Consider the following 87,937-nt stretch of genomic DNA (forward strand, 5'->3'; position numbering starts at 1 on the left):
CTTCATAACACTGAAATTTAATCCCCAGATCAGAGAAACAAGAGAAAGCCACAGATGCGTTTTAGAGATATTCATAAAAAGAGGTTATAAATGCAAGTCAAGGGGCTAACAGACCTACGTAGCCCCTTTTGAAAAAACACTTACTTAATTTCGACTTCTGCTCCGGCTGCTTCGAGCTTCGCCTTGATTTCTTCTGCTTCTTTCTTGCTGATGCCTTCCTTTACTGGTTTCGGAGGATTATCAACCAGGTCTTTTGCTTCCTTGAGCCCAAGGCCGGTGATAGCCCGCACTTCTTTGATAACCTGAAGTTTCTGAGCACCGGCACTCTTCAGAATCACATCGAACTCCGTTTTCTCCTCCACTTCTTCCACGACTGCCTGAGCTGCCGCTGGCGCCGCCACTGCTGCCACAGGCATTGCTGCCGATACTCCAAACTTCTCCTCCAGTGCTTTTACCAATTCTGCCAGTTCCAGAACGGTCATCTTTTCAATCGCTTCAATAATTTCTTCCTTGGTCATGGAAATTCCTCCCTTTTATTATTTCTTTTTCTCTTCAATCGCTCGTAAAACTCCTACCAGATTACGCAGGACACCCTGTAAAACAAATACCAGCCCCGCGATAGGTGCCTGAACTCTTCCCAAAAGCTGGGCGAGTAATTCCTCTCGTGAGGGAATTTCAGCCAGGCGTTTCGCCTCCTGAGCCCCAATACATTTACCACCCAACCATCCACCTCTGGCTTCAAGCTGGGGAAACTTCTTATTGAAATCGCTCAGAACCTTTGCAGTCTGAACCGGGTCAAAATAGGAAAAAACAAAAGCATTCTGACCTTTTAGGAGCTCTTCACCAGAAACAACGTTTGTTTGAGAAAGAGCAAGACGCATCAACGTATTTTTCACAACCTTCATTTCGCTTTGAGCACCACGAAGGCCTTTTCGAATTTGTTCAATATTCTGCACCGGTATACCAGAATAGCCGACCACAAAAATCGCCTGGCTTTTCTTGATCTTTTCACGAGTTTCTTCAACTATTCTTGTCTTGTCAGATTTCTCCAAATATCTTCAACCTCCCTTCTTTTCCAGGATAAAAAAGAAGACTCCTCGGGAAGGAGTCTTCTCACTCAAAAACTCTTGCCTCCCCAGGATATTTCAGCTTGTCGCCCCTGGTTCTCAGGCCCTGTATGTTCCTCCACACCAAGAAGAAACCCTATGCCACCCTCTTTTCCATTCGAGCCAGAGCCCCATTCACATCGATAGGGATACCAGGACTCATGGTGGTCGACATCACAAGTTTTTTAATATACCGACCTTTCGCCGCAGAAGGCTTCATACGGACAACGGCATCAAGTGCTGCATAGAAGTTATCAAGAAGCTGTTCCGCCGAAAACGAAACCTTACCCAAAGGCAAATGAACATTCCCATAGCGATCGTTACGGATCTCAATTCGACCTGCTTTGATTTCTTTTACCGTTTGAGCGATGTCAAAAGTGACCGTGCCAGTCTTGGCATTAGGCATGAGACCCCGAGGACCAAGTATTTTACCCAGTCGGCCCACCACCCTCATCATATCAGGAGTTGCCACAGCTGCATCAAAATCAACCCATCCCTCCTGAATTTTGGTCACCAGCTCTTCTCCACCTACGTAATCAGCACCAGCCTCCTGAGCTTCTTTCGCTTTCTCACCCTGAGCAAAGACCAGAACTCGTACTTGCTTTCCAATCCCATGAGGAAGAGAAACCGTACCCCGGATCTGCTGGTCAGACTGTTTCGGGTCAATCCCCAGATTAAAGACGACCTCCACCGTTTCATCAAAGCGAGCATTTCCCACTTCTTTCAGAATCTTTATTGCTTCTTCCGGGAGATACAACTTCCCCACTTCGATTTTCTCCTTCAACGCCAAATACCTTTTGCTTCTCTCAGGCATTCCTTATTCCCCCTTCTTTACCCTTCCACAACCTCAACACCCATGCTGCGCGCGGTTCCCTCGATAATGCGCATTGCTGCTTCAATACTGTTCGCATTGAGATCCGGCATCTTTTTCTCAGCAATCTCTCGAATTTTGGCACGAGTGATTTTTCCAACCTTGGTTCTATTTGGTTCCCCAGAACCCTTCTCTATGCCCAAAGCTTGCCGAATCAAAAAGGAAGCCGGAGGAGTCTTACACACAAAAGTAAACGACCGATCCGCATAGATTGTAATCTCTACTGGAGTGAGTACCCCACGATCTTTCTCCGTTCGAGCATTGAACGTCTTGCAAAACTCCATAATGTTCACTCCATGCTGCCCTAAAGCAGGCCCTACAGGAGGAGCTGGCGTAGCCATTCCTCCCGGAATTTGCAGTTTTACTATTGCCACCACCTTTTTTGCCATACCCTGCCCACCTCTTTACAGTTTCTCTATATCTGAGAACTCCAACTCCACCGGCGTCTCCCGGCCAAATATGGATAGAAGAACCACAACCTTACCTTTCTCCTGGTCAACACTGTCTACGGTTCCCGTATAATTGAGAAAGGGACCAGAAATCACCTTTACTGCTTCTCCTTTCTCGATATCCAGACGTGGTTTCCCCTTTTCGATACCGGTCTGACGAAGAATCACTTTGACTTCTTCCTCGTTCAGCGGTTCAGGCTTCATACCCGAACCAACGAAACCTGTAACCCCCGGGGTATTGCGAACCACGTACCAGGAACGATCATTCATCACCATTTCCACCATGACATAACCTGGAAACACTTTCTTCTTGGTAAACCTTTTCTTTCCTCTCTTAACTTCAATAGCCTCCTCCATAGGAACCACAACCCGAAAAATCTGATCCTGCATACCCATGGAGACAATACGGCGCTCTAAATTGGCCTTAACCTTGTGTTCACTCCCTGCCAGAGTGTGAACAACATACCATTTCTTTAGCATCGTCCATCTACCTTAAATATGCTCCCATCAGAAAAGTTAAAAGCAAATCCACAACCCCCAGAAACACACCAATCACCACAATGACCACTACAACCGTAACGGTACTATTCCACAATTCCTTCCTGGTCGGCCAGGTAACTTTTTTCAGCTCATACCACGCTTCCTGAAAATACCCCTTGAGAGACCGAAACCATTTAATCAAAAACCTTCACCCATCCTTTACTCTGATTTCCGGCAATTCATTGAGGAATTATATTTTTTTTCCCCATTTCTGTCAATCACACCACCACATTTTTCCCATTTAGATTCGATCAATACCGTGGCGTCTTAACCATTCTCGGAATTTCGCCTCATCCCCAAAAATTTCCTGATCATAATTCTCTTCCAGTTTTCGAATCTGTTCCACCAAATCAGGGTGTTCATGAACCATTTTATCCACGCTGACCTCGAATTCATCGCACATCGTACTCAGGTCATCCAAAGGAAGAGTAAGACCCAAAAGCGGTAAGAGTATTCGACAGGCAGACCGTATCCCTTTGGGGTTCGGTGCCTGAACATACATGGGAATCTCTACGACAATATTAATCATGTCCACATTTTTCTTCTTTGCCAGAACCGTCAGAAAAGTGGTAATACTCGCCGGACCTTCATATTCACTGAAACGAACACCATAAGGGAGAAGTTCACTCTTTAAGGCCTCATTGGAAACCGAACAAAAAATTCTTGGTTCTCTGGTATGAGGAGTGAGACCGCTGAAACTTCCCACAAAATAGATCCGACTTACCTTGAACTCATGAGCCAGAATAAAAAGGTTTTCTGCATATTCATGCCAGCGAATGTTTGGCTCTTTTCCAAAGAAAAGGATCAGATTCTCTCTCTCAGAGTAGAAAAAATGATTCTGAGGATAATGAAACTCCTGCACCATTCCTCCCCGAATCAGGGTATAGGGACGGAATTGAGCAACTTCCTCCATACTCCCGGGAAAATTAAATATGTAGAAATCCTGGGGTTCAATTTCAGCAAAAAACTGCGCTTTCAGCTTGTCCCGAAGATAGATCACCGTTCCCGTAGAAACACTTCCTCCATCCATCCACCCGGTAAAACCGAGAAGCATTCTGGGTTCGTTGAGCTGTGGTCGCCGATAAACGATAAGCTTTCCCATTACCTTCTCCATCCTAAAAAGTTGGCTCTGGCGAGCGCCGCGAAAGATTCTCGAAACGGGCGTAATCCTTTTGAAAGAGCAGTTCTATGGTTCCTACTGGACCATTCCTCTGTTTTGCCACGATCACTTCGGCAACCCCTTTTTTGGAAGTATTGGGGTTATAGTACTCATCCCGATAGATAAGCAGCACCAAATCCGCATCCTGCTCAATCGCTCCGCTCTCCCGCAAATCCGAAAGTTGGGGGCGCTTGGGACTCCTTTGTTCAACCGCCCGACTTAATTGTGAGACGGCAATAACTGGAACATTCAACTCTCTGGCCATGGCCTTGAGGGAACGAGAAATTTCAGAGATTTCTTGTTGTCTGTTCTCAGCCCTTCCGAAACCTCGCATCAGTTGTAAGTAATCAATCACCACAAGACCAAGGTTCTTTTCTGCTTTGAGACGCCTGGCTTTTGCTCGTAACTCCAGTACCGAAATCCCCGGAGTATCATCAATAAAAATAGAAGCCCCAGCTAGCCTGCCGGCCGCGTTTGCCAGCTCCGACCAATCCCTCTCAGAGAGGTATCCCCTTCGTACGCGTTCTGCATCAATTTTGGCTTCACTACAGAGCATTCTCTGAGCCAGCTGATCCTTGGACATTTCCAGACTGAAAATCGCCACCGGAACCTTCCAATTAATTCCCACATATTGTGCCACGTTGAGGCAAAAACTGGTCTTACCCATTCCTGGACGAGCTGCTACAACAATCAGATCGGAGGGCTGAAAACCAGCGGTTTTAGCATCGAGATCGACAAACCCAGAAGGAACACCGGTCACGTGGTCCTCTCGATGATAGAGTTCGGTAATCCTCTCAAATGCTTCATCCACAACTTTCTTTAAAGGCACAAAATCGTACCGAATCCGTTTCTGAGAAAGCTGAAGAACCAGATTCTGAGCCCGATCCAGAAGTTCACTGGCTTCGGCTCCAGCTTCATAGCATTCCCGGATAACTCTGGTACATAGGTTGATAAGAGCCCGAACAATTGATTTTTCTTCCACGATACGGGCATAGTACTCAACGTTGGCTGCCGTGGGAACAACGTTGACGAGTTGCGCCAGGTAATCCATTCCTCCTACCACTTCCAATTTGCCTTTCTGACGCAATTTTTCAGCTAGGGTTACCAAATCACAGGCCTTATCCTCTTCAAAGAGTTCGACAATACTCTCGAAAACCATACGATGAGCATCATAGTAAAAATCTTCGGAACGCAAAATATCGAGTGCCTTTAAAAGAGCATCTCGCTCAAGAAGCATCGACCCTAAAGTTGCCTGTTCGGCTTCCAAGTTGTGTGGCGGAACTCTCTCAATGCTCAGGATTCTTTCACTCCTTGTTTCTCGGTCGTTTCTTCAGGAAGAATATTCACGGTAATACTTGCAGAAATACCCTTTCCCAGATTTACTTTGACATTATGTTTTCTAAGGTCTTTCAGGGGTTCAGGTAACTCCAGATATTTACGGTCGAACTCAAAACCAACAAGGGTAGAAATAGCCTCAGCAATTTCCCTTGCCGTTACTGATCCATAGAGTTTCCCCTTTTCTCCCGCCCTTTTGGAAAAGGTCAAAACCATTCCCTCAATTTTATCCCGGAGCGCCTTTGCTTCTTCCAGTTCTTTTGCTTCCTGCATGGCTCTCTTTCGACGCAATTTTTCAATCTGCGAGAGATTACCGGGAGTCGCCTCAATGGCCATTTTTTTCGGAATGAGGTAATTCCGAGCGTACCCTTCCTTAACCTCGACGATGTCTCCTTCCTTCCCCAAATTTTTTACTTCCTGAATCAGAATAACCTGCACATCTTTCACTCTCCCTTCGAAATCCCACCTGAACGAAGTTTACGAAAGTCAAACCAGATATCAAAAACTCCCAGCCAGCTGAGTAAAGTTGAAAAAACCGGCTGAAAGAGCAGAAAGAAGAGAATAATTATTTTAATCATCCTAGAACGGATATAGCGACTCAAAAAATAGTATACCAGAGAAAGTCCATGAACCAAAAAAAGCATTTGAGTAACGATTTGCAGATTGACTCCCACCTTACCCAGAAAGGTATTACTTCCTATGAAAAGAAAAAGGAAGCTCAAAATAAAGGCCCAAAAAACCGAACGAGGCATCTGCCACCGACTGAAAGCCGCAATTTCAGGAAAGCGAATCCCGACCCTTTGACCTACCAGACGCCCCAGAAGGAAGTTGAACGTGGTATCAAACAGAGAAGCAATAATAAGCACTGCTGGTAAGGCCATTTTCATAAAGTCAATGATGCTCTGAATATTGGTCTCTCTCATGCCCTGGAATACACGAGAAACACTTCGTAAGGCTTCCTCCATAACAGCGATATTTTCAGCCAAAGGATTCTTTCCCAAAAGAAGCAACGCCACACCCACTAGAGCAAGCTTTGAAAGTAACGATACCACGGTATTCCAGGCAATCACTTCGAAAGCAGACCATCCCTTTTTAATCGTTATCCCCATGATGATTCCCAGAAGAGTAAAACCTAAAAGGCACGTCAAGGCCTGAATAACACCAGCAAAAGCGAAAACTACAAAGCTGGCAACCAGAGAAGTTAAAAAACCCACTTTCCAGTTCCACCGGATAACCAAAAACATGACCGGTAAAGGGCACAAAAAACTCAAAATGATTCCCAAGATGGGGATGTATATAGAAGCAAGATAAAAAATGACCGTGAGGGCTGCCAGAAAGGCACCCTCCACAGTCGGTTGTACTTTTTTCATAATAGCCTAATCAACGGTGTATGGCAAAAGAGCGATTTCTCGAGCCCGCTTTATTGCCTGCGCGAGTTCTCTTTGGTGCTTGGCACAGTTCCCGGTAATCCGGCGAGGAATGATTTTACCCCGCTCGCTCAAAAACCGTCCCAGATACTCAGCATCCTTATAATCAATGGTTGCTTTTCCCAAACAGAATACGCAAACCTTTCTCTTTTTACGGAAAAACTTCTTCCGTCCACCCAATTTATCTTCTCGCTCCACCATTTTCGATCCTCCCTTCAGGACAACTCAAAACTTCCGCCTTCCTTTCCGGCCTTCTTTTCTGTTCCTTCCCCCCGTTCCAACAAACGTCGCACTTCACTGGCCACAACTTCCCAGGCTTTCCTTTTCTGTCCACTTCCATCCTCATAGACGCGGACCTGCATTCTTCCCTCTATAAAGACCCAGTCGCTCTTTCTCAGATTTTCTCCACAAAAAAGGGCCAAGTCCTTCCATGCCACAACGTTGAAGTAGTCCACATACTCTTTTCCATCTTCAGCCACAACACCCCGGTACACTCCCAAGGGAAAGTTGACCACCGGGGTACCACTGGGAACGTATCGCACCACCGGTTTCTGTGTGAGAAAACCAATCAAAAAAATCTTATTCAGACTGAGCTGAGGCATCCCCAATCACTTCGTCACTTGGCGATTCAGGCGCTTTCTCTTCCTGAACCACTGAAGGGCGCTCTTGTTTTTTCTCCTCTTTTACCAGGATATGCCGTAAAATTCCTTCTGCAAGCCGCGCGACTCGGCTAATTTCTTCCACCTTGACCGGAGAAAGAAGAAAGCGGAAAAACACATAGTACCCTTCGTTGTGTTTCTCCACGGGGTACGCCAGTCTTCTCCGACCCCAGAGATTCACCGACTCTATCTCGCCTCCTTGCTCTGTAACAAGACTCTTCATTTTCTCCACCAGAGCATTGAGTTCTCCTTCAGAAAGAGTCGGCCTCACCACAATTCCCAGTTCGTAATGATTCATGGTATCAACCTCCCTATGGACTTTTGGTCTCACCCTTTCAGGCGAAACAGGGAAAATCTTCTATGTTCCCTCTTCCCAGGAAGCAAGATATGCTTCCTGACGAGGAGTCATCTTCTCCAAGGTCACTCCCAAAAGAGTCAACTTTAAAGCAGCAACTTCCTGGTCAATTTCAGGTGGAACCTTAAACACATCCTTCGCCATCATCGAAGCATTGTTTTTCAGATATTCCACCGAGAGTGCCTGATTGGCAAAGCTCATGTCCATGACCGCCGAGGGATGACCTTCGGCACAGGCCAGGTTAACCAACCGCCCTTCACCAAGAAGATAGATCTGTTTGCCATTTTTCAGAGTATATGCTTCAACCAGCGGTTTCACGGTCCTTTTATCAACACTTAAACTTTCAAGTTCCTGAACGTCAATCTCCACATTAAAATGACCAGCATTAGCCAGGACTGCACCGTCCTTCATGGCAACAAAGTGTTCACCTCGAATCACCGAGACATTTCCTGTGGCAGTAATAAAGAGCTCTCCCCACAGCGCCGCCTCACTCATGGACATAACCTCATAACCATCCATCAGAGCCTCAAGTGCTCGAACGGGGTCCACTTCCACCACTGCTACTCGAGCTCCCATGCCTTTGGTCCGAAGGGCTATCCCCCGTCCACACCAACCATAGCCAACCACTACCACCCTTTTCCCAGCAAGGAGAAAGTGGGTAACCCGCAAAATGGCTTCTACGGTACTTTGACCGGTGCCATAACGGTTATCGAACATATGCTTGGTATCGGCATCGTTGACCGCAATAATTGGATACGCTAACTCTTTCGATCGCGCCAGGCTGCGCAGGCGGATAACACCTGTGGTTGTTTCTTCCGTTCCCCCGATGATACCCTGAAGAATTTCACCTTTCAGGCGATGTGCCGAAGAAACAAGGTCTGCCCCATCGTCCATGGTTATGTGAGGGCGGAACTGTAGTACTTCTTGAATGTGGGCATAATACGTATCCCGATTTTCTCCCCGAATAGCAAAAACAGGAACCCCATAGTCCTGAACTAACGAAGCAGCCACCTCATCCTGAGTGCTCAGGGGGTTTGAAGCACATAACCGTATTTCTGCCCCACCCTCCTTAAGGGCAATCATCAACACTGCCGTCTCGGCGGTGACATGGAGACACGCTCCAATCCGTAATCCCCGAAGGGGTTTTGTTTGTCCAAAACGCTCTGCAATCCTTGCTAAGACTGGCATTTCCTTCAGAGTCCATTCAATTCTCTTCTTTCCTTCATTCGCTAAATCCGGTGAAGCAATATGACTCTCCATACTCCTGCCTCCCATTTTTTAAAGCCCTGCTAATTTGCGCAAGGCATCAGCCTTATCGGTCCGTTCCCAGGCAAAATCAGGATCATTGCGACCAAAGTGACCATAAGCAGCAGTCTTTTTGTAAATAGGGCGGCGCAGCTGGAGATCCTTAATAATAGCTCCAGGTCGTAAATCGAAGGTTTCTGCCACCAGCTTCAAAATCTCTTCATCAGGAATTTTCCCAGTTTGAAAGGTATCAACCGACATGGAGACAGGCCTTGCAACCCCAATCGCATAGGCCACCTGAAACTCACATCGTTCAGCCAACCCTGCAGCCACGATATTCTTAGCCACGTATCTCGCTGCATAACTTCCCGAACGATCCACTTTCGTGGGGTCTTTTCCCGAAAAACATCCTCCACCGTGTTTTCCAATCCCACCGTAAGTGTCCACCATAATTTTTCTTCCAGTAAGTCCAGTATCTCCCTGCGGTCCACCAATAACAAACCTTCCGGTAGGATTGACAAAAATTCTGGTGCTCACATCCAGATATTCCGAAGGAACAATTGGTTTGATGACCTGTTCTTCGAGATCCTGACGAAGGGTCGCCAAAGAAATATCAGGATGGTGCTGAGCAGAGACAATAATGGTGTCAACCCGAACCGGTTTCCCATCTTCATAATCAACCGTAACCTGGGTTTTCCCGTCTGGACGCAAATAAGGAAGGATCCCCTTTTTTCGCACCTCTGACAGACGAAAAGCCAGGCGATGTGCAATAACAATCGGAAAAGGCATCAATTCAGGGGTTTCTTTGCAAGCGTATCCGTACATCATTCCCTGATCTCCGGCACCCAGCGAAAGATCTTCATCCTGAACTTCTTCTCCCATTTTGACTTCCAGACAACGGTTTACACCCAGAGCAATATCAGGCGACTGTTCATCGATAGCCGTCAACACTGCACAGGTTTCAAAGTCAAAACCGTATTTCGCCCGAGTGTACCCGATATCCCGCACAGTATTTCGTGCCACTCTCGGTATATCAACATACGAGGTAGTGCTAACCTGTCCCGCTACCATGATAAGACCAGTAGCAACCAGCGTTTCAACCGCTACTCTCCCGTAAGGGTCTTCAGCAAAAATGGCGTCCAAAATCGCATCTGAAATCTGGTCAGCTATTTTATCGGGATGGCCCTCGGTTACCGATTCAGAGGTGATTTGATACTTCTTTTTCGACATCAAGCTGCCTCCTTTCTCCACTCATCCAAAAAAAAGAGCCTCCCCCTGGAGGCTGTAAACTCAGAAGGTGAATTTACCACAATTATGCCCCCGTGTCAACCTATTTCACCCAGGAGATCTACCCGTTCTCTTTCCGAGTACACTAAGCGAGCCTGACGCCAAAGCTTCTCTAACTGGTAGAACACTCGCTCTTCTTCCCGGAAGATGTGCACCATAATATTTCCATAATCAATGAGAATCCATTCGCCACTTTCCTCGCCCTCCACATGGAGTGGATATACATTTCCCGCCTTGGTTCGACGGATTACCTCCTCAGCAATCACTTTCGTTTGAATGAGCGAAGAACCACTACAGATAACCCAGTAGTCTGAAAACGGAAATAAACCCTTGAGGTCCAGAATAACCAAATCAAAGGCCTTCTTATCTTCAACCGCTTTTTTGACTGCCATCAGGATCTTTTTGTTCTCCAAAGCTCTCTTTCTCCTTAGTCAGAAAATTTTGAATGAACTCACGAGCGGCACTCAAGTCTGGCTCCCAGAAACTGATACCATTGGCATAGATTGGCTTCCCCGGCATGGTTTCTGTGATCAACCTCTTCTCCTCCAGACCTCGAAACCATATGGCCAGCTGGACAATATCTTCGGAAGAAAGGTTCGTATTAACCGATTTCTTCAGCTCCTCTACAATGGTCGAAACGTTCATCAGTACAGAAGGGTCATTCACTTTGGTCAGAAGCGCCTGAATAAAGGTTTGCTGTCTTTTGATTCTTCCAATATCTCCCAAAGGATCGTGGCGAAAACGAACATACTGGAGTGCTTTCCTTCCATTGAGCACCTGTTTCCCCGCGGGAATGTTGATATACAGATCCTGAGCTTTATCCACATACCGGAGCGGTTTTTCGACTTCGATTTCCACTCCCCCCAACGCATCAATGACTTTTTCGAAACCATCATAGTTGATTTCGACGAAATATGGGATTTCCAGCCCCAGAGCTTCTTCAACGGCCTTTTTCAAAAGAGCCACCCCTCCCCGCGCATAGGCATGATTCACTTTGTCTTGGCCAACACCAGGGATGGAAAGACGAGCATCTCGGGGAATGGAAAAAAGAAGAGCCTCTCCTATCCTGGTATTGATAAAAAGGAGCATTACGGTATCACTTCGTGCTGGTTTAATTCCATCCTGACCAACAACCAGAGAACAAAAAGTCTCTGGAAGAGTCTTGGCTACCGTATAATCAATCACTTTCTTCACCAAGCTCAAGCGGAAGGGATTCTCAATCCCAAAAAGCATAAAACCAAATAGAACCACTAATCCAATAAAAAAACCAAGAAAAACATAAAAAACCTTCCATCTCATCGGACCACGGTCTCCTTGTTCCAGGCCCTGAAACTCGCAGGATATATCGGTCTTTCCACAGAGAGGAGATACTCCAGTTTCATTTTTAAAGCCAATCTATATCCCCCTTCCAGATCTTCCCAGGCCTTTTTCCGAACTTCCGAAGCCTCCGAAAAATTTCTCCCTTCTTCGCCAAAGTCAGCGACAAAAATTATTTTATCAAATCGAGACATATGCTCACAGGACGTCGCATGCCAGCGAACTGCGTGAAGAATCCTGTAATCCGATATCCCTAACTCCTCCACAATGAGCGAAGGGCCGGCCAAGGCATGCCATATTCCGGGAATTGAATAAACTTCCTCCTCAACCCAAGAAGGAAGAAAACCTTTCAACATGCTCAGTTCCCGATCCCGAGCGTAATCATGGACTAGACCAGCAAGATATGCGTTCTCATGGTCTTCACCATAACGAAGACTGAGTTTTCTCGCTTCTTCAGCCACACGCAAGCAGTGAGCGAATCGATCTGGCGTAAGATATCTTTTGAGAATTTCAAAATAGTTTTTAAGTTCTGTATAGTCCATTTTTGTAAATGTAATGCTCCACTGCCTCGGGTAAAAGATATTTAATCGATTCCCCTTTTTTAACTCTGCGACGGATCTCAGAGGAAGAAATCGCCAGAGCTGATACTTCTATCACTTTGATTCTTCCCTGTAAGGAACTTTCCAGGCACAACCTGTAACCAGGACGAGAAGCAGCCACAAAGGTACAGAGGTTGAGCAATTCTGCAGGGTTATTCCAGTGAGAAATCTGCGCAAAAGCATCAGCACCGGTAATAAAGAAAATTTCAGTGTCCTCGCCCCACATAGATTTGAAATAGCGCACGGTATCAATGGAATAGGATGGCCCAGGTCTTTCTATCTCCACCCGAGACACACGAAAGTATGGGTTTGTTACCGTAGCCAGCACCACCATGAGGTAACGGTGCTCGGGATCGCTAATCTCCTGACCGATCTTATGAGGGGGACGAGCAGAAGGGACAAACACCACCTCTTCCAGGTCAAAATAGTCCCGCACCTCCTCAGCAGTGACCAGATGTCCATAATGAATTGGATCAAAAGTACCTCCCATAATACCCTTTTTCTTCGACAAACCCTTTCCTCCTTTATTCCCGTACCTGTCCGCTACCATAAACCACAAACTTTGAAGTGGTCAACTCTCGAAGACCCATGGGACCACGGGCATGAAGTTTCTGAGTACTGATTCCAATTTCTGCCCCCATCCCAAACTCTCCTCCATCAGTAAAGCGGGTTGAAGCATTGACATACACTGCAGCCGCGTCCACTTCCTCCAAAAACTTCCGAGCCGTAGTATAGTCCTCGGTAACAATGGCTTCAGAATGCCGAGAACCATATTGATTAATATGGGCTATTGCTTCCTCCACATTCCGAACCACTCGAACCGCAATGATTAAGTCGAGATATTCAGTACACCAGTCTTCCTCCGTGGCTTCCAAAACCTGAGGAAGGAGCTGGCAGGTTCTCGGACAACCCCTTATTTCCACTCCCTTTTCCTGCAAAACCTTTCCAATCCGGGGGAGAAATTGAGAAGCGACATCCTGATGCACAAGAAGGGTTTCACAGGCATTACACACACTGGGACGCTGTGTCTTGGCATTGACCACGATTCGCTCAGCCATGACGAGGTCCGCGCGAGCATCCACATAGACATGGCAATTTCCAACTCCAGTTTCAATCACTGGTACCCGGGAATTTTCCACCACGGCTTTGATTAATTCTCCTCCTCCTCGTGGAATCACCACATCCACATATTCCCGGAGCGATAAAAGTGCGATGACCTCCTCATGGGTACCACTATCAAGAATTTGCACCGCGTCTTCTGGCAACCCACACGTTCGTAACACCGCTCGAGCTTCTTCAACCAGAAAGAAATTTGAGTTAAGCGTGGAACTGCTTCCTCGCAAAATCAGAGCATTACCCGATTTGATGCCCAACCCAACGCTATCAATAGTCACATTCGGTCTTGCCTCGTAGATAATTGCTACAACACCCAAGGGAACCCTGACTCGAGTGACAAGTAACCCATTTGGTCTTTTCGTTCCTTCAAGTACCTCTCCCACTGGGTCCGGTAGTCCTGCGATTTGCCTCAAACCCATTGCCATCTCCTTTATTCGCTTTTGGTTCAGTTCCAAGCGATCCAGAAGGGCTTTCTTCATACCCGAAGCAATTGCCTTTTCAAGGTCCATACGGTTCATACGAATAATTTCCTGCTCATTTTTTTCCAATCTCTCGGCAAGAGTATATAAAAAAGTATTTTTCAAACCGGTTGGCACGTTCATCAACAACAAAGATGCTCTTTTTGCTTTTTCTCCAACCTGGCGTACCTTTTCAATCACATTCTACCCCTCCGTTTCCATCATCAAGAAGTACCAGATTATCAATATGAACGACTTCCTCTTCGGAACTCCGTTCGCCCAGTACTCTTTCTACTTCATTGGTGTGGAGTCCAAGAATTCGTTGCAATTCTTCCGCAGAATAATTAACAATTCCTCGAGCAATCACCCTTCCTTTATTCCCAGTAATTTCCACACAATCACCAACTTCGAAATCACCGTACACTGCTTGAACACCAGCCGGCAAAAGACTCTTTTTTTCGTGCAGCGCCCTTTCTGCTCCTTTATCAATGGCAATCTTTCCTCGAGGAAGCATCCCAAAAGCGATCCAGCGCTTTTTGCTTTTTAGGGACTTTTCCCGAGGATAAAAAAAGGTACCCACTTCCTCGCCACGATAAATACGTGGCAAAATGGAAAAATCTTTTCCTGAAGCGATAACCACCCCAATCCCAGAAAGCACAGCCATCTTTGCCGCCATAATCTTACTCCGCATTCCCCCAATCGCGATGCCAGAACCGGTATCTCCAGCCATTTTTTCAATTTCCTGATCGATGACCTTCACTTCCTTTACCAGAGAAGAAGAACCATCAAGGCGGGGATCAGAAGTAAAAAGACCTTCCACATCAGACAAGATGACCAAGAGTTCGGCCCCCCATAAAGATCCAACCAGAGCAGAGAGGCGATCGTTATCACCAAATTTGATTTCTGCCACTGCTACCGTGTCATTTTCATTCACAATGGGAAGCACGTCAAGGTCAAGCAATACCTGCAGAGTATTTCTGGCATTGAGATATTTGGTCCGATGATGGACATCTTCAGGAGCCAAGAGGACCTGAGCCACTTTTATTCCAAACTCAGCAAAGACCTGGCAATAACGCTGCATCAAAACCCCCTGTCCGATAGCAGCCATAGCCTGCTTAAAAGGAATGTCGTTTATCCTCTGAGTGATCCCCATGACACTCATTCCACAGGCCACCGCACCCGAAGAAACCAGAACAACCTTTTTCCCTCGTTCGCGCAGAAATGCAATATTACAAGCCAAATCGCTCAAACGATTCATATCGAGCTGGAAATCACGCACAAGGAGTGAAGAGCCAACCTTTATGACGATTCGCTCACTTTTTGCTATCAACTCTTTCCGCTTCATTGTCTTGCTTCAATCGTAACCCTTTTCCATCCCAAACAAAAATCCATTCCCCAACCTCGATTTCACTTTCGGGTTTTATCATCCGGAAATACCGTAAAAATCCAGATTCCCGTAACCGAAAATTTAGGAAACCCTCATCGCGAACCCGTTCAGGACCAATTTCTTCCATGAATCGTACAAGATACTGAGAATTGAAACGGTACAGCAGCCGCTTCCTCGTTTTTCTTTCTGTTACTCCCGTACCAACCTCAATTTTTGGTTCCTCTTTCAATGTCCCCAATTTAGCAAGGACCATATCCAGAAGTTCAGGAATTCCTTCACCAGTTACCGCAGATATGGCTATTCCCTCCAAGTGATTTTGAGTCATGATGGCACGGAATTGTTCCCAGTTTTCTTTAGCACCAGTTACGTCGAGTTTGGTCCCCACCAAAAGAAACGGCTTCTCTACCAGCGCATGGCTATACTGAGCAAACTCTCGGCGCAGTATGGAAAAACTGTCCCAGGGGGAATTTTCCGAGAGGTCAACAAGACACAAAAGGAGCTTCACTCGTTCAACATGCCGGAGAAAATCAAGCCCCAAGCCAGCTCCCTGGCTTGCCCCCTCAATGATGCCAGGGATATCAATCATAACAAATTTTTCCTCCCCATGGGTAACGACTCCCAAGGTGGGAGAAAGAGTTGAAAAGGGAAAAGGAGCAATACGAGGTTTTGCATCGCTCACCACTGAGAGCAAGGTGGATTTCCCCGCATTGGGTAACCCCGTCAAACCCACATCAGCAATAAGCTTCAACTCTAAGAGAATTTCTCGGACTTCCCCTTCTTCACCTCGTTCAGCAACTCGAGGAGCACGATTCAAAGAAGAAGCAAAAAAAATATTTCCCCTTCCCCCTTTGCCTCCCCGAGCCACCAGTACTTCCATTTCTGCATAAACCAAGTCAGCCAGAAGTTCTTTGGTTTTAAAGTCAAAAACCTGAGTACCAACCGGTACCTCGATTACCACATCTTTCCCCCTGGCACCACTTTTGTTTTTTCCCCCACCATTCTCTCCTGAAGAAGCCTGATAAAAGGGGTGTAAAGAAAGATCGTAAAGCGTCTTTTTTTGAGTGGAAGCTCGCAAAAAGACATTTCCTCCATCCCCCCCTTTCCCTCCGTCCGGTCCCCCGTAGGGAACAAACTTCTCCCGGCGAAAATGGATTGCTCCGTCTCCTCCCTTCCCTCCCTGAACCTTGATTATAACCCGGTCAATAAACATGAACCCTAAGATGCCTGAGGCACTTCAGAATAGACTGAAACCCGCCTGCGGTCTTTTTTAGTTTCAAACACCACATAACCGTCCCGCAAAGCAAAGAGGGTATAATCCTTACCGACACCCACGTTATCTCCGGGCTTTAGGCGGGTACCCCGTTGACGCACCAAAATGCTCCCAGCTCGAACGAACTGCCCGCTAAAAACCTTGACTCCCAAATATTTAGGATTGCTGTCCCGCCCATTACGAGCACTACCACCACTCTTTTTATGCGCCACCGAAATCACCTCACTCTTCCACTTCGATTTTCTCAATCTTCACCAAAGAAATTGCCTGACGATGCCCTATCTTTCGCCTATAGTTTACTTTAGGCTTATACTTAAAAACCAGGGTTTTTCTTCCTCTTTTTAACTGTACCACTGTACCCTGGACCTTTGACCCTTTTACATACGGTTTCCCCACCAGGATTTTTCCCCCATCTCGTAAAAGAAGAACCTGTTCAAAAATAACTTCGTCTCCTCTTTGACCCACCCAGGAATCGAGTGCAAGGAGTTTGCCTTCCTCAACCGGATACTGTTTGCCATTCGCTTCGATAATCGCAAACACCAAATTCACCTCCCGAAATAGAACGCTAAAGAATTTAACATAGAACCCTTTATTTCGTCAAATCCTACCTATCCTATCCTTTCGATTCTTTCCTTCACCTCTTCTCCACCGACCCCAGCGATAGCGTACCGGCGAGGAGGAAGATTTCCATCTATCTTCCAAACAATCTTTTTCCCGTACAGCTTCTCAATGTTTTCCAAAACCCCATACGCTTCTTCATTGAGATATGCACCAAGTTCCTGTCCCACAGTAAAACCAACCACAGCCGAAGAAGCATGACCACAAATTTCTTCAATCTTCCGCAGAAGATTAATGGCGATAGTCTCGAGTGAGGGCACTCGCCCCTCCCCATCACAACAACCGCACGGCTCACGCAATAGCGAATCCAGGCTTTTACGGACCCTTTTACGGGTCATTTCCACCAGCCCCAGCTCACTCATATCAATGACCGTACATCGAGTCCGATCATAGGAAAGAGCCATTTCCAGTGTTTTGACCACTTGCTTGCGATGCTCTTTACGTCCCATGTCGATGAAATCAATGAGAATAATTCCACCGATATCCCGTAAGCGCACCTGTCGCGCAATTTCTTCAGCAGCTTCAAGGTTCGTTTTGAGAATCGTCTCTTGAAGGTCTTTTTTCCCTACGAATTTTCCTGTATTCACGTCGATAACCGTCATGGCTTCAGTCCGGTCAAACACGAGATACCCTCCACTTTTAAGCCACACTTTTCGGCTGAGTGCCCGTTCCAGCTCTCGTTCCAGGCCAAAGTGCGCAAAAATATTTTCTCGATTATCGAACCACTTTACCCGATTCACCAAGTTGGGAACAATCGAACCCACAAAATCCCGAAGCTTCTGATAACCAAAAAACGAGTTGATCCAGATACTGTCAATCTCCTCACCCATCAAGTCTCTAACCAGGGTATACACCAAACTCGCTTCCTCATAAAGCAGAGCTGGAGAGGCGATAATTTCAGCCTTATGCACAATACGGCTCCATAGCCGAACCAGAGCTTCGATGTCCTCTTTGATTTCTTCAGCCGTTCTCCCTTCAGCTGCAGTCCTTACAATGATCCCGGTCTTTGCTGGCTTCAGCCTTTCTACCAGTTTTCTCAATCTTTCCCGCTCCTCAGTCGAAGCAATACGGTGTGACAATCCCATAGTATCCATACCGGGCATCAACACCACATACCGACCTGGTAACGCCACCTTGGTTGTGACCCTTGCTCCTTTCGTACCCATCGGTTCCTTGGCAACCTGGACAATAATTTCCTCTCCAGGCCGAAACAAATCCTCAATCCTCCCCTTACCCTTCTCATCTAAAAGGGCATCACCAATGAAGAGAAAGGCATTTTTATCAAGACCAATGTTTACAAAAGCAGACTGAATTCCAGGTAATACGTTTTCTACTGTCCCCTTGTAAACGTTTCCCGCCAAACGGGATTCGTTGAAACGCTCGAAAAAAAACTCGACCACTTTACCATCCTCTAAAAGAGCGGCTCGAATCTCGACCTCCGACATATCGATGACGATTTCCTTTTTCAACATGAAAACCTCCGTTCACCCTCCTACCTAAACAGAACCCTTTCCTTGATTATTTTATCTGGAAGTGGATAATCATAGTTCTCTTCCAAGAACGAGGAAAATTTCAAAGGGCTAAAAAAAACTTTTGTATCCTGAAAGAGGAACCATACCCAGAGAGAATGTTCCTTTTGATACACATTTTGTATTTCTATACCTTCGGGAAGTAAAACACGATCCCAGGAAGAAACTCCGTATAAAGAAAATGCGTAAACGATACCTTTTATTTCCTGCGTCAGAGAAAGTCTCGGTTGCTCAAGCATGATTACTTCCTCGACACGTAATTCCTCGGGAAGGTACCGATTCAGTTCCTCCTGCAATCGGAGACAGGAAATCTCTTCCCCCAAGAATATCTCCAGATACTCTGCCCTACTCTCCACACCTAGAGGCGTTGCCGGACCAAAAGAAATGAGAGGCCGAGGGTTAAACCCCTGCGAATAAAGAATCGGAATCCCGGACCTCCTTAGGGTTCGATCCCACAACCGGGCGATATCCAGCTGGGAAATAAGATGAAAAGGACTCATTTTTCTCTGCTTTATTCGGTAACGAAACTGGATCACGATAAACAGACCCCACAGCGAGAGCAATCAACCCCATCCTGGCAGAAAGGAGTATATTGCGCTCTCTTCGCCTTTTCATATTCATTCCATAAAAATTCCCTACTCACACCACAGTCAATAAAATCCCAGGGAAACGATGTAGCAAAAGGAAATACTTGATAAATGTATTCATCCAGAGAAAGACCCTCTTTTTTCAGTGCCATAAGCCATCTTTCGAAAGAAAAGAATTCCGTCCAGCCCTCCATAACGCCCCCACTCCGGTACACTCGTTCAATAACCTTACTCAACCGTCGATCACCTCTTGCTAACAGTGCTTCGATGGAACTCGTTTCAAAGCTCGACCAGTTAAAACGGACTCTTTTCCCCAGATTCCGTAACTGTGCAGAAAGCGTACGCATTTTTTCTTCCAGACGTTCCCGCCTCTCCTGAGGAACCCACTGAAAAGGAGTATGAGGTTTGGGAATGAATGCCGCAATACTCAGGTGCACAGCAATCTGTTTTTGGTTTTTCTTTCCCACTGTTAGAATTTCCTTAACCAACCTGACGATACCATCCACATCTTCTTCTTTTTCTTCGGGGAGACCAATCATAAAGTACAACTTTACATCCTGCCAGCCGGAAGAAAAAACCTTCTCCATAGTCAAAAGAATTTCCTGGTCAGTCAAATTTTTGTTAATCACCCGCCGTAACCGCTCTGTCCCGGCTTCGGGAGCAAATGTTAATCCACTTTTCCTCACCCGCTGCAGACTCTTGGCAAGTTCCACTGAAAAGGTATTCATCCGCAAAGAAGGAAGCGAGATATTGACCCGCAACGGTAAAAGCATAAGTGACAAATCTCTGATGAGTACTTCAATCTGGCTATAATCGGTACTGCTCAAAGAAACGAGCGATACTTCCTCATATCCTGTATTTTTCACTAAAGACATGGTAAGGTCCCGAACCTTCTCCGGAGAGCGTTCTCGATGGGGCCGATAAATCACCCCCGCCTGACAGAAACGACAACCTCGGGTACAGCCTCGAGCAATCTCCACCGGAATGCGGTCATGAACAATGCTTACATACGGAACCACAATCGCAGTAGGGTACGGAGCGCTATCAAGGTCTTTAACCCAACGTCTCTGTACCATTTGGTGAGAATCACTTTCCTGTAACGCTTGTCCTAGAAACCGGGGTGAAAAAAGAGACGGCACATACACTCCTTCAATTTTTGCCAACTGAGCAAGAACCTCTTCTTTTTTCCTGCCCTTTGTAGCCACAAGCACGTCCACAATCTCCAACAAACCCTCTTCGGCTTCTCCCAAGAAAAAAAAGTCAAAAAATGGTGCCACCGGTTCCGGATTAAAAACACACGGTCCGCCTCCCATTACCAGAGGGAAACGTTCGTCTCGCTCCCAGGCGTAGAGAGGAATACCAGCTAAATCTAGCATATAGAGAACATTGGTGTAATTCAGCTCATGCTGCAAACTGAAACCCAAAAGGTCGAAAGAAACAATCGGTAATTTGCTCTCCAGAGAGTAAAGAGGGATGTTTTTGCGACGCATCAACGCACCCATGTCCGGCCAGGGAGCAAAAACCCTTTCGGCTCGAATTCCAGGAAGGAGATTTAAAAGATGATAGAGAATTTTCATTCCCACATGGGACATTCCAATTTCATACGTATCAGGAAAAGCCAATGCCACTGATAGCCGAATCGGCCCTAACTTCACCACCGCGTTGATTTCTCTTCCGATGTACCTTCCAGGTTTTACCACAGAATAAATTTCCCGGCTATTGATCAGAGTGTCCAAATTTCCGTTTTTCAACCTCTCTCCTTTTCGAATTGGCAATATTATATAACAACCCCACCATAATCAGATTCACAAGGAGTGCGCTCCCCCCGTAACTAACAAAAGGAAGAGGGATGCCTGTAACTGGCATAACGCCCATATTCATTCCTGCATTGACAAAAAACTGAAAGCCAAAAACCAAACCAGTAAGTGCAGCAAAAACTTTTCCTTCCAAATCCAGAGCATTGCGTGCAATCCTCATTGACAACCAAACGAGTACCCCCATAAGAAGAAGAATAAGGGCTCCCCCTAGAAAACCTGTTTGTTCGCAAAAAGAAGCAAAAATAAAGTCGGTATGCCGGGCAGGAAGAAAGCGGAGTTGACTCTGTTTCCCCGAAAGCCATCCCTGACCAGTTAAACCCCCAGCACCGATGGCAATCTGTGACTGGAGAACGTTATAACCACTCCCCAAGGGATCTTTCCAAGGATTCAAAAAAGCCATGACCCTTCTCTTTTGATACTCCTTCAAAAATAACCACCCTGATGAACCCAAAGCCGCTAACCCTCCCAATACAATCCCCATTTTTTTCCCACCAAAACCACAGACAAAAAGAGCCCCCAACCAAGTTACGAGAAGCACCATGGAAGTCCCAAGATCCGGTTCCACAAACACCAGGGCCACGGGCACAATAGAGAGCACACCACTTTTCAGCAATAAAGGATAAGAGTCAAAATCCTCCTTGCTTTCACTCATGTAAAAGCCAAGGAAAAGAATCAGAAATAACTTTGCAAACTCAGCAGGTTGTACAGACTGAGAAAAAAGCCACCTTCGAGCACCAGTTTCATCACCCGTGCCAAAAAGGAGCACTCCTACCAAAGAAAGGCACATAAGCAGGTAAAATAGCCAACCGCCTCTGGCAAGAAGACGGTAGTCAAGAAAGGCAAAAAACAAAAAAATAGACCAGCCAACAATATTCCAGATAATCTGTCGTCCGAAGAAACTCCTCGTTCCCCATCCCTCCGTCCGTACGGGATCCACGCTGTATACCGCCAAAATACCCAAAAGACAAAGCGCAACCACAACCACAACCAAAATTCTATCTTCTCCCACGCTCAACACCTCTTTTTTCCAGAAACCAATGAATCAGGTCTCTCGCCATACGAGCTGCCTCTCCACTTCCATCTCCTCCATTTTCAACAAACACCAAAAAAACAACTTCAGGGTCTTCCGCCGGAAAAAATCCTCCAAACCACGAATGGTCCTTCCCATGAGGATTTTGGGCTGTACCAGTTTTGGCTGCGAGTTTCACCGGAATATCCCGACAAGCATATCCGGTACCCTGGGTAACCACTCTTTTCATCCCATTCACAAGGAGATTCCAGGTACTTTCCTTTATTTTAATTTCCCGTTCGAGAACGGCCTTCTGTTCTCTGATCAATTTACCCTTACCGTCCAGAATCCCCTTGAGGAGATGTGGCTTATATATCTTACCCCTTGTAGCAATACCACATAACAGGCGATAGATTTCAAAAGGAGTCACCAAGAGATATCCCTGACCTATAGAAAGATTCAGTGTGTCTCCCGGATACCAGATTTCCCTTTTGGTTTGTCTTTTCCAATTTGGGGTTGGAAGAAATCCCTCTTTGATACCGGGCAGGTCAAAATCAGTCTTCACCCCCAAACCAAACTTCTGAGCATAACTGACTATTTTTTCTGGACCCAGCTTCAGAGCCAGATTGTAGAAAAAAACATTACAGGAATGAGCAATTGCCTTTTCTACGTTGACTGTTCCATGACCAGCCCGATTCCAGCAATAATAATGTTTACCACTATACTCCAGAAATCCCGGACAGAAAAAAGTGGTCTGAGCAGAAATAACTCCCTCTTCTAAGCCAGCAATGGCCACGAGCAATTTAAAAATGGAACCCGGAGCGTATGTCGCCTGTATGGCGCGATTCGTAAAGGGTCTTGCTTCGTCCTGAGCGAGCTCTGTCCATTTCTCGGTGCTCAGTCCTTCTACAAGGTCGTTGGGATTAAAACCAGGCTTGCTGACCAAAACAAGAATCTCACCAGTCAAAGGTTTACCAACAATGATCGCCCCTCGATGATTGCCCAGTAACTTGTAACAGTATTCCTGAAAATCCCGATCTAGAGTTAAAACGATAGAATTCTCAAACCTGGCAGGATGGTTAGCGAGAACCTTTCTCACCTGACCCAAAGCATCAACCTCGACTCGACGATAACCTTTTCTCCCCCGCAACAAATCTTCGTAAAATAATTCTATCCCTCCTTTACCAACTCTGTCCCACACTTCATATCCCAAGGGTCCCAGAGATTTAAACTCTTCAGAAGTTATCTTTCCTACATATCCCACAACGTGAGAAAACACCTGAGAAACAGGATAGAATCGATGGGGATAGCTTTCTACCATTACCCCGGGAAGCTCTTCCTGAGCTTCCTCAATTTTAATAACTTCTTCCAGAGACAAATTTTCCAGGAGGATAATTTCTCCAGGAGCGATTTCCCGAAATTCTGAAGCAAGTTTTCGCTGTAGAACTTTCTCCACCTTGTTCCTGGCTTCGTCGATTTGCATGCTCCCTTCCAGAAGCACGAGCCGGAAGCGAGGGAGGTCTTCCGCCAGAATTTTTCCGTTACAGTCGTAAACATTTCCCCGAAGCGCCTGCAGAGGAATCACTCTAATCCAGTTTCGCTCCGAACGTTCTCTGTACCAGTCTCCCTGCAAAACACTCAGATACCAGAGTCGTACAAAGAGAACCATGAGGAGCACAAATGAAACCCATCCTAAAATTCCAATGCGATGATATATCCTCTCTGCACTTTCCTTATCCCACATTGCGGTTCCCCTCCCCCCAGCACCAGAACAAAAAAAAGAATGCATTGGTGGGAATACTCAGGGTTTTGATCAGAATGAGTTCCCAGAAAGGCACATAGAGTCCTCGCACATACATGGAAACAGACTCTTCAACGAGAAGTTCTACAAAAGGAGCAAGCACAAAAAGAGAAAAAAGCGATGTTGGGGTTTCGGCAAAAATGTGTCTCCAGAGGGTAACAAGAAGCAGTATGACACCCGTCAAAAAAAAGAAATAACCAAAAGGTGCAAAAGAAAAAAAATCCATAACCACACCCAGCCCCGAAAATGCTACCATTCCCCACCAGGGATTTCCGCGAACCCAAACCAGGAACACCGCCAGAGAGAAAAACAGGTTTAAACGAAGAAAGGCTGGAGAAAAACGAGCCAAAAAAACGTATATCATAAATTGTGCAACAAAAAGAAGAAAAAAATGAGGATAAAAAAATCGAAAATTTTCTGTCTCTTCATGCGGCACTTTTAATCACCAGCACCCGATCTAAAATTGAAAAATCACAACTTGGTTGCAGGATTGCTTCCTTAAACAAGCTTCCCTCTTCTTCCCTCACTTCCACTATTCTGCCCACCACAATTCCCCGGGGAGTTCCAGGACCTAAACCTGAAGTGACCACCAGGTCACCTCTCTGCAAGCTGGAAGCGCGGTAGATATACTTAATAACACAGAGACCATTACCATCGCCAACAGCAACTCCCAGATCCTTTGTTCGCTGTACCAGAACCCCTACGGCCAAAAAGGGGCTTAAAAGAAGTCGAACCACCGAATATGAATCATAGACTGCTTCAATTTTGCCAACCATCCCCTGGTATGTCACCACTATCATACCTTTTGCAACCCCATCCTTTTCTCCCCGATCGATTACTGCTTTCCCCAACCAATCATAAGGGTCTCTTCCAATAACCTGGGCAGGGACTACTTCAAAACCAACCTCCTTTTCGAGTCTGCTGGCCTCTATTTCCATGCGCAACTTTTCCAACTCTCCTCGCAAAAGCGCATTTTCACTCGAGAAAACCCCCAGTTCTTCCCTTAATCGCTCATTCTCTTCGATCAACCGCCTCTTATCTCTTAACTCAGCCATTCTTCTTTCAACCATTTTTCCCAGAAATACACCACCCCGATAGAATGGTACTGCAATCCCCCGCAGTCTTCCCCCTAAACCCTCATCTGGTTTCCGCAAAGCAAAAAGGAGTACCTGGAAACCGATTGCCACTAAAACCACGAGAAAAACAGTCTTCTTGAACTTCAAGGTTGCACCTCTTCTTCGGACAGGGAAACAAAGTTCTTTTTCATACTTCCCAAAGCGAATAATTCTCCTTTTGCATCAATGGTGAGAACAGCCACATCTCCAAATTGCTCCTGCACCAGCAAAAGAGCCTCATGACCACCAGCCAAGATGGCCGTGGAAAGCACATCCGCTAAAACTCCACTTGGTGCAACAACGGTAACACTTCGAAAGTCATCTTCCGGATAACCAGTGAAAGGATTGATCACGTGATGATACCGAACCCCACCTCGTTCAAAAAATCGAAAATAATCACCCGACGTGGAAACTGATCCATTTTCAATTATAATATATCCTGCTAACTTACCGGTAACTGGGTTAAAGATACCCACCTTCCACTCCGCACCAAAACCGAAGACTTGCCCCCCAGCATTAATCAGCGCCTTAGGTACCCCTTTACCTTTTAACAGCGAAATCAGGGTATCCACCACATACCCTTTGGCAATCCCTCCAAGATCCAGTTGGCCCTTGCCCCGTAGAGAAACTCTTTGCCCTTCAATAATAAGATCACTCTTTACAATTTCCTGTACCACTTCTTGTACCTCCTCTTTTTCTGGAACCCGAGGACTGCCAGAGAACCCCCACAGGTCAAGAATTGGAGCAATCAAAGGACAAAAAAAACCCCCTGTATCCCGAGAAAGTCGTACGGCTTTCTCCAAAATATCCAACGTATCGGCATCCACCTCACAGGATTTCGTATGGTTTATCTTCCATACTACGCTTTCCGGAGAAAACCGGTTCCAGAGGTAATCAAAATGGGTGATGGTACGTTCAATATCCTTTTTTAAGGAAGAATACCGGTGAGGAAGAGTAACCTCAATTATGGTATCAAGGCCAAAAAAGGTATAATGATCCATAGTCATCCCTGCAGAGCGATAAAAAAAAGCCGTGACCAGGAAAAACGCTAAAAAAACAAAAAAATAAATAATCGTTCTCTTTTTCAATTGCAAAAATAAAGGCTGGTCTGACAAAATTGACAACGTTTCCCCTTTAAGCCGACAACGTTTACTTGGTAACCACTTCGCTTGACCAAAAGCCTTCCACAGGAGGGGCAAAAAGTAGAACTCCTTTCGGTATCATGAACATTCCCTAAATATACGAAATGAAGCTTTCTTTTAGCCACCGCAAAGGCCCTTTCCAGCACCGAGAGCGAAGTAGGAGGGGAATCGAAACGGTATGCCGGAAAACAACGGGAAAAATGAAGAGGAATAGAAGGAGAGAGCCGGGCAATCCAGTCCACCAGCCTCTCTACCAGTTCCAGCTGATCATTCAAAGACGGAACAAGGAGATTGGTGATTTCCACATGCACACCGGCATGAAAAGCCATTTCAATGGTCGAAAGCACCACAGAAAGTTTTCCTCCACAGTAACGCTGATAGAATATTTCATCCATAGACTTCAAATCAATATTAGCAGCATCAATAAGAGGCAAGAGTTCCTGGAGGGGTTCTTTTTCAATGTACCCATTGGTTACCAGAACATTTTTGATTTTTTTCTCCCGAGCCAAAAAAGCGGTGTCATAAACGAACTCCCAGGAAACGAGCGGCTCATTATAGGTATAGGCAATGCCCACAGAACCTTTATTTATGGCCATTCCCACGAGTTCTTCCCCAGACACATCCTGTAAAGGAAAATCTTGAAAACTCGCTTGAGAAATATGCCAGTTCTGGCAGAAGATACAGCGCAGATTGCACCCCACACTCCCTATGGAGAGAATATTGGAACCAGGATAGAAATGATAAAGTGGTTTCTTCTCCACTGGGTCCAAGGCTAGCGCAGCAATTTTCCCGTAAGTCTGAGCATAGAGAATTCCACCCTGATTTTGCCGTACCCGGCAAATTCCAACCTGGTCTTCCGCAAGAAGACAGTGATGGGGACAAAGCAGACACTGAACTTGGTTCGTTTTTTCAATCCTTTCCCAAAATCTGGCTTTTCGCACCGCTATCCACTCTTTTCTTCCGTGAATCGTTCCACTGTAAAACGGTATATGATTACCGGTTCGCGAGGCCTGATCCCGGCTTTCCCCGTCGCAATGCGGAGCTGTTCCTCCACCGTATCAACCCCCTCAAGGTCCGGCAGAAGCAATCCTCTTTTCCAACCACTTTCCACGAGCACCCCATATTTCCGAGGATCAAGCGATCTCGTATCGTGTACCAATTCCAGGGGAGAAAGCACATCGACCGAAATGGTGATTTCCGGCAACTCTGAATGTTGCACCGGTGGAAAGCGGGGGTCAGAAAACGCAGCACTCACAGCGTTATAGATAATTTCCTGAGCCAAATTTTCCCTTTGAGGGAGAAACGTACCAATACACCCACGAAGCGATTTTCCTTTCTTGAGAGAGACAAATACACCACTCTTCATGCTCAAAAGCGTTGGAGAAAGAGAAGACGGCACAGAAAGATAATCGCCCGTCTTAAGATAATACTCAATAGCCCCACGAGCCAAAGAAATAATCTCCTGAGCTATACTTTTCCAATCCCTCTCGCTACTCAAGCGCTGTATCCCCCTGATTTTTCAGGTACCTTCGACCAATAACCACCGCTTGCCAATCGTCATACGGACGACGGGGAAACAGGAAAGAAAGTGGTAGAATTTTTCTCCAAAAAGAAGGAAAAGACTCCTTAAAGTAAAGTTCTCGAGCTTCTTCAGAACTATACCGTTCGTCCACGAGCATTATTTCCAAACCCAATTCTTGGAGGATTTTAATAATCCGTTCTTTACCAGTACTTGCCCCCAGCACCGCTTTTTGGAAAGAAAATCGAGACCGAAGCCCTTCAATTTCCCGCTGGAAACCGGTAACACTCACAATCCCCATCCACTTTATTTTTCCTTCTTCAGAAAGAACCGCCATACCTACTTTTTCTTTTCCCGGATCAACGGCCAAAAAAAACTGCGTTTTTTTCATAGTCCAAAGCCCCCCTTCCTTGGAAGGGGGGCACTCCTCTTACTTACATTTTCTCGCGAAGTACATAATGAGTGTGCAGGAGGTGATGGGCCTTCTCACCGTTCGGTTCACCCAAAAACTCTTCATACAGCTTTTTGATCGCCGGATTTTCGTGCGATTTCCGCATCGGAAGATTTTTATCGACTTCATAAATTGCTGCTATCCTTTTCATTCTGATTTCAAGATCCGTGGGAATGGGTTGTCCACCACCACCAATACAACCACCTGGACAGGCCATAATTTCAATAAAATGGTATTTGCTTTGACCAGCTTTAACCTGGTCAAGAAGCCGACGGGCATTCCCCAGACCATGGGCTACCGCAACATTCACTTCCATCCCGTTAATCTCCAGAGAAGCTTCTTTCACACCGTCAAGACCACGCACCTGGTAAAAATCGAGTTTCTCCAAGGTTTTCCCGGTTAAGATTTCGTAAACAGACCGCAAGGCTGCTTCCATGACCCCACCTGTAGCACCAAAAACAGCTGCCGCACCAGTGGAAATCCCCAGCGGATCATCGAAATCCTCTTCCGGCATCTCTTCCAGTCGAATTCCTTTTTCCTTCAACATCCTGGCTGCCTCTCGAGTAGTCAGCGAGAAATCCACATCCTGATAACCACTGGCACACATCTCATCCCGCTGACATTCAAACTTCTTTGCTGTGCACGGCATGATGGAAACCACCACCATATCTTTGGGGTCAATCCCTATCTTTTGAGCATAGTAAGTCTTGGTTACTGCTCCGAACATTTGTTGTGGTGATTTACAAGTGGAAACATGCTCCATCAATTCCGGATAAAAGTGTTCCATAAACTTAATCCACCCTGGGCTACAGGAGGTGATCAAGGGCAATTTGCCACCTTTTTTCACCCGACCAATGAATTCATGACCCTCCTCAATAATCGTTAAGTCGGCAGTAAAGTTTGTGTCAAAAACCCGATCAAATCCTAAACGACGGAAGGCAGCTACCATTTTCCCGGTGGTAATGGTTCCTGCAGGAAGACCAAAAGGCTCGCCAATGCTGACTCGAACCGCGGGAGCGGTTTGCAAAACCACAAATTTACTGGGATCTTCAATGGCATCCCAGACCATCTCCACGTGACTCACTTCCGATAGTGCCCCGGTTGGGCAGGCCAGGATGCATTGACCACAGTTAATACAGACACTTTCCCCCAAAGGAAGACCAAGGGAAGGGCTGATAAAGGTATCAAAACCCCTTTCAGCAAAATCGATAGCACATACACTCTGAACTTCTCGACAGGTTCTCACACATCGACCACAAAGAATACATCGGTTGGCATCTCTTTTCACCGAGGGGCTGCTCAAATCCACATCATAGATTTTGCGCTCTCCTTGGAAACGGATTTCGCGCACACCAAGCTCGTACGCCAATTCCTGCAATTCACAGAATCCATTCCGGTCACACAGCTGACAATCAAGGGGGTGATTGGAGAGCAAAAGCTCAAGGTTCGTCTTTCTAGCCTCTCGAACTGCTTTCGAAGACAATCTGATTTTCATGCCTTCTCTGACCGGGGTAACACAGGAAGCCACCAGGTTTGGCTGACCCTCTACCTCCACCACACAGATCCGACACCCCCCCCAAGGGCTCAATCCTTCCATATAGCAGAGTGTTGGTACATGAAAACCTTCCATTCGGCAGGCTTCAAGAATCGTAATTCCTTCGGGAACCCTCGCTTCCTTCCCATCAAGATAAATCGTGACTAATCTCGCTTTTTCCTGCACCTTTTCCATTTCTTTTAGTGTCTTAGCCATTTTCCCTCACTCCTTAGCTAACTTTTTCAAGAAACGTCTCTAACGAACTGTCCGCCGGGAAGACTTCAACTGGCAAACCCCCGCTGGACAAAACTTCTCTTTCACATGAACTTCAAATTCTTCCCGGAAAAATTCCAGACACCGCAACAGTGGATTGGGCGCAGCCTGTCCCAAACCACAGAACGCGGTCATTTTCATATTTCTTCCAAGGTGTCGGAGTTCTTCTAAATGACCGACTGTCCCTTTGCCTTCGCTAATTTTTTCCAGAATTTCCACAATGCGCTTATTGCCAATACGGCAAGGGGTACATTTCCCACAAGATTCATGCAGGAAGAATTCTCCGAAACTCTTCACCACATCCACAATACAGTGGGTATCGTCAATCACCGTCAGTGCCCCAGAACCAAGAGCAGAGTTGTACTTGGGAAGCGTATCGAAGGTCATCGGCACATCGAGGAGATCCGGAGTCATAGTTCCACCAGAGGGACCCCCAGTCTGAACCAGTTTTAAGCCATGACCACCCCGCACACCGCCTCCAATTTCAAATACCAGTTCTCGCAATGTAATACCCATAGGTACTTCAATCAATCCCAGATTGTTGACATTCCCAGTAAGGGTGAAGACCTTAGTACCCGGACAGGTAGGAGTTCCAATACTTTTGAACCACTCCGGTCCTCGCACAATGATGGGAGGGATGTTAGCCAGAGTTTCAACGTTATCAATAACCGTCGGCTTCCCCCAGAGACCTTTTTGGGGTGGGTAGGGAGGCTTTACTCGGGGTTCTCCTCGCTTTCCTTCGATGGACTCAAGAAGAGCTGTCTCCTCACCACAAACATAGGCGCCAGCTCCTTTGCGAATCTTCACCCGGAAGGAAAACTGGCTTCCTAAAATGTTTTCTCCCAGAAAACCGTACTCTTCCGCCTGCCTGATTGCTTCTTCCAAATGCCGGATACTTTGGGGATACTCAGCCCTCACATAAATGTATCCTTCCCGAGCTCCTACGCTGTATCCAGCAATGGCCATCGCTTCAAGAATTGAATGTGGATCCCCCTCCAGAATCAATCGATCCTTAAACGTACCCGGTTCTCCCTCATCGGCATTACACACCACGTATTTTTCTTTCCCTTCCGCCTTATATGTAAATTCCCACTTAAGACCAGTAGGGAACCCAGCACCACCTCGACCCAGGAGATTCGATCGCTTGACCACCTCAATAACCTCTTCCGGGGTCATCTCGGTGAGGACCTTAGCCAGAGCCATATACCCATCTCGGGCAATGTAATCCTCGATGTTTAGGGGATCAATAAGACCACTGTTTCGCAACACCACTCGAGTTTCCTTAGCCAAAGGGAACGGGCATACGAACTCAGTTGTACCGCTTTCCATTCCCCCACAGACCATGAGATCTTTGACAATTCTCCCCTTTAAGAGGTGCTCTTCGACCACCCGACGAACATCCTGCACCCGCAATGGCGCGTACACCACGTTGTCCGGATAAATCACCACAAAAGGAGAAGGTAAGGCGGCTCCGAAACTCCCAGTTTCCAGAACCTTGACCTCTTTTCCTAAACCCGCTTTCTCGATTTCCTTTTCGAATGCTTCCTTTACTTGGGCCGCTCCAAAAGCGACCGAAGAGCTGGTCATCTCTACTAATACATGGGCACGATAAAACATGGTATAACCCCCTCACCGTCTGTAGAGAGCTAAAATCTCTCTCACTCTCTCATCGTTCAGATTACCATACGTGACATCGTTAATCATCATCGCCGGCGCAACACCGCACACTCCCAGGCAACTCGTCACTTCTAAGGTAAACTTTCCGTCTTTACTGGTCTCGCCCTCCTTGAGGCCCAATTCTCGCTTGAGTACCTGTAACACATTGAAGGCCCCTTGAACATGGCAGGGGGTACTCTTACACACTCTGATGACATACTCTCCTACTGGATTGGTCTCAAGAAACGAGTAAAATGTTGCTACTCCATACACCGTACTTGAAGGAATGTCCATTTTCTTTGCGATGTACCCCAAAACATTCCGCGGAAGGTAGTGAAACTTTTCCTGCACTTCCTGCAAAATACTGAGCAGAGGCGTCGCTTCTCCTTTATATTTCTCTATAATTTCTTCGATATCCCGATATAAATTCTCTTCCATCATTCAGTTCCCTCCTCAACAAGGACAGGCTCCTCCTGTTTCTTGAGAATTTTCTCTAGATCACATCGCAGACAACGCTCAGCTTCGTACCGAACATCATCTTCACTCAAACAAATCTTCACTTCAGAGAAATTACAAATTCGCTCACGAACTGGAACCTCAGAAACCTGCACCCGAGGCATTTCTTTAACGACTGGCGGTTCCTCAATGATTCGGGGTTGCTCCGGCTGAATCACGGTTCCTAACTCCTCCTGTTTTTGTGCTCGGAGATACTGGTGAATGCTAAAAGCAGCCTTCTTCCCCAGAGACATCGCATAAACCACGGTCGCCTCTCCACCAATGGCATCTCCTCCAGCAAACACTTTCGGGAGCGAAGAAGCCAGAGTATAAGGACTTACAGCAATATTTCCCTGATAATCCAATTGCAACCCCTGTGCAAATCCCTCCAAATCTGGTTTTTGCCCAATGGCCACCGCAACCATGTCACACTCTAAGAATAACTCTCCTCCCTCGATGGGAATAGGTTTCCGCCTTCCACTTCGGTCAAATTCTCCTAAACGCATGCGCTGTAAACGTAAACCCTTTACTTTGCCATCTTCTCCCACCACTTCAAGAGGTGCCATCAGGAAGTGGAAAATAATTCCTTCTTTTTCGGCGTCGTCGATTTCTTCAGGAATCGCTGGCATTTCACCTCTTGTACGGCGATACACCACATTCACTTCAAGAGCCCCCATACGAAGAAGGGTTCTTGCTGCATCCATAGCGGCGTTCCCCCCACCCACGACTACCGCCTTTCGAGGTACATTGATGGTTCCACCTAAGTTAATGTGTCGTAAAAATTCAAGCGCTGGAATGACACCTTCCAAGTTCTCTCCAGGAATACCAAGTGGTAAACTCTTCCATGCACCAATACCCAGAAATACCGCGTCAAACTTCTCTTGAAGCTCTGCAAGGGTAAAATCACGACCTAAGGCCTTGTTACACTCAATCTTCACACCCATAGCTTGAATCTGTTTCAGATCGTATTCCAGAGCTTCTCGAGGCAGACGATATGCAGGAATACCAGCCGCAAGCATCCCCCCAGCTACCGGAAGTGCTTCAAAAACAGTTACCGAGTATCCGAACCGGGCCAAATAGTAAGCACAGGTCAAGCCAGCAGGACCAGAACCAACTACAGCTACTGACTCATCACGCTTTCTCTCCATCACTATCGGGAGGGCAATTTTGTTCCGTCGCGCATAGTCAGCCACAAAGCGCTTAATATCATCAATTGCCACCGGTTCATCCAGTTGTCCTCTTCGACATTTGCTCTCGCAGGGCCGGTGACACACTCGACCACACACAGATGGGAGAGGGTTATCTTCCCTAATAACCCGGAGAGCCCCAATATAATCACCGTTCTTGACTAAAGAAACATATGCTGGAATATCAATACCCAAAGGACAGGCATGCTGGCAAGGAGCCTGGAACATCGCTCGACAAACCACCGCCGGGCACTTCTGTTCCCGAATGTGCGCTTCATACTCCTCACGGAAATAACGCAAAGTACTCAAAACCGGGTTTGGTGCAGTTTGCCCTAAACCACAAAGCGCACTGGCTTTAATCTGTTTGGCCAGGTCTTCCAGAAGCTCAATATCACCTTCCTTGCCCTCACCAGTCACAATACGATTCAAAATCTCCAGCATTCTTTTAGTACCAATACGACAGGGGGTACACTTTCCACAAGATTCATCCTGAACAAACTCCAAAAAGAAACGGGCAAGGTCCACCATGCAGGTGTCCTCATCCATTACAATGAGACCACCCGAACCCATGATGGCTCCAAGTTCCTTGAGTGAATCATAATCAATCTTTACATTCAGGTACTGGATCGGGATGCACCCTCCAGAGGGACCACCGATTTGAACTGCTTTCAGCCGTTTCCCACCCCGGACTCCTCCGCCCAGGTCATAGATGATCTCCCCTAAACTGATACCCATCGGCACTTCTACAAGACCGGTATTGTTCACATCACCTGCCAGGGCAAACACTTTGGTTCCCTTGCTCTTTTCAGTTCCAATGCTACTGAACCACTCTGCACCGTGCAAAATAACGGGGGGAATGTTGGCGTATGTTTCAACATTATTAATCACCGTTGGCTTTTCCCAAAGACCACTCTGGGCAGGAAAAGGAGGTTTGGGGCGAGGCATACCACGTTTCCCTTCTATGGAAGCAATGAGCGCAGTTTCTTCTCCACAGACAAAAGCTCCTGCTCCAATGCGAATTTCGATATCGAAATCAAAACCCAAACCCATGATATTTTTACCCAGAAGACCGTACTCCCGCGCTTGCTCGATGGCATGATGCAATCGTTCCACTGCCAGGGGGTATTCAGCGCGTACATAGATATATCCTTGTTTTGCACCAATAGCATATCCAGCAATAGCCATTGCTTCCAGAACTGAATGTGGATCCCCCTCCAGAATGCTCCGGTCCATAAACGCACCTGGATCACCCTCATCAGCGTTACAAATTACGAATTTTTCCATCCCCTCGGAACGGCGGGTAAATTCCCACTTAAGACCAGTCGGGAACCCGGCTCCTCCCCGACCCCGTAAGCCTGACCTCTTAATTTCCTCGATAACCTCTTCTGGGGTCATCTCGGTGAGGACCTTAGCCAGAGCCATATACCCATCTCGGGCAATGTAATCCTCGATATTCAGGGGATCAATAAAGCCGCTGTTGCGGAGTGCAATCTTCACCTGTTTCTCAAAGAAAGGGATTTCCCGTAAAAACTTCTTCCGCTCCTCAGTAGGAGGTTGGTATAGCAGGCGCTCAACCACCCTCCCTTTCAAAAGGTGTTCCTCAACTACGGTAGATGCATCTTCAGGTGTCAACTTCTGATAAAATACACCCTCGGGATAGATAATGGCCAGTGGTCCAAGGTTACAGGGACCTACGCAACCAGTCTCTATCAAACGGATTTCAGACTCAAGTCCGTGCTTCTGTATTTCTCGTTCCAGAGCTTCTTTAACTTTTAAAGCTCCAGAAGAAATACAGGCAGCGCCGGCACAGAGTAAAATCTGACTCCTTTCTATTTCAGCCATGACCCCACCCCCCTACTATGACCGTCTCTCTGCGTGGACCACCCAGTCGCCAACAATTTGTCCGTTAACCAGGTGCGACGCTACAATCTGACGAACCTTCTCAGCAGTCAAATCACCATAGAGAACTTTTTCATCACCCTTCTCTATTCCTACCAGAGGTTCCCGATCGCAGAGCCCAATACAGCCGGCCTGGGTTACCAAGACATTGGCCAGGTTTCTTTTGGCAATCTCATCGAGAAGCGCTGCCATAACCTGTCGAGCACCTGCGGCAATTCCACAGGTACCCATATACACCGTGACCTTATACTCAGACTGCCCTTCCCGAAGCATTGCTTTTTTCTTGGCTTCTTCTCTAATTTTTTTCAAATCTTCAATGCTTTCAATTCTCATGAGAAGTTCCCTCCCGTAATTGATCTTCTTGACTTTGAAACCACTCCCTCAGATGGGGGTACATCAAACGCACTTCATTCTCATCCATTCCCGATACCAATTCTTTACTGTTAAAAGACCACCCCCGCCCATCAACCAGATGTTGCAAATCCCATTCAATCTCGGGATGAGATACAATAAGAAGTGCCATGGTTTCGGGAATATTCCCTAAAGGAGGCAGATCAATGTGGGTTCGTGGCACTATTGCCTTCACCAAGGTCCCCTGACCCTGTTTGGAAGATATTTCTATCTTTCCCCCGCACTGCTCCACAACCTGAGCAAAAAGCGGCACTCCCAGCCCCACCTTCTTTTTTTGTCCCGAAAAAAAGGGATCCTGAATTTTTTGCAGCGTTTTTTCATCCATTCCTTCCCCATTGTCCTGAACGATGATTTCCAAAAGGTTTTCTGAAATCCGTTCAACGATAGAAAGTACAATCTTACTGGCCCGAGCCCGGACGGAATTCTCTACTAAATCCAAAAGGTGGAGCGCAAGCTCCTTCATGTCAGGCGTAACTCTTCACAATGTCCATAATCTGTGAAGGACTCACCCTTTTATGGACATCGTTGTCAATCCTTACCACCGGTGCCAACCCACAAGCTCCAGCACATCGCATGACCTCGAGAGAATACAGGCCATCGCTTGTAATCGAACCAATATCCACCTCAAGATCTTTCCTCAACCTGTCCAGTATGGCCTGTCCTCCCCGAACATAGCAGGCCGTTCCTAAGCAGACCTGAATCACGTGTTTACCCCGCGGCTTCATGGAGAAAAAATGATAAAAGGTAACCACCCCGTATATTTCGCTGAGGGGAATATCCAGAACTTGAGCTACTCTCTTCAATGTCGCCCGCGGAAGGTAACCTAAAACATTCTGAACAGCGTGCAAAACCTGAATAAGCGCTCCCTTTTTTCCTGCATACTCTCGAAAAATCCTTTCCAGGGCTTCTTCTTGCTGGGGAGAAATGCTTTCTTCGGTGACTGCTTGAAACATTACCCATCTCCTCCCAAAAGATATATTTTTACAAGTATTATAAACCATCGATCCCAGTAACTCAACGAAGAAGCCCGGAATAAATTAAACAGTTTTATTAACGGATAGGAGATTCTTCCCTCACTACCCGACGAAAGGCGATTTTTTCTCCTTCAAAGTATACCTCGATGCAATCTCCTGCCTGGAAAGTTCCTTTAATGAGTTCTCCGGAAAGCGGGCTTTCAATTTCTCGCTGAATGAGCCTTTTCAAAGGCCGTGCACCAAAATCGGGGTCATACCCTCTTTCTGCTAGATACTCCCTCACCTCTTCACTCAGGACAATGTCCATGCGCTGCTCGTTTAATCTGTTTCGTAAGCGTGCGACGAAAAGGTCGACAATCTTTTTAATCTCTTCTTGACCCAGAGGAAGGAAAACGATAATTTCATCAATCCGGTTAATAAACTCTGGCTTGAGATGAAGCTGGACTTCTTCTAAAACTTTTCTTTTTGCCCTTTCAACCTCCTCCTTATCCTGAGGCGTAACGCCACGGAAATAACGACTCCCAAGATTTGAAGTCATAATGATAACGGTATTTTTAAAGTCCACCGTTCGCCCCTGCCCGTCTGTCAGACGACCGTCATCCAGAACCTGAAGCAGGATGTTGAAAACATCGGGATGCGCTTTTTCAATTTCATCGAACAGAATTACCTGATACGGCCTTCTTCGCACTACTTCGGTCAACTGCCCTCCCTCCTCATATCCTACGTATCCGGGGGGCGCGCCGATGAGACGAGACACAGAGTGTTTCTCCATGTACTCTGACATATCAATCCGCAAAATGGCATCCTCGTCACCAAAAAGGAATTCAGCCAGAGATTTGGCAAGCTCCGTTTTGCCTACCCCGGTCGGGCCTAAGAAAAGAAACGAACCAATGGGCCGCTTACCTTCACCAATACCGGCTCGAGAACGACGAATGGCTTCCGAAACGGCGTGAACTGCCTCCTCCTGGTTGATGAGTCGACGATGGAGTTCTTCCTCCATGCGGAGGAGTTTCTCCCTCTCCTCTCCCAAAAGCTTCGTAACTGGAATACCCGTCCAGTGAGAGACAACCTCGGCGATGTCTTCCCCAGTTACCACTTCGCTGATTTTTCTCTGACGCATCCATTGCTCTTTTTCTTCCTGATATTTCTTTTGCAGGGTTTCCGCTTCATCGCGAAGCAGTGCTGCTTTTTCATATTGCTGGGCCTGGACCGCAGCCATTCCTTCCTTGGCTAACTCCTGAAGCCTTCTTTCCATCTCCCGAAGCTCAAGAGGAACGCTCTCCACTTCCATCCGTTTCTTGCTGGCCGCCTCGTCCATGAGATCGATAGCCTTGTCGGGAAGAAAACGATCTGTAATATATTTACTCGATAATTCACAGGCTGCCTGAATCGCTTCATCGCTAATTTTCACCCGGTGATGTGCTTCATACTTATCCCGTAAGCCATGCAAAATTTCCTGTGTCTCCTGAACGGTCGGTTCATTCACAAAAACCGGTTGAAACCGCCTTTCCAAAGCCGGGTCCTTCTCAATATACTTCCGGTACTCATCAAGGGTGGTCGCACCAATACAGCGCAGTTCCCCCCGAGCCAAAGCTGGCTTCAGAAGGTTCGCTGCATCAATAGCTCCCTCAGCTGCCCCGGCACCAACCACAGTATGCAACTCATCGATAAAGAGAATGACCTGTCCTGCGGATTTCTGTACCTCCTCCAAGACCGCCTTCAATCGCTCCTCGAACTCTCCTCGAAATTTGGCACCCGCCAAAATTGCTCCCATATCCAGAGCCACAAGCTTCTTGTTTTTCAAATTTTCCGGCACCTCACCCTGAACAATCCTCTGTGCCAGACCCTCAACAATAGCTGTTTTACCAACCCCGGGATCCCCAATAAGTACCGGATTATTTTTGGTCCGGCGGCTCAGAATCTGAATGACCCTTCGAATTTCTGTATCCCGCCCAATGACCGGGTCAAGTTTCCCTTCCCTGGCAATCTTAGTGAGATCCCTTCCGTACTTCTCCAGAGCCATGTATTTTCCTTCAGCGTAAGGATCATCGACTCTCCTCTGTCCCCGGATTTCTTGTAGAGCCCGGTACACTTTCTCCACATCGATACCAAACGAACGTAAAATCCGATAACTTGCTCCATCTTCTTCCCGCACAATGGCAATAAAAAGGTGCTCCACTCCAACATAGGTATCTTTTAGCCTCTTGGCTTCCTCTTCAGCACCATCCAGGACTGACTTTGCCCGAGGAGTAAGATAAATCTGGATTTCCTGCGTCCCCTGATAGTAGACTTGAGGAAATCGCTTTAGGGCTTTTTCCAGCTCTCCTTTGACCACATCAGGACTCACCCCACAGCGACTCAGAATCTGAGAAGCCAGACCCTCCGGTTGACGCAAAAGAGCCAAAAGCAAATGTTCCACATCCAGCTGGTTATGATGGTACTCTATGATAATATCCTGAGCCAGAGAGACAGCCTCCTTGGCTTTTTCGGTAAATTGTTCAAATTTCATCTTTTTTCTCCTCCTGATGTAAAAGAGCCCTATTTTCCACTCGAAGTGCCTCGAGTTGCTCAGTCAATTTAAAAATCACTTCCACCCCCGCCAGGTTGACTCCCATGTCTTGCGTCAAAGTCTTAATTTTGATCACCGTCTCTATGTCTTCCCGTTTATACAATCGCATACCACCTTTACCACGCTCAGGCTTTAAAAGTCCAGCTTTTTCATAATAACGTAGAGTCTGCGGGTGGATTTTCGTCATTTCAGAAACCATCCTGATGGTAAAGTACTCTTTTTTACTTTCCATACCATACACCTCTTCAAGCACTCAAAAGATGCTGGCGAGGGTTTTCCTTCCGAAGCATTGAAAACTCTTCCAAAAGTCTTTTTTCTCTTTCTGTCAATCCCTTAGGAATGACCACCTGAACCTTAACCAACAAATCTCCTCTACCCTCTCCTTTCAGTTTCGGGAAACCCAGTCCTTTTAAACGGAAAACCGTGCCATTCTGCGTTTCAGGTGGGACACGCATTTTAATCCTCCCCCCGAGAGTCGGAATTTCAATCTCAGTACCCAGAGCTGCTTCAGTCACGGTTACAGGAACTTCCAAAGTAAGGTTATCCCCATCCCGACCAAAGAATGCATGCGGTTTCACCCGTACTAAAAGATAAACGTCTTTCCCACCAACCATTCCCGGAATACGCAGGCGCATATTATCACTCACTCCGGGAGGGATGTTGACGCTGACGACCTTGGAACGTTTCTGCACGCCACTCCCTTCGCAAGCTCGACAGACCTCCTGAACACCAGTTTTGCCCGTACCACCACACCGAGAACAAATCTCCCCGTATTCGATCCGAATACTGCGGGTAGTTCCTCGAAAACTCTCCTCAAGAGAAATTTCCACCTCCGCGTTCACTTCGACAGAACCCTTTCGAGAGGTCTTTCTCTCAGGCTCCTGGGAGAAACTAAAGTGAGAAGTTGTGCGACGGGAAGTCCCCTGCCAGAGATCTCCAAAAAAAGCTTTAAAGAAATCACTAAAGCCACCAAGATCAAAACCAGATTCATACGTGGTGTACTGGTTCGACGCACCAGCACCATATTTTCGGTAAAAATCCCGCCAGAATTCTTCGGTATTTTCTCGTCCATAACTGCTCCAGGCCGCTCCGAGTTCATCGTAACGCCGTTTTTTCTCCGGGTCGCTGAGTACTTCATAGGCCTCGTTTATCTCCTTGAATTTTTGCTCCGCCTCTTTGTTTCCCGGGTTGAGATCCGGATGATACCGACGTGCCAACTTGCGGTATGCTCGCTTGATCTCCTGCTCAGTGGCGTTACGTCCCACTCCGAGGATCTGATAATAATCTTTAAATTCCATATCTTACCACCGCCCCAAAGGGGTGGAAGACCCCACCCCTTTCTTCCTCTACCCTTCCTGAACAAGAATCTTTCTTACTTTCCCTTCTTCAAACTTCGGCAAATGAATCTCCAAAACACCATTTTTGTAAGCAGCAACAACCCGCTCAACGTCAATAGGCATTCTCAGAGAAAAGGAGCGACGAAAAGGACCAAAAGTTCGTTCCCGTCTCAAAAAACTTCCCTGAGTTTCTCCAGGTTTTCGTTCTCCACTTACCGTTAGACGATCTTCAGAAATAGTCACCTCAACTTCTTTCTGGTCTATCCCCGGTAGATCAAAATAGAGCACGATTTCCTTTTCCATTTCCACCACATCGACTCGTGGAAGCCATTCTCCCGATTCCCTCTTTTCCTCTCCAAAAGGAAATTTATCCTCCAGAGCTCGAATAACGCCTTCCTGAAACTCAGCCAATTCTTTCCATGGATTCCATCGTGGAATAACCATTATTCATGCAACCCCCTTTTTTACTTTTTTACCTTCTTTGACATTTCAAAGAGATTATAAAGGCTTCTGCTGATTTTGTCAATAATCGTCAAAAAGCGAGCAAACTATAACCCTAGGTCCTGGGCAATCTTTTGCATGGCTTGCAGAGAAATACTGAGGAAATCCTCCAAGGGAAGCTCAAGCTGCGTACATGCCTTGATTTGGTCCCTTGAAGCTCCTCGGGCAAAACTCTTTTCCTTAAAACGAGAAAGCAAAAAAGGAAGGTCAAGCTTTCCTAACTTACGTTCTCTGTGAACCAAAGCACAAGCCACGATAAAACCGCTCGCTGGGTCAACGGCAAAGAGCGCAATCTCCATTTTTAACTGGGGCTTAAATCCAGTCATTTCGTTGTGAGAACGAACGGCACTGACAATGCAAAAAGGAAAACCAGCTTCCTCTAAGTACTGTGCTCCAAGAAGGCCATGCTGTTCTGGATGATCCTTTGTCTCTTCGTAATCAATGTCGTGGAGAAGGCCAGCGAGACCCCATTCCTTTTCGTTTTCACCAAAAAACAAAGCCAAGGCTCGCATAATCGCTTCGCAAGCCAAGCTGTGTTTCACGAGATTGGGGGCACGCAGATGTCGTCTTAGAAACTCCCAGGCTTCGTTTCTTTCCATATCTTATTTTCTCAAAAATTGCAGAGGATCCATACATTTCCCATTCCTTCTTACCTCAAAATGAAGATGAGCAGTGGTGGCATTTCCAGTCCGGCCCACTTTGGCAATCGGATCCCCCTGATTCACCCTTTGCCCCCTGGTAACCAAATTTACCGAGTTATGAGCATAAACGGTTTGCCACCCTCCAGGGTGGTCAACAATCACAATACGTCCATATCCCCGCATCGTCCCGCTGAAAGACACCACACCACTCTGAGCAGCCCGGATCAGGGTTCCCGATGGAGCAATAATATCAACCCCATTGTGGAAGCTCCTACCCCTCGGTCCAAACGTAGAGGAAATTCTTCCTCGAACCGGCCATAGAAAATTTCCCTGCCCATCAACCTTTACATACTGCCGTGGTAGCGATGATGGGATTTTAATTGCCTGACCAACCCGGAGCACACTCTTTTGGTTAAGACCATTGGCCTTTGCCAAAACATCAACCGCAATGCGGAAACGGCGGGAAAGGCTCCAGAGTGTGTCTCCTGGTTGAATACGGTAGATCTCATAGTTCTCCGCAGAACCAGAAGCCAACACCCGCCCGTCCGAAGAGGGAATTTTGATGGTTTGACCAACCCTTAAAATACTCTTTTCGGTAAGACCATTGGCCTCTGCCAAAGTGCTCACCGAAACCTGGAACCGACGGGCGAGTACCCAGAGGGTGTCACCTGGTTGAATGCAATATGTTGCATACTGCGTAGCGCTCCCCCTTGAAACTTCTGGAGTACTTGAGGTAACCCTGCTTACCGCAATTCCCGGTATGGCGAGCTTCATTCCCACCTGTAGGACACTGTGTTCATTCAACCCATTGGCATCCATGATTGACTTGATGCCGACACCATAGAAACGAGAAATCAACCACAGTGATTCTCCCTGTTTGACAATGTGGACGATGGTCGTCGAAGTTTCGTTTTGTTGCATAGGGGCAGTCAAGGCAGTAGGCAAAAGAATTTTCTGCCCTATTTGGAGGACAGCATTTTCCTCCAGACCGTTGACTTCCATAATCGCCCGTACCGAGGTGTTCAATTTTCGCGCAATACTCCAAAGTGTGTCGCCCTTCTTAACCTCATAGTATCCACTAAAGCTTTGACTCGAAGGATTTTCCTCATCCTGATTTACCAGAATTTTCATTCCTGGTTGTAAAACGCTCTCTTTCGACAGGCCATTCATCTGAAGGAGCTTTGAGAGTGGAACCTGATAACGACGAGCAATGATCCAGGGATTCTCCCCTGGTTGCACTACATGGTACGTTGCTCCCCAGGCAAAAAAAGTTCCCCCACAGAAAAAAACGATTATCAGAACAGTCCCAAAAATAATTTTCCGTCCCTTTACCCTCATGACCGCCTCCTTAAAGCAAAGATGATTCGCTTGCCGTCCAGCTGAAAGTCCTTCACCTGTTCAATACCTGACCATGTTGCCATTTCCTGAAAAATGATTGCTTCCGCCAGGACCTCATTCTGGACCAGAGGTTGATATTTCATAAGGATATCCTTGAATTCCGGGTCGGTACCGGCAAGCAAATAGAGTTCAACCCGGTCCTCAACCTCGAAACCACTTTCTTTACGCATCATTTGAACGGTATGAATAAAATCTCGTATGATTCCCTCTTCCTCGAGCTCCCGATTGAGCTTGATATCGAGGATCACTGCATATCCCTCTTCGCTTTCAATCGAGAAACCTTCTTTCGATCGGAGGATAATGTCCACTTCCTCCTTATCAAAGACCATTTCCTCCCCATTCAGAGCGACTGTCAAGTGTCCTTCCTCTAAAAGAGTTCTGCTTTTCTCTTGGTCACATGTACCCAAAAGCCGGGCGATTTCTTTCACCTTTTTTCCATAACGAGGACCCAAAAGAGCAAAACGAGGTTTTAGCTCAATGTCGATACTTTCCGGAAGATGGGTCACCCACTCCAGCTCTTTGACATTTAATTCTTCCTGAATGAACTCTGCCAGGGGTAAGACAAGCTCCCGTTCCTCTTCCCTTGGCACCACTAGAATGGCCTTCTTTAGGGGTTGCCGTAACTTAATGTTCGCCTTGCTCCGAACAGCTCGTCCCAGAGCAGCCAGTTTGCGGGCTAATTCCATCGCTCGGAGTAACACTGCATCGATTTGATGTTCGTCCGGCTCAGGGTACTCTTCAAGATGCACGCTCTCTTTTCCATAGTGGAATGGTTTGACCAAAACTCCGTACAGGATTTCAGAAACAAAGGGGATAAACGGAGCACACAATTTGGAAAGCCCTACTAGAACTTGGTAAAGCGTCTCATAGGCACTTTTCTTCTCTTCGTCCCATGCTGATTTCCAGAAGCGTCGGCGAGAACGGCGAATGTACCAATTACTCAATTCTTCAATCACAAAATACTCAACAACTTTGGCAGCCTTTGAAATCTCAAAATCATCCAAAAAATTTCGAACATCCCTCACCAGTTGATGAAAACGGGAAAGAAGCCATCGGTCAAAAAGATGCCGTTCGGCAAAGGAAAGATTCAAGGTGGGCGTAAAGTGATCGATATTGGCGTAGAGAATGAAGAAATTGCTCACATTCCATAAGGTGTCAAAAAATTTCCCGTACACCTCCCCTAAGGTAACCTGGCCAAAACGCTTGGGTACCCAGGGAGGAGAAACAGAGAACACGTACCACCGCAACACATCCGCCCCGTAATGCTCGATGAGATCCCAGGGATTCACCACGTTACCAACGTGTTTACTCATCTTCTGTCCTTTTTCATCAAGACCCAGTTCGGTGACCAGACAATTTCGATAAGCAGGGCTTTCGAAAAGGATGGTAGCCAGAACGTGCAAACTGTAAAACCATCCTCTGGTCTGGTCGATGGCTTCACAAATGAAATCGGCTGGGAAATTTTTGAAAAAGTTCTCCCGGTGTTCAAAAGGATAGTGGAGTTGTGCCGCAAACATGGCTCCAGAATCAAACCAGCAGTCAATCACCTCGGAAACTCTTCGCATGATTCCCCCACAGGAAGTACATTCCATGGTGATCCGGTCCACATACGGACGGTGAAGCTCGATTTCGTCGATGTTTTCCAGAGCTCGCATTTTCAGCTCCTCGATGGAGCCAATGGCTTCCCGCCGACCACACTGTGCGCACTCCCAAATGTTGAGCGGTGTTCCCCAGTACCGCTCGCGAGAGAGTGCCCAGTCAACCACATTTTCCAGAAAATCCCCAAAACGACCATCACGGATATGTCCTGGATACCAGTAAATTCGACGATTATTCTCTAAAAGGGCTTCCTTAAAGGCCGTGGTACGGATAAACCAGCTTCCCTTTGCATAATAGAGCAAAGGCGTATCACATCGCCAGCAAAAGGGGTATGAGTGATGGTGGGTCTCCTGAAGAAAGAGCTTCCCCTCTTCGGAGAGATACCTGATGATCAGCGGATCCGCATCTTTCACCCACATTCCTTTCCAGGGAGTGACACGCTCATCATACCGCCCATCACTTCCCACTGGATGGAGAACCGAGAGACCATATTTCTGGGCCATCTGCATATCGTCCTCACCAAAAGCTGGCGCGATATGGACAACCCCGGTTCCTTCTTCCACAGTCACAAATTCTCCGGAAAAGACTCGATATCCATTTTCAGCCAACAAAAATGGCATGAGTGGTTCATACTCCATGCCCAACAGTTCTTCCCCTCGATATGTTCGGACCACGGTGTAATCATCCTCATCAAACAAAACCGGAACCCGTGCCTTAGCTAAAATGAAACGCTCTTTGCTTCGCTTATCTTCTATTTCCAAATATTCAATGTGCTCCCCAACAGCTAAGGCGACATTCGCCACCAGAGTCCAGGGAGTGGTAGTCCAAACCAAGAAAAACCGCTTGGCTTCACCTTTTATTCGAAACTTCACATAAATTGCCGGGTCATCGGTCTCCCTGTAGCCCAGAGCCACTTCGTGGCTCGACAACGAAGTCCCACAGCGAGCACAATAAGGCAACACTTTATATCCCTGATAGAGCAAATCTTTTTCCCACAGAGATTTTAACATCCACCAAACTGTCTCGATGTAGTCGTTGCTACAGGTAATATAGGGATGTTCGAGGTCCATCCATATACCCAGCCGCTCGGTCAAGCGTTCCCATGCCCGAATATACTTGAAGACACTTTCCTTACATTTTGCGTTAAAATTTTCTACCCCGTACGCTTCAATATCTTTCTTTCCCGAAATTCCCAGTTCTTTTTCTACCTCAAGTTCTACCGGAAGTCCATGGGTGTCCCACCCTGCTCGACGAGGAACGTAATAGCCACACATCGTTTTGTACCGAGGCACCAGATCTTTGATACTCCTTCCAATGACATGGCCAGCATGTGGGTAACCATTGGTGGTCGGAGGACCTTCATAAAAAATAAAGGAAGGGGAACCCTCTCTTGCTTTGACACTCCTCTCAAAAATAGCGTTTTCCTTCCAAAATTGAAGAATATTCTCCTCTTTTTTCGGCAATTCGGAGAGCTTACCCAGCGTCTCAAACACTATTTTTCACCTTCCTACGCTTCAATCTCTATCGGTTCTACCAAGATGTAGGGTAGACGCATCTTTCCGTAAACCCAGCGATCATCCCGAGACAGCTCTTTTATGTCCTGCAGAGCACGGTACACATTACCACTGATCATCACATCTTTGACTCGCCCTTGAATCTCGCCACCCTTTACATAAAACCCCAGTTGTACTCCACAGGAAAAGGAACCCGAAGCAATGTTACTTTGCCCCAAGCCCAATACACTATCGACGATCAGTCCTTCTTCCAACTCCTCCACTAGCGTTTCTCTATCCCTCAAACCATTCTTAACCCTTAGAGTTCCAAAGCCAGGCTCTGGAAGATCCTGGTACGAAACTCTGAATCCATTTCCACATGGCGTCTTCTTAAGACGAGCAGCGCTCCACAAATCAAAAAACCCGTTTTCTAACTTACCGTTGTCTATGATATATTTTTCTTTCTGCGTTACGACTCCTTCATCATCGAAAGGACAAGTTCCCATGCTCCATGGTTCATGAGGCGTCTCCAGAAGAGAAAAGAGAGAGGAAAAAATGACCTTGCCAAACTTATCCCCCAGAAGCGATCGTCCAAAAACAATGTTTTTTCCATTCAATCCGTAAAAAAGGGGATACAAAAGCACCAAAGCCCCTTGAGGTGTAAATATGACTGGATATTTCCCGCTTCGGACTGCATAAAGCCTTCTGGAGTACTCAATCTTCTGTTTCAATTCTTGCAGAAGGCCCTCAACATCCACATCCCGGTTACCCCAACCCCGCTCGGCATAAATCTCCAAAATATCATCCTCGGCGGTACGATTCACCACCACAGCGACCTGAAAGAAAGTTCTGGCAAAACTCAGTTTTTCCTCATGATGGTTATACAGTGAACGCTCTTCCTCCCCAGCGGTAATTTCAAGGTTTACAAGAACTTCGGGATATTCCTCTCGAATCTGCGCTACAATATAGTTGGCAAGTTCAACCATGTCCCGAACACCGATGTTTTCCACCCTCGGATCGACAAAATTTTTCCATTCTAGAACCGAGGGGTAAGAAGGAATCTCAAACCGCGCACCCTCCCCAAACTCGCTCATTTCTAGGGCTCTCTCAAAAAATTTCTCTCCCTCCATGGGACAATTGGAAGCGTAAAAGCCTATTTTACCATCCTGGCGAATAACTCTTAGACCATAGCCGGTGGTTTCCTCTACCCTATACCCTTTGAATACCCCTCCTTCGTACTCAACGCCCTTCTCGTGAACTGCACGCACAAACAAGTCACCTTGAAGTCCATTTTTCCTTAACAACCTCACTGCCTCAAACATGTTTATGCCCTCCCACTAAAATTTCCCTCAATCGCACATGAGGACTCCCCGTTGGTGTGGGAAGACCAGTTTGAGCCCCCTTTCCACAACCTCCTATCTGGGTCCAGCGAAAATCAGAAGCTACAGCGTCAATTTGCTTTAAGGTATGGAAGAGGTTTCCGCTCAAAACCACATCTTTAACCATTTCTCCTATTTTACCTTTTTCGATACGATATCCATAGGCTGCTGAAAAAGTAAAAAGCTCCAGCGCTGTATTACCCCCGATATATTCTACAGCATACAGACCATCGTCGATATCCCGAAACAAATCTTCCCTCTCGGTCTTGCCTTCTTCGATAGCCGTATTACTCATCCTGACAATCGGTGCAAACTTATAGGAAATCGTCCGGGCGTTACCGGTGGGCTTTTCTTTCATGAGATATGCCGTTTCTCGAGAATGCAATCGACCTGTCAGGAGTCCATCTTTGATGAGATAAGTTCGTTGGGTCCGCATTCCCTCGTCGTCATACTTCGAGGAACCACGCAAGCCCGGAATACCGCCATCATCAAAGACACTCAAAATTGGGGAAGCGATTTCCTTTCCTAGGACCATCATTTTTTGCAACCGTTCATTCCGACTCAGAAAATCGGCTTCGCTTAAATGCCCAAAGGCTTCGTGAACGAAAACTCCAGCAAGTACCGGATCCAGAACAACATCACGCACACCCCCCTCAAAAGGAGGAGCTTCAAGAAGGTCTAACGCTTTCTGCGCCACTCCTTGTACCATTTCTTCTTTTCCCTGTACCACTTCGAAACCACCTTTTTCAGCCACCCCATTCTGGTACATCTCAATCGTGTCGTTCTTCTTGGCCACCGCTACAAACCTTAAATTGATATCAGGACTCTCCACCGATATCACCGAACCATCAGAATTGGCTATATACAATTCTCTCCACTCATCTTTATATTCCACCGTGAAACTAACAAGGAGTGGAGACGCTTCTTTCACAATGCGAGCATAATAGAGAAGGAGATTGACCTTATCTTTCAGTGGCTTGAAACGGAAATCATCTTTCACCGAAATGGTGACTACATCACTAATTGGTTCTCCTCGCACCACTCCTCCATCACTTCGGGGCAGAAGCGAGGAGGAGTGGAGGGCTTCCTCCACTCTCTCCTTCAGGTTTTTCCACCCACTAAAAGTTGTAAACCACCATCCGGTATGTGGATTCAAGACCCGGACATATCCTCCTTCTTCTATACCCTGTCTTACTTTTTCTAAAAGCCCGTTCTGGAGACGAATGAAAGTAAACGATTTCCTCTCCAAACGAATTTCAAGGTACTCCCCTCGACTGGGAAACCTTATCAGCCTCTGGAGCTCTTCTCTCATTGCTGGGATTCCCCGTTATTTTCTCCTGATTCCGCTTTCGGTAAGTTTTCCTCTATTATGGCAATTTCTGACTTATTTTTCAATCCTTCAATAAGCTTATCAAACGCTTCCTGCTGTTTTTGGGGTGTCAAACGGGTGATAATTTCTTCTTTGACTTCACCGAGCTCTTTTAAACGGGGCTGCAAGTGTTCACTCACCAGGAAAATATGAAATCCGTAACCGGTTTCTACAACATCGCTGAAATTCCCTGGAGCTAAATCAAAAACCACCTTCTCAATTTCTGGATCAAGGTCTCCCCTTTTCACGTATCCCATCGCACCACCACTAACCGAATCAGGAGATTCCGACTTGCTCTTAGCTACTTCTTCAAATGGTTTACCACCCTTCAATTCTTCCAAAACCTCCTGGGCCTTCTCCTTGGTGCTAACCATAATGTGGCTGACTTTAACCTGTTCAGGTTCTGTGTACAGAGTAGGATTCGCATTGTACTCCTTTTCCACTTCCTCATCACTGACTGCGACTTTCTCCAAAATCTCTCTTTTAATGAATTCACTCACCAGAACCTGTTTCTTGATGCTTTCTAACCTTTTCAATACCACGGGATCGTTTTCTAAATTATTCTTCTTTGCTTCCTGAACAATCAGAGCTTGTCGTATCAGTTGCTCCAGTAAGTCTTTCATACCTCCCGGAAATTGAACACGATAGGACTCAGGAAGGCTATTCCAGATTTCTTCCAACTCACTCAAGTAAATCGGTTCTCCATTGACCTGCGCGACAATAGCTTGAGTTGCGTTCGCGCTCGAAGCACCAGAAGGATCGGGTTGTTCCTGAGCAAGAGCCAAAGCAGTAAATCCCAACAGCAAAATCAAAAGAGGAATCAAACTCTTTTTCCAGTTCATTCTCATTCTCCTTTCTCTTCTTCCTTCTTCTCTCTTTGCAAAAGGCGAAAAGAAAAACGCTCTTCTATGGTTCCCCTACTTACATGCTCCCCCCCTTCATTCCCAGATTCGAGCAATGAAAACAGTTTCTTTTCCACCTCTTCCAACTTTTTCCCCACTTCTCGAACTAAAACACTGACTTCCTTCAACTTCTCGTTCACTATCCAGAACAACAAAAGCCCGTAAAGAGTCAAAATCATAAGCAAAATTCCCAAAAGCAAAGTTAAAACCCCCTAACGTTCAGAACCTCAAACTATGACCGAACCACTTCGTATTTCCCTTAAACCCCCGAAACGTTCCTCGCTCACCCCGATACCCACAAGACAGTTACGGTGTATGATACAGGAAGGAGGGATATGACTACCTTTGCCAACCAGATTGATTCCCCAACTCAAGAGTTCAGGGCGAACCAGGTTTGGCGTCATGTCCTCCCCATATCCGAGTACAGCTTCTTCCCCTACAATCACGTTTTTATCCAGAATACTCTGTATCACTCGAGCTTTCTTTTTTATCACTGCATTGTTAAAAACGATGGAATCAATCACCTGGGCACCCTCTTCCACCACCACACCTGGAAAGAGCACCGAATGCAAAACATAACCTTTGATGAATGCCCCTTCTCCAATTATACTCGATTGCACCAGCGATCTTGGGCAAATTCTCGTCGGTGGATAGGGAGGGCGATTGGTATAGATGACCCAGTCAGGGTCATAGAGATTAAAAGACGGAAGAGGCAATAAGAGATGCATATTGGCTTCCCAGTAAGCCTTCACCGTACCGACGTCAAACCAAGAACCAGTATAAAAATATGCCTTCATTTTGACCCTACCAATACTCTCCTGAATGACATTCTGGACCAAGTCAAACTTCCCTTCCCGGGCATTTTCAGTCAACTTCTGCAAAAGGAACTCGGTTCGAAAAACATAGATACCCATGAAGACCACGTCACTCCAGGGTATGGATGGCTTTTCATCAAAACGAATGATGTTGTTTTGCTCATCCACCTCCACAATCCCAAATCGTGACGCTTCCTCCTTCTGGACTCTGGTAACCACGAGCGTCACATCCGCATCATGATCCAGGTGGTAGGTGAATAGTGGATTATAATCCATGAGGTACGCATGGTCGCCAGAGAGAACCAGAAGATGAGAAACCTTTTTACGAAGGATGATATTCATATTTTGATACAATGCATCCCCCGTACCCCGGTACCATCCACCTACCGTACGACTCAAATAGGGCTGCAAAAGCTCAACCCCACCTCTTTTGCGATCTAAGTCCCAGGGCCGTCCCACTCCGATATGCTCAATGAGCGAACGAGGTTGATACTGAGTAAGAATTCCAATGTCGTAGATTCCCGAATTCACACAGTTACTGAGAGGAAAATCAATGAGTCGATAACATCCTCCAAAAGGAACTGCAGCTTTGGCTCTTTCCACAGAAAGAACACTGAGGCGATCTCCCTTCCCTCCCGCAAGAATCATCGCATACTTAATGGCGGCCACAACGCTCACCCACTTTGGTATCAATCAGTTTTCGCAATATCGACGCCGCTTTTTCAGGTACCAGCGGGTTAATATAGAAACCGGTCCCCCACTCGAAACCGGCCATATGAACTGGAAAGGGTATAATCTCTAAATGCCAGTGGTAGACCCATCGGCAATCCTCATCCGCCGAGTCACGAGGATAAGGAGCCACGTGAAGAACAAAATTAAAAACGGGTTTCCCCAGGGCTTCCGCCAATGCCTGCAAAACCAGTTTGAGTATTTCTGCAAAAGAGGAAAGTCGCTCCATCTCGGTAAAGTAAGCGCAATGCTCAAGGGGTAAAATCCAGACCTCATAGGAAAAACGAGCCGCATAGGGTACCAGAGCCAAAAAGTATCCATTTTTCAAAACCAGGCGCTTTTCCCTTTTCAACTCTTCTTCCAGAAGAGCACAAAAAATACACCGCCGCTCACGAGCGTAAAAATCACGAGCCACAGTAAGTTCTTCTTCGACTCGCTTTGGGATTACAGGGGTAGCGATGAGCTGAGAATGAGGATGGAACATCGAAGCCCCAGCCTGCATCCCTTGATTCTTAAAGATGAGACAGTAGCGTAAGTGTTTTTCTTGCTCCCAGAATTTCATTCGTTCCCGATAAGCGTACACCACCCGTTCCAGCTGCTCCACAGGAAAATCGATAAAAGACAGGTAATGTTCTGGGGTTTCCACGATGACCTCATGCACCCCAAAACCACCCATTCTCTCGTAAAACAAACCCTCTTTTTCCCAGCAGAACTTTTCTTGTGTCCCTAAAGCAGGAAACTTATTGGGGAAAACTCGAACCTGCCATTTTCCATTCTCATTTCTGAGACAGAATACTTCGTCTGGAGTGCAGGATTCCATACCCTCACAAAAAACACAGGGATAACTCTGACCCCGTTCTGATTTGACTTCAAAGTCGTACGGTCGATGGGACCTTTGTGGAGCAATGATTACCCACACTCCAGTGACCGGATCCCGTCTCCACTCCAACTCGTTAGGGAATCCACTCTTCATCGCCTTCGATACTCTCCAGAAACAACACCAGTAACTGAACGGCACTATCAAGATCAGCGAGGTCCACAATCTCAACCGGGGTATGCATATACCGGTTCGGAATACCCAAAAGTCCCGTAACTACCCCGTCACGGGTAATCTGGATCGCATTGGCATCGGTACCAGTAGCTCTGGATTCAGCTTGAATCTGATAGGGAATCTGATGGTTCTGAGCGACCTCAACCAATCTTTTAAAAATCTTGGGATTGACGTTCGGACCGCGGGCAATCACCGGTCCTTTACCTAAACCAATTTCTCCCACCCTTCGTTTATCAACATCCGGACAATCTGAAGCAAAAGTTACATCAATTGCAATCCCAATATGAGGAGCAACGCCAAAAGCACTGGTTCTCGCTCCCCGTAGACCCAGTTCTTCTTGAACAGTACTGACTCCATAAAGGGCACACCGAAGTTTTTCCTTGTTCACTCTTCGTAAAACTTCGGCAACCACAAAGGTTCCCACCTTGTCATCAAAACCCTTACCAGCAATCCGATTCCCCAAAAGTGGTTGAAAACCGACGTCAAAAGTAATCGGATCCCCAACATGAACTCTCTTCAGAGCTTCCTCCCGGCTCACAGCCCCAATGTCAACCCACTGCTCTTCAATTTTTGCCACCTTTTGCCTTTCCTTTTCTTCAATAAGATGAATCGGTTTTTTCCCGATTACTCCGGCAACTGGACCATCCATAGTATGAATGACCACCCGGGAACCAGGGGTGATATGAGGATCAACTCCCCCTACAGTGGAAAAATAGATATACCCTTGTTCATTCACATACTCAACCATAAATCCAATTTCGTCACAATGTCCTGCAAGCATTACTCTGAGCGTTAAGGAGGGATTAATAACCCCAAAAGCATTTCCATGAACATCCTTATAAGAGGCGTCGACATGACCTTTCACCCGTTGCAAGAACAACTCCTGCACCTGTTCTTCAAAACCCGAAGGACTGGGTGTGGTAATTAAGGCTTTCAAGAACTCAAGCTGGTCTTGTTCCACCGGTTCTCTCCCCCTTCAACACGATTTTGCAACTCTCCTCTTCCGTTTATGACTCCTTCTTAAAGTAATCTCTAACGCCTCATCCAAATTGTCAACCAAAAAAACTTCGATTTTATCCTGTATTTCAGCCGGTAACTCTGACAGATCCTTTTGATTCTCTCTGGGTAGAATAATTCGGTACACCCCCACCCGATATGCAGCCAAAACCTTTTCTTTAATCCCCCCCACCGGGAGGACTCTTCCCGTCAGAGTAATTTCTCCAGTCATAGCAATGTCATGTCGCGCTGGTATTTTGGAGAGAGAAGAAACAATCGATGTGGCAATGGTTATTCCAGCCGAAGGGCCGTCCTTCGGGATGGCGCCAGCCGGCACATGAACATGAATATCATGTTTTTCGTGAAATTCTGGAGAAATATCCCAATCTTGTGCTCGTTCCCGCACACAGGAAAGAGCAATTTTCGCCGACTCCTGCATAATCTCTCCCATATTTCCGGTAAGAATCAAGTTCCCTTTTCCAGGTAATACCGCCGTTTCGACAAAAAGTATTTCTCCCCCGGTCTCAGTCCAAGCCAGACCCGTTGCCACCCCCACCCGATCTCGTCCCGCAGTAATTTCCTCATAAAAACGGCGGGGTCCCAGAAATTCCCGGAGCGTTACTTCGTTGATGGATAAAGGTGCCTTTTTCCCAGAAACAAGATATTTCGCCACTTTGCGACAAATAGCAGCGATATTCCGTTCCAGATTCCTGATCCCTGCTTCTCGAGTATACTCCCGGATGATCTTTCGAATCATTTCATCTTCGATCACGACGTCTTCAAGCTGGATTCCATTTTCTCGGCACTGCTTGGGTAGGAGATATTGCCTGGCAATGATAATTTTATCCTGATCCGTATACCCAGGGATAGAAATGACTTCCATCCGATCAAGAAGAGCTGGGGGAATGGTATCAACAACATTGGCAGTAGCGATAAACAGAACCCGAGAAAGGTCAAATGGTACTCCAAGATAGTGATCCACAAAACTCGAATTCTGCTCTGGATCCAGAACCTCAAGAAGAGCGGCAGCCGGATCACCCCGGAAATCAAGACCCAGTTTATCAATCTCATCCAGCATAAACACCGGATTTTTGCTTTTCGCCTTGCGAATTCCCTGAATAATCCTTCCAGGCATGGCTCCTACATAGGTACGTCGATGTCCCCGAATTTCAGCTTCATCCCTTATACCACCAAGAGAAATACGCACAAACTTTCTACGGAGTGAACGAGCAATCGACTTCCCCAGAGACGTTTTTCCCACCCCGGGTGGACCCACAAAGCAGAGAATTGGTCCTTTAAGGTCTTTCTTGAGCTGGCAAACCGCCAGATACTCCAGGATTCGTTCTTTCACTTTTTCCAGATCATAGTGGTCTTCATCGAGAACTTTCTTTGCCAGTTCAATATCCAGAACGTCTTCAGTGTCCTGGTTCCAAGGTAACTCTACAATCCAGTCCAGATAATTCCTGATCACCGGATATTCAAAAGAAGCCACCGGAACTCGGGAGAGCCGTTCCAGCTCTTTCTCGGCTTCTTCTCGAACTTCTGCAGGAAGGTTAAGCATTTCAATCCGACGCCTTAATTCGTTGATTTCACTACTTTTCTCATCCAATTCACCAAGTTCCCGCTGAATGGCTTTCAACTGCTCTCTTAAAAAATACTCCCTTTGCGTTTTAGCCAGTTCTTTTTGAATCTGCGTCTGGATTTTGTTCCCAATCTGGAGGATCTCCAGCTCTCGTGAAAGATAGAAATTCACCTTTTTTAACTTTTCCAGAAGTTCAAAAACAGAAAGAATGTCCTGTTTCTGCTCGGTACTCAGGTTGAGATTGGAAGCAACAAAGTGCGCAAGCCGGGAGGGTTTTTTAATATTCATCGCTGCCACAAAAGCTTCTTTAGGTAAATATGGAGCAAGTTCCACAACCTTCTGGAAAAGACTCAGAATACTGCGGGTCAACGCTTCAATTTCATCAGAACGAACTTCTTCTTCCTGGACTATTTCAATCCTGGCCACCGGATATGGTTCCCACTGTATCCATTCCTTAACCCGGAACACGGCCAAACCAAACACCAGAATTTGTACCGCTTCCTCAGGAAGCTTGAGCATTCGCGAAACACGCCCAAGTACTCCTATTTCGTAAAAATCATCCTGGGAAGGCTCCTCCACATCATGACGCCGAAGTGTTACCGCCCCCAAAATTTTGTTCCCCAGTACCACGTCATTCACCAGTTGAACCCACTTGTCTCCCTGCACAAGAAGCGGCATGGCAATTTCGGGAAATAAAACATTGTCTTCCAGAGGCAAAATAGGAACTTCCTGAGGAAATTCCTTCTCTTTATTGCTATGGCCCTCTTGAGGTATCAATTCCTCATTGAGAACGCCTTCTCCCATGTCAAATTCTCCCAAAAGGGAAAACCAGTTTTCTCCTACTTCCACTTTGCACACCTCATCCTTCAACGAACCGGAATCTTTTTGGTTTCAGCCGTCCTTTTTTTGCATTCTACAATCAAAAAACCCCGACGATAGTAAGCCCGAGTTGTGTCAGGGTCAACGTTCTCCTGAAAATCGACCTCCCGATAAAAAGGACCAAAGTTGATCTCCATACGATAATAATCCTTCTTTAAGGGAAAAGGGACTTCTTTCCTTATTCCCTGCACAATCAACTTTTGTCCTCTAATAAGAATCTCCACATCGTCAAGATCAACCCCTGCCAGCTCCATGACCACCACGAAACTTCCCTCAGTCTCAAAAACATCGCATGGAGGTACCCAGGCATCGTCCGAAATCAGGATAATACTGGACTTTGCCTTCAACACATGTTCCATAAATTTCTGTATTTCCTGCTCAAATACCCAAATATTGGATCTCTCTTTCACGATGCATATCCTTCCCCATTAAAAAACAACCATCATTCGCTGCAAAACATAGGTTGTTTTGCCATCCTGCGATTCCACCATAATGTTTATTCTGTTTTTTCCCAATTCCATTTGACCATCAAGGGCGATAATCTGCACATTGGCAGGGGTAATCCGTCCTTCTCGTACCGTACCGGCAAAAACAACATGTCCATTGAGCAAAATCCGAATCGTTCCACTACCAAAAGCCTGACCCCAGAGGTAGAGTGCGCCGGAACGAAGTGGCTGGTGCATCAGAAAACCAGCTTCGAGGCTATCACCGGCATGCATCACCAGAGAATACATGGGGTTAACGGTGTGATTCACCTCAAAACTACCCCGATACGTGAATTCTTCCATGTTCGTGTACGCCTTTCCTTCACTAAAGTCCACAAAGTAAAACCCCACCCCGGAATACACACCAGTCCCACTGACAGTTCCATAACTCAGATCACTCGAGGGTAATAAATGACGTATCCCCTCAAAATAAGCCTTTATTTCTAATTCTCGGGAAACCTCTACCTGAGGAGCAAAGAAGCGATTTTTTGTCCTCCCGCTTGCATCCGTATAGGTCACTTCCCGTTCAAAACTCCCTCCGCTTGCCATCCAGCGAATACTTCGCCCCTCAACCGGCTTACCCCGCAGGTCTTTGAGCAGTGCTTCGAACTCCAGGGTTTCTCCTGAAGCAACTTGAAATGTTTTTGGAGTAAGCACCAAAAGAGTCTGCAATTTATCTGGATTTACGGTAAACGTTATCTCGGCATAGGAACCCCGGTACACCGTATCCCCCTCAAAACGAGCCGTAACCCGCACAGAGAAGGCATCGCTCGCTCGCGGGGCTGTATACCACACTTCCGCTTGACCAGCAGTATTGGTCAAGCTCTGATAATTCTCCAAAGTCCCATCGCTGACTTCCCACTGGATCCTACGCCCCACCAAAGCGTTTCCGGCTTCGTCTGCAAGGAAAAGACTCAATTTTACCTTTCCTCCAGCAGGAACTTCAGCCGGTACCCGGTCAAACCGGAGGAAAGAAGAAGCCATTTGCCGTTCAGTAAGAACTTGAATAACCGCCTTCTGAGCATAAACCTCCTCACCCAGAATCGCCTTCATACGAGAAGGATACTTCATCGCTTCGACCAGCAACCGATCAGGTAACACTTTTTTAGAGAGAATCAGAACGAATTTTTCCATGCCCTCTGGACCAGAAACCGTTCCATAAAGTTTCCTTTCGCTCTCCGCAACGATGGGTTCGTTATTTTTGATAATTTTTGCTTTTCCATCTGGAGTATAATTAAAGATACTGACATATCCACCCCGAGCGCTCCAGTAAGAGAGCACCAGATTGTCGCCAATGTAGTAGGTCCCGAAATTGCCCTTATCTGGAGTAAGGCGCAAAAAGGGAGAAACAAACATCTGATCAATACTGGCGATTTCTTGCGATGAGATCTCAAAAACAAAGGAACGAGCTAAACCCACACCAAAGCCCAACACGATAACAAAAATCATGGTGAACATTAAGACTTTTCCAAACCTCATCACGATCACCTAACCTCTATTGTTCTAAGCTCTCTCCACTGGGAATAAAAGTCGAAGGAAAAGCTTCTCCTTCCAGATCCGAACCAATACGGCAATTGCGCCCTATGACGGTCTGGGGTGGGATACGGGTATTTTTTCCAATCACCGTGAGGCCACTCTGCAGCATTTGTGGAAACTTTCGATTGGGAGTGCCATCGTTCCCATACCCAACAAAGGCCTCTCTCCCAACCACCACCAGTTTATCCACAATCACCCGATCCAAAAATGCCTTATGTTCAATCGTCACATCATCCATCACAATAGAATCCCGAATTTCAGCACCCTCGCTCACATAAACTCCGTTAAAGAGGATGGAATTGACCACCTTTCCGTTCACAATGGTTCCACTGCCCAGGATGCTATTTTCCACCATCGCTTCCTGCCCCAGCTTCACTGGGGGACGATCTTCAAGGGGGGTATATATGGGCCACCTCTCTTCGTGAAGATCAATAGGAGGATTGGGCTTTAAAAGTTCCATGTTCGCTTCCCAGTATGCATCCAGAGTCCCAACATCTTTCCAATAACCCTGGAAACGAAAGGCAAAAACCCGGCGCGTTCCAATCATCCTGGGAATAACGTCTTTACCAAAATCAAAAGAACTTCCTGATCGTTGGGATTCTTCTTTGACTTCTTCCTCAAGAATTGCCCGATTGAAAACATAAATTCCCATGCTGGCCAGGTTGCTCTTAGGATGCGCTGGTTTTTCTTCAAAATCAAAGACCCTTCCCCCAGCGTCAACACTGAGAATTCCAAAACGATGTGCTTCCTCCCAAGACACCTCAATCACCGAGATGGTAAGATCAGCTCCATTTCGCCTATGAAATTCAATGAGCACTCGGTAATCCATTTTATATATGTGGTCTCCTGAGAGGATGAGTACCAGTTCAGGGTTTTTCTCCCGAATAAAATTCAGATTCTGATAAATCGCCGCGGCAGTACCCCGATACCAATCCGTCAAATCATCACTCACATATGGCTGCAACAGGAAAATACCTCCATTCACCCGATCCAGATCCCAGGCCTTGCCCGTACGAATATGGTCGTTTAGAGAACGGGGATTGTACTGGGTTAAAATCCCAATGCAGTAGATCCCAGAATGAACGCAATTACTCAAACAAAAATCAATAATCCGGTATTTTCCCCCAAAGGGTACAGCTGGCTTGGCCCGTTTTTCCGAGAGGATATCAAGTCTTCTTCCTTCGCCCCCGGCCAGAATCATCGCCACTATGTCTCTGGAGTCCACATCTTTTCCTCCTCAAAGGAAAGCTCATCCCGTAAGAGCCTTCCAATCCGAGTGATCAACGAGCAAAAATGATCCCAGAAAATGCTTTTTTGGGGTGAGGGGTGATCTTCCCCCAGCCACCAAAACCAGTCGCTCCCTTCCGCTTGATAGAACAGTTCTTCCACCATTTCTCTTACCTTTCGCGGCAAATGCATCTTCAAAGCCTCAAATCGCATGCGCATTCTACCCAGCTCTTCCCAGGCTCGGTTTTTCTCCCAGTGACCGATCCAGGTATCAAAATTACCAAAAATCCAGGAACCCGGCAAGACACGCTTCAACTCAGGCAACCATCCATGCTTTGAAAGATAATAAGAAGGCGTCACAGTCTCCAGCTCAGAATCCTGAGACAAAAACCGATACAATTCGGAAAGAAACGGTAATCCATTGTCTACATAATACTCCCAGGCATTCTCTCCGTCAAGGACAATGCTGAGCACATAGGGCTTTTCTTCTTTCCCAAAAAGTCTTCGCTTGAGTCCTTCAATCCTTTGGATGAAATCGTTAACCGCGTTTTCGGTCGATTGACGATGGTACTCAAAACCAATCATATCAGAGATGACCCGATCACGGAAAAAAATAGCCACCTTTCCATAACGATGAGGCAAATAGAGTTCATCCTCCAGTTCTTTTCCTAAAGACTTACTGAGAATCCCCTCATCGGTTGCCACCCAGGAAATCTGCTCTTCAGCAATCACCCCAAGGGCTTCCTCACTCAGCGAGCCCTCGGAAGGCCACATTCCCTTCATCGCCATTCCCCAGATCGATTCAGAAAGTTCTTTCCCTCTGCGCACCTGCATCTTAGCATCCTGAGGAAAGGCAAAACGAGTCTCTGGAAGAGAAATCCCGGGGTGGGCGGAACGAGCAATCTCGGTATCGATAAGCAAAGGAAGAATAGGATGATAAAAAGGCGAAAAAGAGATTTCAATCTGTCCAGATTGAAGAAGTTTTTGGTACTGAGCAAAGATTTCCTGAAAAGTCTTCCGTGTTGCCTTCCACACAATCTCTTTATCCTCTTCCCGATAATTCCGACCCCTCTCTTTCAGAACTCGAAGACTTTCCTCCTGGAGAGAAAGTGGATCAAACCAGATTAATTGGTACAGAATCTGTAAATCCAGCAAATCCTGAGTTTCGAAACCCTGTACCCCCAAATATGATTTTTCTTTCAACTCTCCGTAACGGGGAAACGCTGCGTAAGCGTTCGGAGGACCGACCCAGAAAAACTGCTCCAGAATATCTTGCTTCTCCTTTTCGGTAAGAAGCGAAGCGTTTTTCTTCGCCAAGAGCATGATACGATCCTCTTTGCCTTCCAGATAAAGTTGAATTTGACGAAGCAAAGAGGGAACAAAGTTAAAAGTGACCCGAACCCCTGGGAAACGTTCCAAGAGTTTACCCATAAAAAGGTAATCCTTGGTGGCGTGAGTTCGTACCCAGGGAAGCACGAAAGCCCCTTCTTCCTCACTAAAATAGTAAGGCTGATGCATGTGCCAAACGATATTCACATAGAGCTTGTTCACAAAAGATTCACCTCAGTCCAATCGTACTAGTTCAACCTGCTGAATTTTACCATCTCGAACATCCAGATACGCAAAAGAAAAGAAAGGAGCAAACACAAAATCAGTGGGGCTTCCTGGGTTTAACCATACCGCGTTGTCAACTTTCTCAATACAGGGTTGATGCGTATGCCCATAGACGAGAAGTTTCAGATTCTCGCTTTGAAATGCCTCCTTCGCTCTCCGGCGAGTCTCCGCCGGAGACCCAAGGCCATGAATAAGACCAATACGAACTCCCTCCAGTTCGAAAACCTCCTTTTCGGGAAGCTGTTCCTTTATTTCGCGAGAATCCATATTGCCTCTAACCATCTTGAGTGGACCAAACTCCTTGAGTCTTTCTATGACCCACCATTCGGTAAAATCTCCAGCGTGAAGAATAAAGGAAGCTTTTTCTAATGCTTCGTACACTCTTTTCGGAAGGTCCTGAGCTCGTTCGGGAAGATGGGTATCAGAAAGAACCACAATCCTCACGGCTATGCACCCGGGCAAAATTCCCCAGTTTGTTTGGTATAAAATCGCTCTGCAGCCTTTACGGTGTTCGCCATAAGCATAGCGATGGTCATGGGACCGACCCCACCTGGAACAGGGGTAATAAAAGAAGCCTTGTGGGAAACACTCTCAAACTCTACATCACCGACGAGGTGATCTCCAACCTTATTGATTCCCACATCCACAACCACTACTCCTTCCCGGACCATATCTCCTTTAATCATCTCCGGCACCCCACAGGCAGCAACCAGAATATCAGCCCGGCGTGTGTATTCCAAAAGATTAGGAGTTCGAGTATGACAGATGGAAACCGTGGCGTTCGCCCCTTTTGCTTTCTGAACTAAAATCATGGCTAAAGGTTTACCGACAATGTTGCTTCTTCCTACGATGACTACATTCCTTCCCTCCACGTCAATCTGCGAACGCAGAAGTAACTCCTGCACGCCCCATGGGGTGCAGGGAAGAAATACCGGGTCTCCAATCATGAGTCGACCAAGGTTATACGGGTGAAATCCATCAACATCTTTATCTGGAGAAACCCGGTACAGCACTTCCTTCTCCAAGATTTGCGGTGGAAGCGGCAACTGAACCAGAATCCCGTGGACTCTGGTATCGTGGTTTAACCGTTCCACCAGGTCAAAAATTTCCTCTGGTCTGACGTCACCAGGTAAATGATATTTGAAAGAAGCAATTCCCAATCTGGCACAAGCCTTTTCCTTATTTCGTACATAGACTTGACTCGCAGGATTATTGCCCACCAGAATAACAGCTAAACCCGGCTGAAAATCCTTCGCTGAAAGATAAGCAATACGAGACTTCAGTTCTTCCTGGATTTTCTCGGCAATTCCCTTTCCATCAATAATCAAAGGAGTCATCTTTTTACCTCTCCCTTCTCTCTCGATTCTCAAGGAATCGAATCAAATTCTCGTAGGAAGCATTGAGGATTCTGTCTCTGGGGAACCCCGTTTCCTGAAGCATATTCAGAGCCTCACCAAATTCTCCCACTTCCTCACAAAAATGAGCATCGCTTGAAACCAAAATCCATCCTTTTCGCTTTTCAACTTCCCGGGCAATTGTCCGACAATTTTCTTTACTTCCCTTTCGGCTCACTGAAAAAGAACTGTTATTGACCTCGATTATTTTACCTCTGACCACGGTCTCTTCCACAACCCTATTATAGTCCAGAGGAAACCGGGGATTTCCAGGATGAGCTACAATATCAACCATAGGGTTCTCAAGTGTGCGGAGTAACGCCTCGGTATTTTCTTCTCTCGTGCCCCCACGGAAGACCTGAGGATGAAAAGAGACGATAACAAAGTCGAGCTTGCGTAGCACTTTATCATCGAGGTCAAGTCTTCCGTCAAAATCAACAATATCAACCTCGGCCCCAAAATAAACTCGAATTCCTTCAATCTCCTTAGGAAAGTGGCCTCGCGCCTCAAAGTACAGTGGCGAAGGCCCACCAGGCATGCTGGGACTGTGATCAGCAATTCCCAAAACCTTAAGACCTTTTTTCAAAGCGACATGAACATTTTCAAGAACCGTGCTGTATCCATGGCCACTGGCGATAGTATGAACATGCAAATCACCCCAGATTCTGACCATTCTTCGACCTCCATATTTTACCTGTCTTTTTTAAGAAACTTTCTTACCATGCCTTCAAACCCCGAAATCGGCGGATCACTCAGCAAATCCAGGCCCCGTAACCAGGCATTATAACAAGCCCATTGATGGAAAAAAGCCACCATCTGTCCTACCATTTCCAAGCCACTCTGGTGATAAACAAGCTCGAGCCACGAAATTCCTGCTCCTTGCAATAGCGAAAGGAGTGCTAAATTTTCAGCCTGATGCAACCGACAAAAAGAAACCCGGTTTAAGAGAGCCCATTCCTCAAAAAAGAACTCTTCTTGAAGCTGAGGGGGAAACCGAAAAGGCAAACACTGTTTATCTCCTTCGCTACGGATAACCACAAAAAGTGTCGAAGCCGAATCCTCTTTCCAGAACGACCAATCTCGACACGTATCCCAAAAGAAGAGAGAATCCCTTACCTTGAAACCCATACTTTTCTCCCCCCGGCAACTCTTTTCCAAAAGTGGCAAAAATGACTGCAAAAGCGTAAGGAGGAACTGATTATCAACCAGAAAACATACCTCTTTCCATCCCACCTCATTCCGCAACAAAAGAAGAGACATGAGCATCGCTTCTTCTTGGAGAAGAGGATATCCTGCAATCAATCCTTGCTCCAATTCTTCCACCCTGATTCCCAAACATAAAAGCGGAAGATACAGGAGCGCCCCTCGATGCCAGAAATAATGATACCCATCTTCAACAGGAAAAAAAGGGTAAAAAATGATTCTGGCTGCTTCAGCTAAAATCCCATGAGCACTGCCTAAAAAAACCCTTTTCCAGGGAAAAACAAAACTGAGAGTAAGAAACTTAAACTCCTCTACGCGCCGGGAAAGAATGACTCCTAAGGTTTCTGCTGGAGGAAGACTGGTAATCAGTTTTTCTAAAAGCACAAGATCAGAGTCACTACAGAAATAGAAAAACTGATCCCCATTACCAGAGAGAACATACTCCCGAAAAAAATTCTGCAAAAAAAGGATTATTTCGCTGCTTCCCAAAAAAACCACGTTCCTGGAAAGACGAAGGACAGCACGATGAAAGCTGGCTAATTGTTCCAGATTGACCACCATATCCCGAAAAGGAGGCACAGGAAAGGTATGGCGTAAATTTCCAGCCTCTTTTTTAAGTGCTTCCATAGCAGGAAGAACCCGGACAAATTCTACTCGTATCCTTTTTCTTTTTTTCTTTCTCTCCATAACCCGTACTGGATACTGTCTACCAGAGCTTCCCAGCTCGCCTCAATGATATCAGTCGAAACACCCACCGTGCCCCAGGTTTTCTCTCCGTCGGTAGACTGAATCAGTACTCGAATTCGAGCTGCAGTTCCCTCTTTTTCCGATAAAACCCTCACCTTGTAATCGGCAAGCCGAATTTTCTCCAAAGATGGGTAAATCTTTTGCAAAGCCTTCCTTAACGCGTTGTCCAGGGCATGCACCGGTCCATCCCCTTCAGCAGCCGTATGGACCACGTCGCTATCCACTCTCACTTTAATCGTCGCTTCAGTTATTGTATTTCCTTCGCCCCGCTTTTCCACAATCACTCGAAACCCTTCCAGGTTGAAGAATTTCATCATCTCTCCCAGGGCTTCTCGTAAGAGAATTTCAAACGATGCGTCTGCTCCTTCAAACTGATACCCTTCATTCTCAGCTTCTTTAATTTTTTGAATCAATGTCGTTACCCTGGGATCCCGGAGATCCAATTTCACACCCATCTCCCCTGCCCGATAAATCAGGTTACTTCTTCCAGCCTGATCAGAGACGAGAATCCTCCGTTCGTTACCCACCAGTTCCGGTGAAACGTGCTCATACGTCCTCGGATGGCGAAGTATGGCACTGGCGTGAATTCCACCCTTATGAGCAAATGCACTTCGACCCACATATGGTTGATACTCATCGTGCTTCATGTTGGCAATCTCACTTACAAAATGGGAAGCATCAAAAATTTTCCGGAGGTTCTCATCTGAAATAGGGTGAATATTCATCTTGAGCTTTAGATTCGGTATGATGGCACAGAGATTCGCATTGCCGCACCGCTCTCCATATCCGTTCATAGTGCCCTGGATATGGGCTGCTCCCATTCGTACCGCTACTAGACTGTTGGCTACCGCTACACCACTGTCGTTATGCGCGTGAATTCCAAGTTTAACGTCTTGACAAGAAACAAAGAAATCCCAAACCTTTCGGAAAATTTCTTCTACCTCAAAAGGAAGCGTCCCCCCGTTCGTATCGCAAAGCACCAAAGTTCGAGACCCAGCCTCATAGGCAACCTGCAAAGTTCGAAGTGCATAACCTGGGTCCTCTTTAAAGCCATCAAAAAAATGCTCCGCATCAAAAATGACTTCTCGCCCTTCTCGAGTAAGAAACGATACCGAATCCTCAATCATTTTGAGATTTTCATCGAGAGTGGTCTTTAATGCCTCTCGTACATGCAAAACCCAGGATTTCCCAAAAACAGTCACCGCTGGAGTTTCAGCCTCCAGAAGCAACCGGATGTTGTGATCTTCCTCCACTTTAGTTCCCGCTTTTCGTGTGCTTCCGAAAGCGCTAATTTTTGCCGTTTTAAGGTGTACCTTTTTGATCTCTTTAAAAAAATTGGCATCCTTGGGATTGGAACCAGGCCATCCCCCCTCAATATACTGGAAACCCAACTCGTCAAGCTTTTCGGCAATCTGCACTTTATCATAAACAGAAAAATTAATTCCTTCCGCCTGCGAACCATCTCTCAAGGTGGTATCATAAATCTCGACGCTATTCATTCCTTTTCACCCCTTGCCAGCATTCCTCGAAGCTCAAAAAGATTTTCTACCACAAGATCTGGCTTTACCTGGGATACTTCAACATCCTCCCGGGAAGTGACACCGGTCAGAACCAATACCGAGAAGACTCCACAACCCACCCCCAGGGCAATATCGGTATCCAGACGGTCTCCAACAATGACCGTTTCTTCTTTTCGGAAACCTCTCGTCTCCAAAAGAAGGTTCAGAATTAGCGGTGAAGGTTTTCCAAAAACTCGCGCCTTTTTCCCCGAACAGACTTCGATGCCGGCAATAATTGCTCCAGCACCAGGCAAAAGTCCATTATCAGTGGGGTAGGTTGGATCAGGATTAGTTCCAATAAACTCAGCACCCCCTTGAATGTAACGAAATGCCCGACTCATCTTTCGAAAATTGAATTTTCGATCCATTCCCGCCACCACAAAATCGGCTTCCCCTTTTGACACAAGATGAAGCCCACAGCTTTTCAGTTCCTTCTTAAGTCCCTCTTCACCAATGACGTAGACCCGAGCTCCCGGTCGAGTTTCACCCAAAAATTTTGCCACCGCAAACGCTGACGTCAGGACCTCTTCGGGAAATGCGCTGATGCCCATCCTCTCAAGTTTTTCAACGTACTCCTTTCGTGTCAGAAATGTATTGTTGGAAAGAAAGGCAACATTATACCGGTGGGTTCGTAAAAAATCGACAAACTCTTGGCCACCAGGAATAGGCTGATTTAACAAATACAGTACTCCATCGAGATCCAGAACAAAGTTTTTCCAGTCCCTCAAGCAAGCTGCCTCCATTTTGGAATTGTTAGATAACAATGATACAAAAAAAGCAAAATGAAGTCAAAAACAACTCACTGCGGAAATAAACAAAGGGAAAAAAGAATGGCCTATTCCCTGTTGAAAATCAAAGAATCATCGCAAAACTCGATAAATTTCCACCAATTTATTTCAAAGCCGTCAATGGGAATGCGAGATTAACCACCTGGCGACTTCCACGTCAGTGACTAAATCGGTAATCCACTTTCCCCTTAGGGCCCCTAAAATTGTTTCTCTCTTTTCTAATCCTCCAGCCATGCCAATAATCCTTTTCGCGTTACGTTTCAATCTTTCGAGGTCCACAGCAATCCTCCTTGAATCAAGCACACTACGCACGATTTTACCCTCCACATCAAAAAAATTGCCACAAATGGCTCCTACAGCCTTATTTTGAACTAGTCTCTCAATTTCATCCGGACGAAAATCACCCGTTTCAATCAACAAACTCGTTTCTTGTTTGATTCCTCCTATACCTACTAAGGCAACATCTACACTTTCTGCCATTTCCAGAATTTCCCTTACTTCGCCATCCTGCAGAAACACTTCTCGACTGGCAGAATTTCTGGCAAAAGCAGGAGCCAGCAAATAAAAAGGTTCTCCCCCAGGTGTTTACTGAAAGAACGTACCAGTTCGATAGCCAGTGTCTTCCAGCGTCTTCCGCCGTAACTTCCCATCATTTGTACAATCTTCAAATCGGGAAAATGAAAAAATGGTAAATAATTGAGAACTTCCCAGAGGGTTCTTCCATACGCAACCCCGACACTGGCGTAAGAATGTGATTCCAGACACGATTTCAAAAAACCGGCTGCCGCCTGAGCTACAGCTTTTGTCACACGCTCGGTTCCACTGTATGCTTCAGCAACTACAGCATCTTTCAAGGCAAACTCTTCCTTTAACCTGGATGATAATTCTCGATCAACTTCTCCGGTTCTTCGAATACGGATCTCCACAAGCCCAAGCTCTCTAGCTCTTTTCAGAGTCCGAAAAACTTTCTGAGGGGAGATACCCACAATTTCGGCTATCTTTCCCTGGTTCAAATCAGAAAGGTAATAAAGCTCAGCTATTTTGACCATGAGATCGACGTTTTCTGAAGTTCTTTTTTTTCGGGTCAAAGATTTCCAACCGCCTTTTCCAAACTCTACGAACTCGATTCGGTCTCCAGTTCTTTCGGAACCCCTCTGATACTGTTCTCTAGCTCTTCCTTCTGCGCTGAGTTCAACCTGGTTAACGGCTTTCGAGAGTATCTCCCCTCAAAGCCAAACAAATCCATCACCGCTTTCACGCCACTTACCCCAAATTTGCCAGAGACCAGAGAATTTAGCTTAACAATTTTGCGACGGAACCACAAGCCGCGCTCCAAATCCCTATCTACAGCCAGAGAAAACAGTCAACAACACAAATCAGGAAAAACATTCGCCAAAGATAAAACCCCACCCACAGTCCCCAAAAGCATGGCGGGAAAAAAGAAATCTGCTGAACCAGCCAAAACCCAGCAATCCTCGCCCAGTGAAGCGGTAATATACGAATCATAATTACCCTTAGAACTATCTTTGACTCCAAAAATTCTGGGGTGTTTGGGCGTTTACTTACTCGAGTAACCAGAGAAGAAGACAAACACACATTGTTAGCTACCGAAGGGTTATTATAAAGAAGAACCGGAGTACCAATGTGCTCGGCAACTTCTGTAAAATACCCAAACAGCGCGTCGTCGGTCATTCTTTTAGCAAAAAAGGAAGGAGGCAACAAGCTAATGAAATCTACACCCAGAGAGGAAAGTTCCCGAGCAAGTTCAACCGATTCGACTGTAGATTCACAACTCGCTCCAGCGATAATGACTTTATTACTCCGAAACGACATGACAACTTTTGTTACTTCGATTTTTTCTTCGTAACCCGAGCCCCGAAACTCACCATTGGTACCCAGCACAAAATACCCTCTGAGAGGAGTCTGGTTCATTTTTCCTATATTCCTTTTCAAGGCTCCAAAGTCGATTTCCCCTTTTTCATCAAAAGGGGTAACAATGGGAGCAAAAATACCGCTCAGTTTTTCCCTGACTCCCACAACACTCATGCATGAATCTCCTTTCCTATCCTCTCCATAGCTCTCATTAGGTTTTCCACAGCTTTCACCGCCACCCGTTCGCTACATTCTCGAGTTAAACCAGCAACGTGAGGAGTAACAATGATATTCTCCAACAAAAAAAGAGGATGATCACATGAAGGAGGCTCTTTTTCAAAGACGTCCGTTGCAGCCCTAGCAATCCACTTTTCCTGAAGCGCCCTACACAGAGCAGGGGTGTCAACTACAGACCCTCAAGAAACGTTGATCAAGAAAGCGGTTGGCCTCATTTTTTAGCTCTCTTTCCCCAATCATACTCACCGTGTTTTCGCTCAAAGGAACATGCAAGCACACAAAATCACTTCTTTCCAGCAACGCATCCAGATGGTTAACCCGCTCTACTGATAGTTCAAATCCTTCCTCTGCAAAAGGATCGTAAAAAAGAACTTTCATACCCAAACTCAACAAACTCAAGGCTATCCGAACCGTTTCCCTTTCTATAAGGCCGAAACCCACCAACCCCAGAGTTTTTCCTTGAATCTCAAAAGCTCGGTAGGCATAACGAATATCCCATTCTCCCTGACGCATCCGTTTATCAAAATCAAAAAGATTCTTGGCTAGCGCAAGAATAAATGATATGGTGTGCTCTGCCACCGAAAGGGCATTGGCCCCTTTTACATTGAGAACTTCTATTCCCTTTTTTCGAGCACATTCGACATCGATATTATCGAGACCAGCTCCAACCCGGGAATCAAGGTGCATGATGAGAGATTCCAGAATATCCACTGCCTTTTTCGCTATAGCGACTTGAAAAGTACGGTTCTTTTCATGAGCGAGAAGGGCGAAAAGATACCGGGAAACCCCCTCCATGCCGCTTCGATGGAGAAGGGTTGGGGTCATTCCGTTTTTGACCCTCAAGGGCCAAACGAGCTGAAAAAGGGAAAATAAGTTGTTCAGTATCCATGCCGATTTCTTCTGGCAGAGTTTTTTTGAGGAAAGCAAGAAGGGTCACCGTCTCATTTTCCTGCAGATAATCAACCTTATTAAAGACGAAAATGAGATGTGCGACTTTGGAACGTACTACTCGCAAAAATTCGACTTCGACTTCGGTAATAGGCGGATCAGCGGATAAAAGAAAAAAAGCCGCATCACACTGAGGGAAAAAGCCAAGCGTAACTTCGGTGTTATGGCGAAAGGTCAATCCAATACCAGGAGTATCGATGAGTACCACCCCAGCCTGCAAGAGCGACGAAGGATAGAAAACCTCTACCTGTGATACATATTTACTGTTTTCCGGGTTTCCTACTTCGGTCACAAACTGCGAGAGAAAATTGGTGAGTTCCTTTCGATCCTCCCCTTACCACTCTTCCTCTTTTTCTCCCTCAAAGAGAATGTATACCCGGGGTTTAGGGCCAAAAAGAAGAAAGGTAGGTATCGCCGTAAGAGGCAAAATCGCAGTCGGAAGCACTTCCTCACCAAGAAAAGCATTAATGAAGGTACTTTTTTCTCGCTTGAATTGCCCCAGAACTACAAGATGAAATCGTTCATTGAGTAACCTTTCCTTAAGACCGAGCACCACTTTGCGTTCATCTTCAAAGTCAGACCCCAGGTGTTCGAATGCTCCCAGGGTTTCCTCAAAAAGGGAGTGGAGATCTTTTTTTCTTTAAGCGTGATCTCTTTGTCCTCGCTCATACCAATTCCTCCTACGTTCTGGTAGAATTCACAAAGTAGGAGTCATCAACCCATGAGGGTAGTTGTGCGGTGAACTCCATCACCGGCTGGGGATTTTTCCCCAAAGAGCTTTTTAGAGCACCAGAAAAGAATGCCCTGTCAAACGAAATTTTTCCCAGTACTCATCCCCAGAGACCAAATAATCCCACTCCAAGACCTGCAATGGCCGATAATCCCAGGAAGACCACCGGATTCTGCTTGAAAAAATACTAGGAGAAACGCGACCAAAGCCATGGCGCTCGTTATTCCAGAACTACCAGTGGTTAAGCCCCCTATAGGCCTCGGTAGCAATCGATATCAATGCCGAAACAACTAGGTCTATAATTACTCTTCGAAGACCACAGAGAATACTCTTTACCAGGAGATGGTCATAGTATCTACGCACAACCATAGCAATGACGAAGAAAGGTGCAAGAACCAATCTCGATGGTGCCATGACGGATCCGAAAATTCCTTGAACCTTGTAACCCCCATACGCGGCAGCATTCAGCACCTTGGAGCTTGGGACGGACTCAGAGATTGCCCAAAGGTTCGAGCAAAAGTGGTCTTACTACCCTGATTTGGACCAGAAACGAGGAGCACTCGTCCTTTTCCCTGCAAAAAGAAATCGTTGCAGACCACGGATTTACCCTCAATCATCAACTGATACGCTAGCGCTAGATCAAAACCCTCATAATCGTAAATCTCTTACAGGTATCAGACACCTCCGGATAACAGAATGAAAGACCTATCCCCGAAATGAAGCAATATATTCAATATTCAAGACAGGCCATATAAAACTACTCTCTCAATCGAACGCAGCGATAGTATCATCCAGGAAATCGGCATTCTCAGTACAGTACCGTTCCAGATGGGAACAAACTTCCGGAAACAATCTGGCCACCAATTCTATAATCTTGGCTTCGATGTGATTCATATCCACACTGATTGAATACTGAACGCGGTAGTCCTTCACGGCGTGCTGCTTGAATTCAGCAAAAACCCTTTCTATTTCCACGCTGTAATATCAAAAGACAATAACGAACCGTTGATAAATCATCTTTGAGTTTTTTGCCGTATCCCTGAGCATTCTGAAACGCCCAGACTGAACATAGAAGATTTTCAATCCATGAGACTTAATTTCGATAGAAGACAAGTCCTGGGCAAATTTTTCGACCGCTTCACAGTATGTTGCCACCGCTTCAAGAAACCATCCCTCTTTATTGTATTGAGTGCAGTTTGCCACTCAGGTTGAGATGCGATCGCACGAAATGCATCTTCTAGAAAAACTCTTTAACGCTTACAAAAAGCGCTTCGTTCTCGAGATCCTGCATCACTTCCTGACGATATAAAACGACATCCACACTCGGTAACGAGAGATAAAAAACGCCCGAAGCTGATATTCATCTTCTCAGCTTGCAGTCATCGTCTTAACAATCTGGTCAAGATTGAAATCAACGAAAAAATCGGGTTCAGAAAGTATCTCCCATATCCCACTTCTATTCAACCCCTCCGGCAAAAGTACACTTTTTAAAGCCATCATGGTAAACCTCTTCACCCAGATCACCACATAAAAAGGGTTGATGACTACTACGCATTCCGTAGAAGCCATCAACCCCTAAAAAGGCAATTCGGATTACCCCCGAAAGCTTTATCCCAAGAAAAATTATAACATTCTTTCCTAATTTTTCCAGCACCACCCCGTATCAGTAATGTCCCCCTTGGAAACGCTTCCCACGTTTATTGAAGATTGAATTTTTTCAAGAAATATCTTTCTCCAAAGGCAAAAAAACCTGCACAACCACTTCTCCTTCGACACCAAAACTTACCTCCATTTTACCTCCCACTCTTTGCAGTGCCTTTTCTATAAGGTAAATACCCAGGCTTTTTCCTGGAAGCTCTTTCATTTTGCGAAAATGTTCCCATTTTGCAAGAAGTTCTTGGGCGGAAATATTCTCAGGAAGGGCGTTGCAAAATACAAGAACGAGATAATCGCCTTCAAGAGCCCAGGAAAGAGTGACGGTACCCTTTGGGGGACTGAATTTCACCGCGTTGGAAAAGAGATTCGAAAACAGGAGATAAAAATCACCCCGGGAAAGAGCGACACTTTTAGAGGAATCGCCTAAAAACGGTACATATTGCCAGCGTAACTTTTTTTGGGCTATCTCCTCCTGCCAATTTTTTTCTACCAGGGCTATGACTTCGGTAACGTCCCTCCAGGAAATATGCCCTCTTCTTTGTAAAAGGGATAGGCTGCGGAAATTGTTCAGAGTTTCTTCCAAACGAACAATCTGTTCCTGGAGCTTCAATACGGTTTCCCTCTTTTCAGGTACAATCTCGTCTTGCAAAATCTGGACATACCCTTTAAGAATGGTCAAGGGCGTTTTCAACTCATGCCCCAAAGCCGTAAGGAAAAACTGAATTTCGGAAAACCATTGCGTGGCATCAGGCGAACTATCAAAAACAAAGAGAACAGCCTCTTCAATGGGACAAGAAAGGAGACGATATTCTTTCCCGCCAAGACGGAGTGTGGTGTTTTCTTCTAAAACGATCTGCCCCACAAAAGGGAATTCATGAATCCACCGTGGCACACTCGAAAATGGGATACCCGTGACTCGAAAAAATTCTCCATTGGCCGTAAAAGTCTGTGATGTGACCAAAAAACACAAAGCAGGCTTTTGAAGGCAGTCGAAAATATCCAGAATTTCCGCTAGTCGGTCTCGACACTCTCTTTCGCCAACGGCATTCTTTTTATCCCTCTCACTTCGCTTCGGAATCAGGAAGGCAAAAAGCTTACGCCGCAGGAGGTTCAAAACGGTACCCCACTCCCCGCACAGTAACGATAAAACTCCCCATTTCGCCAAGTTTTTTGCGTAGATTCGTAATGTACACATCCACAATGCGATCCGAAACAAAATTTTCCTCTCCCCACACTCGATTGAGAATCATTTCCCGAGAAAATACTCGCCGAGGGTTTCGCATCAAAAGTTCCATGATTTTAAACTCCCGGAAAGAAAGGTCAACTGTGTCTTGATTGACCCGCAAGGTCAACTCATCCCCGTTGAGGACCAGATCCCCCATGCGATAGATTCGTCCATGCTCCACAATCTTTTCTGTTAAACGTTCCAAACGTCGTTTGACTACCCGAACACGAGCCAGTAATTCCCGTAAATCGAAGGGTTTCGTAATGTAGTCCTCGGCACCCAGTTCCAAACCTACAACCACATCAACCGGATCATCTTTGGCCGTTAGCATGATCACGGGGACATCGCAAAAACGGGAATCCCTTTTTAAATATTTAAAGAGCTCAATTCCATCAATACCAGGTAACATCAGGTCTAAGAGGATAAGGTCTGGGACTTCCATGGTTGGCAACTGTTCTAAAAACTCTTCAGCACTCCCGAAGGAACGGATATCGAAACCCTCTTTATGGAGGAAATAGGTCACAAGTTGAGCAATTTCAGCTTCATCTTCGATCAGAACAATTCGAAAGCTCATCCTCACCACCAACACTTTTTCCAAACTCAAAAAAAACGGTAAAGGAACTGTGGAATCTTACCCGTATCTTTTTGAAAAGAGTATACCAGAAAACGGAATCCTGATAAATGCTTAATCAACCATGGAAGTATGGTAATATATTGGTGTTAAAAAGATGCTCCATCCAAAGTTAAAGTTTTTTAATATTAATCGTACAAAGGGGGTATTTCTTTTGAAACAGGCACTGGGACTCATCGTCGGTAACCGCGGTTTCTTTCCCGATGAATTAGCTCGAGAGGGCAGGGAAAAGATGATGGCCATTCTGGAAAAGATGGGTTTTGAAGTTGTAACCCTCACGCCTCAGGACACCAAATTTGGAACGGTGGAAACTTGGGAAGACGCTCAAAAATGTGCCCGCCTCTTTGACGAAAATCGTAAAAAGATAAGCGGGATTGTGGTGACCCTCCCCAATTTTGGCGACGAAAAAGGTGTGGCATACGCCATTCGCCATTCGGGTCTACAGGTACCGGTTCTCGTCCATGCCTTTCCAGACAAAACTTCAGCTTTGGATGTCAAAAACCGTCGAGATAGCTTCTGCGGGAAGATGTCGGTATGCAATAATCTCAGACAGTTTGGAATTCCCTTCTCCTTGACCAGCTTCCACACCGAAGACCCAGACAGCGAAAATTTTCGCGAAGACATGGAATGGTTTGCCGGGGTGTGCCGGGTGATACAGGGACTCAAAAATGTAAAGGTAGGAGCAATTGGCGCCCGTCCCAATGCTTTCAACACCGTTCGCTATTCGGAAAAAATGCTTGAGGGATACGGTATTTCAGTAGAAGTCGCCGATTTGTCGGAAATCCTGGGCAAGATGGAAAGACTCAAAGACGGTGACCCACTCGTCCAAGAAAAGGTCAAAGAAATTAAGGACTATATCGATACCTCCTTGGTTCCAGAAGAAGCGCTGGTTAAAATGGGCAAATTGAAAGTGGTGCTCGAAGAATGGGTGCAAGAAACCGGGGTATCGCTCCTTGCCTTTCAGTGTTGGACCTCTATCGAAGAAAATTTCGGGATCATGCCCTGCACGGTGATGAGCATGTTCAGCGAAAACCGTATTCCTTCGGCTTGTGAAGTTGACGTTACCGGAAGTTTAAGCATGTACGCCCTGCAGCTTGCCTCCCAGAAACCTTCAGCCCTGGTGGACTGGAATAATAATGTTGACGATGATCCAGATAAAGCCATCCTCTTTCATTGCAGCAACTTCCCAAAGTCACTTCTTGAAAATGCACGCATGGGCTTTGGAGATATTATTTCCTCGACGTTACCCAAAGAGAATGCCTACGGTACCTGTTACGGCATGATTCCTCAGGGACCACTCACACTGTGCCGCCTGACTACCGATGACCTGAATGGTATAACCGGTTACATCGCCGAAGGAGAAATCACGGGTGAAAAACTTGAAACCTTTGGTGGCGTGGGAATCGCCAGGATTGACGCATTGCAGGATTTACTTACCTTCATCTGCGAAAGAGGTTTTGAACACCACGTCGCTATGAACCTATCCCTGGTGGGGGATATCCTTTTCGAAGCTTTCGACAAATACCTTGGTTTCGACATCTACTGGCACGGAGAGTAGTAAAAAAGAGCCTGGAATAGCTTCCAGGCTCTTATCCCGTTATCACCAGAATGGCGAGGAAAACCAGGCTTCCTGCAGTGGCGACATAAAGTGGCACATATTGTTCCAGGAAACGCACCCATATAAGGTGCAAGCCAAACATAATCGAAATTCCATAAAAGAATCGGTCCCAGAGGTTGGTTTTAAAAGGAAAAATACGCACGGCCTTCCTCCTAATCTTTGACTGCTCCAAAGGTCAAACCAGCGATAATATGTTTCTGGGCAATTCCAATGAAGACAATCGCCGGAATGAGGCAGACTACCGAAACCGCAGCCATTTCTCCCCAGTTCGTTCCAATCACTGTGACAAATTCGGCCAAACCTGTAGTAATGGTTCGAGAACGGACGCTGGTGAGGATGGCAGCAAAAAGGTACTCATTCCAGGCAAAAATCCAGTTTAAAATCGCCGTAACCATGATTCCTGGTTTAGCCAGAGGAATGATCACATGCCACAAAAGCCCCCAAAGAGAACACCCATCAATTAACGCCGCTTCATCAAGTTCCTTAGGAATTCCATCCATCATCCCCTTTAAGAGCCATATGGCAAAAGGGAGATTAAAAATGCAGTACAGAAGAACGAGACCAAACTGACTATCCCGCAATCCCAAACGGGTAAACATGAGAAAGAAAGGAACAATGAACACTGCCGGAGGCGCCATACGGTTGGTAATGGTCCAAAAAAAGAGGTTATTGGAACCAGGAACTCGAAAGCGGGAAAAGGCATAGGTGGCAAGGACCGCCAGGCATACTACAAGCAGGGTATTACCTGAAGCGATGAGCAGAGAATTAACCAGATACCTCCCATACACGTCCTGGAAGAAAGGACGGTAGTAGTTTGGGCTATAAAAGGAAGTTTGAATTAAGCGGGGACCAAGAAATACCTCTAACCTGCTACGAGCGGAAACCACAAACATCCAGTAAATAGGAAAGAGAGTAGCCACAGCGATGAGAATACACACCAAATACACAAAGAACATTCTCCAGGTCTTTTTTCCACCACCCATTTAGGCTGCCTCCCGTGAGGAAGAGATAAACGTCAAAAGCAAGAAACAGATGATTATGGTAAGATATAGAAGGAAAAGCGACATGGCTGAACTATATCCATATTCCATCGACTGCAGCACCAGTCGTACCAGGTGAATGCTCACATAGCGAGTGGCCGTTCCCGGACCACCACTGGTAAGCATCCAGACTTCATCGAAAACCCGGAAGGTGTCCATAACTCGAATAAAGAGCGTGGTGAGAAGAACCGGCTTAAGCAGCGGAATGGTCACGTAACGGAACGTTTGCCAGCGGTTGGCTCCATCAACCAGTGCAGCTTCATACGGCTGATTGGGTAACGAAGTGAGTCCGGCCATAAAGGTTAACACCACAAAAGGGGTCCAGTGCCAGATATCGACAAGCACCGTGGTAAAGAACGCTTGATTGGCACTGATACCCATATTATATTCGATACCAACCTTCCGAAAAAGAAAAGGAAGCGGTCCAAAATCTGGATTGGTGATGAGTACCCAGATACTCCCAATGGTGATGGGTGCCATGGCTAAAGGGAGGGTCATAATGGTTCGAAAAATACCTTTTCCTTTAAAGTTAAGTGTGAGGAGGTTGGCAATGAAAAGCCCCAGGGGAAGTTCAATACCACAACATAGCGCCACAAAGGTAAGCCCCAAACGAAGCGATCTTAAAAAATCCGGGTCAAAAACCAGCTTTCGAAAGTTATCGAACCCTGTGTAACGAAAGGGAACCTTGGCAAACACGTTGTATTTAAACGCACTTAAATAAATGACATAAATAACCGGAATAACCCCAATAAAAATCATTAAAAAGAGTGTGGGGGCGATAAGCCCCCACACCTGCTTTCGGTTCTCCTTCACCGTTTCCTTCCTCCACTAATAGCCCAGGTCTTCCATCAAGGCATCGACCTCTTTAGCCAGTTCATCCAGCGCGTCTTCCGGAGCAATTTCGCCGGCTACCGCTTTGGAAACCCACTTGAGGTACACCTCATTGAGCGGACGGTGCATGGGCAGAGCCGGAGCACCAGCAAAGAGAGCTCCTGCATCTTTCAACATGGTGAAGTACCCACCAGTCTGAGCATCAAGGTCTTTCACCAGAGGATCTTCAAAGGTGGATTTCCGTACCACTCTGGTTGCCATCTTGGCGAATTCGCCCTGCCACTCTTTGCGCATGCACCACTGAATAAAGAGCCAGGCTGCCTCTTTATTCTTGGCACTATGGGGAATCCCCAGAGCACCACCATCGTAGTACCCGATGTACCCTTTGCCAGCCTTGACTTCATCCATCACCCCAGGTGCAGTCGGAGGCAGCGCAACGGCAATTTTCCCGACTACTGCAGATTTTGAAGCATCGGTAGCAATCCAACCCAGGTTCTCAAGGTAAATAATTCCCTGAGCAATCTTCCCGGCACCAAAAACAGCTCCAGTTTCGTCCCAGGTGTAGGTACGGACTCCCGGAGGCGCATACTGCAACATATCGACGTACCAGCGGAATGCCTTCTTGGCCTTTTCACTATTGAGCGTTCCACCCTTGTCAACGTTGGCTCTCATGTTCTCCAAATTAATACCCCAGTTGTAGACACCCCATGCCGGCCAGATGGTCTCGCACATCTCATACGCCACACAGGGGTGAGTCTTAGCCTGAGCTACATGACCATAAAGTTCAATCCCCTTCTCTTTACCGTACTCGGTGAAGAACTTGGCGATATCGGTGTACTGTTCCCAGGTGGTGGGCACAGCCAGGTCATATCCATACTTTGCTTTGAAAGCAGCCTGAATTTCGGGATCGTTGAAAAGGTCAGTACGGTAAATGTACGATTTTAAGAACGCCTCAAAGGGAATTCCATAAATATTGCCATCAGCGTCTTTGAAATAGTTGATGAACGAAGTGAAATCAGCCAGGTCAAAATCGGGATGGGTAATGTTGGCATTGTCAATGAAAGAGTTGAGACTGGTTAACCATTTTTGCGCCAGATACGCATAGATGATATCTTGCTCTACATAGATGAAATCGTAAATTCCGGCACCGGACTGAAGATCCTGGATGCTCTTGTTGTACATCTCGTCCCAGGAAGTGACTTCGAATTCTACTTTGATGCCAGTGAGCTTTTCAAACTCTGGTGCTGCCACTTCCACCATGGCCTTGGAAGGAGGAGTGCTCTCCGAAATACCACGAATCACAACACCTTTATATGGCTCAGCTGCCTTCTGCCACCACTCAGGATTATTGACTGCTGCAAAACACCAGGAAGACGCAAAAACCAAAACACCCACAAGAAGAATCACAACTCCAAGTTTCTTCATGGCTTTAAACCACCTCTCCTTTCAAATATGGTTTCCATACGATGAACCTGACCCGCACACTTTTAGTTCCTCTTCCTCTATCACCCCCTTAAACCATAGTATATCCGCCGTCCATAACGAGAACACTTCCCGTCATATAGGAGGAAGCGTTGGAAGCTAGAAAGACGCAGGGGCCTTTAATTTCCTCAGGTCTTCCCAATCGTTTCATGGGCGTGAGTTCCCGCCACAATTTGGCATACTCTGGATATTGCAAGAGCAAATCCTCAACAAGCTTGGTCTCCATGTACCCCGGAGCAATGGTATTGACGCGAACATTATATGGCGCCCATTCCATAGCCAGAGATTTGGTCAGCATGATTACCGCACCTTTGGAAGCATTGTAGTGGGACTGGGGTTGGGGAACATTCGCCGCGATACCAGACATGGAAGAAATGGTGATGATGCTCCCCTTTTTCCGTTTAATCATTTCCCGACCCACTGCCTGACAACACAGAAAAACTCCCGTAAGGTTAATGGAAATGACCCGATTCCAGTCTTCAAGGGACATGTCTTCTGCCTTCACCCACTGTCCAACCCCAGCCGAAGCGACAAGAATATCAATTTTCCCAAAAGTATCGACCGTTTTTTGCACCATCGCTTCTACCTGATCTTGTTTGGTCACATCAACCTGTATTATTAAAGACTGCATTCCGAACGTTCCAATCTCCTGGGCAACATCCTTCGCTTTTTCTAAGTTCACATCCGCCACCACCACTGAAGCCCCAGCTTCAGCAAGGGCCAGGCTCATCTCCCGACCCAAACCCTGCGCACCACCAGTAACAATGGCTACCTCTCCATGAAGGTCAAACAGCTCCTGGACAGCCAAAAAGAATCATCCCCTTTTTCCTCAATTGTTTAAGAGTGGTCGGGGCGAGCCGATTTGAACGGCCGACCACTCGCACCCCAAACGAGTGCGCTTGCCAGGCTGCGCCACGCCCCGACAGCGGCAAAGACTTTGCAAGACCTCATTCATTATACCAAGGTGACCACGCTTCTTCAAGGTCATTTACAATTTCATTTACAATTCCAAATACAATTCTCACCGTTCTTCATGGTAGGAAGAAAGAAGGTATTTCTCCCTTAAAATAGCCTGATTTCGCTCTTCCTCTTCCTCTTTCCAGTTATCCTTTTTCACCACAACTCCCCACCATTTACCGAAACTTTCGATGATTGCCTGTTCAATCTCAATTCGCCACTCTACGCCAAAACCCATCTCCGTAAGGCTAAGGAAATTCTTTTCCAGTTCCTGCAAAACAACCTCTTTTTCCCGAAAACACGACGCAAATCGTTCCCGATCGATGCGAAAGGGCAAAGAAACCTGAAAAAGACTCCCCCCTCGACCTCGAGCCTGAGCTATTCCAGCAATTTTTTTGCCGCCTACCGTGAGTTCATGGGGAAAGGTCAGCGAAAAACAGGCCGGTGAAGCAAGATAAAGAGGAATATTCATGATTTCTTGATCAACCGGTATACCCAAACCTTTCAGAGCCTCCTGTAAGACGCTTTTGAATTCCCGGTAAGCTTGGCGAGGTGAAAGGGGGTTCCCAGGAAGAGCAAGACTCAGGGTCACTTCCTCTCCGTGCAGAATTGCTCTGCCCCCCGTCGGTCGACGTACCAGAGGAATATTGTGAGATTTTAGGTATTCCCGGTTGATTCCTTCCGTTTTCTGGAACCTTCCCACCGAAAGCGTCTCTTCCTGCCACCGAAAGAAACGGAGCACTACAGTCTCACTTCTGGCGAGACCCTCCCACAGGACCTCATCACGACTCATATTCTCAAAGCCGGAAAGAGGGGGATCAAAGAGTACTCGCAGCGTTTTTTCTCTAAACACTTGCAAGTTGCTTCCGGTACTCCTCAGAACTCAGCAAAAGAGAAAATTCGCTCAAGTCCAAAGGTTTCAGCTTGACAATCCATCCTTCTCCGTACGGATCCTTATTAATCAACTCAGGACGGTCTTTCAGTTGCTCGTTTACCGCCACCACTTCCCCGCTCAAAGGAGCATAGAGATTGGAAACCGTTTTAACCGACTCCACGTCTCCAATCCGTTCCCCTTTCTTCACCCTTGTACCAACTCTGGGCATTTCCACGAACACCACATCACCCAGTTCACTCTGAGCATGGTCCGTAATACCACACAGTACTACGTCTTCCTCCTGCTTCACCCAGAAATGTTCCGCCGTATAAAGCAGCTCTTCCGGAAGAGAAACCACAATGACACCTCCTTTTAGGTAAAGTGAAGTGGCAACCCAAACACCGCTTCGGCCGCTTCCATAACGCTTTCAGAAAGCGTCGGATGGGCGTGAATGATTTGAGCAAGTTCCTCAGGTGTGCACTCCACATGCATAGCCAGCACGGCTTCGGCGATAAGGTCCGAAGCATGAGGACCAATAATATGTACACCTAAAATTTCTCCACTTCGTTTCTCACTGATAACCTTGACAAAGCCCTCCGTTTCCCCCTCAATCAGGGCTTTTCCACTTGCCCGAAAAGGAAATTTTCCAACCTGGATCTCGTATCCTTTGGTTTTCGCTTCCTCTTCGGTGAACCCCACCGAAGCGATTTCCGGGAAACTGAAAATACAGTTCGGCACATACCGGTAATCCATCTTACGTTTCCCACCTAGGATATTTTCCACCGTTACTTCTGCCTCTTTATATGCGACATGTGCCAGAAGATACTTGCCATTCACGTCTCCGGGAGCATAAATCCAGGGTAACGACGTACGGAGCATTTCGTCAGCAAAAACTGCTTTCCCTTCCAGCTGAATTCCGACATTTTCGAGGTTGAGACCCTCAAGAAACGGTACTCTTCCCGTAGCAACAAGCACATATTCACCTTCCGAAATCCGTTCTTTCCCTTCACCATCAGTAAAAACCACTTGCAACGTGCCCAAACCAGGCTGAATCTTCTGAACCTGAGAACGGAGATAGACGGTCAATCCTCTCTTTTCCACAATCTGGGTAAGGAGTGCGGTTACTTCACCATCCACTGGGGGAAGAACCCTGGGCATCATTTCAATCACCTCGATCTTCACCCCAAAGGCGTTGAAGATACAAGCCATTTCCATTCCGATAACCCCCCCACCAATGACAACCATACTTTGAGGAAGTTCCGGGAGTTCCAAAGCCCTGTCGCTATCGATGACTCGCTCCAAATGAACCCCTTCCACAGGCAACACAGCCGGCTTCGAACCACTTGCTAAAACAATGGACCTCGCCCGAATGGTTTCTCCGTTTTCCCCGTCTTTTCCTACCTGAACGGTATGAGAGTCAAGAAAAGAAGCCCATCCTTTTATAACCTCCACCCGAGCCTTTTTGAGGAGGAACCCCACTCCTCCAGTAAGTTGCTTGACAACCCGGTTCTTACGGGAAAGCACGGTTGACCAATCGATACCCGAGTACTCCGCTTTGATTCCAAACTCACCAGCTCGGCGAACAAAATGGGCCACCTCCTGCGATTTGAACAGGGCTTTGGTAGGGATACAACCTCGATTCAGACAGGTTCCTCCCAAATCTCTCCCTTCAACCAGTACCGTTTTCAACCCCTTCTGCCCTGCCCGTAACGCGCTGGCATATCCTGCTGGTCCGCCACCGATAACTAGGACTTCGACTTCACGCAACCCATTCACCTCCATTGGGGAAAACTATCAGGAGCTTCCAGGAATCGTTCAATAGCTCGTGCTGCCTTCTTTCCTGCTCCCATTGCCGAAATAACCGTAGCAGCACCAGTGACAATGTCACCACCAGCAAAAACCCCCCGCAAGTTTGTGGCCCCGGTTTCCGGATCTGCCACGATGTACCCCTTACGATTCAAGTTCAAACCAGGAACACTCTCCAGAAATAGCGGATTGGGACCCTGTCCAATTGCCACCACCACGGTATCAATGGGAATGACAAATTCCGAACCTGGAACCGGAACCGGACGTCGGCGCCCAGACTCGTCAGGTTCTCCCAGCTCCATCTGAATACACTCAATCCCCGTCACCCAGCCATTTTCATTTCCCACAAAGCGCACCGGATTGGTGAGGATGATGCAATTGACTCCCTCTTCTTCGGCTCGCTCTACTTCCTCTACCCGGGCTGGCATCTCCTTCTTGGTCCTCCGGTACACCAGACACACCTCTTCTGCTCCCAGGCGCAGTGCAGTCCGGGCCGAGTCCATCGCCACATTCCCACCACCAATTACTGCCACCCGCCGACCGATTTTCACCGGTGTATCGAATTTGGGGAAGAGATAAGCCTTCATGAGGTTTGAACGGGTTAAAAACTCATTCGCCGAATAAACACCATTCAAATTTTCTCCAGGAATTTCCAGAAAGTATGGAAGGCCTGCGCCGGTACCGATAAAGAAGGCTTCATATCCCGCATCCCGTAAATCATCCAAGGTATAGGTTTTCCCAATGACCCGGCTCAGCTGGATTTCCACTCCCAGGGACTGGACGTAATGAACCTCCTGAGCAACAATGGCCTTAGGAAGGCGAAATTCTGGAATGCCATAAATCAAAACGCCCCCTGGAGCATGGAGTGCTTCAAAGATGGTCACCCGATATCCCATCTTGGCCAGATCCCCGGCACAGGTTAAGCCTGCCGGACCCGAACCAATCACTGCTACCTTCCGGTTACGCGAGTGGGGGAGAGATGGGGACCGAACCCCCTTTTCCCGTTCATAATCAGCCAGAAACCGCTCTAAATACCCAATGGCAATCGGTTGACCCTTTTTCCCCAGTACGCACTGCACTTCACACTGATCTTCCTGAGGACATACCCGACCACAGATAGCCGGAAGATTATTCTTCTCTTTGATTTTCACAATGGCTTCATCAAAATTTCCCTGAGCAAGAAGTTCGATAAAGCCAGGAATATCGATCTCCACCGGACAACCCTTCACACACTGAGGAGTTTTGCACTTGAGACACCGTTTGGCCTCTTCGACTGCAGCCCACTCCGATAACCCCAGTGGAACCTCGTAGAAATCCCGAATCCTTTCCTCAGGCGGCCTCTGAGGCATCTTAGGACGACCAAAAAAACGATTATTAGACGACACGAGACGCTTCCTCCTTCGCTTTCTCTACTGTCCACAACTCCAAAGCCCTCTGTTCCTCTTCTAGATAAATGCGTTGGCGGGCCAAAAGCTCGTCAAAATTCACCTTATGTCCATCAAAGACCGGTCCATCCACGCAGGTAAACTTACACTTACCCCCCACCGTCACCCGACAACACCCACACATTCCCGTTCCATCAACCATAATGGGGTTAAGGCTTACCAAAGTGGGTACATCATGAGGTTTCGTAATGACGCTCACCATTTTCATCATGATGACTGGACCCACGGCAATCACAAGATCCACCTTTTCGTTTTTTAAAATCCGTTCCAGAACCTGGGTGACGAAACCCTTCTCCCCGTACGTTCCGTCATCAGTGGTGACGAAGAGTTCATCACTCACTTCCCGCATTTTTTCTTCCCAGAAAAGCATGGTTTTGGTACGCGCACCAATGATGGAAGTAATACGATTCCCTTTCTCCTTAAGAGCCTTTGCCTTAGGATAAGTGGGGGCGATTCCCACACCGCCTCCCACGCAGACCACATGTCCAAAATTTTTCTCTTCAATTTCTCTCCCCAGGGGTCCGACAAAATCAAGGATTTCATCCCCTTCTTCCAGCGTCCCGAGAAGCATGGTGCTCTTCCCTACTTCCTGGAAAATAATGATGACGGTGCCCGCTTTTGGATCAAAATCAGCAATGGTAAGAGGAATCCGTTCACCTTCTTCAGTAATACGGAGCACCACAAATTGTCCCGCTTTGGCCTTACGAGCCACCCATGGTGCATCCACCACCATGAGCTTAATCTGCGGAGCTAAGGTTTCCTTGCGTATGATTTTGGCCACCGTTTTTCCTCCTTCTGATAGAAAATACAACTGCAATCTTCCATATTATAGCGAAAATTTTAGGAAGGTGAATTGGAAAGTAATACCAAAATCTGCGCCTTGCCAAATTTGCTTGGTCATTCAAGCCAAGACACTCATTAAAAACTAAAAAACTCTCAGAACACGCTTTCCTCAATCCTAGGAAAACCCACAAAAGCCCGACTTCCATCCGAAAAATGCGGTAACCCGATTTCATGATTACCACCCGTATTCTCAATATTTTAGTCAGATCAAAAAACCTTCTTTACACATCACTGCCAAAAATCTCGTTATTCTGACCCATGAGATGCGAAATCATGCCTTATAAGGTCCCCTAACACAGCAGCCTTGAACGGGCATACATGAATAAACCATCTCACAAAAAGACGGTGAAGCTGGCATTTCGCCCTGTAAGAGCAGAGTGCTTGCAAATAATGGGAAAATGGGAATATTTACTGTTCACTTTAAGGGGCAAATTCACGCGTTTCAACAATAATACCACCACCCAAAACGTCATGTACGTCACCATAGTAAGTAGTTAATTACTCACTCGGTGAAATAATGGAGTATAAAACACAAATAAAAGAATATTTCCCTTCACACGAAATGGCCGCACAATCCCCAAAAATGGAGGACGGGGCAAGGAGCACAAAACAATGCATCGCAAAAGCCTTTAGAACACTTTCTTGTAGGACCAGGCAAATGCGAAATGCCCTGCGCTACAAATATCCTTACCTATTTGCATTCCATTCTTTGGGGATTTGAAGAAAGGCATCCTGTACAACGTGTAAATCGAATACTCTGCTTTCCGTACCAAGATGCACCGGTTTAGGTAATCAATTTCGGCCGAACTCTCTTCACACTCCGATATGACTAAAAATGCCTGTACGCCGTGCTCATGACTTCGTATCCCAGAAGACCAATCGTAAATCAGAAAAGGCAGCCTTAGCACAATTCCAAATTCCCTTTCAACTCACATCTCAAGCGGAAGGTCAAATACGAATTCGAAACTTACTTCTATCTCCTCAAGAGCCCCAGATGACTCCAGCCCCTGGAAAAGCTCTATAAATAGCTTTCTTCTGCTCTCTAGGAAAGGAATGCGCCCAACAAGAGAGTAGACAAATGAAAAAGTCCTACAAGGTAATTATCAAACTTGGCGTTTCCATCCAACCCAAAAGAAGCACCACAAGTACATCATAGTGGTACATTGAACTTTTTGAATCGCCGGGGTAACATCACGCTACAAAAGAATTGGATCGAAAACTTCCATCCCAACATTAATCCCCACCGGTATACCTTTCAACATCTGGAGAATATCCTACAGAATCTTAACCAGGATATCAAAAAGACACAAGCAACATAAAGACTCCGCCAATTTGTATTTATGCTGATACCTTGCCTTCGAAAAAATTAACGGATCCTTTAACAGGAAAATAACCCATATAATCCGAAAGAAAGTCACTATCGTTGCTTTATCTTACCCAAGTTACTAACAATAATAGCGATAGCGATGATAACACCGATAGCTATTTCCTGATAGTACGCGCTAATGTTCAAAAGATTAAGCACGTTAGAAATCAAACCCATGAGAATCACACCCAGAAAAGTACCTAAGGCGCTCCCTCTACCACCGGTTAGGGGAACCCCCCCAATAACTACAGCAGCAATGGCACGTAGCTCTAAACCCGCACCGGTAGAGGGCAAAGCCGATCCAAGACGGGAGAGAAGCACCATAGCAGCAAGACCTACAAAAGCTCCGTTGACCATATACACCAAAATCTTTATTTTTTGGGTATTAACGCCAGATAGAAAAGCCGCCTCTTCATTACCGCCTACGGCATAAACCCGCCTACCAGTTCTCGTATAACGAAGGAGAAGAAAAAGCAATACGTAAACTCCCAAGAGGAAAAAGATAGGATTGTGAATTCCTAAAGTTGTACCCCTTCCTAGAGTAGCAAATTTGCCCCCCAAGGATTGGGTCATACCTCCAGTTACGATGAGAGCAAAGCCATAGTACACACTCCGGGTCGCCAAAGTCATGATGAAAGAAGGAGTTCTGGTTTTTGCTACGATAACGCCATTCAAGGTGCAACCGAGCAGAGCCATAATGAATCCCCACAAAATAGCCACAGTCACTTCACTTCCCTTCACTACCAGAGAAGCAGCAAAAGTCGTCGAGAAACCCACCAAAGATCCCACCGAGATATCAAAATTACCAGAAATCATCACTAATGTTGCCCCTGCAGCCACAATTCCCAGAACAGCATTTTGATTAAGGATGTTGAGCCAGTTTTGAAGAGTAAAAAAAGCAGGATTAAAAAAAGCCGTCACTCCACTCATGATGGCGATAAGAAGAAACAGGAAAAAAGATTGGTTAACCAAAATAGAACGCTTCACCCCAACCTGAGAACGAACCATCATACTACACCACACCCCTTTCCGATTACCTGACTATCCCAAGAGCACAGGCGAGGATATTTTCTTCGGCTACTTCTCCACCTTCAAGAACCTTTACCATCCTCCCATTACACATCACACCTACACGGTCACTAAGGGCAATCAGTTCAGGCATATCCGACGAAACCATAATTACAAACTTACCTGCTTTTACCAAATCCATCATCAATCGGTATATTTCTTCTTTGGCACCGACGTCGATGCCTCGAGTCGGTTCGTCAAAGATGTACACTCTCCCATTTGTCAGCAACCATTTTGCCAGAACCACTTTTTGCTGGTTCCCACCACTCAAATTTATCACTTCTTGTTCAAGATGAGGTGTGACGATTCGTAATTTCACCACGAGGTTTTCTACGCTCTCTTTTTCCTTCCTTAGATTCAGGAACTCCCTATTTTCCAGGTTAAGACGTGCTAAGGAAACATTTTCTCTCACTGACCGCACCAGCACCAAACCGGTTTTTTGACGGTCTTCGGTAATCAGACAAATCCCCTTTGCTATGGCATCCAAGGGAGAAGTAGGGGTTATTTCCTGCCCATCCAGGAGTACACGACCACTGACTCTTTTATCCAGTCCAAAAAGGAGCCGTACCAGCTCTGTCCTACCCGATCCTACCATCCCACCAATACCAAAGATTTCACCGGCATACACCTGGAAACTAACCCCCTTCACCACTCCTCCTCGCAGGTCGACAACTTCGAAGACCCCACGGGGAGTTACCGAAGGCATCATTTTCTCTCGGGCATAGAAAAGTTCTGCAGGACGACCGACCATTTCCTGAATGATGAAACCCTCGTTTACTGAATTAATATCGTGGGTAGCAACTTTCGAACCATCCTTCAAAACAGTGACACGACTGCCAATTGCAAATACTTCTTCCAGATGATGGGAAATGTAAAGGACACCCACACCCTGGCGAGTAACTTTACGTAAAACCTCAA

The 87,937-nt window shown here is 46.4% G+C and carries 88 protein-coding genes, 1 tRNA gene, 2 pseudogenes and 1 riboswitch; of the genes and pseudogenes, 1 reads left to right on the forward strand and 90 read right to left on the reverse strand.

Annotated elements, in window-relative coordinates:
• Positions 1–140: 140 nt before the first annotated feature.
• The 77 genes and pseudogenes from rplL to ABDK92_02215 form a co-directional block, all read right to left on the reverse strand.
• Positions 141–518 (reverse strand): 50S ribosomal protein L7/L12, encoded by a 378-nt coding sequence (gene rplL / locus ABDK92_01835; protein MEN3185363.1) that lies wholly within the window; start codon positions 516–518, stop codon positions 141–143.
• Positions 519–536: 18 nt separating this feature from the next.
• Positions 537–1,052: a 50S ribosomal protein L10 gene (rplJ, locus tag ABDK92_01840; GenBank protein MEN3185364.1), complete on the reverse strand. Its 516-nt coding sequence runs from the start codon at positions 1,050–1,052 to the stop codon at positions 537–539.
• 151 nt (positions 1,053–1,203) lie between these two features.
• Complete coding sequence (gene rplA / locus ABDK92_01845) at positions 1,204–1,920, reverse strand: 50S ribosomal protein L1 (GenBank protein MEN3185365.1); 717 nt, start codon at positions 1,918–1,920, stop codon at positions 1,204–1,206.
• A 17-nt stretch (positions 1,921–1,937) separates the two neighbouring features.
• On the reverse strand, positions 1,938–2,366 hold the full coding sequence (gene rplK, locus ABDK92_01850) for a 50S ribosomal protein L11 (GenBank protein ID MEN3185366.1): 429 nt from the start codon (positions 2,364–2,366) through the stop codon (positions 1,938–1,940).
• A gap of 15 nt (positions 2,367–2,381) precedes the next feature.
• Positions 2,382–2,906, reverse strand: a complete 525-nt coding sequence (gene nusG, locus ABDK92_01855) for a transcription termination/antitermination protein NusG (protein MEN3185367.1) — start codon at positions 2,904–2,906, stop codon at positions 2,382–2,384.
• Between the two features lie 7 nt (positions 2,907–2,913).
• Positions 2,914–3,108: a preprotein translocase subunit SecE gene (secE, locus tag ABDK92_01860; GenBank protein MEN3185368.1), complete on the reverse strand. Its 195-nt coding sequence runs from the start codon at positions 3,106–3,108 to the stop codon at positions 2,914–2,916.
• A gap of 99 nt (positions 3,109–3,207) precedes the next feature.
• Positions 3,208–4,068 (reverse strand): PAC2 family protein, encoded by an 861-nt coding sequence (locus tag ABDK92_01865; GenBank protein MEN3185369.1) that lies wholly within the window; start codon positions 4,066–4,068, stop codon positions 3,208–3,210.
• Between the two features lie 13 nt (positions 4,069–4,081).
• Positions 4,082–5,422: a replicative DNA helicase gene (dnaB, locus tag ABDK92_01870; protein MEN3185370.1), complete on the reverse strand. Its 1,341-nt coding sequence runs from the start codon at positions 5,420–5,422 to the stop codon at positions 4,082–4,084.
• Entirely contained in the window at positions 5,419–5,898 is a 480-nt protein-coding gene (gene rplI, locus ABDK92_01875; protein MEN3185371.1) for a 50S ribosomal protein L9, read from the reverse strand. Before rplI ends, dnaB begins: the two co-directional genes overlap by 4 nt.
• 5 nt (positions 5,899–5,903) lie before the next feature.
• Positions 5,904–6,830, reverse strand: coding sequence for a YybS family protein (locus tag ABDK92_01880; GenBank protein ID MEN3185372.1), 927 nt, complete (start codon positions 6,828–6,830; stop codon positions 5,904–5,906).
• Positions 6,831–6,836: 6 nt separating this feature from the next.
• Positions 6,837–7,088, reverse strand: a complete 252-nt coding sequence (gene rpsR, locus ABDK92_01885; GenBank protein ID MEN3185373.1) for a 30S ribosomal protein S18 — start codon at positions 7,086–7,088, stop codon at positions 6,837–6,839.
• Between the two features lie 14 nt (positions 7,089–7,102).
• The gene (locus ABDK92_01890; protein MEN3185374.1) at positions 7,103–7,489 is read right to left on the reverse strand and encodes a single-stranded DNA-binding protein; all 387 of its coding nucleotides are present in this window, start codon (positions 7,487–7,489) and stop codon (positions 7,103–7,105) included.
• The gene (gene rpsF, locus ABDK92_01895) at positions 7,467–7,844 is read right to left on the reverse strand and encodes a 30S ribosomal protein S6 (protein MEN3185375.1); all 378 of its coding nucleotides are present in this window, start codon (positions 7,842–7,844) and stop codon (positions 7,467–7,469) included. The genes ABDK92_01890 and rpsF overlap by 23 nt, the downstream gene beginning before the upstream one ends.
• 60 nt (positions 7,845–7,904) lie before the next feature.
• The gene (locus tag ABDK92_01900; protein MEN3185376.1) at positions 7,905–9,161 is read right to left on the reverse strand and encodes an adenosylhomocysteinase; all 1,257 of its coding nucleotides are present in this window, start codon (positions 9,159–9,161) and stop codon (positions 7,905–7,907) included.
• Positions 9,162–9,179: 18 nt separating this feature from the next.
• Complete coding sequence (metK, locus tag ABDK92_01905) at positions 9,180–10,376, reverse strand: methionine adenosyltransferase (GenBank protein MEN3185377.1); 1,197 nt, start codon at positions 10,374–10,376, stop codon at positions 9,180–9,182.
• A gap of 95 nt (positions 10,377–10,471) precedes the next feature.
• Positions 10,472–10,825 carry a ribosome silencing factor gene (gene rsfS / locus ABDK92_01910; protein ID MEN3185378.1) on the reverse strand — a complete coding sequence of 118 codons (354 nt, stop codon included), beginning with the start codon at positions 10,823–10,825 and terminating at the stop codon, positions 10,472–10,474.
• Positions 10,803–11,732 (reverse strand): LCP family protein, encoded by a 930-nt coding sequence (locus ABDK92_01915; protein MEN3185379.1) that lies wholly within the window; start codon positions 11,730–11,732, stop codon positions 10,803–10,805. The genes rsfS and ABDK92_01915 overlap by 23 nt, the downstream gene beginning before the upstream one ends.
• Complete coding sequence (yqeK, locus tag ABDK92_01920) at positions 11,729–12,292, reverse strand: bis(5'-nucleosyl)-tetraphosphatase (symmetrical) YqeK (GenBank protein ID MEN3185380.1); 564 nt, start codon at positions 12,290–12,292, stop codon at positions 11,729–11,731. Before yqeK ends, ABDK92_01915 begins: the two co-directional genes overlap by 4 nt.
• Entirely contained in the window at positions 12,273–12,839 is a 567-nt protein-coding gene (gene nadD, locus ABDK92_01925) for a nicotinate-nucleotide adenylyltransferase (protein MEN3185381.1), read from the reverse strand. The genes yqeK and nadD overlap by 20 nt, the downstream gene beginning before the upstream one ends.
• 34 nt (positions 12,840–12,873) lie before the next feature.
• Positions 12,874–14,121 (reverse strand): glutamate-5-semialdehyde dehydrogenase, encoded by a 1,248-nt coding sequence (locus ABDK92_01930; protein MEN3185382.1) that lies wholly within the window; start codon positions 14,119–14,121, stop codon positions 12,874–12,876.
• Positions 14,117–15,268, reverse strand: coding sequence for a glutamate 5-kinase (proB, locus tag ABDK92_01935; protein MEN3185383.1), 1,152 nt, complete (start codon positions 15,266–15,268; stop codon positions 14,117–14,119). The genes ABDK92_01930 and proB overlap by 5 nt, the downstream gene beginning before the upstream one ends.
• Entirely contained in the window at positions 15,237–16,520 is a 1,284-nt protein-coding gene (gene obgE, locus ABDK92_01940) for a GTPase ObgE (protein ID MEN3185384.1), read from the reverse strand. The genes proB and obgE overlap by 32 nt, the downstream gene beginning before the upstream one ends.
• A gap of 5 nt (positions 16,521–16,525) precedes the next feature.
• Positions 16,526–16,792 carry a 50S ribosomal protein L27 gene (gene rpmA / locus ABDK92_01945; protein MEN3185385.1) on the reverse strand — a complete coding sequence of 89 codons (267 nt, stop codon included), beginning with the start codon at positions 16,790–16,792 and terminating at the stop codon, positions 16,526–16,528.
• A 10-nt stretch (positions 16,793–16,802) separates the two neighbouring features.
• Positions 16,803–17,120, reverse strand: coding sequence for a 50S ribosomal protein L21 (gene rplU, locus ABDK92_01950; GenBank protein ID MEN3185386.1), 318 nt, complete (start codon positions 17,118–17,120; stop codon positions 16,803–16,805).
• A 68-nt stretch (positions 17,121–17,188) separates the two neighbouring features.
• Positions 17,189–18,670, reverse strand: coding sequence for an Rne/Rng family ribonuclease (locus ABDK92_01955; GenBank protein MEN3185387.1), 1,482 nt, complete (start codon positions 18,668–18,670; stop codon positions 17,189–17,191).
• A gap of 20 nt (positions 18,671–18,690) precedes the next feature.
• Positions 18,691–19,290 carry a TIGR03936 family radical SAM-associated protein gene (locus ABDK92_01960; GenBank protein ID MEN3185388.1) on the reverse strand — a complete coding sequence of 200 codons (600 nt, stop codon included), beginning with the start codon at positions 19,288–19,290 and terminating at the stop codon, positions 18,691–18,693.
• The gene (locus ABDK92_01965) at positions 19,260–21,065 is read right to left on the reverse strand and encodes a TIGR03960 family B12-binding radical SAM protein (protein MEN3185389.1); all 1,806 of its coding nucleotides are present in this window, start codon (positions 21,063–21,065) and stop codon (positions 19,260–19,262) included. Before ABDK92_01965 ends, ABDK92_01960 begins: the two co-directional genes overlap by 31 nt.
• Complete coding sequence (rodA, locus tag ABDK92_01970) at positions 21,031–22,140, reverse strand: rod shape-determining protein RodA (GenBank protein MEN3185390.1); 1,110 nt, start codon at positions 22,138–22,140, stop codon at positions 21,031–21,033. Before rodA ends, ABDK92_01965 begins: the two co-directional genes overlap by 35 nt.
• Positions 22,127–23,884, reverse strand: a complete 1,758-nt coding sequence (gene mrdA / locus ABDK92_01975; GenBank protein ID MEN3185391.1) for a penicillin-binding protein 2 — start codon at positions 23,882–23,884, stop codon at positions 22,127–22,129. The genes rodA and mrdA overlap by 14 nt, the downstream gene beginning before the upstream one ends.
• Complete coding sequence (locus ABDK92_01980; GenBank protein ID MEN3185392.1) at positions 23,874–24,305, reverse strand: hypothetical protein; 432 nt, start codon at positions 24,303–24,305, stop codon at positions 23,874–23,876. Before ABDK92_01980 ends, mrdA begins: the two co-directional genes overlap by 11 nt.
• 61 nt (positions 24,306–24,366) lie before the next feature.
• Positions 24,367–25,164, reverse strand: coding sequence for a rod shape-determining protein MreC (mreC, locus tag ABDK92_01985; protein ID MEN3185393.1), 798 nt, complete (start codon positions 25,162–25,164; stop codon positions 24,367–24,369).
• Positions 25,161–26,057, reverse strand: a complete 897-nt coding sequence (locus tag ABDK92_01990; protein MEN3185394.1) for an FAD:protein FMN transferase — start codon at positions 26,055–26,057, stop codon at positions 25,161–25,163. The genes mreC and ABDK92_01990 overlap by 4 nt, the downstream gene beginning before the upstream one ends.
• Positions 26,058–26,140: 83 nt before the next feature.
• The gene (gene amrS, locus ABDK92_01995; GenBank protein MEN3185395.1) at positions 26,141–27,139 is read right to left on the reverse strand and encodes an AmmeMemoRadiSam system radical SAM enzyme; all 999 of its coding nucleotides are present in this window, start codon (positions 27,137–27,139) and stop codon (positions 26,141–26,143) included.
• Between the two features lie 2 nt (positions 27,140–27,141).
• Positions 27,142–27,696 (reverse strand): AmmeMemoRadiSam system protein A, encoded by a 555-nt coding sequence (amrA, locus tag ABDK92_02000; GenBank protein MEN3185396.1) that lies wholly within the window; start codon positions 27,694–27,696, stop codon positions 27,142–27,144.
• Positions 27,689–28,108 (reverse strand): hypothetical protein, encoded by a 420-nt coding sequence (locus ABDK92_02005; GenBank protein MEN3185397.1) that lies wholly within the window; start codon positions 28,106–28,108, stop codon positions 27,689–27,691. Before ABDK92_02005 ends, amrA begins: the two co-directional genes overlap by 8 nt.
• A gap of 43 nt (positions 28,109–28,151) precedes the next feature.
• Positions 28,152–29,918, reverse strand: coding sequence for an NADH-dependent [FeFe] hydrogenase, group A6 (locus ABDK92_02010; GenBank protein ID MEN3185398.1), 1,767 nt, complete (start codon positions 29,916–29,918; stop codon positions 28,152–28,154).
• 39 nt (positions 29,919–29,957) lie between these two features.
• Positions 29,958–31,592 carry an NADH-quinone oxidoreductase subunit NuoF gene (gene nuoF, locus ABDK92_02015; protein ID MEN3185399.1) on the reverse strand — a complete coding sequence of 545 codons (1,635 nt, stop codon included), beginning with the start codon at positions 31,590–31,592 and terminating at the stop codon, positions 29,958–29,960.
• A gap of 12 nt (positions 31,593–31,604) precedes the next feature.
• Positions 31,605–32,072: an NADH-quinone oxidoreductase subunit NuoE gene (gene nuoE / locus ABDK92_02020; GenBank protein ID MEN3185400.1), complete on the reverse strand. Its 468-nt coding sequence runs from the start codon at positions 32,070–32,072 to the stop codon at positions 31,605–31,607.
• On the reverse strand, positions 32,069–35,155 hold the full coding sequence (gene nuoF, locus ABDK92_02025; protein ID MEN3185401.1) for an NADH-quinone oxidoreductase subunit NuoF: 3,087 nt from the start codon (positions 35,153–35,155) through the stop codon (positions 32,069–32,071). Before nuoF (ABDK92_02025) ends, nuoE (ABDK92_02020) begins: the two co-directional genes overlap by 4 nt.
• 15 nt (positions 35,156–35,170) lie before the next feature.
• Positions 35,171–35,545, reverse strand: a complete 375-nt coding sequence (locus tag ABDK92_02030; protein ID MEN3185402.1) for a (2Fe-2S) ferredoxin domain-containing protein — start codon at positions 35,543–35,545, stop codon at positions 35,171–35,173.
• Positions 35,535–36,086, reverse strand: coding sequence for an ATP-binding protein (locus ABDK92_02035; GenBank protein ID MEN3185403.1), 552 nt, complete (start codon positions 36,084–36,086; stop codon positions 35,535–35,537). The genes ABDK92_02030 and ABDK92_02035 overlap by 11 nt, the downstream gene beginning before the upstream one ends.
• Before the next feature lies 1 nt (position 36,087).
• Positions 36,088–36,576 (reverse strand): NADH-quinone oxidoreductase subunit NuoE, encoded by a 489-nt coding sequence (nuoE, locus tag ABDK92_02040; protein ID MEN3185404.1) that lies wholly within the window; start codon positions 36,574–36,576, stop codon positions 36,088–36,090.
• Positions 36,577–36,673: 97 nt separating this feature from the next.
• The gene (locus tag ABDK92_02045; GenBank protein ID MEN3185405.1) at positions 36,674–39,106 is read right to left on the reverse strand and encodes an AAA family ATPase; all 2,433 of its coding nucleotides are present in this window, start codon (positions 39,104–39,106) and stop codon (positions 36,674–36,676) included.
• Entirely contained in the window at positions 39,096–39,398 is a 303-nt protein-coding gene (locus ABDK92_02050; protein ID MEN3185406.1) for a MerR family transcriptional regulator, read from the reverse strand. Before ABDK92_02050 ends, ABDK92_02045 begins: the two co-directional genes overlap by 11 nt.
• A 13-nt stretch (positions 39,399–39,411) precedes the next feature.
• Complete coding sequence (locus ABDK92_02055) at positions 39,412–40,464, reverse strand: DnaJ C-terminal domain-containing protein (GenBank protein MEN3185407.1); 1,053 nt, start codon at positions 40,462–40,464, stop codon at positions 39,412–39,414.
• Between the two features lie 48 nt (positions 40,465–40,512).
• On the reverse strand, positions 40,513–40,947 hold the full coding sequence (locus tag ABDK92_02060) for an Hsp20/alpha crystallin family protein (protein MEN3185408.1): 435 nt from the start codon (positions 40,945–40,947) through the stop codon (positions 40,513–40,515).
• A gap of 104 nt (positions 40,948–41,051) precedes the next feature.
• A complete protein-coding gene (locus ABDK92_02065) occupies positions 41,052–41,603 on the reverse strand; it encodes an HDIG domain-containing metalloprotein (protein MEN3185409.1) in 552 nt (183 codons plus the stop codon).
• Positions 41,604–41,606: 3 nt separating this feature from the next.
• Entirely contained in the window at positions 41,607–42,983 is a 1,377-nt protein-coding gene (locus ABDK92_02070; GenBank protein MEN3185410.1) for a LysM peptidoglycan-binding domain-containing protein, read from the reverse strand.
• Positions 42,980–46,135 carry an isoleucine--tRNA ligase gene (gene ileS, locus ABDK92_02075; protein MEN3185411.1) on the reverse strand — a complete coding sequence of 1,052 codons (3,156 nt, stop codon included), beginning with the start codon at positions 46,133–46,135 and terminating at the stop codon, positions 42,980–42,982. Before ileS ends, ABDK92_02070 begins: the two co-directional genes overlap by 4 nt.
• Positions 46,136–46,149: 14 nt before the next feature.
• Positions 46,150–47,457, reverse strand: a complete 1,308-nt coding sequence (locus tag ABDK92_02080) for a TldD/PmbA family protein (GenBank protein ID MEN3185412.1) — start codon at positions 47,455–47,457, stop codon at positions 46,150–46,152.
• Positions 47,450–48,826, reverse strand: a complete 1,377-nt coding sequence (locus ABDK92_02085) for a TldD/PmbA family protein (GenBank protein ID MEN3185413.1) — start codon at positions 48,824–48,826, stop codon at positions 47,450–47,452. The genes ABDK92_02080 and ABDK92_02085 overlap by 8 nt, the downstream gene beginning before the upstream one ends.
• A complete protein-coding gene (locus tag ABDK92_02090; GenBank protein ID MEN3185414.1) occupies positions 48,823–49,725 on the reverse strand; it encodes a peptidyl-prolyl cis-trans isomerase in 903 nt (300 codons plus the stop codon). Before ABDK92_02090 ends, ABDK92_02085 begins: the two co-directional genes overlap by 4 nt.
• A 2-nt stretch (positions 49,726–49,727) precedes the next feature.
• The gene (locus ABDK92_02095; protein ID MEN3185415.1) at positions 49,728–49,985 is read right to left on the reverse strand and encodes a hypothetical protein; all 258 of its coding nucleotides are present in this window, start codon (positions 49,983–49,985) and stop codon (positions 49,728–49,730) included.
• Between the two features lie 27 nt (positions 49,986–50,012).
• Positions 50,013–51,278, reverse strand: a complete 1,266-nt coding sequence (locus ABDK92_02100; GenBank protein MEN3185416.1) for a glucose-1-phosphate adenylyltransferase family protein — start codon at positions 51,276–51,278, stop codon at positions 50,013–50,015.
• Positions 51,256–52,302, reverse strand: coding sequence for a galactose-1-phosphate uridylyltransferase (gene galT, locus ABDK92_02105; protein MEN3185417.1), 1,047 nt, complete (start codon positions 52,300–52,302; stop codon positions 51,256–51,258). The genes ABDK92_02100 and galT overlap by 23 nt, the downstream gene beginning before the upstream one ends.
• Positions 52,283–53,341, reverse strand: a complete 1,059-nt coding sequence (locus tag ABDK92_02110) for a M42 family metallopeptidase (protein MEN3185418.1) — start codon at positions 53,339–53,341, stop codon at positions 52,283–52,285. Before ABDK92_02110 ends, galT begins: the two co-directional genes overlap by 20 nt.
• Positions 53,342–53,356: 15 nt before the next feature.
• Entirely contained in the window at positions 53,357–55,762 is a 2,406-nt protein-coding gene (gene lon / locus ABDK92_02115) for an endopeptidase La (protein MEN3185419.1), read from the reverse strand.
• A 62-nt stretch (positions 55,763–55,824) separates the two neighbouring features.
• On the reverse strand, positions 55,825–56,247 hold the full coding sequence (locus tag ABDK92_02120) for an Hsp20/alpha crystallin family protein (protein MEN3185420.1): 423 nt from the start codon (positions 56,245–56,247) through the stop codon (positions 55,825–55,827).
• Positions 56,248–56,265: 18 nt separating this feature from the next.
• Positions 56,266–57,801 (reverse strand): hypothetical protein, encoded by a 1,536-nt coding sequence (locus ABDK92_02125; protein ID MEN3185421.1) that lies wholly within the window; start codon positions 57,799–57,801, stop codon positions 56,266–56,268.
• A 16-nt stretch (positions 57,802–57,817) separates the two neighbouring features.
• Positions 57,818–59,059 (reverse strand): glucose-1-phosphate adenylyltransferase, encoded by a 1,242-nt coding sequence (locus ABDK92_02130; GenBank protein MEN3185422.1) that lies wholly within the window; start codon positions 59,057–59,059, stop codon positions 57,818–57,820.
• Positions 59,060–59,064: 5 nt separating this feature from the next.
• Positions 59,065–60,636 (reverse strand): glycoside hydrolase family 57 protein, encoded by a 1,572-nt coding sequence (locus tag ABDK92_02135; protein ID MEN3185423.1) that lies wholly within the window; start codon positions 60,634–60,636, stop codon positions 59,065–59,067.
• A gap of 12 nt (positions 60,637–60,648) precedes the next feature.
• Positions 60,649–61,143, reverse strand: coding sequence for a metallophosphoesterase (locus ABDK92_02140; GenBank protein ID MEN3185424.1), 495 nt, complete (start codon positions 61,141–61,143; stop codon positions 60,649–60,651).
• 2 nt (positions 61,144–61,145) lie between these two features.
• A complete protein-coding gene (gene folD, locus ABDK92_02145) occupies positions 61,146–62,036 on the reverse strand; it encodes a bifunctional methylenetetrahydrofolate dehydrogenase/methenyltetrahydrofolate cyclohydrolase FolD (protein MEN3185425.1) in 891 nt (296 codons plus the stop codon).
• Between the two features lie 4 nt (positions 62,037–62,040).
• Complete coding sequence (locus tag ABDK92_02150) at positions 62,041–62,766, reverse strand: phosphatase (GenBank protein MEN3185426.1); 726 nt, start codon at positions 62,764–62,766, stop codon at positions 62,041–62,043.
• A gap of 17 nt (positions 62,767–62,783) precedes the next feature.
• Positions 62,784–63,983, reverse strand: coding sequence for a hypothetical protein (locus ABDK92_02155; protein MEN3185427.1), 1,200 nt, complete (start codon positions 63,981–63,983; stop codon positions 62,784–62,786).
• A complete protein-coding gene (gene cimA / locus ABDK92_02160; protein ID MEN3185428.1) occupies positions 63,947–65,542 on the reverse strand; it encodes a citramalate synthase in 1,596 nt (531 codons plus the stop codon). The genes ABDK92_02155 and cimA overlap by 37 nt, the downstream gene beginning before the upstream one ends.
• Positions 65,539–66,330: an HAD-IIA family hydrolase gene (locus tag ABDK92_02165; GenBank protein ID MEN3185429.1), complete on the reverse strand. Its 792-nt coding sequence runs from the start codon at positions 66,328–66,330 to the stop codon at positions 65,539–65,541. The genes cimA and ABDK92_02165 overlap by 4 nt, the downstream gene beginning before the upstream one ends.
• Before the next feature lie 177 nt (positions 66,331–66,507).
• Positions 66,508–67,439 (reverse strand): annotated as a pseudogene (locus tag ABDK92_02170) (sugar-binding transcriptional regulator).
• A gap of 295 nt (positions 67,440–67,734) precedes the next feature.
• On the reverse strand, positions 67,735–68,436 hold the full coding sequence (locus ABDK92_02175; GenBank protein ID MEN3185430.1) for a dihydrodipicolinate synthase family protein: 702 nt from the start codon (positions 68,434–68,436) through the stop codon (positions 67,735–67,737).
• A gap of 228 nt (positions 68,437–68,664) precedes the next feature.
• Positions 68,665–69,324 (reverse strand): NAD(P)-dependent oxidoreductase, encoded by a 660-nt coding sequence (locus tag ABDK92_02180; GenBank protein MEN3185431.1) that lies wholly within the window; start codon positions 69,322–69,324, stop codon positions 68,665–68,667.
• A pseudogene (locus ABDK92_02185) lies at positions 69,251–70,003 on the reverse strand (dynamin family protein). The gene ABDK92_02180 and the pseudogene ABDK92_02185 overlap by 74 nt, the downstream one beginning before the upstream one ends.
• Positions 70,004–70,145: 142 nt before the next feature.
• Positions 70,146–70,209: riboswitch (Fluoride riboswitch) on the reverse strand.
• A 199-nt stretch (positions 70,210–70,408) separates the two neighbouring features.
• The gene (locus ABDK92_02190; protein MEN3185432.1) at positions 70,409–70,648 is read right to left on the reverse strand and encodes a chromate transporter; all 240 of its coding nucleotides are present in this window, start codon (positions 70,646–70,648) and stop codon (positions 70,409–70,411) included.
• A 294-nt stretch (positions 70,649–70,942) separates the two neighbouring features.
• Positions 70,943–71,152, reverse strand: coding sequence for a hypothetical protein (locus ABDK92_02195; protein MEN3185433.1), 210 nt, complete (start codon positions 71,150–71,152; stop codon positions 70,943–70,945).
• 9 nt (positions 71,153–71,161) lie between these two features.
• A complete protein-coding gene (locus tag ABDK92_02200) occupies positions 71,162–71,332 on the reverse strand; it encodes a hypothetical protein (protein MEN3185434.1) in 171 nt (56 codons plus the stop codon).
• 213 nt (positions 71,333–71,545) lie between these two features.
• Positions 71,546–71,746: a hypothetical protein gene (locus tag ABDK92_02205; protein ID MEN3185435.1), complete on the reverse strand. Its 201-nt coding sequence runs from the start codon at positions 71,744–71,746 to the stop codon at positions 71,546–71,548.
• Positions 71,747–71,894: 148 nt separating this feature from the next.
• Positions 71,895–72,947, reverse strand: a complete 1,053-nt coding sequence (locus ABDK92_02210) for a HAMP domain-containing sensor histidine kinase (protein ID MEN3185436.1) — start codon at positions 72,945–72,947, stop codon at positions 71,895–71,897.
• Positions 72,928–73,632, reverse strand: a complete 705-nt coding sequence (locus tag ABDK92_02215) for a response regulator transcription factor (protein ID MEN3185437.1) — start codon at positions 73,630–73,632, stop codon at positions 72,928–72,930. The genes ABDK92_02210 and ABDK92_02215 overlap by 20 nt, the downstream gene beginning before the upstream one ends.
• Before the next feature lie 211 nt (positions 73,633–73,843).
• On the opposite strand from ABDK92_02215, the gene ABDK92_02220 reads away from it, so the two are divergent.
• Positions 73,844–75,247, forward strand: coding sequence for an L-fucose/L-arabinose isomerase family protein (locus ABDK92_02220; protein ID MEN3185438.1), 1,404 nt, complete (start codon positions 73,844–73,846; stop codon positions 75,245–75,247).
• A 31-nt stretch (positions 75,248–75,278) separates the two neighbouring features.
• Here the strand turns inward: ABDK92_02220 and ABDK92_02225 are convergent, their stop codons facing one another.
• The 13 genes from ABDK92_02225 to ABDK92_02285 all read right to left on the reverse strand — a co-directional run.
• Positions 75,279–75,449: a hypothetical protein gene (locus tag ABDK92_02225; GenBank protein ID MEN3185439.1), complete on the reverse strand. Its 171-nt coding sequence runs from the start codon at positions 75,447–75,449 to the stop codon at positions 75,279–75,281.
• A 10-nt stretch (positions 75,450–75,459) separates the two neighbouring features.
• Positions 75,460–76,290 carry a carbohydrate ABC transporter permease gene (locus tag ABDK92_02230; protein ID MEN3185440.1) on the reverse strand — a complete coding sequence of 277 codons (831 nt, stop codon included), beginning with the start codon at positions 76,288–76,290 and terminating at the stop codon, positions 75,460–75,462.
• Positions 76,291–77,160 (reverse strand): sugar ABC transporter permease, encoded by an 870-nt coding sequence (locus tag ABDK92_02235; GenBank protein ID MEN3185441.1) that lies wholly within the window; start codon positions 77,158–77,160, stop codon positions 76,291–76,293.
• A 15-nt stretch (positions 77,161–77,175) separates the two neighbouring features.
• Positions 77,176–78,603, reverse strand: a complete 1,428-nt coding sequence (locus ABDK92_02240; GenBank protein MEN3185442.1) for an extracellular solute-binding protein — start codon at positions 78,601–78,603, stop codon at positions 77,176–77,178.
• 88 nt (positions 78,604–78,691) lie between these two features.
• Positions 78,692–79,468 carry a glucose 1-dehydrogenase gene (locus ABDK92_02245; protein MEN3185443.1) on the reverse strand — a complete coding sequence of 259 codons (777 nt, stop codon included), beginning with the start codon at positions 79,466–79,468 and terminating at the stop codon, positions 78,692–78,694.
• 36 nt (positions 79,469–79,504) lie between these two features.
• Positions 79,505–79,582 (reverse strand) — tRNA-Pro (locus ABDK92_02250).
• 99 nt (positions 79,583–79,681) lie between these two features.
• Positions 79,682–80,470 (reverse strand): lipoate--protein ligase family protein, encoded by a 789-nt coding sequence (locus tag ABDK92_02255; protein MEN3185444.1) that lies wholly within the window; start codon positions 80,468–80,470, stop codon positions 79,682–79,684.
• Positions 80,463–80,849, reverse strand: coding sequence for a glycine cleavage system protein GcvH (gene gcvH / locus ABDK92_02260; GenBank protein MEN3185445.1), 387 nt, complete (start codon positions 80,847–80,849; stop codon positions 80,463–80,465). Before gcvH ends, ABDK92_02255 begins: the two co-directional genes overlap by 8 nt.
• A gap of 14 nt (positions 80,850–80,863) precedes the next feature.
• Positions 80,864–82,258 (reverse strand): dihydrolipoyl dehydrogenase, encoded by a 1,395-nt coding sequence (gene lpdA, locus ABDK92_02265; GenBank protein ID MEN3185446.1) that lies wholly within the window; start codon positions 82,256–82,258, stop codon positions 80,864–80,866.
• Positions 82,259–82,263: 5 nt separating this feature from the next.
• Entirely contained in the window at positions 82,264–83,646 is a 1,383-nt protein-coding gene (gltA, locus tag ABDK92_02270) for an NADPH-dependent glutamate synthase (GenBank protein ID MEN3185447.1), read from the reverse strand.
• A gap of 25 nt (positions 83,647–83,671) precedes the next feature.
• The gene (locus ABDK92_02275; protein ID MEN3185448.1) at positions 83,672–84,523 is read right to left on the reverse strand and encodes a sulfide/dihydroorotate dehydrogenase-like FAD/NAD-binding protein; all 852 of its coding nucleotides are present in this window, start codon (positions 84,521–84,523) and stop codon (positions 83,672–83,674) included.
• Between the two features lie 1,479 nt (positions 84,524–86,002).
• Complete coding sequence (locus tag ABDK92_02280; GenBank protein ID MEN3185449.1) at positions 86,003–86,962, reverse strand: ABC transporter permease; 960 nt, start codon at positions 86,960–86,962, stop codon at positions 86,003–86,005.
• 22 nt (positions 86,963–86,984) lie between these two features.
• A partial coding sequence (locus tag ABDK92_02285; protein ID MEN3185450.1) for a sugar ABC transporter ATP-binding protein occupies positions 86,985–87,937 on the reverse strand: 953 nt, incomplete at its 5' end.

This window comes from Atribacterota bacterium (assembly GCA_039638595.1).
Classification (GTDB): Bacteria; Atribacterota; Atribacteria; order Atribacterales; family Caldatribacteriaceae; genus Profundicultor; species Profundicultor thermophilus.

What these genes read in the sequence shown, in the direction of transcription:
- rplL (MEN3185363.1), bottom strand. Translation starts at nt 518, where the DNA reads ATGACCAAGGAAGAAATTATTGAAGCGATTGAAAAGATGACCGTTCTG.
- rplA (MEN3185365.1), bottom strand. Translation starts at nt 1,920, where the DNA reads ATGCCTGAGAGAAGCAAAAGGTATTTGGCGTTGAAGGAGAAAATCGAA.
- rplK (MEN3185366.1), bottom strand. Translation starts at nt 2,366, where the DNA reads ATGGCAAAAAAGGTGGTGGCAATAGTAAAACTGCAAATTCCGGGAGGA.
- nusG (MEN3185367.1), bottom strand. Translation starts at nt 2,906, where the DNA reads ATGCTAAAGAAATGGTATGTTGTTCACACTCTGGCAGGGAGTGAACAC.
- ABDK92_01865 (MEN3185369.1), bottom strand. Translation starts at nt 4,068, where the DNA reads ATGGGAAAGCTTATCGTTTATCGGCGACCACAGCTCAACGAACCCAGA.
- ABDK92_01880 (MEN3185372.1), bottom strand. Translation starts at nt 6,830, where the DNA reads ATGAAAAAAGTACAACCGACTGTGGAGGGTGCCTTTCTGGCAGCCCTC.
- rpsR (MEN3185373.1), bottom strand. Translation starts at nt 7,088, where the DNA reads ATGGTGGAGCGAGAAGATAAATTGGGTGGACGGAAGAAGTTTTTCCGT.
- ABDK92_01890 (MEN3185374.1), bottom strand. Translation starts at nt 7,489, where the DNA reads ATGCCTCAGCTCAGTCTGAATAAGATTTTTTTGATTGGTTTTCTCACA.
- rpsF (MEN3185375.1), bottom strand. Translation starts at nt 7,844, where the DNA reads ATGAATCATTACGAACTGGGAATTGTGGTGAGGCCGACTCTTTCTGAA.
- ABDK92_01900 (MEN3185376.1), bottom strand. Translation starts at nt 9,161, where the DNA reads ATGGAGAGTCATATTGCTTCACCGGATTTAGCGAATGAAGGAAAGAAG.
- metK (MEN3185377.1), bottom strand. Translation starts at nt 10,376, where the DNA reads ATGTCGAAAAAGAAGTATCAAATCACCTCTGAATCGGTAACCGAGGGC.
- rsfS (MEN3185378.1), bottom strand. Translation starts at nt 10,825, where the DNA reads ATGGCAGTCAAAAAAGCGGTTGAAGATAAGAAGGCCTTTGATTTGGTT.
- ABDK92_01915 (MEN3185379.1), bottom strand. Translation starts at nt 11,732, where the DNA reads ATGAGATGGAAGGTTTTTTATGTTTTTCTTGGTTTTTTTATTGGATTA.
- yqeK (MEN3185380.1), bottom strand. Translation starts at nt 12,292, where the DNA reads ATGGACTATACAGAACTTAAAAACTATTTTGAAATTCTCAAAAGATAT.
- nadD (MEN3185381.1), bottom strand. Translation starts at nt 12,839, where the DNA reads ATGGGAGGTACTTTTGATCCAATTCATTATGGACATCTGGTCACTGCT.
- proB (MEN3185383.1), bottom strand. Translation starts at nt 15,268, where the DNA reads ATGAAGCGGAAAGAGTTGATAGCAAAAAGTGAGCGAATCGTCATAAAG.
- obgE (MEN3185384.1), bottom strand. Translation starts at nt 16,520, where the DNA reads ATGTTTATTGACCGGGTTATAATCAAGGTTCAGGGAGGGAAGGGAGGA.
- ABDK92_01955 (MEN3185387.1), bottom strand. Translation starts at nt 18,670, where the DNA reads ATGTTGAAAAAGGAAATCGTCATCGATATGTCGGAGGTCGAGATTCGA.
- mrdA (MEN3185391.1), bottom strand. Translation starts at nt 23,884, where the DNA reads ATGTGGGATAAGGAAAGTGCAGAGAGGATATATCATCGCATTGGAATT.
- ABDK92_01980 (MEN3185392.1), bottom strand. Translation starts at nt 24,305, where the DNA reads ATGATATACGTTTTTTTGGCTCGTTTTTCTCCAGCCTTTCTTCGTTTA.
- ABDK92_01990 (MEN3185394.1), bottom strand. Translation starts at nt 26,057, where the DNA reads ATGGATCATTATACCTTTTTTGGCCTTGATACCATAATTGAGGTTACT.
- ABDK92_02005 (MEN3185397.1), bottom strand. Translation starts at nt 28,108, where the DNA reads ATGAAAAAAACGCAGTTTTTTTTGGCCGTTGATCCGGGAAAAGAAAAA.
- ABDK92_02010 (MEN3185398.1), bottom strand. Translation starts at nt 29,918, where the DNA reads ATGGCTAAGACACTAAAAGAAATGGAAAAGGTGCAGGAAAAAGCGAGA.
- nuoF (MEN3185399.1), bottom strand. Translation starts at nt 31,592, where the DNA reads ATGTTTTATCGTGCCCATGTATTAGTAGAGATGACCAGCTCTTCGGTC.
- nuoE (MEN3185400.1), bottom strand. Translation starts at nt 32,072, where the DNA reads ATGATGGAAGAGAATTTATATCGGGATATCGAAGAAATTATAGAGAAA.
- nuoF (MEN3185401.1), bottom strand. Translation starts at nt 35,155, where the DNA reads ATGGCTGAAATAGAAAGGAGTCAGATTTTACTCTGTGCCGGCGCTGCC.
- ABDK92_02030 (MEN3185402.1), bottom strand. Translation starts at nt 35,545, where the DNA reads ATGAGAATTGAAAGCATTGAAGATTTGAAAAAAATTAGAGAAGAAGCC.
- ABDK92_02035 (MEN3185403.1), bottom strand. Translation starts at nt 36,086, where the DNA reads ATGAAGGAGCTTGCGCTCCACCTTTTGGATTTAGTAGAGAATTCCGTC.
- nuoE (MEN3185404.1), bottom strand. Translation starts at nt 36,576, where the DNA reads ATGTTTCAAGCAGTCACCGAAGAAAGCATTTCTCCCCAGCAAGAAGAA.
- ABDK92_02045 (MEN3185405.1), bottom strand. Translation starts at nt 39,106, where the DNA reads ATGAAATTTGAACAATTTACCGAAAAAGCCAAGGAGGCTGTCTCTCTG.
- ABDK92_02050 (MEN3185406.1), bottom strand. Translation starts at nt 39,398, where the DNA reads ATGGAAAGTAAAAAAGAGTACTTTACCATCAGGATGGTTTCTGAAATG.
- ABDK92_02055 (MEN3185407.1), bottom strand. Translation starts at nt 40,464, where the DNA reads ATGGAATTTAAAGATTATTATCAGATCCTCGGAGTGGGACGTAACGCC.
- ABDK92_02060 (MEN3185408.1), bottom strand. Translation starts at nt 40,947, where the DNA reads ATGGTTATTCCACGATGGAATCCATGGAAAGAATTGGCTGAGTTTCAG.
- ABDK92_02065 (MEN3185409.1), bottom strand. Translation starts at nt 41,603, where the DNA reads ATGGAAAGAAACGAAGCCTGGGAGTTTCTAAGACGACATCTGCGTGCC.
- ABDK92_02070 (MEN3185410.1), bottom strand. Translation starts at nt 42,983, where the DNA reads ATGAGGGTAAAGGGACGGAAAATTATTTTTGGGACTGTTCTGATAATC.
- ABDK92_02080 (MEN3185412.1), bottom strand. Translation starts at nt 47,457, where the DNA reads ATGTTTGAGGCAGTGAGGTTGTTAAGGAAAAATGGACTTCAAGGTGAC.
- ABDK92_02085 (MEN3185413.1), bottom strand. Translation starts at nt 48,826, where the DNA reads ATGAGAGAAGAGCTCCAGAGGCTGATAAGGTTTCCCAGTCGAGGGGAG.
- ABDK92_02090 (MEN3185414.1), bottom strand. Translation starts at nt 49,725, where the DNA reads ATGAACTGGAAAAAGAGTTTGATTCCTCTTTTGATTTTGCTGTTGGGA.
- galT (MEN3185417.1), bottom strand. Translation starts at nt 52,302, where the DNA reads ATGAAGAGTGGATTCCCTAACGAGTTGGAGTGGAGACGGGATCCGGTC.
- lon (MEN3185419.1), bottom strand. Translation starts at nt 55,762, where the DNA reads ATGGGAGAAGGCGTTCTCAATGAGGAATTGATACCTCAAGAGGGCCAT.
- ABDK92_02125 (MEN3185421.1), bottom strand. Translation starts at nt 57,801, where the DNA reads ATGAGGTTTGGAAAAGTCTTAATGTTCACCATGATTTTTGTTATCGTG.
- ABDK92_02130 (MEN3185422.1), bottom strand. Translation starts at nt 59,059, where the DNA reads ATGATTCTGGCCGGGGGCGAAGGAAGAAGACTTGATATCCTCTCGGAA.
- folD (MEN3185425.1), bottom strand. Translation starts at nt 62,036, where the DNA reads ATGACTCCTTTGATTATTGATGGAAAGGGAATTGCCGAGAAAATCCAG.
- ABDK92_02150 (MEN3185426.1), bottom strand. Translation starts at nt 62,766, where the DNA reads ATGGTCAGAATCTGGGGTGATTTGCATGTTCATACTATCGCCAGTGGC.
- ABDK92_02155 (MEN3185427.1), bottom strand. Translation starts at nt 63,983, where the DNA reads ATGGAGAGAAAGAAAAAAAGAAAAAGGATACGAGTAGAATTTGTCCGG.
- cimA (MEN3185428.1), bottom strand. Translation starts at nt 65,542, where the DNA reads ATGAATAGCGTCGAGATTTATGATACCACCTTGAGAGATGGTTCGCAG.
- ABDK92_02175 (MEN3185430.1), bottom strand. Translation starts at nt 68,436, where the DNA reads ATGAGTGTTGTGGGAGTCAGGGAAAAACTGAGCGGTATTTTTGCTCCC.
- ABDK92_02180 (MEN3185431.1), bottom strand. Translation starts at nt 69,324, where the DNA reads ATGACCCCAACCCTTCTCCATCGAAGCGGCATGGAGGGGGTTTCCCGG.
- ABDK92_02205 (MEN3185435.1), bottom strand. Translation starts at nt 71,746, where the DNA reads ATGGCTTCTACGGAATGCGTAGTAGTCATCAACCCTTTTTATGTGGTG.
- ABDK92_02215 (MEN3185437.1), bottom strand. Translation starts at nt 73,632, where the DNA reads ATGAGCTTTCGAATTGTTCTGATCGAAGATGAAGCTGAAATTGCTCAA.
- ABDK92_02230 (MEN3185440.1), bottom strand. Translation starts at nt 76,290, where the DNA reads ATGGGTGGTGGAAAAAAGACCTGGAGAATGTTCTTTGTGTATTTGGTG.
- ABDK92_02240 (MEN3185442.1), bottom strand. Translation starts at nt 78,603, where the DNA reads ATGAAGAAACTTGGAGTTGTGATTCTTCTTGTGGGTGTTTTGGTTTTT.
- gltA (MEN3185447.1), bottom strand. Translation starts at nt 83,646, where the DNA reads ATGCCTCAGAGGCCGCCTGAGGAAAGGATTCGGGATTTCTACGAGGTT.
- ABDK92_02280 (MEN3185449.1), bottom strand. Translation starts at nt 86,962, where the DNA reads ATGATGGTTCGTTCTCAGGTTGGGGTGAAGCGTTCTATTTTGGTTAAC.